This is a genomic window from Vibrio sp. Vb0937, from assembly GCF_033338855.1.
Window position 1 is genome coordinate 452,084 of sequence record NZ_JAWOTK010000001.1, and the last position, 115,343, is coordinate 567,426.

The 115,343-nt window shown below is 44.4% G+C and carries 106 protein-coding genes and 1 pseudogene (1 of these 107 cut by a window edge); 55 read left to right on the forward strand and 52 right to left on the reverse strand.

Features of this window, described 5'->3' with window-relative positions:
• The 5 genes from R7P67_RS02030 to R7P67_RS02050 all read right to left on the reverse strand — a co-directional run.
• Positions 1-1,338 (reverse strand): VWA domain-containing protein (locus R7P67_RS02030; RefSeq protein ID WP_318085864.1); only part of this gene is annotated, 1,338 nt, incomplete at its 3' end.
• On the reverse strand, positions 1,331-2,335 hold the full coding sequence (locus tag R7P67_RS02035; protein WP_050550100.1) for a vWA domain-containing protein: 1,005 nt from the start codon (positions 2,333-2,335) through the stop codon (positions 1,331-1,333). The genes R7P67_RS02030 and R7P67_RS02035, both read right to left, overlap by 8 nt.
• Positions 2,328-2,804, reverse strand: coding sequence for a DUF4381 domain-containing protein (locus R7P67_RS02040; protein ID WP_005375161.1), 477 nt, complete (start codon positions 2,802-2,804; stop codon positions 2,328-2,330). Before R7P67_RS02040 ends, R7P67_RS02035 begins: the two co-directional genes overlap by 8 nt.
• 37 nt (positions 2,805-2,841) lie before the next feature.
• Positions 2,842-3,768, reverse strand: a complete 927-nt coding sequence (locus R7P67_RS02045) for a DUF58 domain-containing protein (protein WP_025768548.1) — start codon at positions 3,766-3,768, stop codon at positions 2,842-2,844.
• 13 nt (positions 3,769-3,781) lie between these two features.
• A complete protein-coding gene (locus R7P67_RS02050; protein WP_017635415.1) occupies positions 3,782-4,738 on the reverse strand; it encodes an AAA family ATPase in 957 nt (318 codons plus the stop codon).
• 310 nt (positions 4,739-5,048) lie between these two features.
• On the opposite strand from R7P67_RS02050, the gene R7P67_RS02055 reads away from it, so the two are divergent.
• From R7P67_RS02055 to R7P67_RS02090, 8 genes are all read left to right on the forward strand, one after another.
• Complete coding sequence (locus R7P67_RS02055) at positions 5,049-6,965, forward strand: methyl-accepting chemotaxis protein (protein WP_262652874.1); 1,917 nt, start codon at positions 5,049-5,051, stop codon at positions 6,963-6,965.
• Between the two features lie 56 nt (positions 6,966-7,021).
• The gene (locus R7P67_RS02060) at positions 7,022-7,222 is read left to right on the forward strand and encodes a restriction endonuclease subunit S (protein ID WP_005375165.1); all 201 of its coding nucleotides are present in this window, start codon (positions 7,022-7,024) and stop codon (positions 7,220-7,222) included.
• Positions 7,223-7,468: 246 nt separating this feature from the next.
• Positions 7,469-8,137, forward strand: a complete 669-nt coding sequence (locus R7P67_RS02065) for a LuxR C-terminal-related transcriptional regulator (protein ID WP_021707603.1) — start codon at positions 7,469-7,471, stop codon at positions 8,135-8,137.
• A 228-nt stretch (positions 8,138-8,365) separates the two neighbouring features.
• Positions 8,366-9,022 carry a LuxR C-terminal-related transcriptional regulator gene (locus R7P67_RS02070; RefSeq protein WP_031777174.1) on the forward strand — a complete coding sequence of 219 codons (657 nt, stop codon included), beginning with the start codon at positions 8,366-8,368 and terminating at the stop codon, positions 9,020-9,022.
• Between the two features lie 206 nt (positions 9,023-9,228).
• Entirely contained in the window at positions 9,229-9,819 is a 591-nt protein-coding gene (locus R7P67_RS02075; protein ID WP_005375168.1) for a calcium-binding protein, read from the forward strand.
• 152 nt (positions 9,820-9,971) lie between these two features.
• On the forward strand, positions 9,972-11,690 hold the full coding sequence (locus tag R7P67_RS02080; protein WP_033906740.1) for a type I secretion system permease/ATPase: 1,719 nt from the start codon (positions 9,972-9,974) through the stop codon (positions 11,688-11,690).
• Complete coding sequence (locus tag R7P67_RS02085; protein ID WP_005383906.1) at positions 11,665-13,005, forward strand: HlyD family type I secretion periplasmic adaptor subunit; 1,341 nt, start codon at positions 11,665-11,667, stop codon at positions 13,003-13,005. The genes R7P67_RS02080 and R7P67_RS02085 overlap by 26 nt, the downstream gene beginning before the upstream one ends.
• A 95-nt stretch (positions 13,006-13,100) precedes the next feature.
• Positions 13,101-13,949, forward strand: a complete 849-nt coding sequence (locus R7P67_RS02090; protein ID WP_005375171.1) for a mechanosensitive ion channel family protein — start codon at positions 13,101-13,103, stop codon at positions 13,947-13,949.
• 95 nt (positions 13,950-14,044) lie between these two features.
• Here the strand turns inward: R7P67_RS02090 and fhuB are convergent, their stop codons facing one another.
• The 4 genes from fhuB to R7P67_RS02110 are packed head-to-tail and all read right to left on the reverse strand — an operon-like array spanning position 14,045 to position 19,868.
• The gene (gene fhuB / locus R7P67_RS02095) at positions 14,045-16,012 is read right to left on the reverse strand and encodes a Fe(3+)-hydroxamate ABC transporter permease FhuB (protein ID WP_005383903.1); all 1,968 of its coding nucleotides are present in this window, start codon (positions 16,010-16,012) and stop codon (positions 14,045-14,047) included.
• A complete protein-coding gene (locus R7P67_RS02100; RefSeq protein WP_262652875.1) occupies positions 16,009-16,938 on the reverse strand; it encodes an iron-siderophore ABC transporter substrate-binding protein in 930 nt (309 codons plus the stop codon). Before R7P67_RS02100 ends, fhuB begins: the two co-directional genes overlap by 4 nt.
• Complete coding sequence (locus tag R7P67_RS02105) at positions 16,929-17,714, reverse strand: ABC transporter ATP-binding protein (RefSeq protein WP_005375174.1); 786 nt, start codon at positions 17,712-17,714, stop codon at positions 16,929-16,931. The genes R7P67_RS02100 and R7P67_RS02105 overlap by 10 nt, the downstream gene beginning before the upstream one ends.
• Positions 17,715-17,765: 51 nt before the next feature.
• Entirely contained in the window at positions 17,766-19,868 is a 2,103-nt protein-coding gene (locus tag R7P67_RS02110; protein WP_167415888.1) for a TonB-dependent siderophore receptor, read from the reverse strand.
• Positions 19,869-20,013: 145 nt separating this feature from the next.
• On the opposite strand from R7P67_RS02110, the gene R7P67_RS02115 reads away from it, so the two are divergent.
• The 6 genes from R7P67_RS02115 (at position 20,014) to R7P67_RS02140 (ending at position 27,179) form a co-directional block, all read left to right on the forward strand.
• Positions 20,014-21,867, forward strand: coding sequence for an ABC transporter ATP-binding protein (locus tag R7P67_RS02115; RefSeq protein WP_033906862.1), 1,854 nt, complete (start codon positions 20,014-20,016; stop codon positions 21,865-21,867).
• A 237-nt stretch (positions 21,868-22,104) separates the two neighbouring features.
• Positions 22,105-23,139 (forward strand): DUF4118 domain-containing protein, encoded by a 1,035-nt coding sequence (locus R7P67_RS02120; protein WP_171344188.1) that lies wholly within the window; start codon positions 22,105-22,107, stop codon positions 23,137-23,139.
• Positions 23,136-23,834 carry a response regulator transcription factor gene (locus tag R7P67_RS02125; RefSeq protein WP_047103933.1) on the forward strand — a complete coding sequence of 233 codons (699 nt, stop codon included), beginning with the start codon at positions 23,136-23,138 and terminating at the stop codon, positions 23,832-23,834. Before R7P67_RS02120 ends, R7P67_RS02125 begins: the two co-directional genes overlap by 4 nt.
• A gap of 151 nt (positions 23,835-23,985) precedes the next feature.
• Entirely contained in the window at positions 23,986-24,639 is a 654-nt protein-coding gene (locus tag R7P67_RS02130; protein WP_005375180.1) for a potassium channel family protein, read from the forward strand.
• 1 nt (position 24,640) lies between these two features.
• On the forward strand, positions 24,641-26,005 hold the full coding sequence (locus R7P67_RS02135; protein WP_262629171.1) for a TrkH family potassium uptake protein: 1,365 nt from the start codon (positions 24,641-24,643) through the stop codon (positions 26,003-26,005).
• A gap of 247 nt (positions 26,006-26,252) precedes the next feature.
• Entirely contained in the window at positions 26,253-27,179 is a 927-nt protein-coding gene (locus R7P67_RS02140) for a LysR substrate-binding domain-containing protein (protein WP_054578636.1), read from the forward strand.
• Positions 27,180-27,271: 92 nt separating this feature from the next.
• On the opposite strand, the gene R7P67_RS02145 is transcribed toward R7P67_RS02140, so the two are convergent.
• Positions 27,272-29,008, reverse strand: a complete 1,737-nt coding sequence (locus R7P67_RS02145; RefSeq protein ID WP_240199945.1) for a BCCT family transporter — start codon at positions 29,006-29,008, stop codon at positions 27,272-27,274.
• Between the two features lie 318 nt (positions 29,009-29,326).
• Here R7P67_RS02145 and R7P67_RS02150 point away from each other — a divergent pair, with 318 nt between their 5' ends.
• The 6 genes and pseudogenes from R7P67_RS02150 (at position 29,327) to R7P67_RS02175 (ending at position 35,204) form a co-directional block, all read left to right on the forward strand.
• Positions 29,327-30,514, forward strand: a complete 1,188-nt coding sequence (locus tag R7P67_RS02150; protein ID WP_017635305.1) for an aromatic ring-hydroxylating oxygenase subunit alpha — start codon at positions 29,327-29,329, stop codon at positions 30,512-30,514.
• A gap of 1 nt (position 30,515) precedes the next feature.
• On the forward strand, positions 30,516-31,952 hold the full coding sequence (locus tag R7P67_RS02155) for an aldehyde dehydrogenase family protein (RefSeq protein WP_262652877.1): 1,437 nt from the start codon (positions 30,516-30,518) through the stop codon (positions 31,950-31,952).
• Between the two features lie 142 nt (positions 31,953-32,094).
• A pseudogene (locus R7P67_RS02160) lies at positions 32,095-32,256 on the forward strand (rubredoxin); the annotation flags it as partial.
• Complete coding sequence (locus R7P67_RS02165; RefSeq protein ID WP_225452563.1) at positions 32,245-33,528, forward strand: NAD(P)/FAD-dependent oxidoreductase; 1,284 nt, start codon at positions 32,245-32,247, stop codon at positions 33,526-33,528. The pseudogene R7P67_RS02160 and the gene R7P67_RS02165, both read left to right, overlap by 12 nt.
• A gap of 12 nt (positions 33,529-33,540) precedes the next feature.
• The gene (locus R7P67_RS02170; protein WP_005385877.1) at positions 33,541-34,857 is read left to right on the forward strand and encodes an NAD(P)/FAD-dependent oxidoreductase; all 1,317 of its coding nucleotides are present in this window, start codon (positions 33,541-33,543) and stop codon (positions 34,855-34,857) included.
• Positions 34,854-35,204, forward strand: coding sequence for an ethanolamine utilization protein EutQ (locus tag R7P67_RS02175; RefSeq protein WP_033906751.1), 351 nt, complete (start codon positions 34,854-34,856; stop codon positions 35,202-35,204). The genes R7P67_RS02170 and R7P67_RS02175 overlap by 4 nt, the downstream gene beginning before the upstream one ends.
• 226 nt (positions 35,205-35,430) lie before the next feature.
• Here the strand turns inward: R7P67_RS02175 and azu are convergent, their stop codons facing one another.
• From azu to norR, 4 genes are all read right to left on the reverse strand, one after another.
• The gene (gene azu / locus R7P67_RS02180) at positions 35,431-35,883 is read right to left on the reverse strand and encodes an azurin (protein ID WP_005375211.1); all 453 of its coding nucleotides are present in this window, start codon (positions 35,881-35,883) and stop codon (positions 35,431-35,433) included.
• Positions 35,884-36,218: 335 nt separating this feature from the next.
• Positions 36,219-36,869: an HAD family hydrolase gene (locus R7P67_RS02185; protein WP_005385872.1), complete on the reverse strand. Its 651-nt coding sequence runs from the start codon at positions 36,867-36,869 to the stop codon at positions 36,219-36,221.
• Between the two features lie 267 nt (positions 36,870-37,136).
• The gene (locus R7P67_RS02190) at positions 37,137-37,655 is read right to left on the reverse strand and encodes a hypothetical protein (RefSeq protein ID WP_005375218.1); all 519 of its coding nucleotides are present in this window, start codon (positions 37,653-37,655) and stop codon (positions 37,137-37,139) included.
• Between the two features lie 398 nt (positions 37,656-38,053).
• The gene (norR, locus tag R7P67_RS02195; protein ID WP_167415892.1) at positions 38,054-39,586 is read right to left on the reverse strand and encodes a nitric oxide reductase transcriptional regulator NorR; all 1,533 of its coding nucleotides are present in this window, start codon (positions 39,584-39,586) and stop codon (positions 38,054-38,056) included.
• Between the two features lie 190 nt (positions 39,587-39,776).
• Here norR and norV point away from each other — a divergent pair, with 190 nt between their 5' ends.
• The 4 genes from norV (at position 39,777) to R7P67_RS02215 (ending at position 43,883) form a co-directional block, all read left to right on the forward strand.
• On the forward strand, positions 39,777-41,282 hold the full coding sequence (gene norV / locus R7P67_RS02200; RefSeq protein ID WP_411912801.1) for an anaerobic nitric oxide reductase flavorubredoxin: 1,506 nt from the start codon (positions 39,777-39,779) through the stop codon (positions 41,280-41,282).
• An 8-nt stretch (positions 41,283-41,290) separates the two neighbouring features.
• Complete coding sequence (gene norW, locus R7P67_RS02205; RefSeq protein ID WP_262652878.1) at positions 41,291-42,439, forward strand: NADH:flavorubredoxin reductase NorW; 1,149 nt, start codon at positions 41,291-41,293, stop codon at positions 42,437-42,439.
• Between the two features lie 42 nt (positions 42,440-42,481).
• Positions 42,482-42,820 carry a DUF1971 domain-containing protein gene (locus tag R7P67_RS02210; protein WP_005375231.1) on the forward strand — a complete coding sequence of 113 codons (339 nt, stop codon included), beginning with the start codon at positions 42,482-42,484 and terminating at the stop codon, positions 42,818-42,820.
• Positions 42,821-43,004: 184 nt separating this feature from the next.
• Positions 43,005-43,883 (forward strand): NAD(P)-dependent oxidoreductase, encoded by an 879-nt coding sequence (locus tag R7P67_RS02215; RefSeq protein WP_017821261.1) that lies wholly within the window; start codon positions 43,005-43,007, stop codon positions 43,881-43,883.
• Between the two features lie 195 nt (positions 43,884-44,078).
• On the opposite strand, the gene R7P67_RS02220 is transcribed toward R7P67_RS02215, so the two are convergent.
• From R7P67_RS02220 to malK, 17 genes are all read right to left on the reverse strand, one after another.
• Positions 44,079-45,518 carry a catalase gene (locus tag R7P67_RS02220; protein WP_033906756.1) on the reverse strand — a complete coding sequence of 480 codons (1,440 nt, stop codon included), beginning with the start codon at positions 45,516-45,518 and terminating at the stop codon, positions 44,079-44,081.
• Positions 45,519-45,809: 291 nt separating this feature from the next.
• Positions 45,810-46,427 carry a glutathione S-transferase family protein gene (locus tag R7P67_RS02225; protein WP_005375238.1) on the reverse strand — a complete coding sequence of 206 codons (618 nt, stop codon included), beginning with the start codon at positions 46,425-46,427 and terminating at the stop codon, positions 45,810-45,812.
• Positions 46,428-46,441: 14 nt separating this feature from the next.
• Positions 46,442-47,476, reverse strand: coding sequence for an NADP-dependent oxidoreductase (locus R7P67_RS02230; RefSeq protein WP_262652880.1), 1,035 nt, complete (start codon positions 47,474-47,476; stop codon positions 46,442-46,444).
• Between the two features lie 151 nt (positions 47,477-47,627).
• Positions 47,628-48,227, reverse strand: a complete 600-nt coding sequence (locus tag R7P67_RS02235) for a TetR/AcrR family transcriptional regulator (RefSeq protein WP_017635293.1) — start codon at positions 48,225-48,227, stop codon at positions 47,628-47,630.
• A gap of 50 nt (positions 48,228-48,277) precedes the next feature.
• Positions 48,278-48,598, reverse strand: a complete 321-nt coding sequence (yqfB, locus tag R7P67_RS02240; protein WP_206953498.1) for a N(4)-acetylcytidine aminohydrolase — start codon at positions 48,596-48,598, stop codon at positions 48,278-48,280.
• Between the two features lie 67 nt (positions 48,599-48,665).
• The gene (locus R7P67_RS02245) at positions 48,666-49,061 is read right to left on the reverse strand and encodes a VanZ family protein (RefSeq protein ID WP_213903453.1); all 396 of its coding nucleotides are present in this window, start codon (positions 49,059-49,061) and stop codon (positions 48,666-48,668) included.
• A gap of 2 nt (positions 49,062-49,063) precedes the next feature.
• Complete coding sequence (locus R7P67_RS02250) at positions 49,064-50,371, reverse strand: oligosaccharide flippase family protein (protein ID WP_258469939.1); 1,308 nt, start codon at positions 50,369-50,371, stop codon at positions 49,064-49,066.
• Positions 50,372-50,379: 8 nt separating this feature from the next.
• Positions 50,380-51,411: a glycosyltransferase family 4 protein gene (locus tag R7P67_RS02255; protein ID WP_005385852.1), complete on the reverse strand. Its 1,032-nt coding sequence runs from the start codon at positions 51,409-51,411 to the stop codon at positions 50,380-50,382.
• Positions 51,408-52,241 carry a putative capsular polysaccharide synthesis family protein gene (locus R7P67_RS02260; protein ID WP_005375258.1) on the reverse strand — a complete coding sequence of 278 codons (834 nt, stop codon included), beginning with the start codon at positions 52,239-52,241 and terminating at the stop codon, positions 51,408-51,410. Before R7P67_RS02260 ends, R7P67_RS02255 begins: the two co-directional genes overlap by 4 nt.
• Before the next feature lie 15 nt (positions 52,242-52,256).
• The gene (locus R7P67_RS02265; protein ID WP_169628852.1) at positions 52,257-53,504 is read right to left on the reverse strand and encodes an O-antigen ligase family protein; all 1,248 of its coding nucleotides are present in this window, start codon (positions 53,502-53,504) and stop codon (positions 52,257-52,259) included.
• The gene (locus R7P67_RS02270) at positions 53,470-54,522 is read right to left on the reverse strand and encodes a glycosyltransferase (protein WP_238967434.1); all 1,053 of its coding nucleotides are present in this window, start codon (positions 54,520-54,522) and stop codon (positions 53,470-53,472) included. The genes R7P67_RS02265 and R7P67_RS02270 overlap by 35 nt, the downstream gene beginning before the upstream one ends.
• A gap of 2 nt (positions 54,523-54,524) precedes the next feature.
• Positions 54,525-55,334, reverse strand: coding sequence for a putative capsular polysaccharide synthesis family protein (locus R7P67_RS02275; protein WP_005375261.1), 810 nt, complete (start codon positions 55,332-55,334; stop codon positions 54,525-54,527).
• The gene (locus R7P67_RS02280) at positions 55,312-57,492 is read right to left on the reverse strand and encodes a GumC family protein (protein ID WP_017821253.1); all 2,181 of its coding nucleotides are present in this window, start codon (positions 57,490-57,492) and stop codon (positions 55,312-55,314) included. The genes R7P67_RS02275 and R7P67_RS02280 overlap by 23 nt, the downstream gene beginning before the upstream one ends.
• A gap of 15 nt (positions 57,493-57,507) precedes the next feature.
• Positions 57,508-58,041, reverse strand: a complete 534-nt coding sequence (locus R7P67_RS02285; protein ID WP_005375265.1) for a polysaccharide biosynthesis/export family protein — start codon at positions 58,039-58,041, stop codon at positions 57,508-57,510.
• A 12-nt stretch (positions 58,042-58,053) separates the two neighbouring features.
• Positions 58,054-59,259: an outer membrane beta-barrel protein gene (locus tag R7P67_RS02290; RefSeq protein ID WP_262652885.1), complete on the reverse strand. Its 1,206-nt coding sequence runs from the start codon at positions 59,257-59,259 to the stop codon at positions 58,054-58,056.
• 10 nt (positions 59,260-59,269) lie between these two features.
• The gene (locus R7P67_RS02295) at positions 59,270-60,670 is read right to left on the reverse strand and encodes an undecaprenyl-phosphate glucose phosphotransferase (RefSeq protein ID WP_017821251.1); all 1,401 of its coding nucleotides are present in this window, start codon (positions 60,668-60,670) and stop codon (positions 59,270-59,272) included.
• Between the two features lie 422 nt (positions 60,671-61,092).
• On the reverse strand, positions 61,093-62,211 hold the full coding sequence (malK, locus tag R7P67_RS02300) for a maltose/maltodextrin ABC transporter ATP-binding protein MalK (RefSeq protein ID WP_005375271.1): 1,119 nt from the start codon (positions 62,209-62,211) through the stop codon (positions 61,093-61,095).
• Positions 62,212-62,883: 672 nt separating this feature from the next.
• On the opposite strand from malK, the gene malE reads away from it, so the two are divergent.
• From malE to malG, 3 genes are all read left to right on the forward strand, one after another.
• Positions 62,884-64,062, forward strand: a complete 1,179-nt coding sequence (gene malE, locus R7P67_RS02305; protein ID WP_005375272.1) for a maltose/maltodextrin ABC transporter substrate-binding protein MalE — start codon at positions 62,884-62,886, stop codon at positions 64,060-64,062.
• Positions 64,063-64,141: 79 nt separating this feature from the next.
• A complete protein-coding gene (gene malF / locus R7P67_RS02310) occupies positions 64,142-65,716 on the forward strand; it encodes a maltose ABC transporter permease MalF (protein WP_005375273.1) in 1,575 nt (524 codons plus the stop codon).
• Positions 65,717-65,728: 12 nt separating this feature from the next.
• Positions 65,729-66,619, forward strand: coding sequence for a maltose ABC transporter permease MalG (gene malG / locus R7P67_RS02315; protein ID WP_005375275.1), 891 nt, complete (start codon positions 65,729-65,731; stop codon positions 66,617-66,619).
• 367 nt (positions 66,620-66,986) lie between these two features.
• On the opposite strand, the gene R7P67_RS02320 is transcribed toward malG, so the two are convergent.
• The 3 genes from R7P67_RS02320 to R7P67_RS02330 form a co-directional block, all read right to left on the reverse strand.
• A complete protein-coding gene (locus R7P67_RS02320; protein ID WP_005375277.1) occupies positions 66,987-67,232 on the reverse strand; it encodes a hypothetical protein in 246 nt (81 codons plus the stop codon).
• A gap of 171 nt (positions 67,233-67,403) precedes the next feature.
• Positions 67,404-67,889, reverse strand: coding sequence for an acyl-CoA thioesterase (locus R7P67_RS02325; protein ID WP_005375279.1), 486 nt, complete (start codon positions 67,887-67,889; stop codon positions 67,404-67,406).
• Between the two features lie 145 nt (positions 67,890-68,034).
• A complete protein-coding gene (locus R7P67_RS02330; RefSeq protein WP_017821248.1) occupies positions 68,035-68,940 on the reverse strand; it encodes a DMT family transporter in 906 nt (301 codons plus the stop codon).
• 98 nt (positions 68,941-69,038) lie between these two features.
• On the opposite strand from R7P67_RS02330, the gene R7P67_RS02335 reads away from it, so the two are divergent.
• The gene (locus R7P67_RS02335) at positions 69,039-69,827 is read left to right on the forward strand and encodes an AraC family transcriptional regulator (protein ID WP_005385013.1); all 789 of its coding nucleotides are present in this window, start codon (positions 69,039-69,041) and stop codon (positions 69,825-69,827) included.
• Here R7P67_RS02335 and R7P67_RS02340 read toward each other — a convergent pair.
• The gene (locus R7P67_RS02340) at positions 69,822-70,739 is read right to left on the reverse strand and encodes a M14 family metallocarboxypeptidase (RefSeq protein ID WP_262652886.1); all 918 of its coding nucleotides are present in this window, start codon (positions 70,737-70,739) and stop codon (positions 69,822-69,824) included. The two genes, R7P67_RS02335 and R7P67_RS02340, sit on opposite strands and share 6 nt — an antisense overlap.
• A gap of 172 nt (positions 70,740-70,911) precedes the next feature.
• Here R7P67_RS02340 and R7P67_RS02345 point away from each other — a divergent pair, with 172 nt between their 5' ends.
• Positions 70,912-71,817 (forward strand): DUF808 domain-containing protein, encoded by a 906-nt coding sequence (locus R7P67_RS02345; RefSeq protein ID WP_017821242.1) that lies wholly within the window; start codon positions 70,912-70,914, stop codon positions 71,815-71,817.
• Between the two features lie 95 nt (positions 71,818-71,912).
• On the opposite strand, the gene pyrC is transcribed toward R7P67_RS02345, so the two are convergent.
• Together pyrC and R7P67_RS02355 are read right to left on the reverse strand one after the other, a co-directional pair.
• Complete coding sequence (pyrC, locus tag R7P67_RS02350) at positions 71,913-72,941, reverse strand: dihydroorotase (RefSeq protein WP_005385019.1); 1,029 nt, start codon at positions 72,939-72,941, stop codon at positions 71,913-71,915.
• A 155-nt stretch (positions 72,942-73,096) separates the two neighbouring features.
• Positions 73,097-73,261, reverse strand: a complete 165-nt coding sequence (locus R7P67_RS02355) for a YqaE/Pmp3 family membrane protein (RefSeq protein WP_005375297.1) — start codon at positions 73,259-73,261, stop codon at positions 73,097-73,099.
• Positions 73,262-73,528: 267 nt separating this feature from the next.
• Between R7P67_RS02355 and R7P67_RS02360 the strand changes: the two genes are divergently transcribed.
• The gene (locus R7P67_RS02360) at positions 73,529-75,346 is read left to right on the forward strand and encodes a hybrid-cluster NAD(P)-dependent oxidoreductase (RefSeq protein WP_005385020.1); all 1,818 of its coding nucleotides are present in this window, start codon (positions 73,529-73,531) and stop codon (positions 75,344-75,346) included.
• Between the two features lie 100 nt (positions 75,347-75,446).
• Here R7P67_RS02360 and nadE read toward each other — a convergent pair whose 3' ends face one another.
• A complete protein-coding gene (nadE, locus tag R7P67_RS02365; RefSeq protein ID WP_053350088.1) occupies positions 75,447-76,277 on the reverse strand; it encodes an ammonia-dependent NAD(+) synthetase in 831 nt (276 codons plus the stop codon).
• 178 nt (positions 76,278-76,455) lie between these two features.
• Here nadE and R7P67_RS02370 point away from each other — a divergent pair, with 178 nt between their 5' ends.
• Together R7P67_RS02370 and R7P67_RS02375 are read left to right on the forward strand one after the other, a co-directional pair.
• Positions 76,456-76,989 (forward strand): nicotinate-nicotinamide nucleotide adenylyltransferase, encoded by a 534-nt coding sequence (locus R7P67_RS02370; RefSeq protein WP_005375300.1) that lies wholly within the window; start codon positions 76,456-76,458, stop codon positions 76,987-76,989.
• A gap of 14 nt (positions 76,990-77,003) precedes the next feature.
• Positions 77,004-77,486, forward strand: a complete 483-nt coding sequence (locus R7P67_RS02375; protein ID WP_017635276.1) for a hypothetical protein — start codon at positions 77,004-77,006, stop codon at positions 77,484-77,486.
• Between the two features lie 109 nt (positions 77,487-77,595).
• On the opposite strand, the gene R7P67_RS02380 is transcribed toward R7P67_RS02375, so the two are convergent.
• Positions 77,596-78,204: an AraC family transcriptional regulator gene (locus R7P67_RS02380; RefSeq protein WP_167415897.1), complete on the reverse strand. Its 609-nt coding sequence runs from the start codon at positions 78,202-78,204 to the stop codon at positions 77,596-77,598.
• 191 nt (positions 78,205-78,395) lie between these two features.
• On the opposite strand from R7P67_RS02380, the gene R7P67_RS02385 reads away from it, so the two are divergent.
• The gene (locus R7P67_RS02385; protein WP_017821238.1) at positions 78,396-79,505 is read left to right on the forward strand and encodes a 1-acyl-sn-glycerol-3-phosphate acyltransferase; all 1,110 of its coding nucleotides are present in this window, start codon (positions 78,396-78,398) and stop codon (positions 79,503-79,505) included.
• Positions 79,506-79,579: 74 nt separating this feature from the next.
• Here the strand turns inward: R7P67_RS02385 and R7P67_RS02390 are convergent, their stop codons facing one another.
• Positions 79,580-80,179, reverse strand: coding sequence for a hypothetical protein (locus R7P67_RS02390; protein WP_262652887.1), 600 nt, complete (start codon positions 80,177-80,179; stop codon positions 79,580-79,582).
• 318 nt (positions 80,180-80,497) lie between these two features.
• On the opposite strand from R7P67_RS02390, the gene R7P67_RS02395 reads away from it, so the two are divergent.
• The gene (locus R7P67_RS02395) at positions 80,498-80,770 is read left to right on the forward strand and encodes a YnjH family protein (protein ID WP_167415898.1); all 273 of its coding nucleotides are present in this window, start codon (positions 80,498-80,500) and stop codon (positions 80,768-80,770) included.
• A gap of 88 nt (positions 80,771-80,858) precedes the next feature.
• Here R7P67_RS02395 and R7P67_RS02400 read toward each other — a convergent pair whose 3' ends face one another.
• On the reverse strand, positions 80,859-81,158 hold the full coding sequence (locus R7P67_RS02400; protein WP_005375307.1) for a YfcZ/YiiS family protein: 300 nt from the start codon (positions 81,156-81,158) through the stop codon (positions 80,859-80,861).
• Between the two features lie 607 nt (positions 81,159-81,765).
• On the opposite strand from R7P67_RS02400, the gene R7P67_RS02405 reads away from it, so the two are divergent.
• On the forward strand, positions 81,766-82,227 hold the full coding sequence (locus R7P67_RS02405) for a TetR/AcrR family transcriptional regulator (protein ID WP_005385033.1): 462 nt from the start codon (positions 81,766-81,768) through the stop codon (positions 82,225-82,227).
• A 112-nt stretch (positions 82,228-82,339) separates the two neighbouring features.
• Here R7P67_RS02405 and R7P67_RS02410 read toward each other — a convergent pair whose 3' ends face one another.
• The 6 genes from R7P67_RS02410 to R7P67_RS02435 are packed head-to-tail and all read right to left on the reverse strand — an operon-like array spanning position 82,340 to position 86,921.
• Positions 82,340-83,122 (reverse strand): heme ABC transporter ATP-binding protein, encoded by a 783-nt coding sequence (locus R7P67_RS02410; protein WP_005385036.1) that lies wholly within the window; start codon positions 83,120-83,122, stop codon positions 82,340-82,342.
• Complete coding sequence (locus R7P67_RS02415) at positions 83,122-84,159, reverse strand: FecCD family ABC transporter permease (RefSeq protein WP_005375318.1); 1,038 nt, start codon at positions 84,157-84,159, stop codon at positions 83,122-83,124. The genes R7P67_RS02410 and R7P67_RS02415 overlap by 1 nt, the downstream gene beginning before the upstream one ends.
• Before the next feature lie 9 nt (positions 84,160-84,168).
• Positions 84,169-85,038, reverse strand: coding sequence for a hemin ABC transporter substrate-binding protein (locus tag R7P67_RS02420; protein WP_262656447.1), 870 nt, complete (start codon positions 85,036-85,038; stop codon positions 84,169-84,171).
• Between the two features lie 28 nt (positions 85,039-85,066).
• Positions 85,067-85,480: an ExbD/TolR family protein gene (locus R7P67_RS02425; RefSeq protein WP_005375322.1), complete on the reverse strand. Its 414-nt coding sequence runs from the start codon at positions 85,478-85,480 to the stop codon at positions 85,067-85,069.
• Positions 85,477-86,175 carry a MotA/TolQ/ExbB proton channel family protein gene (locus R7P67_RS02430; RefSeq protein WP_262628587.1) on the reverse strand — a complete coding sequence of 233 codons (699 nt, stop codon included), beginning with the start codon at positions 86,173-86,175 and terminating at the stop codon, positions 85,477-85,479. Before R7P67_RS02430 ends, R7P67_RS02425 begins: the two co-directional genes overlap by 4 nt.
• The gene (locus tag R7P67_RS02435; protein ID WP_064354554.1) at positions 86,175-86,921 is read right to left on the reverse strand and encodes an energy transducer TonB; all 747 of its coding nucleotides are present in this window, start codon (positions 86,919-86,921) and stop codon (positions 86,175-86,177) included. The genes R7P67_RS02430 and R7P67_RS02435 overlap by 1 nt, the downstream gene beginning before the upstream one ends.
• A gap of 160 nt (positions 86,922-87,081) precedes the next feature.
• On the opposite strand from R7P67_RS02435, the gene hutW reads away from it, so the two are divergent.
• From hutW to R7P67_RS02455, 4 genes are all read left to right on the forward strand, one after another.
• A complete protein-coding gene (gene hutW / locus R7P67_RS02440) occupies positions 87,082-88,452 on the forward strand; it encodes a heme anaerobic degradation radical SAM methyltransferase ChuW/HutW (RefSeq protein ID WP_262652891.1) in 1,371 nt (456 codons plus the stop codon).
• A gap of 32 nt (positions 88,453-88,484) precedes the next feature.
• Positions 88,485-88,988, forward strand: a complete 504-nt coding sequence (gene hutX, locus R7P67_RS02445) for a heme utilization cystosolic carrier protein HutX (protein ID WP_005385051.1) — start codon at positions 88,485-88,487, stop codon at positions 88,986-88,988.
• A 56-nt stretch (positions 88,989-89,044) separates the two neighbouring features.
• Positions 89,045-89,575: a heme utilization protein HutZ gene (hutZ, locus tag R7P67_RS02450; protein ID WP_005375331.1), complete on the forward strand. Its 531-nt coding sequence runs from the start codon at positions 89,045-89,047 to the stop codon at positions 89,573-89,575.
• 97 nt (positions 89,576-89,672) lie between these two features.
• Entirely contained in the window at positions 89,673-90,209 is a 537-nt protein-coding gene (locus R7P67_RS02455; protein WP_005375333.1) for an ATP:cob(I)alamin adenosyltransferase, read from the forward strand.
• A gap of 80 nt (positions 90,210-90,289) precedes the next feature.
• Here R7P67_RS02455 and R7P67_RS02460 read toward each other — a convergent pair whose 3' ends face one another.
• The gene (locus tag R7P67_RS02460) at positions 90,290-91,204 is read right to left on the reverse strand and encodes a chemotaxis protein (RefSeq protein WP_262652893.1); all 915 of its coding nucleotides are present in this window, start codon (positions 91,202-91,204) and stop codon (positions 90,290-90,292) included.
• 214 nt (positions 91,205-91,418) lie between these two features.
• Here R7P67_RS02460 and ppiC point away from each other — a divergent pair, with 214 nt between their 5' ends.
• From ppiC to R7P67_RS02490, 6 genes are all read left to right on the forward strand, one after another.
• Positions 91,419-91,760 (forward strand): peptidylprolyl isomerase PpiC, encoded by a 342-nt coding sequence (ppiC, locus tag R7P67_RS02465; RefSeq protein WP_080276970.1) that lies wholly within the window; start codon positions 91,419-91,421, stop codon positions 91,758-91,760.
• 343 nt (positions 91,761-92,103) lie between these two features.
• Complete coding sequence (locus R7P67_RS02470; RefSeq protein ID WP_262652895.1) at positions 92,104-93,408, forward strand: MATE family efflux transporter; 1,305 nt, start codon at positions 92,104-92,106, stop codon at positions 93,406-93,408.
• A 172-nt stretch (positions 93,409-93,580) separates the two neighbouring features.
• On the forward strand, positions 93,581-94,342 hold the full coding sequence (locus R7P67_RS02475; protein WP_005375347.1) for an ATP-binding cassette domain-containing protein: 762 nt from the start codon (positions 93,581-93,583) through the stop codon (positions 94,340-94,342).
• 20 nt (positions 94,343-94,362) lie between these two features.
• Positions 94,363-95,211 carry an ABC transporter ATP-binding protein gene (locus R7P67_RS02480; protein ID WP_086047266.1) on the forward strand — a complete coding sequence of 283 codons (849 nt, stop codon included), beginning with the start codon at positions 94,363-94,365 and terminating at the stop codon, positions 95,209-95,211.
• Positions 95,201-96,715 (forward strand): ABC transporter substrate-binding protein, encoded by a 1,515-nt coding sequence (locus R7P67_RS02485; protein ID WP_038896354.1) that lies wholly within the window; start codon positions 95,201-95,203, stop codon positions 96,713-96,715. The genes R7P67_RS02480 and R7P67_RS02485 overlap by 11 nt, the downstream gene beginning before the upstream one ends.
• A 4-nt stretch (positions 96,716-96,719) precedes the next feature.
• Entirely contained in the window at positions 96,720-98,474 is a 1,755-nt protein-coding gene (locus R7P67_RS02490) for an ABC transporter permease subunit (RefSeq protein ID WP_411912802.1), read from the forward strand.
• 178 nt (positions 98,475-98,652) lie between these two features.
• On the opposite strand, the gene R7P67_RS02495 is transcribed toward R7P67_RS02490, so the two are convergent.
• Entirely contained in the window at positions 98,653-99,411 is a 759-nt protein-coding gene (locus R7P67_RS02495; protein ID WP_005375354.1) for a DeoR/GlpR family DNA-binding transcription regulator, read from the reverse strand.
• 273 nt (positions 99,412-99,684) lie between these two features.
• Here R7P67_RS02495 and ltnD point away from each other — a divergent pair, with 273 nt between their 5' ends.
• From ltnD to R7P67_RS02525, 6 genes are all read left to right on the forward strand, one after another.
• On the forward strand, positions 99,685-100,593 hold the full coding sequence (gene ltnD, locus R7P67_RS02500) for an L-threonate dehydrogenase (RefSeq protein ID WP_262652901.1): 909 nt from the start codon (positions 99,685-99,687) through the stop codon (positions 100,591-100,593).
• A gap of 25 nt (positions 100,594-100,618) precedes the next feature.
• A complete protein-coding gene (gene otnK, locus R7P67_RS02505) occupies positions 100,619-101,875 on the forward strand; it encodes a 3-oxo-tetronate kinase (protein WP_262653066.1) in 1,257 nt (418 codons plus the stop codon).
• 11 nt (positions 101,876-101,886) lie between these two features.
• On the forward strand, positions 101,887-102,534 hold the full coding sequence (locus R7P67_RS02510; protein WP_005385078.1) for an aldolase: 648 nt from the start codon (positions 101,887-101,889) through the stop codon (positions 102,532-102,534).
• On the forward strand, positions 102,534-103,310 hold the full coding sequence (gene otnI / locus R7P67_RS02515; RefSeq protein WP_047101720.1) for a 2-oxo-tetronate isomerase: 777 nt from the start codon (positions 102,534-102,536) through the stop codon (positions 103,308-103,310). The genes R7P67_RS02510 and otnI overlap by 1 nt, the downstream gene beginning before the upstream one ends.
• A 61-nt stretch (positions 103,311-103,371) precedes the next feature.
• On the forward strand, positions 103,372-104,331 hold the full coding sequence (denD, locus tag R7P67_RS02520) for a D-erythronate dehydrogenase (protein ID WP_262652904.1): 960 nt from the start codon (positions 103,372-103,374) through the stop codon (positions 104,329-104,331).
• Positions 104,331-105,824: a GntP family permease gene (locus tag R7P67_RS02525; protein ID WP_047101717.1), complete on the forward strand. Its 1,494-nt coding sequence runs from the start codon at positions 104,331-104,333 to the stop codon at positions 105,822-105,824. The genes denD and R7P67_RS02525 overlap by 1 nt, the downstream gene beginning before the upstream one ends.
• Positions 105,825-106,090: 266 nt before the next feature.
• Here the strand turns inward: R7P67_RS02525 and rcnR are convergent, their stop codons facing one another.
• The gene (gene rcnR / locus R7P67_RS02530) at positions 106,091-106,363 is read right to left on the reverse strand and encodes a Ni(II)/Co(II)-binding transcriptional repressor RcnR (protein WP_005375370.1); all 273 of its coding nucleotides are present in this window, start codon (positions 106,361-106,363) and stop codon (positions 106,091-106,093) included.
• A 135-nt stretch (positions 106,364-106,498) separates the two neighbouring features.
• On the opposite strand from rcnR, the gene R7P67_RS02535 reads away from it, so the two are divergent.
• Together R7P67_RS02535 and R7P67_RS02540 are read left to right on the forward strand one after the other, a co-directional pair.
• The gene (locus R7P67_RS02535; protein WP_085569321.1) at positions 106,499-107,575 is read left to right on the forward strand and encodes a nickel/cobalt efflux protein RcnA; all 1,077 of its coding nucleotides are present in this window, start codon (positions 106,499-106,501) and stop codon (positions 107,573-107,575) included.
• A gap of 549 nt (positions 107,576-108,124) precedes the next feature.
• Positions 108,125-109,684, forward strand: coding sequence for a methyl-accepting chemotaxis protein (locus tag R7P67_RS02540; protein WP_213885191.1), 1,560 nt, complete (start codon positions 108,125-108,127; stop codon positions 109,682-109,684).
• Between the two features lie 147 nt (positions 109,685-109,831).
• Here R7P67_RS02540 and R7P67_RS02545 read toward each other — a convergent pair whose 3' ends face one another.
• On the reverse strand, positions 109,832-110,731 hold the full coding sequence (locus R7P67_RS02545; protein WP_115386754.1) for a LysR family transcriptional regulator: 900 nt from the start codon (positions 110,729-110,731) through the stop codon (positions 109,832-109,834).
• A gap of 141 nt (positions 110,732-110,872) precedes the next feature.
• On the opposite strand from R7P67_RS02545, the gene accD reads away from it, so the two are divergent.
• Positions 110,873-111,736, forward strand: a complete 864-nt coding sequence (accD, locus tag R7P67_RS02550; protein WP_017821534.1) for an acetyl-CoA carboxylase, carboxyltransferase subunit beta — start codon at positions 110,873-110,875, stop codon at positions 111,734-111,736.
• A gap of 31 nt (positions 111,737-111,767) precedes the next feature.
• On the opposite strand, the gene R7P67_RS02555 is transcribed toward accD, so the two are convergent.
• On the reverse strand, positions 111,768-112,745 hold the full coding sequence (locus R7P67_RS02555) for a hypothetical protein (protein WP_262652907.1): 978 nt from the start codon (positions 112,743-112,745) through the stop codon (positions 111,768-111,770).
• Between the two features lie 448 nt (positions 112,746-113,193).
• Here R7P67_RS02555 and R7P67_RS02560 point away from each other — a divergent pair, with 448 nt between their 5' ends.
• Positions 113,194-115,343, forward strand: the 5' portion of a protein-coding gene (locus R7P67_RS02560; RefSeq protein ID WP_262652910.1) for a M9 family metallopeptidase. It continues 277 nt past the right edge of the window; only the first 2,150 of its 2,427 coding nucleotides appear in the window; it begins with the start codon at positions 113,194-113,196; the stop codon falls past the right edge of the window.

The window sequence follows — 115,343 nt, forward strand, 5'->3', positions numbered from 1 at the left end:
CTGTTTTAGCTTTTCTTCTACAACCGATAGGTTTTTCTTCGCGGCTTCAAAGTTAGGCTTTTCCTCTAGCAGTTTTTTATACAAATCAGCCGCATCTTCTAATTGACCATTTTGAGCGAGCGAGTTGGCGAGGTTATAGCGGCCGTTAAGGGAGGCATCATGAGAAAATGCTTCGATAGCGGCTTCGTAGTCACCTTTTTGATAACTGGCGGCTCCTTTCCAGCTTGGGTTTGTAAATAGGTTTTGCGCCTGTTCATACTCACCTTGCTTGTAGAGTTCCGCTCCTTGTTGGTCGGCATTTAAGAACGGATTAGCTTCTGCATGCGGTGTCCACGTTACTGGGACTGCAGTCGCAACTACCACCCAAATCAGGCCGCGTCGAAACAGTAAAGCCGCAGGAAGAAGTAACAACGGCAGTAACCAAAAGCCACTGTTGAGACGAGAATCAGTTTTAACTTCTTCGCTTTGGGTCGCAGAAAGCTGGCTACCAATGTTATTAGTAAAGGCCGCGATATTTTCAACATCACGGTTGGTGTGCTGAATAGGAACAAATAGACCGCCAGTTTTATTCGCTAGCGTCTGTAGGTTTTTCAGGTTTGTTTTCGCTACGACGGTTGTGCCTTGTGCCGTTTTTAGCAGAGAGCCATCGGGCAGCGCGATAGGCGCACCGTTAGGAGTCCCGACGGCAAGAACAGAAATGCGAAACTTTGTACCTTGGACTAAATCTAACGCGCGAGACAGCTCTGACGTATCAAGATCATCCGCTAACACGATGATATCGCCTTGTTGCGTGCCGGCTTGAGAAAACTGGTTGATCGCAAGTTCAATCGCGGCAGGCAGGTTTGCTCCTTGAAAAGGCATCAGCTCTGGTGACAAATTTTCGATAATGCCCGCAAGCGTGCTGGAATCAGTTGTCAGTGGACTTAAGTTATAGGCATCGCCAGCGTAAGCAATAAGTCCAGTGGCTCCCTCTTTCCATTTAGGCAGCAAATCGAGCGCCTTATAACGTGTTTGTGCTAGCCGATTGGGTTTGATGTCTGTAGCAAACATAGAGCGAGACATATCAAGCACCAAGATTCGGTTTTGGTTTAACTCAAAGCTTGGTCGAGCATTGGACTGCCAGCTTGGCCCCGCTAATGAAATGCAAGTTATTGCCCAAGCTAAACCCCATAGAGTGAAGTAATGCTTAGACTGCGTGTTTTGTCCGAGCATCCGCGATAGGTGAGGGGCAATCAGTGTGGACTTTTGGGCTCTAAATTTGTGATTAAGCAAGAGTGCTATAGGGATCACGATGAGCCCCAAAAGCCAATAAGGATTGAGGAAAATAAACTCAGCCATGTTTTCTCCTTAATAGGAATAACAATACCGATAATACAAATGCAGCGCTTAATGGATATGGAAACCATTCAGACTGTGGGCGCCAAGTTTGTGTGTCGCTAGATACGGGTTCTAGCTGGTTGATGGTGTCATAAATCTTTTCGAGCTCTTCCGTATCTCGCGCTCGAAAATATTGTCCACCTGTCACCTCTGCCACTTTAGTCAGTGTTTGTTCATCTAAGTCGGCTGCGGTGTTGACTTTGCGAGTCATGAAAAACTCTTTCACCATCATTTCACCAGCGCCCACGCCCACGGTGTAAATAGTGGCGTTGTATTTTTTCGCAATTTCCGCTGCTTCTAGCGGCTCGAGCACCCCTGCAGTATTGCTGCCGTCACTGAGCAAAATCATGACTCGTTGGGGAGCATCACTGTCTACAAAGGTTTTTGTGCCTAACCCAATACCATCACCAATGGCGGTTCGTTGACCAACCAAGCCGATGACGGTTTGATTAATCTGTTGCATGACGCTTTTGCGGTCTGCAGTGAGTGGTGTTTGCAAATAAGCATGGTCGCCAAACAAAACAACTCCGAGACGGTCACCTTTTCTCTTTGCTACGAAATCAGACAGAACTTTTTTGACTGCTGTGAGGCGATCGATATATTCGCCGTTGAGTTCCATGTCTTCCTGCTGCATCGAACCGGACAGATCGACGACTAACATCAAGTCTCGATACTTGGGTTGGAATTCAACGGGATCGCCAAACCAAACTGGACGCGCACAAGCGACGACAAGAAGGCCCCAGATCGCGATTGAAAGTGCTTTTTGCAGCGCTTGCTTAGGCTTGCTGCGATTCTCATTAGTTGGTAAGTACGCCAATTTGATCTCGGCTTGTTGAGATTCTTGTGGCAGAAACTTGTATACCAGCCAGGGGATGGGCAACAAAAACAGTGCCCACCACCAGACAAATTCAATGTTTAGCCATTGGGCAAGATCGGTTATGAGTGTTTGCTCAGTCACGGTTATTTGCCTTTTTCTTTGGTGGCAAAGCGTAGGTTATCCAAAAGACACAATCGTCTACCAAGCTTTGATGATGCCCTTGGGAGGAATTCTGATACAACGCTTCTTGCCACTGATGTTGTTTGTCTACGAATCGACTCTCTTTGGTATGGCTATCGAGAAATTCATACCAAGCGATTCCGGTTAATGGTGCGATCTCTTCACGCGGAAAGTAACTCAATGCTGCCTGGCGCAATATTTCCAGAGCAGAAGAGGGGGTATGAGGCGCGGTAGGTTGAGTTAAAAGTGTTAATGCTGTCTTTTTTGCGCGTAAGTGTTTTTTACGCCATCTCACATAAAGACAAATGCCGAAAACGAAGAGCAAGGTGGCTGCAAGCACCACCCACCATCCCCAAGCGAGCGGAAACCAATCCGGTGCGTTTGGCAAAATCAAAGGTTCAAGGTCTAGGCTTTGGTTGTTTGTTGTCATTATTATTACTGCTTAATAAATACTGCTTGTCAGTTTGTTAGCTTAATTGTGAAATTAAGGGCCAGCCACTTGATAGCGTGTTAAATGGAATTGCTATCGAATGGCACTGCTGCTTAATGGTTTCTTGATGTTGGGTAAAGTGGCTTTCGAGTTCTCTTCGTTGTCCTTTAGAGCCAAAGTTAAACCATTGACTATGCAGCCCATCCGAAGCTTTCACTTGACCTCTAAAGTCTGTTTCGCCTCTTTCTAACGGATCATAAAACTGAACGGCCCTTACGCTATTGTGTTGTTTGAGTCGACGTAGTTGTGCCAGTTCCGTTGGTGTTACGTGGGCAAAGTCACTGAGCATAATCAATTCGCTGCCTTTTGGGGTGAGCGTATGAAGTGTCTCCAATACTTGTGTATAAGGCAGTGTACGAGTGTCGTTGCTTGCAGTACGAGTTACTTGCGCATTATGTATGTCGACTATGGCGTTAAGAATCCGCAGCCCTTGTCTTTGTAAAGAAGAGGGGCGAAATTCAAGACATTGATGTCCGTCATCAATCACTGCGCCGATGCGATCTTTTTTAGCTAGAGTTAGCCAAATTAGAACACTGGCAAAGTGGGCCAATTGAACGGATTTGAGTACATACTTAGATCCAAAATGTAGACTAGAACTTAGATCAAGATAAAGAATGACCGCTTGCTCTTTATCTTCTGCAAACAACTTTGTATGTGCTTTACCGGTCCTAGCGGTGACTCGCCAATCAATGCTGCGAATATCGTCGCCAGGTTGATATTGGCGCACCTCCATAAAATCCATACCTCGCCCTTTTTGGCGACTGGTATGGTTACCACTCATCTGCGACCAGAGACTCTGTGCTGGTGGTAACCAACGTACAGATTGAGTGCGATATTGGAGCAGCTCTTCAAGGGTTAATGTCACCCCATTCGCATGAGGTGGTAATGAATGTGTAGCGGACATATCACTCACCTGTTTATGCACTGCCAACAAGGTTTAGCAGTTTATCGATGACCTGGTTTGCCGTAATGCCTTCCGCTTGAGCGTGGTAACTCAACAATAAACGGTGGCGCAGTACCGGATAAGCCATGGTTTGAACATCTTCCGGAGAGACAAAATCACGACCAGCAAGCCAAGCGTGCGCACGTGCACAGCGATCAAGAGCGATGGTGGCACGCGGACTCACACCCATTGACAACCACTTGTCCAACTCAGTGTCATATTTGTTGGCTTGACGTGTCGCCATAACTAAACGGACGATGTACTGCTCTATCGTTTCCGCCATATGAATATCCAACACTTCTTTACGTGCGGTGAATATATCTTGTTGGCTTAACATTGGGCGTTCAACCTTTGCTTCGCCTTTTGCTTCTCCGCGGTTAATACGCAAGATAGATAGCTCATGCTCCGCATCTGGGTATTCCACTTCTAAATGCAATAAAAAGCGGTCTAGCTGCGCTTCAGGAAGGGGGTAGGTCCCTTCTTGCTCTATCGGGTTTTGAGTTGCCATAACCAAAAACAACTCTGGCAGCGGGTAGGTATGACGACCTGCTGTGACTTGTTTCTCTGCCATTGCTTCAAGCATTGCCGCTTGTACTTTGGCCGGTGCACGGTTTATCTCATCCGCAAGAATAAGCGAGTTGAAGATAGGACCTGACTGGAAAGTGAATTCTCCGGTTTCGGGACGGAAGATATCGGTGCCGGTTAAATCGGCTGGCAGCAAGTCAGGGGTGAACTGAATGCGGTGGAAGTCGCCTTCAACACAGTCTGAGAGTGATTTTACTGCACGGGTTTTTGCTAACCCAGGAGGGCCTTCAACTAAAATATGCCCATCCGCAAGAAGCGCAACAAGCAGTTGCTTTACCAGATCTTGCTGTCCGATGATCTGCGACTCTAAGTATTGCTGAAGAGTTTCGAAGTTAGATTTATGCATGCTTTGGACTCTCGGTATCCATGTGATTTTCGTGTTGAGTATTGGTCATTTTCCATGTGAAAAAAGTTCCAATGCTCTATTGCAATTTATCTTTTCAATATTGGGACGCTACAGAGAATTGCAAGTACGTGCTATCTCTGAAAGTGCTTATTTGACAGTGTGTTACATTTATTTTTCATAATATAATGAGAAATGCCTCTAGTTTTGTACATATGAGCCGATAAAGATTCCGTGGTGTGCGTGTCATGAGATATGCACCTGATTCCCCTTGTGGGGCCAATAACAAGTGATTCTTTTAAAAGGTCCGAATATGTTGAAACTTCATTCCTTGAGCATCAAACAGAAGGTTGTACTTGGCATTACGTTTGCTGTTCTAGCATCAACAATGATTGTTGGTGTTATGGCTCAGCGTCATGCGAGAGATGTATTGAGCCATCGTCTTATTGACATCGAGCTACCTGCGATGTTGCAGCAAATCAATACCGAAATTGACCGCGAAGTTGTCGAAATGCAACAAGCGGCAAAACAGCTGGCTACAAACGAATTTATTGTTGAAGCCCTATCTAATACAGACCGTGATCCGTCAGTAGAAGTTCAGTTGGTTCAGCAGCTCAATAATGTTAAATCACAGTATGGTCTTAATGATGCGTCGGTAGCGAATCGTCAAACGGCATATTACTGGAACCAAAACGGATTCTTACGTCAACTTAACCGAACGCAAGATGCTTGGTTCTTTGGATTTACGTCGTCTGGTCAAGAAACGTCCGTGAGTGTGTTCCAAGAGGCAAATGGCGAAGTGAAAATGTTTGCCAATTTCCAAGATCTTAATGGTACATCAATGTCAGGTCTCTCTAAATCTATGGGAGACATGATTACTTTGCTCAACGGGTTTAAAATTGAAGATACGGGTTACGTGTTCCTCACTAATGAACAAGGCCAGATTCAAATACACCGTCAACGAGGTAAGAACCAAACTTCTATCACTAAACTATTTGGTAGTGACGCAAGTGCGCTGTTGAACAAAAATAGCTTCAACCTAATTAATGTGGAGTTTGAAGGGCAGGATACTTTTATTTCTAGTTTGTATGTTCCTTCAATGAACTGGTTTGTTATTGGCGTGGTTCCCGTTGATGAAGTATTCGCTGACCTGAATGCGACAGCTAAAAAAATGCTGTTTACGACCATCATTGTTGCCGTTGTATTCATCCTCATGGGCGTATGGTTAGCAAACAGCATTACGAAACCAATCCGACTGATTGCCGATCGTTTTACCGACCTTGGGCAAGGTGAAGGCGATTTGGCGCAGCGTATTGAAATTAAGGGTAATGATGAAATTGCTCAGCTTTCAAAAGGCTTTAATGGATTTATTGAGAAGATTCATGCCACGATGAAAGAGGTTGCTTTAACCAGTGGCTCATTAAGTCAAGCGGCAGAAAGTGTGTCAACGAAAGCAACATCCACACACGACAACAGCCAAGAGCAGCGTGATCAAACCATTCAAGTAGTTGCAGCTATCAACCAAATGGGTGCGACCATCAGTGAAATTGCATCGAACGCTGCTACCGCTGCTGATACGGCAAATCAGGCTTCAGATAACACTCAAACTGGTCGAGAAGTTGTGATGAAAGCAAAAGAGGTGATCAGCCGCCTAGCCGATGATGTTGAAACAACCAATATTGTTGTTACGCAGTTGGCATCGACAACCAAAGATATTGGCTCGATTCTGGGTGTAATTCGTGACATCTCTGAGCAAACGAATTTACTTGCGCTAAACGCTGCAATTGAGGCTGCTCGTGCTGGTGAGCAGGGACGTGGTTTTGCGGTTGTTGCTGATGAGGTAAGAAACCTAGCTTCACGCACGGCTGATTCTACAGAAGAGATTCAGCGCATGATCAATCAGCTTCAAAGTGACGCACAAGATGCGGTAAGTGCTATGGAAGCGGGCAAAGCGGTCACCATAGAAGGGGTTACTTCTACCGATGAAGCAGTCGAGGTATTAATCAGTATTTCTGAACGAATCACCGACATCTCTGATCGTAATACACAGGTTGCAACGGCGACGGAAGAGCAATCCACGGTGGTGCATACCATTAATCAAAATATCGAAGAAATCAACGCGATAAATGAAATGACAACCGCGACAGCAGAAGAGTTGGCGGATGCAAGTCGCGATCTTCAAGCGCTCTCTTCTCGTTTGGACAAGATGGTTGGTAGCTTCAAGTTATAGAGTTGGATAGAATAGGCGAAGTTTAAAAGTTCAATCATTAATTTTAGGTAAGTACTATGAATGACTTCGAAAAAGAACTAGAGCAAATTTCTCAAGAAACCGCTCAGGAGCCAGAAGTAAAACTGCCGTCGCTAGAAGAGCAAAAAGCGATCGTCGCTGAGCTGAAAAAGCTGGAAGCGGAAGGTAAGCTGACGCCAGAAGTGTTAGAACAACACTTTGGTAAGTTTAACCAAAAAAACGCAGTTCCAATCCACTAAGTTAGGTGGTGTTTTGCCTCTAACGTGCGTGATTAAATCACCTGCTCAAACACAAAAAGGGAGTTTATACTCCCTTTTTTAATGTCTGAAAAATGCTAATACCTCTCACATACTTGCCACTTAAAAATTATTGACACTTCAATGAGTTATTAATTAGTACTAGTGATTTTCATACTTGACAATACTACCGCTCTATCTAAATCTATTGCGTATTTCAATAAAAACGACCAAGGGAATGCGATCAGGATGGAGCAGCAAAAAAAAAGAAACGTTATTTTAATCACGGAGGGAAGTCTACAGTCATCTCTGTTGAAAGATGTATTGGAGACCAAACTCGGTATTAGTGTTGCTCTAATCACGCCAGATAATCTGATTCACGGAGTGTTACATGAATCTCTTGCATCAGCCATTATTGTTGATTGCAGCGTGATCACGGATGAAATTTTTCGCCGTTATGCGGAGTTTAAAGCGGCCAAGCAGAAAGACACGCTTGAAATCTTAATTAATTGTGAGCAATCCATATCGACAGAAGATCTCTTTGCTTGGCGTACTTTGGCCGGTATTTTCTATACCTCTGATGATATAAAAACGTTGCAAGTTGGTATTGGTAAGGTGCTTCAAGGAGATATGTGGTTCAGCCGTAAGTTTTCTCAGCAGTACATTACTTACCTTCGTCGACATTGCAAACCTATAAATAAGAATGTTTCCGCTATTCTGACCAAACGAGAGCAACAAATAATTACCTTTCTTTCCATGGGGGCGTCCAATCAACAAATCGCCGAACAATTATTTGTCAGCGAGAATACGGTAAAAACGCATTTACATAATATTTTCAAGAAGATTGATGTGAAAAATAGAGTTCAAGCACTTATTTGGGCAAAGGAAAATATTTCAGACAACTCGTTAACGGTGTAATGCTATTGCAATATTAGGTTGCCTAATTTAGTAAACTCTTAATAATTTCTGTGACCTGAATGTGTTAAAAGTGTTTCTTTTATGAGAAACACTTTTTTTGGTTCTCTTTTTAATAAATTTAGAATTTAAAAAAGTAGCAAATAACTTTACTCTGTGAACTAGCACTTACATATCAAACTAAGTGCTGACGATTAACTACTAATTTAAGAATGTTAAGTCACTGAAAGTATGAGAAACATTATGGAACAGTATATGGAAAAGCCTGAAATCCTAATGCTCACTCAACAAAGTTTACAGAGTGAAAACTTTAAGGAAATGCTTTCTAAAAATACAGAAACTAAAATAACGATCATTGATACTAAAAACCCTAGTTATCATGAACTCATTCCGGAACGCTACTTTTTGCTTGTTGATTTTTCAGTTGAGATTCCTTCCGAAACTTTAGTTTATTTAAAAGATAGTAATAAAGTGCTAGGAACTATAATGCTTAATCTAGGTTATGACTTAGACACAGAAGAACTCGCTTCTTGGCCTCATGTAAAAGGTATATTTGGTCCAGGAGATTCAATGGACAAGGTTTGTCAGGGATTAAAAGCAATAATAAAAGGGGATAATTGGCTGTCTCGAAGATTACTTGATCAGCTAGTAAATTATTATCGAGGCAGAGAAGTAAATAGCATTATCGAACCTGCTATTGAGGTTGAGCTTACTCGGCGTGAAGTTCAGGTTTTAAAAATGTTGAAAGAAGGTGGTTCAAATATGGAAATCGCTGATTCTTTATTTATCAGCGAGCATACTATTAAATCACATCTATACAATATTTTTAGAAAGTTAGAAGTAAAGAACCGTACGCAAGCTACAAGTTGGGCTAAGAGAAACCTGTAGTACTAGTATTAACTTGCTGTAATAAAAAGAAAATACTCTATAAAGTACTAAATTTTATATTTATTATTAAAATGTCAGTCTGAAATATCATCCCATATTCAAACTTATTCCTATTCAGTTGACTATTAGACTTCTCATGTCGTGACGAATCTAGTCAGACGTGGAACAGAAGGTCTATTCAATTAATAAGCTAAGAGGGAATAAAAATGAGCGCAAGTGACAATGACACGTATTTAGGCGATGCAGGTGTAAATAACCAATTTGCTGATTTCGATGGCGGCGATGATTTGTTTATCGGTTTTGGTGGTAATGACTCGTTTGTTGGCGGTGGCGGTAATGATTATGTGATCGGCGGCGACGGCGACGATCGCCTAACTGGTGGTGCTGGAGATGACATCCTTAGGGCTGGTACAGGAAACGACTACCTCGGCGGTGGTACCGGTAATGACTTGCTGTTGGGTTTGTTGGGTGACAATAAATTAAATGGTGGTGTCGGTGAAGATATTCTTGTTGCTGGTTCTGGTGACAACGTTTTAGTTGGCGGCAGCAATGGCGATAAGTTTGTGTTCACGGATAAGTTTGGTGGCCATGGCGAAGCCAAAGTTGTTGATTTCACCATTGGTGAAGACTCTTTGCACATCATTAGCGACTCTGTCACAGACTTTGGTGATTTAAGCTTTAGCTACGATGCAGTTGGGAATGCAGTGTTTACCGATGGGGCTGATCTAACAGTGAAACTTATTGGCGTGACTGAAACTGACATCAACACCTATGGTGCTGATCTGTTCGTAATCTAAACGACTGAAGATAACTCTGGATGTGAATTAGTTTGCGTGGCTCTGCCATGCTGAGGTGAACTAATCGGACACTCTAGAGCGATTTGAGGTTACCTTAAGCTAGGCGCTAGTATTTCTGGCGCCTACAATTTTCACGTTAAACGGAAGTAGTCGTGCAAAAAACGGTTTTCAAAGAAGTGAAACAAAAACTATGCACGCTTGCGGGCTTGCTGATCGTTTTTAGCCTTTTTATCAACTTATTGGTTCTCTCGATTCCGTTGTACATGCTTCAAGTGTACAACCGAGTGATATCTTCCTACTCAACCGATACTTTATTCTTGCTCACTGTCATCGTAATTGTCGCGTTGTTAACCATGTCCATCATCGACATTGCACGAGCACAAATGAGTAAATCTTTTGGTTATTGGATGGACACAAAACTCTCCGCTTTCATGCTCAAGCGCACGATTCAATATCAATCACATACCGGGAAGAGTTATACCTCGCAAACTCTGAGAGACATTCAGAACATCAAAAGCTTTTTGAGCAGTCAAGCACCTTACCCACTGTTGGATGCGCCCTGGACACCGCTGTTTATTTTATTTGTGTATTTATTGCACCCGATATTAGGTCACATCGCGTTACTTGGATCTATCGTATTGTTTAGCCTAGGTCTACTTAATGAGCTAATGACGCGTAAAACAATGCAAGAGAGCGAAGTCAGAGCGATTTCTCATATCAACAACGCTGAATTAGCCACGCAAAACTCCAATTCAATTCTCGCAATGGGGATGATGAATGCATTTTTAGAGAAGTGGCAGTCGCGCGTGAGTGAAGTGAATGTGCTTGAAGAGCGAGTTGCAGGTAAGTCTATCTACATGGCTAACTTTTCTAAGTTTGTGCGTGGATCACTACAGATATTTTTACTGGGAGGTGGTGCATGGTTAGTTATCCAACATGAGATAACGGCAGGGGCGATGATCGCGAGCTCCATATTAATGAGTCGGGCATTATCGCCGATGGAGCAGGCGATAGGCACGTGGCGAAGTGCGATGTCTGCTAAAGGCGCCTATAAAAGGTTGAAAGAAATCGATGCGATCGTGCGCCAAGATGAATCAGATATGCCACTGCCTAAACCAAAAGGACACTATGAGCTTACCGGACTGGCCTATCGCCATCCTGGAGCAACCGAACCAGTGCTGTCATCGATCAACTTATCGATTCCTCCGGGTGTTGCTGTTGGGGTGATTGGCCCTTCTGGTACGGGTAAATCGACGTTTGCTCGGCTGTTATTAGGTACGGTTAAGCCATTAGCGGGTAAAGTGACTCTTGATGGAATGGAAGTCTCCGTATGGGCATCTGAAGATCGCGGCGTGCATTTTGGGTATCTCGCTCAAGAGGTGGAGTTATTTCCTGGCACAATTCGAGAGAACATCGCGCGCTTTAAAGAAGAAGACCCCGCTAAAGTCATCAAGGCGGCTCAACTAGCAGGATGTCATGAATTAATACTCAAGAAAAACAAAGGCTATGATTGCATTATTGGTGAAAATGGCCGTGGTTTATCTGGGGGGGAAAGGCAGAGAATCGCTCTTGCAAGAGCCGTTTATGGCGACCCACCTATTGTGATTTTCGATGAAGCGAATGCCAACCTCGATGGTGAGGGAGAGGCTGCGTATCAACGTTTGATTGCCCATTTAAAAGCACAGAGTACAACGATTATCGTCATTGCCCACAATCCGAGTACGTTACGACAAATGGATAGGCTGTTGTATTTGGCTGACGGCCGAGTCAAGTTATACGGCGCTAAAGATGAAGTATTAAAACGTTTGATGGGCGAAGAAAGAACAGATATCCCAAGGGTAAGAAATGAGCAATCAACTGCCAACCGTTAATCAGAGTTCTACCGAGATCGTATACCGTTTTAGCCCCAAAGCGAGACTAAGCTTTCGAAAACCAATTTTACTTGGTGTGGTGACCTTAAGTGTTTTTCTTGGAGGCCTTGGCTACTGGGCTGCAACAGCCAAATTAGAAAGTGCAGCGATTGCTTATGGTGATTTGTCTGTTCTCACTAAGCGACAAGAAATTCAGCATTTAGAAGGCGGTATTATTGAAAAGCTATATGTACAGGAAGGGGATTTAGTCGAAAAAGGTCAGTTATTAATTCAACTTTCTAAGCGTCAAGCTATGGCTAAGTTGGATTCGTTAAGTGGTCGTTTTATCCATACTCTAGCAAAGGAAAACCGTTTAAGTGCGGAGCTTGATGAGCTTCCAACGATTGTATGGTCTGATGATCTTGAAAGCATTCCCCGTGTCGATATCGTACAAGAAGCACAACTGGTTCAAAACAAGATCTTTGAAGCGAGAAAGCGATTCTTTGATAGTAAACTGAGTATCATTGAGCAGAGTATTTCTGGAGCAAACTTAGAGCTTGAAAACCTTCAGCAAACCAAAGTGATTGAGACGGAACGGCTCAACTTTATTGCTGAAGAAATAGACAGCAACCAAGCCTTGGTGCAAAAAGGTTTCTCGGGAAAATCTACTTTACTTCAACTCAAGCGCTTAGCAGCGGAGGTGAGAAGTACCTTAAGCCAGTTAGATAGGCAGTCGCTCACCGTTAGAAAAAGGTTAGATGAGAACCTAGCGCAAATTGAAGAGTTGAAGCTTGAAAGGCTGAATGAGATTGTCGAGGAACTACGAAATACCAAAACGGAAATTGTCGCAATTCGGGAAGAATATCGCTCCGCTCAAGATATTGTCGCAAGAACAACGATCAACGCACCTATTTCTGGTCGCGTAGTCAACATGCAAGTGTTTACCGAAAAAGGTGTGATTGGCTCGGGTGAAACGTTACTAGAACTGGTCCCGCAAGACGATAAGTTGTTAGTCGAGGCTCGTGTTAATCCTCAGGATATTGATTTAGTGAATCCAGGCCAGCAAGCGCATGTTCGTCTGACCGCTCTGAATGCACGGACGTTGGCACCTTTAGACGGTACTGTGCTGACGATTTCTGCCGATAAGCTCTCGCAAGAAAACCAAGAAGATTTTTATCTCGCTAGAATTGCAATTTCACCGGAAGATGTGACAAAACATCGTTTAACCTCAGGCATGAATGCCGAAGTGCTTATTTTATCTGAGCCACGAACGCCATTGAGCTACCTAATAAAGCCAATTACAGAAAGCATGAATCGCGCCTTCAGAGAGGAGTAATTTCAAAAAGACTTGAGTGAGCACGGACAACAGACAAAATAATTTGTTATCGTTAGCTGTTACTGGGCCGTATTTTTATTCGAGGGAGCCGTGGAATGGAGAAAGTGCAGTTAGTTGTCGATTTTCTTCTCACTCATAAATTGATTTTTACCGCACTGATCTTTGCGATTATGTGGTTAATTCGTCGTGCAATTTTATCGATGATTCGTGGTGATCACGCTTTTCTCTCAGAAGATCAGCGTAGTTGGATGTCCAGAACTAAAAATGGCACCTTTGCTGTTACATTACTGATTTTATTTATTTTATGGCAATCAGAAATTAACGAGTTTGCTCTGAGTGTAACGGCGATTGCCGTTGCCATTGTAGTGGCATCCAAAGAAATCATTTTGTGTTTTACGGGTTCGATTCAAAGAGCAAGTTCACGTTCTTTTCGCGTTGGGGACTGGATTGAGGTCGGGAAGTTATGCGGTGAAGTGATTGAGCACAATATGATGGCGACGGTGATTCAAGAGATCGACCTGCATCACGGGCAATATCATTACACCGGCAAAACAGCGACATTGCCTAATAGTATGTTCTTTACCTATCCAGTAAAGAACCTCAACTTCATGAAGCGGTACGTTTACCACAACTTTTCTGTAGTGGTGAAAGACTTCGTCAATTTGTATCCACTGTTACCGATTTTAACTGATAAAATTGAAGAACATTGCAGTTACTTTGCTGATGTTGCACATCGTTACAATGCGATGATTGAAAAACATGCTGGTGTTGACCTTCCTGGTTCTGAGCCACATATGCATATTTCTAGTAACATTAATGGCGAACAAATTCTGCACGTGATGATTTTCTGCCCAACCGATAAAGCGAACCACTTAGAGCATTTAATTCGTAAGGACTTTATGGAACTTTATGAGCAACGTTTTCCTGTAGTGCGAGAAGAATAGAGCATCGTACTTCGCCTTTAATTTCAAACCCCGCTATCAAAATAGCGGGGTTTGTGTTTCTTAGCGTATTTTTAGGCAGTCAAAATATTCCCAACTTAGCTGAATTTACTCTTCAGCATTAAAAATAGGAAGTAAGTGCTGCCTATAATAGCGACCAACGTGCCAGCTGCGACCTGACTTGGATAAATAGCGATTTGTCCTAGCCAATCTGCCCACAACATTAGGGTTGCGCCAATTAAGGCTCCGACACACAGTTGCTCTTTCACTTTTCTTGCTCCTAACATCATCGCCATATGGGGAGCGACCAAGCCAACAAAAGATATTGGACCAACTGTAGCGGTAGAAAAGGCGCATAACAAAGCAACGATGGTGAGCATAAGCGTATTGGCTACGGTAGGGTTAAGCCCTCGTGCATTTGAGAATTGTCGCCCGATGGAAATTAGTGTTAGCCAACGAGAAATCGAGAATACAGCGGCAAGCAGAACTATTATGGCCAAACATAACATCAGTGCGGTGTCGGCTGTGACTCGATAAATAGAACCAGTTAGCCACAATAAAATTTTGTAACTGTCACCTGAGCCTTGAGCTAGCGAAAATTGAACGAGGGCTTCTAATAGTGCCGTTAGTGCGATGCCGGACAACACGAAGTTAGATGGATTAAAATGGCTTCGTTTACCGATAACCAGCAATAACATCAATACGGACATACTTCCGAAAAAAGCGATACCCCAGCTAAATGCGGAGAGAAGCGACCCAGCGATGACTCCTGTCGTAATAATGGCAAACGTGGCTCCGGAAGACACACCGAGAATATCGGGACTTGCCAGAGGGTTGTAAACTATGCGTTGCAAAATGATTCCGGCAACGGATAGCGCAATACCGACAGAAAGTGCGGTTAACATGCGCGGCCAGCGCAATTGCCATTGGAACTCACCTGGCACAGACCATTGAATTCCGTTTATACCATGGGTAACGAATGAGTAAGCTAGAATCCCAACCAGACTGAATAGCGCAATGCTGCATACCGCGCGTTTAGAAAGCGCCGTTTTTCCTTGGCTCATTGAAAGGTTAAGTTGATCGGTTGCCGTCAGTTTTTTACGAGTAAACCAAATTAAAGCGGGAGCGCCAATAGCTGCAGCCGCTACGCCGCTAGGAATGGTTTCCTCTAACCATAAGCTCAGCGAGATAGCGGCAGAGTCTGTGATGATTAGTAGCATTGCGCCCAAAAGCATGCTGCTGATCAATTCGTCGCGCGGTGTTCTTGCCCCCATCGCTCTGGCAATATTGGGTGTCAGTAATCCGATGAAGCTGATAATACCAACTGCGGTGATGGAGGCAGATACCAGCCAAATACCCATCACCATTAACGCACCAAACGCGGGTAATACCGCTAAGCCTCGGGCTGCTGCGCCTTCTTGTCCTAGTTTCATTAAGGTCAGAATACGTGGTGCGACGATCAAAATTACGATTGCGATAGCGCAGCGAGGCAATAACCACTCAAACCAATCCCAGCTGTATTGAGAGAGGTCTCCTGCTCCCCACATAAAAATATTCTGTGCGAACTGGGCGTTTAAAATAATAATGGCTGTGGCGATAGAACCGAGCAAGATATTGATCACCATCCCCGAAACGACCAACGGCAAACCTGTCATATTACGCACACCGGCAATTGATACGATCAGGCCAAACGCCACTAAAGCCCCAAACATTGCGGCTAATGCAGAGTAATCGGCGACCCAATCGACGAACCAAATGTTTACCACGACTAATGCAAGCCAAGCACCAGAAGAGGTGCCAAGAGTCAACGGCGAGGTGAGGTTATTCTGCGTTAATTGCTGCATTAAGCTGCCGGTGAGACCAAGCATGGCACCAACAAGCAGGGTCATACTTAACCTAGGAAGCTGCGCTTGCGTAAAGAATACGTCACGAAACTCGGTTGCTACCTCTGGTTTTGTTAATAATTGCCATTGTTCGAAAAGTGATAAATTAGTATCAATTTGTAGGCTAAAGACGCTAAGTAATGTAATCAGCGCCAGATAACCAATATAATGTTTCGTTCTCATTGTTCTGGTGCCAACTCTATTAGACTGTCGGTAATCGCTTCAGCGGTGTATTGCAAAGACATGGCACCGCCATACGCCCACACTGCTCTGACTGAATTTACCCGCTGCTTTTTCACAAACGGCATCGCTTGCCAAAGTGGCGACTCTTTCAGTTTTCGTTCTTCTGGGAAAGGTTGTACGTAGAGAACGTAGCTGTTTTGAAGGCTCTGAAGCCGATTGATTCGATCTTGCTTTACTCCCCACGCACGTGGGTCCTCTTTAATTGGAGCCTGTAATCCCAGTTTTCTAACCACGTAGTCAGTGGTGGAGTTTTCGGTTGCAAGTAATACAGTATTCGGGGTTGAAAATCGCATCACAAGAACGCTGAGTGGAGCAGAGTAATAGTGGCGAATTCGCTGGCGCATCTGCGCAAATGAAGCATCTAATTCTGCCAGTTTCTGTTCAGCAAGTGCCTCTTTATTGAATAGCTTGCTGAGTGTACGAAAGTGACGAATGGCCGTTTCAGCTGCGGCCTCTTTTTCAGAAAAATTAGGTAAATAGATTACCGGAGCAATTTGTTTGAGTAACGGAATCAAGTCTTGCTGTGGAGACGCAGCAAGGATGACATCTGGTTTCAAACTGGCTATTTTTTCTAAGTTGGGCTCTGCTCGGGTTCCAATATCTTCAATTGACTCTGGTGCAGTTGGATTGACGACCCATTGGCGGTAGCCTGGTAAATTTGGGGCTGCGATTGGTTCTACGTTTAGCGCCAAAACTTGTTCTAAGATGTCCCAGTTTAAGGCTACAACGCGTTGTGGCGCGTGCTCAAAACTATGCTCACCATATTCATCGGTAACGGTGATGACTGCATGTGCATTGGTCATAAAAAATGCGAGGAGAAAAGCAGATTGTGTAACCACAGTAAGTAAACGAGCTATTATGCGCATACAACAGCCACCTTTTGGCTCGCTAATGTGTTAGCCGGGCTTGGGTGTTCAATCAGCTTAATTGGTGACTCATATAGTTTAGAAAGGCGTGCCTCGTCTAACAACATGTCGGCGTTGCCTTCAAAGGCAATCTTACCTTTTTTGAGCGCAACAATGTGGGTGGCGTAGCGCAGTGCTAAGTTCAGATCGTGCAGGATCACGATAATGCCTACATTCTCGGTTCGATTCAGTTCTGCAAGCAGCGCCATTAGTTGAAACTGATGGTGAACATCGAGCGCCGAGGTTGGCTCATCGAGAATTAAAATTGGCGATTGTTGAGCCAGTAGCATAGACACCCAAGCGCGTTGGCGCTCGCCGCCCGATAAGTCATCCGCCAAAGCTTGAGCAAAAGGTGTAACTCCTGTTCGTTCCATAGCCTGCGTGATGATCTGTTTGTCTTCGGTTTTCCAACGACCAAGTGCCCCACGCCACGGAAAGCGACCTAAGCGCACTAGCTCTTCTACCGTTAAACCAGCCGAAGAGGGCAGCTTTTGTGGCAAATAGGCGATCTGTTTTGCCAACTCTTTGGTTTTAAGTGATGAAAGGGAAGTATCGTTTAGTGTTACCGTGCCTTTATCTGGCGACATTTGACCAGAAAGCAGGTTCACCAGTGTCGACTTACCTGAACCGTTATGGCCTAAAACGACCGTTAGCTCATTTGTTGGGATGTTAAGTTGTTCGATGCCGAGGATCTGACGTCCACCTCGCACGATCTCAATATTAGACAGTTGAAACATGGATGGCTCTTAGGAGAAAACTCCCCTCAATAGAGGGGAGTAGAAGTACAATTACCAGCGGTAGTTTGCGTTTAGCATAACAGAGCGAGACTGGCCGTAGTAACACCAGTAATCGCAACCTGAAACAAACTCTTTATCTAGGATGTTGTTCACGTTTAGCTGTGCTTGCCACTGTGAAGTGATGTCGTAAGTGACTGACGCATCCCAAAGAGTGACTGAAGGAACCGTTAGGTTCGAGCTCTTAGGGTTATCTTTTGACTCACCTACGTAGCGCACACCAGTACCGATATTGAGGCCTGGAATCAGGCTGTAGGCGCTGTAGTCTACCCATGCAGAAGCTTGGTGCTCAGGAATAAGTGCGGCTTGTTTTTTACCTTGGCCAAAGCTCTCATCTGTTTTCGCTTTAGTGTAGGTGTAGCTTGCCATCAGTTTTAGATCGTCGGTTAGCTGCGCCGTGCTTTCTAGCTCAACACCTTGAGATGTCACTTCACCTGTTTGTGTCGCAATCCATGTTGATGGGTTAGTGACCAACGCGTTCTTTTGCGTGATGTCGAACCATGCAAGGTTGATAAAGCCATCCATAAAGCTTGGCTCATACTTTACACCCACTTCTACTTGCTCGCCTTCCAGCGGTTTGTAAAGTTCATTGGTTGCCGCATCAATAGTGCTGATCACTTCAAACGACTGAGAGTAGTTTACGTAAGGTGACAGGCCATTGTTTGCAAGGTACATCACACCCGCACTTAGAGAGAGCTGACCATCATCACGAGATTCACTTTGATCAACGGTAGCGCCTTTGCCAGAGTTTTCTGTTTTCACCCAGTCGTAACGAGCACCGATGTTACCAATCCACTGTTCATGCAGTTTCAATTGGTATTGTGAATAGAGACTTGCTTGAGATTTCTCAATCTCACGTTTCACGTTGTCGGCAGGATCAAGAGGGGTGAAGTTGCCGTAAACTGGGTTCCACGGATTGATGGTGCCAAATGCGTAGTTGTCCTGCTCGTCGCCATCGGTTTTGTGGAATTGCAGATCCATACCGATAAGCACTGTGTGCTCTGCGTTGTCTGTCATCCAGTTGCCGACAGCATTGTTATCGAACGTGATGCTCTGGTTTTTTCCGTCACGGAATACGATGCCTTGCGTTAATTCTTCTTTCGCTGGATCGTTGTTTGAGAACGCGTAAGAGCTGCGCAAGTACAACTCATTCGAACCGTAGTTGAGGTTTTGCGAGAGTGACCACGTGTCATTGATGTCGTGCTCTAGTAAGTAACCCAGAGAAAACTGCGTGCGTTCGTATTTATCGTAGTTTGGCTGACCAAGGTTAGTCGAAGGATCGATTTTGCCAAAGTTAGAACCAATCAGAGTACCTGCTGCTGGGAAGAATGGGTTAGTTGGTACACCGTCATCACGAAGGTAAGTTGCCAAAACGGTCAGCATTGTACGGTCAGAAATGTCGAACTCGACACTTGGCGCTAGGTAGAAACGCTCGTTGTTTGTGCCGTCCAGTTCACCATCTTGGCTTGTCATCAAGCCAACCAAACGATAGCGCACAGTGCCTGCGTCGTTTGCTTCGTCAGCAATGTCAAAACCTACGGATTGGTGTTGGTTGTTGCCAACTTCGATTTTTACTTCGCCTTGAGGCGTAAACGTTGGTTTTTTCTGAACAGCATTCACGATACCGCCTGGTGCCGATTCACCAAACAGAATAGCCGATGGACCTTTAACGACTTCTACACTTTCTAGGCCGTAAGGTTCGACCAACCATGTGTAGTAACCATCGCGGAATAGGCGGTTGCCGTTTAGGTAAGTCGCTGCATCAAATCCACGAACTTTGAACCAATCAGTGTCGTTGTCTGCGCCATAAGGTTGAGCGGTTACACCAGACGTGTAGCGTAATGCTTCATCTAGTTTTTTCGGTGCACGAACACGAAGTTCATCTTCAGAAATGATAGATACGCTACGCGGCGTTTCTGCCGCAGGGGTTTCTACTTTAAGTGCTTGCGCGGTGACCGTTATGGTCTCCATGGCAATCACGTCATCTTGTACGACGTCTTCTTGAGCTTGTGCTGTGAATGCAACCACTGCTGTAGGTGCTAAAGCACAAACCAACGCATTGCGGATCGCGATGGTTAGTGAGTTATTCTTTGGCATAAATCTATTCCCGATAATTATGATTAACGCTAAGCTTAATTGTAATTATTATCATTTGAGCTTTTGTTTCGGTATTTTACTGACTTTTGTATCAAAAGATAGTAAAACGTTCGCAAATTCATTCGCGGTACCTAAAGTCATTGTTATGTTCAATTGGTTTGAAAAACTGACCCAACCCTTTCCCCAGATGGAAACCGAAAAGCCACCGAAGACGCTATTTGGCTTTTGTCGCTTTTACACTCGTGGCTTTGAAGCCCCTTTACTCGTTATGGCTGTGTTCAGTGCGCTTATTGCCATTACTGAGGTGACGCTGTTGCGTTATATGGGCGAGCTCGTCGATATTCTCTCTAATCAAGATCGCGCAACATTCTGGCAAGACCAGGGTGATCGCATGCTAATGATGCTGTTCTTAGTGGCGGTTGTGATGCCAGCTCTCGGTTTTGTCCACTCAATGGTGATGCACCAAACGTTATTAGGTAACTACCCGATGTCTATCCGTTGGTTGATTCACCGTTACTTGCTAAAACAAGCGGTTGGATTTTTCCAGCGTGACTTTGCAGGCCGAGTTGCGACCAAAGTGATGCAAAGTGCGTTAGCGGTACGAGAAACGGTCATGAAGCTCGTGGATGTACTGGTTTATATCAGCGTTTATTTTCTTTCGATGCTCTGGATGATGGGCGAAGCTGATGGTTTGCTAATGTTGCCTATTGTGATTTGGATAGGAATGTACGCGGTTATCCAGTTCTACTTTATCCCTAAAATGAAACAAGTAGCGACGGAGCAAGCGGATGCTCGTTCTGTAATGACTGGGCGCATTGTCGATTCTTACACCAACATATCTACCGTAAAGCTATTCGCGCACTCGCAACGAGAGTTGGAATACGCCGAAAGTAGCATGAAGCAATTTTTGGTGACGGTTTACCGCCAAATGCGCATGGTGACTTGTTTACTGTTTAGTGTGGATGCCATCAACTATTTGCTGCTGATGTCTATTAGTGCCATTTCGGTTTATCTATGGCTAGATCACGCTGTAACAATTGGTGCTATTGCGATTGCCATCAGTATTGCATTGCGCGTACAAGGTATGTCGAAGTGGATCATGTGGGAAGTTAGCGCGCTGTTTGAAAACATTGGCACGGTAGTGGACGGCATCAATACGATTTCAAACGATGTTGAAGTGAAAGATGTACCAAATGCTAAGCCTTTGCAAATCTCCCAAGGTGAGATCTGCTTTGATCACGTAGGTTTTAACTACAGTGATGAAAAGGCAGTATTTGAGAACTTGAATCTGACCATTAAACCGGGCGAAAAAGTCGGCATTGTCGGTCGCTCTGGGGCAGGTAAATCCACGTTGGTTAACTTGTTGCTGCGTTTTTACGATGTGAATACGGGTAAGATTTGTATTGATGGACAGGACATTTCTCAAGTTGAACAAGAGTCTCTTCGCCAACACATCGGTATGATCACGCAAGACACCTCTTTGCTGCATCGTTCAATTAAAGAGAACATTCTTTACGGTGATCCAGATGCTTCAATGGATGCCGTTATCGCAGCTGCTGAGAAAGCACATGCTCATGATTTCATTCAATCTCTACGAGACGAGCAAGGTAACGTTGGCTATGACGTTGAAGTGGGTGAACGCGGTGTGAAGCTGTCTGGTGGTCAGCGTCAACGTGTGGCGATTGCTCGCGTTCTGCTGAAAAACGCGCCAATTTTGATCATGGATGAAGCAACGTCTGCACTTGATTCAGAAGTAGAATCGGCAATTCAAGAAAACCTTGAAGTTCTGATGGAAGGAAAAACAGTGATTGCGATTGCTCACCGTTTATCAACGATTGCCGCGATGGATCGTTTGATTGTAATGGATGACGGCAAAATCATTGAGCAAGGCTCGCATTACGAGCTGCTGCAATTGGGTGGTGTTTACGCTCAGTTGTGGAAGCATCAAACCGGCGGATTTTTGTCTGAGCAAGGTGATGCTCAACTGCAAGTCATCTAATATGACGCTACACGAAAGAGGAGCAAATGCTCCTCTTTTTTGTGTCTGTCGTTTATACCGAGTAAGTAGGCGTTAATGGGCAACGTTAACTTGTGATTATTCATTGAGTTAGGCCAACTTAATGATGATTATGTTTATAACTCACTATCGTTATTGAATTTTTTACGCTTTTTTTACGCGAACTCCGAATGGGCTTTTGCTAAAGTTTTCTACATCGAATTTTGGTTGATGTATTTTATGTTTGTTCAATGGCGAGATAACACCTTTCTCTTTTCTACTACCGTGATTGTTGGTGCGGTTGTCGTCTCATGGCTGTTAGACCAACTGTTTGGCTCTACAGCCGCAGTCCTGCTGATTTTACAGTTAGCGGTCGTGGTAGTGGCGTTTCAATGCAACTCGCGATTCGCTTATGCGGCGGCGGTGGTCGAAGCGTTGAGCTTCAACTTCTTTTTCACGACGCCTCGTTACTCTTTGCAGATGTTTCGTCCGGAAGACATTTTTAATTTAGTCGTGTTTATGGTGGTGGCTTTTATCACCAGCACCTTTGCGGATCTTTATCGTCGGCAGCAGGGAGAGTTAAAACAAACCAAGCTGCAAAACAGCATCCTGCTATCGGTGTCCCATGACCTACGCACGCCGCTAGCAACCATTATTGGAACACTGACCACACTCAACGAGTACATGCCCAAGCTCGATGACTTAGAGCGTAAAGAATTGCTCGACAGTGCGACTTCAGAAAGCCATCGCTTGCATCAATATATCGAGAACCTCTTACAGGCGACTAAGCTCCAGCACGGCACATTAAAAATTACCAAAAAAGATGAGCTGATTGCAGATATTGTGCGGGATGCGGTTTCTCGTTTGCCGAATTACACCGAGAAAGTGTCCATGAATATGGATGATTCCGTTGGTTATTTATCAGTAAGTCGTTCGCTCATCGAACAAGCGATTTTTAATGTGTTGGATAATGCCATGCGATTTTCACCAGAGAATGAATCTGTTGAGGTTTCACTTTCTAAGCAGGGTTTGTCGTGCGTGATTGATGTTCGGGACATGGGGATTGGCATCAAAGCTGAAGATGCGGAAAAAATATTCAACCTTTTCTATTCCGGCGCGAACAACAAATCGGCCGATTCAGGCACCGGAATGGGACTCGCGGTTGCCAAAGGCATCATCATCGCACACCAAGGAGAGATTCAATCTATGCCAGTATCAGAAGGGACGCTGATCCGCATTCTACTTCCACTCAATCAAGGAGCAGAGCAGGCGTGAGTTACAAAGTTTTAGTCGTGGACGATGAGCCTCGCATTCATACCTTTATTCGAATTTCGCTGTCTGCTGAAGGGTTTGATTACATTGGCGCGAGTACCATTGCAGAAGCCAAAGCGTGTTTCGAAGCACATTCGCCGCACGTCATTCTGCTAGATTTAGGCTTGCCCGACGGCGATGGGAAGGAGTTTCTCACTACGCTTCGTCAGACGTATAAAACGCCAGTGCTAGTGCTGACGGCTCGCGATCAAGAAGAGGAAAAAATCCGCCTTTTAGAAGCGGGCGCGAATGATTACTTGAGCAAGCCTTTTGGCGTAAAAGAGCTCATCGCGCGCATCAAAGTGCTGGTTCGAGATTTGGTAGATGAGCAAACCGTCGCTGATGAGCTGGTGGCTGGCCGAGTCAAAATCATCAAAAGTACTCACCAATTTTGGTTGGATCAGAGGGAAATTCCACTCACCAAGAAAGAGTTTTCTTTCATTGAACAGTTGATTCTCAAGCCGGGAAAACTCATTGAGCAAACTCATTTGCTCGCGGTGATTTGGGGAAAAAGTCATGTCGAAGACACTCACTACTTACGCGTGTTAGTGAGTCAACTACGCAAAAAACTGAACGATAGTGCTGACGAACAGCGGCTATTAAAAACCGAGCCGGGGCTGGGTTATCGTTTAGTGCTTGAGACGTCCAAGCACTACTAAATTCCAAATTTAATCAACGTTAATGCCAAGGTTTAGTGCTGGTTATCGGCACTCGAACAGGATTCGTTTTGCCTATTTTCCGTGGCGGAAAATCAGTCTAACCCTTAACGCATTAGCATTTTCTATACATAAAACACAGTTAGGTATTGATATGGCTCACTTTACAGTAATTGGTCTAGGGCGATTTGGCGTTGCCGCCAGCTTAGAACTTATTCATCTTGGACACACCGTAACGGGGGTGGATAGCGACCCGAAAATCGTCGAAAAATACGTCGAAGAGTTAACGCAAGCGGTCATATGTGACGCAACAGACGAAGGTGCACTCAGAGAGTTAGCGTTAGCGAACAGTGATGTGGTGTTGGTGGCGATTGGCGAAGACATGCAAGCCAGTTTGTTGTGTACGCTGGCGCTGAAAAATCTGGGTGTGAAATCTATTTGGGTCAAAGCGAGCACCAAAGCACACCACACCATCGTGTCTAAGCTTGGTGTACAACGCATTATTCATCCGGAAGAGGAGATGGGCGTAAGAGTCGCGCAGGCACTCAACTATCCGATGGTGAACAACTATTTGGAAATGGGGCATGGTTTGTATGTGGTGGAAATCCACGTTAAATCCAATCTGCACGATACGCCGCTTTCTAAGTTGATCAGCCGAGGCAGTTACAACATTCAGCCTATCTTGGTGAAGCGCGAAGAAGCCGTCTACACCAATATCAATGATGAGTTTGTGCTTAATGAGTTCGACACGCTGTTGCTTTGCGGTAGTCGCGCTGAGCTGAAATACGTCGCTCCAAGGTTGGTGTAACATGGTTTTGTGGCATCCCTCTGTTATCCCAATCGAGCGAAAACCCAAAGCGGGCAAAAAATTGTTGGGCGCACCGCCATTAATACTTAGCCTCAGCTTTGCGTGCTTGATCATGCTCGGCACGGTCTTACTCAAACTGCCGATTGCCACCACAGAGCCCATCACTTGGATTCAAAGCCTGTTTACTGCGACATCGGCCATTACGGTGACGGGATTAGTTGTGGTAGACACGGGCACGGCGTTTACGCCTTTTGGGCAAGTGGTTATTGCTTTCCTGATTCAATGTGGTGGCCTAGGTTTAATGACGTTTGCCATCGTGACCTTGCTGGCTCTGGGCGGAAAAATTGGCTTTTTGGAGCGAGCCGTCGCGAGAGAGGCGTTCAACCAAACTGACTCATCGACACTCATTGCCACCGCTAAATCTGTATTGATGTTCGCTCTGCTCGTTGAACTTATTGGTTTCACTATTTTGAGCGTTTATTGGAGTGAAGAGCTGGGTTGGAAAACCAGTTTGTTCCATGGTTTCTTCTACACCATCAGTGCGTTTAACAATGCAGGTTTTGCGTTGAGTGCCGATAGCTTAATGCCTTATGTGGACGACCCGGTCGTTAACTTCACCATTACCAGTTTGTTCATTATTGGTGGTTTAGGCTTCTCGGTTTGGATTGACTTAAAACGCAATCGCCGTTGGCACCGACTCACCGTTTACAGTCGAATGATGATCTTAGGCACGGTGATCATTAACGTGGTGGCACTTATCGCCATTTACCTGATTGAATATGAGAACCCCAATACGCTTGGCCCTTTGAGCGAAGCAGGGAAATGGTGGGCATCGTGGTTTCAAGCGGTGACGCCAAGAACGGCAGGGTTCAACACTTTAGCTATCGATCAGTTGGAAGATGCCACAACGGCGATCATTCTGGTGTTGATGTTTATCGGCGGTGGATCATTGAGTACGGCAAGTGGCATTAAAGTTGTGACATTTATGGTATTGGTCTTGGCAACTTACAGCTATTTGCGTCGCGATGAAGCAACCTATGCCTTTCAACGCGAGATTCCCAAAGAGACCATCAGCAAGGCATTGGCGCTGACTCTGATCTCGGTGGGGGTGACTTGGTTTGCCATATTCACGCTGTTACTGACAGAGAAAGCGTCTATGTTAGATATTACGTTCGAAGCGGTCTCGGCACTGGGTACGGTTGGGTTATCGCGAGGCTTAACGGGCAGTTTGTCCGAACCAGGTGAGTTAGTGATCATCTTCATGATGTTTATGGGACGATTAGGGCCTCTTACATTAGCGTACTTCTTAGCCAGTCCAAGAAAGAAAAAAGCGCGTTACGCGAGTACTAAACTGGCAATAGGGTAGATGGGCTAACTCGAAGAAAGTGAGCAAAAGGCTAGGCAAAAGAGGAGTAACTGCTCCTCTTTTTGTGCTCGTTGTAGCCACGAAACTGTATACGGCAGTCTCTCTCACAACAATTTATGATTCATCTCTATTTTTTATCATTTATAAATTGTCGTTTTTGAGGTGTTGTCCAGAATGGCATTATCCACGTGCAACATAAGATTGCCGGGAATAAAAATAATTACAATACTGCCTTACTGGAAGATACATGAAAATCAAACCCCTCCCTCCTTTAAATAGCCTCGTTGCGTTTGAAGCGTCGGCGCGGCACTTGAGTTTTACGTTAGCCGCTGACGAGCTAAACGTGACCCAAGGTGCTATCAGTCGCCAAATTAGACAATTAGAAGAATACTTAGGCAAGGCTATGTTCACGCGAGCCAATCGAAGCATTAATTTAACGCCTACAGGTCTTCAATATTATCAAGCTGTCAGCCAATCTTTGCTCGATATTGCTCAAATCACGGGTGAAGTGAAGAAATGGCAGGGCGAACAAAAGATCACGGTTGCGACGACAAATGCAATGGCAGCCTTGTGGTTGTTGCCTAAGGTTGCTCAATTTCAAAATGAACATGATGACATCGATATAAGGATATTGGCCTCAGATAATGTGTTGGACTTACGCCGATTAGATTGCGATCTCGCCTTGTTTTATTGTCGCACTCCACCTGCGGAAATGGATGTGACAACGCTATTTTCAGAAGAAGTATTCCCTGTGTGTAGCCCGCTTTATTTAGAGAAAATCGGCCAGCCTAGTGAGCCAGAAGAAATCTTCAATAAAACGTTACTCTATCTGGAAGAGTCTCAAAGAGATTGGGTGAATTGGGAGCAGTGGTTTGCAAGTGTGGGGTTGCCAAATATTTCGCCTCGTAATCGCATGAACATCAATAACTATCCAATGCTGTTACAAGCGGCAATTAATGGTCAGGGAATCGCGTTAGCCTGGGGGTCATTAGTGGACGACTATTTACAAAGCGGCGCTTTGGTTAGGCCAGTCGAACACGTGCTTTCAACACCTTCCAATTTTTCTATGCTTGAACCTAAAAATAGAGGTTTAATCCCAGCCAGCGTCAAACGTTTTAGAGAATGGCTTTTGCATCAGTTGCCAGATGAGGTAGGTGATCGAGGCTTAGCTTAAATCAATAAGCAGAGAAAATAACAGAGTTTGGTAATGTTAAAAAAGCGGGAATATCAGTTCCCGCTTTTTTAATTGATTGATGAAACGACGCACTAACTTAGTACTGGTCCCTGATTAAGTGTGGAATCATCTTTCAGCGAGGATCTTGAAGCGATAGGCTCGAAAGCCACAGTTTTGCTTTCAACAAGCGGTTCAACAGGACCATCAAGTTTCTCTTGCTCTGGGTGAACATGCTCAGGAAGCATTGCCCATGGCTTAGGTTCGCGTCGAATACTATGGAACAGCGTTAAGCTCATCACCGCGATAAAAATCGCGATAGGGAAACCGGCAATAATGGAGGCAGTTTGCATTGCTTTTAACCCTCCTGCGTATAGAAGTACTCCCGCAATGGCTGCGATCATGATCCCCCACAATACGCGTATAGAGGTAGGAGGCTCACTGTGCCCAGCGGCATCGAGGGTACATAGAACCAAGGTACCCGAGTCTGCGGAGGTAATGAAATAAGTACCGAGTAATAGACACGCAAGCACGCTAAGTAGTTTACCAAACATACCTGTATCTAGATTGTCGAATAGCGTAAACAAAGCGCGTGTCGTATCGGCTTTAGTCGCTTCAAGAATCGGGCCGCCAGAAAAATCCGCAGGTGGTGTTTGTTTGGCTTCTTGTGCCGCAGTGACTTGCTCTTGATGAGCAACACGAGCGTCTTGCTCTACCTTCAACGCTGCACCACCAAATACTGAAATCCATAAGAACGTGATCAGCGTGGGTACGATGAGAGCACCGCCGATAAGTTCACGTATTGTGCGTCCTTTAGAGATACGAGCCACAAACATGCCAACGAAAGGTGCCCAAGTCATCCACCAAGGCCAGTAATAAGCCGTCCACCAGTTTTGCCAGCCAGAGTCATTCTGTGCATCGCTCCATAAGCTCATACCGACAATGTTTTGTGCATAAAGCCCCGTACTTTCGAGTAGCGTATTTAAGATATAGCGAGTTGGACCAATGTAAAGTACGACTAGCACGAGTGCGAGTGAAAGCAGCATGTTCCATTCTGATAAACGGCGAATACCTTTTCCTACACCAGATAGCACCGACGCAACCGCACAAGTACAAAGGGAAACGATAATAAAGAGTTGAATCCCCAAACTAATGTCTAGACCAAAGGCTTGATTCAAACCAGAGTTTATTTGGATAACTCCCATCCCTAAGGTTTGAGAGATACCGAAAGCAGTCACCGCGACTGTTAGGATATCAACCGTGTGTCCGATAGGCCCATAAATACGATCGCCAATCAAAGGGTACAAGATAGAGCGTAGGGTAAAAGGCAGATCTTTACGGTAGGAAAAGTAAGCTAATGCGAGTGCCACAATGATAAAGACAGACCAAGGATGTAGACCCCAGTGAAAGAATGTCAGTTTCATTGATGTTGTTGCGGCTTCATTGGTCAGGCCTTGAGTAAATGGGTTGTCAGCGTAATGCCACATCGGTTCGGCGACCGACCAGAAAATTAAGCCTATCCCCATGCCTCCGGAAAAAAGCATGGATACCCAAGACAAATAACTAAACTCTGGTTTTTCGTCATCTTTACTCAAACGAATATGCCCATATCGACTAACCATAAGGTAAAGAAGAAAACCGACAACGAGTGAAACAAGTCCGATGTAAAACCACTTCATATTCTGTAGCAAAATGCCGGAAATCGTTTCGAAGTATTGGCCCGCTTGGTTGGCGAGAATGGCGCAGAAAAGTACAAAACCGATAACGACGATCTTTGATGCGATTGTCACAGTCGGATTGAGTCCTTTCAATATCCCAGATGTTGCTCTCATAGGCATCCCTCACAGTGCGTTTGTTTTAGCGTTATTGTTTGTTGCGTTATTGTTAATTTTTGAAAGAGAGTAGAGAGAGGGCTTTTGTGTTTCAACTGATTAATACTCATCGGTTAATGAGTATTAATCATGACAAGAAGATCATTGTTAATTAAAAGGTTGTTTTTTGTTCAAGATCAATGCATGAATGACAAAAACTCATCCAAGCCCGGCGAAAAAGTCGTTTGTTTGTTGCCGGGTTGTTAATCAAAATCATCTCCACTAACACAACACGATGTTGTACGCACTGGATGCAACTCGACTCTCGGAGATAAGAATATGAGCAATGTCAACCAAACCATTATTCCTGTTGAACTTGTTGATAATGTACTGAACCCAATCAGTGAAGCAACAGGAATGCCGAATCAGGCCTACACCAGCGAAGAGTATTTTACTTTTGAGCGTGATCAGGTGTTTGGTAACACTTGGGTATGCATTGGTTTTGCATCAGACCTGCTTAAAAATGGTTATGTAATGCCACTTGATTTCATGAATCTTCCACTACTCATGATGAGAAATCGTCAAGGTGAAGTCCAAGTCTTCCACAACGTGTGTAGCCACCGAGGTATGAAGCTGGTTCATGAGGCAGGCGAAGTTCAAGGCATGATTCGCTGTCCTTACCATTCATGGACGTACGATCTTGACGGCAATCTAAAAGGCACACCACACATCGGTGGTATCGCAAAACACAAAGATGACCGATTTAAGTGTGAAAAGCATGGCCTTAAGCCACTTCGTTCAGCTGTTTGGATGGACATGGTATTCGTCAACTTATCGGGCAAAGCAGAAAGCTTTGAAGAGCATATCGCGCCGCTAGAGCAACGTTGGCAGCAATTCTTAGGTGAAGAAGGATTAGGGCTTCTTCGCCGCGTGAACATGGGTGGCAACTTAGAGATAGAAGTGAAAAGTAACTGGAAGCTTGCCGTAGAAAACTACTGTGAAGCTTACCACTTACCTTGGGTGCATCCGAGTTTGAACAGTTATTCTCGCCTAGAGGATCACTACAACATCATGTTTGCAGAGCGTTTTGCTGGCCAAGGTAGTCTCGCATACAACCTCTCTGATACTGCAGGAACACACTTACCTAAATTTCCAAGCTGGCCAGAAGATAAACTGCGTCATGCAGAATATGTTGCACTCTTTCCAAACGTGTTGCTTGGTATTCAAGCCGATCATGCCTTTGCGATGATGATTGAACCAATCACTGCGAATAAGAGTGTTGAGCACCTACGTGTCTTCTATGTGGGTGATGAAGCAACGAAAGATGAGTTCGCTGCGTGCCGTACTGCTACCGTTGAGTCATGGCGAGTCGTATTCGGCGAAGATATTGGAGCGGTCGAGGGCATGCAGGAAGGTCGTTACTCACCTGGCTTTGGTGGTGGTGTGTTCTCACCAGAAATGGATGTTCCGACGCATTTCTTCCAAACCTGGTTGGCAAAGCAAGTGAAAGCGGCACTGGAGCAGTAATATGATGCATTACCTTAATTATATTGATGGTGAGTGGTGCGATTCAGAGCAAGCGCTGACCGTCATGAACCCTGGCACAGCCGAAGCGTATGCGACGATTGCAGAAGCCACTATCATCGATGCAGATCGCGCAATGGCAGCGGCACGTCGAGTAGTCAATCAAGGCGTTCTTTCGGACGTTCGTCCAGCCGTCAGAACCGAGTGGATGTTAAAAGCCGCCGCGGCTATTCGTGAAATGGTTGATGAAGGTGGGCTAGTTGCCTGCCGTGAAAATGGGAAATCTTTGCAAGATGCCAAAGATGAGTTTTTAGAATCGGCACGTTACTTCGAATACTACGCTGGCATGGCCGACAAGCTGGAAGGCACGTCAATTCCGTTGGGTAAAGATTATGTCGATTTCACCCAATATGTGCCGTTTGGTGTGTCAGTGCAGATTGTGCCGTGGAATTTCCCAGTTTCTATTTGTGCACGCTCATTAGCACCTGCATTAGCTGCTGGTAACGCAGTGGTGATCAAATCGCCAGAGATTTCCCCACTCGCTATGACGTTGTTGATTAAAGCGATTGAAAAAGCGGGCTTCCCAAAAGGCGCGATTAACTTGCTATGTGGCAAAGGCTCCGTAGTTGGCAGCCACTTGGTGCAGCATCAAGACGTTGATCAAATTGTCTTTACAGGTTCTGTGCCGACCGGCCAACGCATACTGAAAGATTCAGCGCAACGCGCCACACCATCTGTGATGGAGCTGGGTGGTAAATCGGCCGCTATCGCACTGAAAGATGTGAGTCTCGAAACGCTTTTACAAAGCGTTCAAGTCGGTATTTTCTTTAACGCTGGTCAAGTTTGTTCGGCAATGTCTCGTTTGCTAATTCAAAAAGAGCGTTATGAAGAAGTAAAAGCGGCGGTAGTGAAAATGGCGCAAGACCTAACCATTGGTCAAGGTGAAAGCCAGCCGGATATAACACCGTTGGTATCGGCTGATCAACAAGCGCGCGTGCTTGAAATGATAGAACAAGCAAAAGCCGACGGCGCGAACATCCTAACGGGTGGCTACGCCCCTGATTTGTCGGGTTACTTTGTGGCACCGACGGTGATTGAAGCCTCACCAGATATGCGTATTGCTCAAGAAGAAGTGTTTGGTCCTGTACTGGTAATTACGCCGTTTGAAACCGAGCAAGAGGCCGTTGAAATCGCGAATGGCACCGATTTTGGCCTAGTCGCTGGTGTCTTTGGTGAAAGCCTAAACCAAACATTGCGTGTGGCACAGCAACTGCGTGGTGGACAAGTGTTCATCAATGAATGGTTTGCTGGTGGCATCGAAACACCATTTGGTGGCGTGGGCTTGTCCGGGTTTGGGCGAGAAAAAGGACAAGAAGCGATTTATAGCTACGTCCAGACACGCAATATTGCCATTCGTTTGCAGCAAGACAGCAACGTATAGCTACCGTGTAACTGTATTTTCATCACCTCGTACCGGCTTGGATTTCAGACCACAAGCTAGGGCGAGGTTGATGGAATCACAACAAATCTGACAGCGGTTTGTAAACACGGAAATTCTGAACAAGGTAGTTGGAGTATAAGTGATGAGAAAGTGGCTCTGTATTATTTGCGGCTTAATCTATGATGAAGCACAAGGTTGGCCATCCGATGGTATTGCACCAGGAACAGCATGGGAAGATGTACCGGATGACTGGTTATGTCCTGACTGTTTAGTGGGTAAGGCCGATTTTGAAATGATCGAAATCACCGACGATGCGCCACTAGAAGAGGTTGCAGCGGTGTCTTCGGCGTCGGTAGAAGCGTCTGTTCAGCCAAATACTGCTCAGCCTCTTCCATCTGAAGTTACTCAACCTGTATTCTCAAATGACCCTATCGTTATCATCGGTAGTGGCCACAGTGGTTACCAGTTGGCGGCGGCACTTAGAGCGCAATCTGAGACGGTTCCGATCACTGTCTTTACCGCTGATGATGGCGCTTTGTACAGCAAACCAGCATTGTCTAATGCACTGGTCATGAATAAAGACGGCGACGCGCTACAAAGTGAGAGCGCGTTGGAGTGGGAAAGCCGTCTCAATATCCGAGTTTACCCGCATACCCGTGTTGAACAGATCGATCGTGCCAATTCAACGTTACATACCTCCATCGGTAAATACGCCTACAGCCGCTTGGTACTGGCAACAGGTGCATCACCGATTGAAATCCCAATTGAGGGCGATCGCTCTTGGGTTATGAGTGTGAACGACTTAGTTGATTACCGCCGATTCAGAGCGGAGCTGCAAGACAAAAAGCGCATCGCGATCCTAGGTGATGGCTTAATTGGCTGTGAGTTCGCAAATGATCTGATCGAAAGCGGTTATGAAGTAACAGTTATCGGGTTGGGTCAATGGCCAATGGAGCGTTTGATCCCGCAACAGTTGGGTGAATCATTACAAAGCGCACTTGCCGATCGAGGCGTGCAATGGGCTCTACAAGACAGTATCGCCAGAATCGAGCCAAGGTCCGAATCAAGCGCGGTTTTGCATCTAAACAGTGGCAAGCAGATTGAAGCAGACCTAGTGCTAAGCGCGGTTGGACTCAAGCCAAATGTTTCTCTGGCTGAGCGCGCGGGGCTTGAAGTAGGCCGGGGCATTAAAGTGAATCAATTCGGCCAGACGAGTGATGAGAATATTTACTCGCTAGGTGATTGTGTTGAAACTGATCACGGGTGGCAGCCCTATATTGCGCCGATTAATCAAATGATCCCTTCTGTAGCGAAAAGCTTGCTAGGCGATGTCGCCCCTATCTCGTTAACACCAACTCCAGTGATTGTAAAAACGCCGATTCTTCCACTCACGATTTTCCCGGTAGCCGCTGAAGAACAGGGACAATGGTACATTGAGAACCAAGCAGATGAATTGACCGCTGCGTTTTATTCACCAGAAGGAGCAATGCTCGGTTTTGCGTTGCTAGGAAGAAAAGTACAGTCATTACGCGGCCCTTGGCTAGATCAATTGTCATTGAAACTGTCAGCAGCGTAGCGGAGAAAAAAGATGATTCATTTACCCAATGATGACGTGACGTGTGGTTGGTACCATGCGTTGCCAAGTATTCCAGAAAAATCGGCGTTAAAAGGTAAACAAAGTGCTGACTATGCCGTGTTAGGTGCCGGTTTCGCAGGCCTAGCTATGGCAAGACGTTTAGCTGAACTTATGCCTAATGCACGAATTATACTGATTGATGCGCAACGTATCGGCCAAGGGGCTTCAGGAAGAAATTCGGGCTTTGTTATCGATTTGCCTCATAAGTTTTCACTTGAGCATCCCGACCCTGAGCACAAACAAAAGTTATTGTCGCTCAACCGTTCTGCGATTGCTCAGCTAAACACTTTAGTGTCGAAGCACAGTATTTCTTGTCAGTGGTCAGCAAAGGGCAAATATCAAGGAGCCGTAGGGGCGCGCGGTGAAGCGTATCTCGATCACTTTGAGCACCTAATGAAAGACCTTGGCGAACCATACTTCCATGTTAATGGCAGTGAGCTGGCGAAAGTCTTGGGAACCAACTACTACAGCCGCGCAATTTACACGCCAGGTGGTTATTTAATGCAACCTGCTGCTTTGGTGCGTGGGCTAGGGGAAAGCCTTCCAGAGAACGTCGAGGTGTTAGAGAACTCGCCAATCCGCAAGCTCAGTAAAGAAAACGGTTGCTGGGTATTACATGGAGATAGTGGCTCTGTTGAAACCCCTGAACTGCTGCTTGGGACCAGCATTTTTACTCGGGAGTTTGGTTATCTTAAAAACAGACTACTTCCAGTGATGACGTTTGCAAGCTGGACGCGTCCATTAACCGACGCAGAAATGCAACGATACGGAGGTGAGCTGAATTGGGGGTTAACTCCAGCTGATCATGCGGGAACGACGTTACGTATGACCGCCGATCGACGTATTTTGATCCGCAATACTTACAAACACGTGCCGAAATATGGCTCAAGCATGAACGATAAAGTCAGAGAACAAATTCGCGACGATCATCGTCAGGTCTTTCTGGCGCGTTATCCCGAGCTGGCCGACGTACCATTTACTCACACATGGGGTGGGGTGTATGCAATCTCTCGTAACTTTACTAACTTTTTCGGTCAATTAGATGAAGGTGTTTATGCCAGCGCTTGTGACAATGGTGTTGGTGCTGCGTGGGGAACCATTTCTGGAACACTGTTAGCTGACTATGTCGTTGGTGCGACATCTAAATCATTGGATGACATACAGCAAGTGACAGGAATGCCTTGTTTGAATCCGCCAGAGCCTTTTTTAGGTTTGGGAGTAAAAACGCGTATCCAATTAGCAAAATGGCAAAGCCGGAGTGAATTATGAAGCCAGTCAAACTTGTTGATAGTAAAAGTCTAGATTTCAATGTTCGTGGTGATACGCCAGGAATGGCGTATGTTGCCAGGGCGTTAAGCCCAGAAATTTCACCAAACATAGGCGTAGGCTTTGCTAAATGGGAAGGCGCTAAAGTGGCTTGGACAGTGCTTTATGATGAGGTTATTTTCGTGATTGAAGGCTGTTTCGAGCTGACCGCAAATGGTGAAACACATTTTGTGCACCCAGGTCAGATGCTGTGGATACCGGAAGGGACTGAATTGGTTTATGGTGGGCATGCTCTGTTCGGCTATGTGGTTCATCCAGGAAACTGGAAAGAGTTACATGGTATTAAATGACTTTTATCATTTAGTTGTTTTTCGGAAAGGCAAAATAAAAATCTGATTTTTAACCATAACTTTTCGCAAAAGAACTTAATCTCAATGGAGCAAGGGTTTCATACTTGCTATGTTTCTTGGTCACGTTTCCAGACGTGTTAGACCTTTCTCAATTGCTATTTTATCTATCAAAAAGGGAAGCCTTGGCTTCCCTATAATGAGTCTTCTTTTGGCTTGGCTAAATCTTTTATTTTAGCTCAAATTTACCCTGCATGATTGCCCAGTGACCCGGGAACGAACAGAAGAATGAATAGTCACCGCCGGCTTTCATTTTCTCAGTACTGAACGTAATGCTGGTGCTTTCACCGCCACCAATTACTTTTGTGTGAGCGTAGACGCGATCATCATTTGGTTTTACGTAGTTATTTTCTGCTCCAGCTGCCATGCCGTCAGTACCGACTGCTTGTAGGTTGGCAGTGTCAGATATGACCACGTTGTGACCCATCGATTGCGCTGGCATCTTACCTGTGTGGTTCAGCGTCAGTTTTACCTCTTTACAAGTGGCTGGTACGCTCAATGTTTTAGTAGAAAACTGCATCATATCGTTAGCATCTAATGACACTTCACACTCGGCACTGGCTTGGGCACCAAAGCTCATTCCTACTAATGCGAAGGTTGTTGCTAATAAACGTAAAGACATATAACACTCTCCATTTTGTATTTTAGGCTGACTTGGATTGATCTTATCCAATAGTTCTCATTATCAGCCAATTTTCACTCCAAAAACGTGCTTCAATCGGTATATTGACGTTTTGTTGCAAGCTTGTACTGGTCAGTTCCGCTATTTGATCACTCAAATGCCTTATTTCATGCGATTGCGTGAGTTAAATCAAAAGTCGTGATTAGCCAGAGTTAAGGTGAAAATAATCTCGCTAAACGGGTGGAAGAATTGTTTGGTTTTACGGTATTGGAGAGGTTTCGAGAAAGAAGCTCAGCTAAATTGCTGAGCTTCTAGAGAACAGACGACAAGTAAACCTAGCGAGTTTGTTTTAACGTGTGCAACACATCATGCAGTGAAGGTGCGACAGTATGGCCTAATTGCTTTATTTCGTCACAAGGCTCAACCAGATCAGGAATTTGATAAGTGATCATGTTCGCTGCTACCGCAGCACGTACGCCATTATTTGAATCTTCAAAGGCGAGACATTTGGTTGGATCTACGCTTAGACGACTTGCTGCAAGCAGGTAGATCTCTGGATCAGGTTTGCCGTGTGACACTTCACAGCCTGTCGTTAAGTTGTCGAAATACTTGCTTAGGCCCGCTAACTCCAACTTCTTCTGTGCCACTTCTTTTGCTGTAGAAGTGGCGACTGCAATTGGCAACCCTTGGCCTTTCAACCACTCAAGCAGCTCAATCACCCCTTCTTTTACCGGTATCGCTTGGTGCTTAACCACAGCGTCGTAACGGTCGCGCCACTCTTGGTGTAAGCGGTCAAGATCATCCCCATAAGCTTTACGAAAAATCACTTCAATGCCCGCTGCATTGCGACCAATGATTGAAAGGTAAACATCTTTATAGAAGGGTAGGTTCTGGGCTTCACATGCTTCTTGGAAAATATGCATACAGACGCGCTCAGTATCAAGGAGCAAACCATCCATATCAAAAATAGCAGCTTGGTAGTTCATTACATTAAGACTTTTTGGTTGGGATGGCGCATTTTGACACAAGCAGATCGGTTTTTCTTCTAAAAATTAGAACTTGATTTTGATCCTATGAGTTCACATTGCCTCTGAACACACTATACACAGAGTCTATAAATTAGGTGTGAAATATAATGTTTTTAAAATTATAAAATTCAGTTAAATAGATAAAACTCTATCTTAATATAAGCTAGAGTTTTATTAATATTCTATTGTTATTTTAACTATTGGATAATTTATTAATAGTTAAAATTAATAATAAAATAATACCAAATCACGATTGTTTACGACTGCATGAGTGTACCAGCTCTTGACTTCAGATATTTGTTGCTCTGATAAGCCTCCGAAGTCAACGTTATCTTGGTGAATATCTTGATTTTTTATCATAAAAACAACAGGGAAATCGTCAGGGAATGGGAATTTTATAGGATAATCGGTATTAGTGAATGGAATATCGCAGAAATCGTTTACATCGCAAGGATACCAAGAGTTATTGGATAAGTAATAACCAGTTATCTTACATATAGCTTCAAGCAAGTAAGCATAGGCGTAACCCAAGTGACTGTATTTTATCTCTTCAGACAACATTTGCATAAGAAGCTCTTCAGCTCGGATGCTTTCGCCACTACTTTCCAGCATTTCATTAATCACTTTAAAGGAGTCTTGACACCTTTCCATGATGGCTTTTTCTAGCTCTGGATTACGCTCATTCTTTAGTACGTTAAAAACCTTTTCAGTATCTAATGAATATACTGTCGCCCCATATCCCATATTTTTATTCTCCTCACTTTTATACAGTTAAATTCATTTAAGTGTTTTTATCGAAGGGATTATATTTTGATGTTTTTTGAAGGTAAAGTGTATACATAGAGGTTGTATTTATTATGATGAACTTTGAAAGTTTAGATTCTTAAAATAAATACTATATATTTAATTTTATTAGATCTGGCTCATAAAAATACCTTAACTATTATTGTGTTTATTGTTAAGGGTTATTAAATCTGTGAGGTGGTTCAAGACAATAAAATTTAGAAGAAAATACCGTCAAACTTAGGTGGCTATTCTATCTGAGCACTCAGCTCACTACTTATAGTGGGCTGAGTGAGCGGTTGGGCATCGGCTCTTTATTTGGCGATGAATATGCCATATTAGGTGATATTCGTTAGTGTCTATTTTATCCCCAGCCGTTTTGCTAATCGGTGCAAATTGCCGTTATCTAATTCAAGCTGACGTGCCGTTGCTGCCCAGTTGCCTTGGTTTTTTTCCAGAGCTCGAACAATCATCGCTTTTTGGAAGGCGTCTGTGGCAGGCTTTAATCCGCCTTCTGGTAGCTCAAGCCGAGATTTTTGTTCCGTTTTTTCAACGTTCTTGATGTTCTGATTCGGCGTTCGAATATCAAAATCTTGCTCAACTAACTCAATGTCCATGGCGTGAGTACGCGCCTTTGCCAAAACACCAGCACGTTTAATGACATGTTCAAGCTCTCGCACGTTGCCTGGCCATGAATAGTCTTTGAGTGCCTGCACCAAAGTGGGAGACAAACGAATGCTGTTCAATCCCAATTTGCTTCTTAAGCGTTCGGCGAAAAAGCCCGCTAACAACACCACATCGTCTTCACGTTCACGAAGAGGTGGAACATGAAGCGGGAAGACGCTTAGGCGGTGATATAAGTCGGCTCGGAAGCGACCAGCAGTCACTTCTTCATGCAATATACGATTGGTGGCGGCGACAATGCGTGTGTTGACTCGAATATGGCGGTCATCACCCACACGTTGGATGTCGCCGTATTGAAGGGCTCGAAGTAACTTGGCTTGCAGCTCTAACGACAGTTCCCCGACTTCATCCAAAAACAGTGTGCCGCCGTCGGCTTGTTCGAACTTACCCTTTCGATTACTGATTGCGCCTGTAAAAGCCCCTTTGATATGGCCGAACAACTCGCTTTCCGCGACTGATTCCGGCAGCGCCGCACAGTTGAGGTAAACCAAAGTATTGCTAGAGCGACTAGAGCGATGGTGAATAGCGCTCGCAACCAACTCTTTACCCACGCCCGTTTCTCCCATCACTAGCACAGACAATTCAGTATCGGCGACTGCATCAATCTGCTCTTGAAGATTTTTCATGCCCACAGAGTTACCAATGATTTCATTACTTAAGGTGCGTTTCTCGGCGTAAGAGTCGCGTGGCAGGCTCGCTTGTGTCTCTAGCTGTTCTAGTAGGAGTGCAGTGTGTAGGCCACCTGCTGCCAACGCGCTGACAAAACGTAACTCTTGGTTGCGTAGCCCATCAAATTGATTGGGGTCGAAGGCGTCAATCGTAATGGCACCAATCAGTTGATCGTCGATCAGCAGAGGTAAACCAATGCAGGAATGGACATGCAGTTTGTCATCGTGGTTTGGAATCAAGCCATCGTATGGATCAGGTAAGTCGCTGTCGGAGGGAAAGCGCACGATATCGCCTGCTCGGGCAATGGCTTCTAATCTTGGGTGCTGCTCAATGGAGAAACGGCGTCCAAGGACCTCTTTCGCCAATCCATTGATCGCTAAAGGTTTAAAGTGCTGGTCTTCATAAAAAAGAAGGGCAGAAGAGTCACACTTCAATACCTCTCGAATTGTGGTTAATAACGTGTCAAAGCGAGCCTGTTGAGTGAGCGCCGAGTTAAGGTCTTGCGTGATGTGTAGCCATTGCGCGATTAAAGAAGTCATAGCCAATACCGATTGTGTCAATATGACTATTGTAGTGTCTAAATGACAATTTTCAACTGTGTCTAAATGACAGCCATTGAAGTTGGGTTTTAATTAAGATATTGAAATATATAGCAATTAAAAGTTGGCACGCCCAGTGCAATACAAGAAGAAATTATTTTTGTTTATCTCGTCATTCAAGGTAGTAATTATGACAATTCACGTAAAAAACAACATCCACTGGGTAGGTCAACGCGATTGGGAAGTTCAAGACTTCCACGGTACAGAATACAAAATGACAAAAGGTACCAGCTACAACAGTTATCTAATTCGTGAAGAGAAAACCGTATTGATTGATACGGTCGATCATCGATTCAGTCAACAATTCATCCAAAATTTAGAGATGGAAATCGACCTTAAGTCTATCGACTTTATCGTGGTAAACCATGCAGAAGAAGATCACTCGGGCGCATTGTCTGCATTGATGGAGAAGATTCCGAACACGCCAATTTACTGTACAGAAGCGGCGATTGACTCCATCGTTGGTCATCACCACCATCCCGAGTGGAACTTCAAAACCGTAAAAACGGGCGACAGTATCGATATCGGTAATGGCAAGCAACTGGTGTTTGTGGAAGCGCCAATGCTGCATTGGCCGGACAGCATGATGACATACCTAACGGGCGATGCGGTGCTATTCAGTAACGACGCATTTGGTCAGCACTACTGCGATGAACGTCTTTTCAATGATGAAGTGGACCAAAATGAATTGATGGAGCAATGTTTGCGTTACTACTCAAACATCCTAACGCCATTTAGCAGCTTGGTAACCGCTAAAATCAAAGAAGTGCTGAGCTTCAACTTGCCTGTCGACATGATCGCAACGTCACACGGTATTGTATGGCGCGATAATCCGGTTCAAATCATCGAGCAATACTTGGCGTGGGCAGACAATTATCAAGAAGATCGCATTACGATTTTCTACGATTCTATGTCAAACAACACTCGAATGATGGCCGATGCCATTGCGCAAGGCATTCACGATGTCGACCCTAGTGTGGCGGTCAAAGTCTTTAATGTCTCTAAGCACGATAAGAATGAAATTCTCGCCAATGTATTCCGCTCAAAAGGTATCTTGGTTGGTTCGTCTACGATGAATAACGTCATGATGCCGAAGATCGCAGGCATGCTAGAAGAAATTACCGGTCTGCGCTTTAAAGCGAAGAAAGCCGCTGCGTTCGGTAGCTACGGTTGGAACGGTGGTGCGGTGGATCGTATCCATGCTCGATTGACTGATGCAGGTTTTGAAACCGCGGTGAGTTTGAAAACTAAATGGCGACCAGATGGTAAAGCGATGCGTGAATGTCGCGAACATGGTCAGAACATCGCGAAATTGTGGGCAAGACATTACCTGAAAAGTTCTGTTACTTCTCCGGCGATTGCTGCGTCTGCACCACAAGTTCAATCACAACCCGCTGCGCCAACGACAACACAAGCGGTAGAAGAAGTTGCTGCTCCTAGCAACCCTAGTACCGAGGCGCATCCCGCAGATTGTCAATGCATGGTGTGTACAGTTTGTAATTGGGTGTACGACCCAGCTAAAGGTGAGCCTAATCAAGGCGTTGAACCGGGTACGGCATGGTCTGAAGTGCCAGATTACTTCTTGTGCCCAGAATGTCACTTGGGTAAAGACGTTTTCGTTGAATACAACGGTTAGGAGGGAATATGCAAGCACCTATTGTGATTATTGGTAGCGGCTTTGCGGCTTACCAATTGGTGAAAACAGTGCGTCGAATGGACGCACATATTCCGCTGCAAGTGTTTACTGCTGATGATGGCGCGGAATACAACAAGCCTGATTTGAGTCATGTATTCAGCAACAAGCAAACCGCCCAAGACTTGGTAGTTAAAAGTGGTGAGGCGTTCGCACAGGAACACAACATCGAACTGTTCGCCCATACCATGATTGAGCATGTCGACGTGCAAGCTCAGCAAGTGGTCGCCAACGGCCAAACCTATCCTTACTCCAAACTGGTGCTTGCGACAGGCGCGAAAGCCTTTGTGCCACCAATATCTGGCGATGCAGCACCTGAGGTGATAACGCTGAACTCGCTACAAGAATATCAATTAGCGGAAGAACAAATTAGCCGTGCGAAACGAATTCTAGTAATGGGTGGTGGTTTGATCGGCGTCGAGATCTCCATGGATCTCGCAACCAGTGGTAAAGCGGTTACGGTGGTTGAGCCAAATCCCCGTTTGCTCGCTAACTTGATTCCTGAATTCGTCGCATTGCCGTTGGAGAACCAACTTAAGCAGCAAGGTATTCAACTTGCCTTGGAGACTGGAGTTGCTGCGATTAATCACTCAAATGATTCGCTGGTGGCAAGCTTGAGCCAAGGTAAAGCAATTGAAGCTGATGTAGTGATTTCAGCGGCGGGTTTACGTGCTAACACTTGGTTAGCGAAGGCTTGTGGGTTGAGTGTCAATAAAGGCATTGAGGTGAATGCCCGATTACAGACATCAGCAGCCAATGTGTTCGCATTAGGTGATTGTGCTGAAATCCAAGGTCGAATGATGCCTTATCTCCAACCGATCGTGCTAAGTGCCAATGCTTTGGGCAAACAGCTACTAGGGCAAGAAGCAGAGTTGAAACTACCGCCTATGGTGGTAAAGGTCAAAACACCGAGTTATCCAATTCAATTGGCAGGCGATTTTAGTTCGGTGACGAATTGGAGCGTGCAGATTTCTCAAACTGGCATTGCCGCGAAAGCAGAGGATGAAAATAGCCGACTCATGGGCTTCGTCGTGACGGGAGAACAAGTTACGCAAGCATTTCCATTACTTCGAGAGTTGTCTCAAGCCGGTCAGGCTTAACCGATTTAAACGAAAAGAATTGTAATTAGAGAGGGTATCATTATGTCGCATCTACGAATTCCTAAAGACTGGACTGTTCAACGTTCAACGCCTTTCTTCACTAAAGACAATGTGCCACCAGCGCTACTGACTCATCACAATACCGCTGAGGGAGTGTTTGGACAGCTTTGCGTCATGGAAGGGCAAGTGACTTACTACGGCTTTGCTGATGAAAATGCCACAGAAGCAGAAGTAGTGGTGGTGATTAATGCAGGCCAGTTTGCTACAAGTCCACCGCAGTACTGGCACCGCATTGAGATGAGCGATGATGCTCAGTTCAACATCAATTTCTGGTCGAACAAGGACAAGAGTGGGCAAGCGATGTTCCATGCTAAGCAGTAGTAAACCTTTTTAAGTGCTTTGACTGTTATGCTAATCGTCAAGTAAAGGGGTGTAGAAGGCGCAATAAACGAACTGAAATACTGGATCATCGAGACCGTGGAAAGAGAAATCACGAGTAATGATTTCAATTCTTTAGTAGCATGTTACGAAACATTTCAGTCAGGTGAACTAAGGGAAGCGTGCAATGGAAAAACAACGAGTAGCATTTATTGGTCTGGGTGTGATGGGATACCCAATGGCTGGTTACCTAAGTAAAGCGGGCTTTGAAACCAAAGTATACAACCGCACAAAAGCGAAAGCCGACAAATGGGCTGAAGAATACCAAGGCGTAGCTTGTGAAACACCACGTGAAGCGGCGGAAGGCTGTGACATCGTTTTTACCTGTGTGGGTAATGATGATGACGTTCGTAGCGTTGTTTACGGTGAAGAGGGCATTCTGGTCGGCTTGAAAGCGGACGCAGTGCTAGTCGATCACACGACCACTTCTGCAGACCTAGCGGTTGAGCTGGCTGAAGCGTGTGTTAAGTACGGTAATCACTTTATTGATGCGCCAGTTTCTGGTGGTCAAGCGGGCGCAGAAAATGGTGTTCTAACCATCATGTGTGGTGGTGAACAAAGCATTTTTGACCGTGTGTCTCCGGCGATGGATGTGTACGCGAAGCAGATGACGCTACTGGGTGAAAACGGTCAGGGTCAACGCTGTAAGATGGTAAACCAAATCTGTATTGGAGGCGTTTTACAAGGTCTGAGTGAAGCTTTGTTGCTAGCACAAAAATCAGGCTTGGACATTGCTCAAGTTGTAGAAACACTTAAGCATGGCGCTGCAGGTTCTTGGCAGATGGAAAACCGCGCAAATACGATGGCTGAAGACAAGTTCGATTTTGGCTTCGCTATTGATTGGATGCGCAAAGACTTAGGTTTCTGTCTGCAAGAAGCTGAGCGAGTGGGTCTAGAACTTCCACTGACTAAGAAAGTGGATGAGCAATACGCAGACCTTCAACGTGATGGTTTAGGTCGCATGGATACATCAGTACTGATCAAAGCGGTAGCTAAAAATCAGTAGTTGATGAATCAGTAATAGATAAACAGTTCTTTGGTATCAAAGAGCTTAAAGAAATCTAAGTTAATCATAATGAACCTCCTTGAGCATGGTTTATGACTTTTGATTAAGGATTAGTGATTTGAAATCAGGAGGTGCTGTAGAGCACCTCCTTTTTTTCGTCTTTAAATCACACAGTGTAATGATTGCAGCGTTCGCTTACTTGTTTAAGCCTAGTGCAATTTCAAGACCTTTGCCGTACGCTTCGTCCGCTTGGTATGCGTGTTGAACGTGGCGCTGTTGGATGAACTCTGGTACACCGTCCATTGCGCGAGCTGTGTTATCGAGCAGAGTTTGACGTTGCTCTTCGCTCATCAGACGGAATAGGTCACCCGCTTGGCTGAAGTAGTCTTCGTCTACACGATGATCGTAGTGATCAGCGTTGCCATTGATGCGTAGAGGTGGCTCAGAGTAATCTGGTTGCTCTGCCCATTCTTGTTTGTAGTTTGGCTCGTAACCCAGTGTTGAACCAAAGTTGCCATCAACGCGCATTGCGCCATCGCGGTGGTAGCTGTGAACAGGGCAACGAGGTGCGTTCACTGGGATTTGATGGTGGTTCACACCTAGACGGTAACGCTGAGCATCGCCGTAAGCGAATAGACGACCTTGTAGCATTTTATCTGGAGAGAAGCCGATACCAGGTACGACCGCTGCTGGGTTGAACGCTGATTGCTCAACTTCTGCGTAGAAGTTTTCTGGGTTACGGTTCAGTTCGAACTCACCAACTGGGATCAGTGGGTAGTCTTTTTGAGACCATACACGTGTTAGGTCGAATGGGTTGAAGTTGACTTCATCCGCTTCTAGCTCAGGCATGATCTGTACGTACATCTTCCATTTAGGGAAGTCTTGACGCTCAATCGCTTCGTAAAGGTCACGGTGATGACTTTCGCGGTCTTTACCTACGATCGCTTCTGCTTCTTGGTCAGTTAGGTTTTTGATGCCTTGCTGAGTTTTGAAGTGGAATTTCACCCAGTAACGCTCGTTTTCTGCGTTGATGAAGCTGAATGTGTGGCTACCAAAACCATGCATATGACGGTAAGAAGCGGGGATACCACGGTCACTCATTACGATAGTCACTTGGTGGAATGCTTCTGGTAGTGATGTCCAGAAATCCCAGTTGTTGGTAGAGCTACGCATGTTAGTGCGAGGGTCGCGTTTTACTGCGTGGTTTAGGTCTGGGAATTTTAATGGGTCACGTAGGAAGAATACTGGTGTGTTGTTACCAACCAAGTCCCAGTTACCTTCTTCAGTGTAGAATTTTAGTGCGAAACCACGGATGTCGCGTTCTGCGTCTGCTGCACCGCGCTCACCAGCTACAGTAGTGAAGCGAGCGAATAGTTCTGTTTTTTTGCCGATGTCAGAGAAGATCTTAGCGCGAGTGTATTTTGTGATGTCGTGCGTTACTGTGAACGTACCGTAAGCACCAGAACCTTTTGCGTGCATACGACGCTCTGGGATCACTTCGCGGTCAAAGTGTGCCAATTTTTCAAGGAACCAAACGTCTTGTAATAGTTGAGGGCCACGAGGACCTGCAGTCATAACGTTTTGGTTATGTGCGACAGGGCAACCTGCTGCTGTAGTCAATTTCTTGTTTGTCATTTTTTTTACCCCTCCAGGGCTCAATACCTTAGAAACTGTAGAGGAGGTTATTACGGAAAAGCTGGGGGAGAAAACTGATATTGCTTATCAATTCAATAGATGGTGACTATGGTCGAAACTATATTAGAATCAGAAATTTACTACATTAGCTTGATTGACATAACAATCGGCGTTCTCGAAAGCGATTGACTGGGGGGGAGCGCTATCCAGTTAGCGTGTCTGCGATGCTAGTAATATCGCCCCTTAAATGAAGTTTTACGTGTCATCAAAGGGGCGAAAGGGGGGAAGTAATTAAGAGTACTTCACTTCAAGTTGTTCAGCTTTTGCAAATGCTGGGTGTGTCGCGAGCTGTTTCCCATAACGTTCAATATTAGGGAAGTGATTAACTAAACCAAACTTTTGAACCAATTCGACAATGAAAGACATCATGATGTCAGCGCCAGTCAGACGCTCTTCTACTAGGTAAGTTTTGCCTTCTAAGGATTGCTCGAAGTAGCCTAGTACATTCATTGCTTCCTTGTCGGCATAGCCTGATAAAAACTGAGTTTCATTTGGCTCTTTGCTTACGAAGATTTTTAGCAGCATAGGTAAAATTGCGGAGCTTTCTGCAAAGTGCATCCATTGCAAATATTCTGTGTGTGCTTTTGTACCGCGCTCAGGAGCAAAGGCTCCGTCACTGTATTTCTCAATCAAATATTCGGTCATTGCACCTGACTCAATGATAATCTCGCCGTTATCTTCAAGAACTGGTGACTTTCCTAATGGGTGAACACTTTTTAGTTCTGGCGGTGCCATGAAGGTCACGGAATCACGGACATAGGGTACAATTTCGTAATTTACATCTAGCTCTTCAAGTAACCAAATGATGCGCTTTGAACGAGACTGATTGAGGTGGTGAAGTTTAATCATTTACATATCCCTTTTTATAATGGGTCGTTAATCTGTACTACAAGTTTGCCGAAATTCTTACCTTCCAACAGACCGATGAATGCTTCTGGCGCATTATCCAGTCCTTGTACTAGATGTTCGCGGTATTGGATCTTTCCTTCTGCCAACCATTGATTAATATCTTGCGCAAATTCACCGTAACGATGTCCGTAATCATCAAAAATGATGAAGCCTTGCACCTTGATTCGTTTGGTCAGGAGCTTACCCATTAGTAATGGAAGGTGGTCGGTACCTTCAGGCAGCTCTGTCGCGTTGTACTGAGAAATCAAACCACAAAGTGGGATACGCGCGTTTGTATTCAGAAGTGGCATTACAGCCTCGAATACTTTGCCACCTACGTTTTCGAAGTAAACATCGATACCTTTGTCACAGGCATTTCTCAGTTGTTCTGCAAAGTCTTCAGCTCTGTGATCAATACACTCATCGAAGCCAAGCACCTCTTTAGCGTAACGGCATTTTTCTTCTTCGCCTGCTATACCAACAACTCGGCAACCTTTGATTTTACCAATTTGACCAACTGTTGCGCCTACAGGCCCCGTAGCAGCTGCTACCACGATGGTTTCCCCTGGTTTTGGCTGACCAATGTCGAGTAAACCCATGTACGCGGTAAAGCCAGGCATTCCTGCAACGCCTAGCGCGTAAGAAGGATTTCGCGGTTCTTTACCAAGTTTAATGACCATCTCACCAGTTGAGATAGCGTAGTCTTGCCAGCCAACAGTGTAGGCAAGAACCCATTCACCTGCTTCGTAATCTGGGTGGTTTGATGTTTCTACCTGACAAACTGTACCACCGACCATTACGTCATCAATTGCAACAGGGTCAGCGTATGATTCGGCATCACTCATGCGACCACGCATGTATGGATCTAGAGATAAATAAACCGTTCTCAATAGCATTTCACCCTCTTTCGGAGTCGGTTTCGTTACCTCTTCTAAACGAAAGTTTTCTTGTGTCGGTGCACCATGGGGACGTGACGCGAGTACGATTCTGCGATTTGTTGCGTTAGTCATATCTATCTCACTTGTTGATTAGACCGGTCGTCTAGTATTTGTTTCAAAATATCCCGCTTATGTAAAGCGGGAAGGTTTACTGTGTTAACACTGACGCTTTTTCTGACAGTGAAACGTGTGTAGGGTGTTCATTCTGCTTCCACGCCGCCCGTTATGGGCAAGTGCGCGTATTCTGCAGTAAGTGTTGAGTATAGGTCAGACTTTGCGTCAATGCTGCCTGATCTTGATAAAGTTTGTTCAGCAAGCTAGCGCCATTCCAAAGGTAGTATATCTGCCTTGCTAATAACGCACTGTCACCATTGGGGATTGAGCCATCTTTAATGCCGATGTCAATGCAATCCGCTATCGCTTGAATGGTTTTGTCTGCTCCTTGGCGTAATGCCAAGCGCATTGACTCTGAGAGATCGGAGACTTCTGCACTTAACTTAACCAATAAACATTTGTTCGCATTACACACGTCGTCTTCTACTTTGACCATTTCTTCGAAATAGCTCATTAGGCGTTGGTAGCCACTCAGTTCAGTATTGGTAAAGCGTGCGTTTAAACGCTCAAAATACTTAGTAAAGTAGTCTTGAATCATCGCTTCACCAAATTGTTCTTTGGACTTGAAGTAATGATAAAACGAGCCTTTTGGCACTGCGGCCTTTTTTAATAGCTCTGAAAGACCAACACTCGTGAACCCTCGGTTTACGATCAACTCGTATCCGACGTCGAGAATATGTTGGCGTGTGTCATTCGTCTTTGCGTTCATGAAGTGTACTATAGAATGAATTAGACCAGTCGTCTAGCCTTTGTTGTGGGTTATTTAATCAGCTCATACTCAATAACAAATAGCGTGTCGGTATTTGGGTAGATTTCTCGAATTAACTGCTTGAGTTTTGGTAGTTCGATGGCTTCTTGTTCTGCATGAAACTCATTAATATCTTCAAAGTGAAGTGGTTCTACAGAACGTATCTTGATATCGCAGACTTTACGATTCGTTTCTAAGGTAAAAACTTCGACTTCTGTATTGGGAACGTAATGGCTTTCTGATTCATCTCGAATCGTTATCGTCTTTTTGCCTGACGTGATCAACGGGGTTAAGAATTCAAAAAAAGTTATCTTGGTTGGATGAGATGGCATGATGTACTCGTTAGTCTGGTTGTTTGGCGTAATTATATACCCAAATCCCCCAGAGATTCCTGTATTACTAGAACGATCGAGTGCGGATGAAGCGAATTAACTTGGCACTAAAGTAACCTGAGATTACGCCTATCCAGTTGGTGCTGAGATCATCAAAACTAAATGATCGATTTGGAATAAAAAGTTGGCTCATTTCTTCCATTGAAACGATAGCCAACAGCAGTAGCAAAAGACGAATCCCAAAAACGTCGGTTTTATTCGAGCTCACCAGAGAAGGGAACGTGAAGACCGATAAAAAGCCGATCAATAAACTGAAAGTAAAGTGAAGCGTACTTGATCCGCCTAAGTAGGTTTCCATTTGTAGGTAAGCAGTATGGTGTAGGTCAGAGCTTTTCCACAAAGAGAGTGAAGCGGTTAGCATCAGGACTAAAAAAAAGCTCGTGCGTGCCAGTATTAAAGCCATAATTAACCTATTGGAAAGAAGCCTAAGTAACGTTTTACAAAGTACAGTGCAGCTAAATTCTGGATAGCCATGCCAATTGCCATTGCCCACGCTGCACCAATCACCCCAAACATTTGGCAAAGCGTAACAAGTAGGCAGATGGACACCGTACCGGAGGAAATTGTAATGTATTTCATGGTTCTCTCATGACCGCTCATTAATAATAAAAACCCTACTGAACCAGTCGCAACATTGACTAACTGCCCCAGAGAAAGGACGACTAATAGTGGCGCCGCGGCGAGAAACTCCTCACCAAAAAACTTCATTACAAACTCGGGGAAGAGGGTGCAAATAATTACGGGTACAATCGCTAAACCAACATTGGCTCGGCACGCCAAGCGGCTCAGATTCTGCAGTTTGAGCATTTGACGCTCTTTGTAGAGAGAGGCAAACATCGGGGCGACCACAAAGTTAATGGTAATCAGCACGAAGCCAATCAGTAGTGATGTGCGTTGGGCTGCGGCTAACAAACCGATTTCCGCTGTTGAGATAAAAAAGCCCGCAATAACAAGGCTTCCCCATTGAAGAACATTCGTGAAGATACTGCCAACCCAGACTTGCTTGGCAGAAGAGACCATTTTTTTGTTTAGTACGAAAGCCGATGTTTGATATTGATCTGAGCCAAGCCAATTGGCACTAGATATGACCGCGACACCTATGCTCGCTAAAAGCAGTGCGGTCATTAGATTGTTGATATTTTGCTGACCGATATAGTCTAGGGCAAAGACAAAAATGACCATCAACATGCTTACCCCAAGCTGCAACGCAAACAGAGATGATACGACTTTTCTACATGCTTGAAGCACCCGACTGTTGGTTTGCGCAAGCACCAAGAAAGGTATGCAAAGCAAGCATAAAATAATCGCATACATTGGTGATTGAGTCTGGTTTAGCTGCTCTGGAAACAGATTAAACCCTGCCAACAAAACGCCTATGGCGAGCAAGCAAAATGCCATACTTCGATAAAGTGCGGTTTTATAGTTTTGGCTTTGTTCAAGCTTCTCTTTGTTATTAAAAGCGATCGCATTGTAACGAACTAACGAGACATCAAAACCTAGCTGAGAAACGATAGCGAGTAGCGAGACTAGGTTGAATAAAAAGAAAAATTGACCGGCCGTCGAAGCGTCACTGGTCTTCGATACAATCAGAGTCAGTAAAAAAGCAAATAGCGCACTCAACACACGCGTGATTGCGGTTTTTAATCCAGTAGATAACAAGCTTTTTTTACCGCTGGGCATCAACAGTAATTTTTGTTGAACAGTGTGAAACATAGGGGCATTTAACCGTAAATATTATTGAGTGCGAGGCGCTGTTTTTCTTCACTGAAGGCATCGTTTAATTCTGCTGTATATTGGCGAAAATCGATCTCTTCATAATGATTGACACAATGCGCGATCTGCTTGGCCATTTCTTCAGGTGTGAGCGCTAAAAACGGGTAGTTGAGATCTTTGGTTGCGCCGATGGTCCGAATAACCATAGGAAGATGTAACTTGGATGCTTCTAGAATGGTTAACGGCATCCCTTCCCATGCTGCAGTATGTAGATAAAGGTCTGAACCCTTGAGCTTTTCAACTACCTCATCGCGAGGCAGCATGCCCGTTACATCCACATTTTCAGTGCGTAATTTCTGTTCGAGTACGTGGTCACCGCCACCTATCCATGTGATCTCGATCGGGCGGTTAAGCGCATACCGATTAAGGAACTGCAATGTGCTGATAAGAAACTGAGGATCTTTTTGGGGCGCGACACGACCAAGTACAACGAGCTTCAGCGCTTCTTGCTTGTTTCGCTCTATACGATCTTCACTTTGATAAGACACGTAGTTATTGAGCAGTTCGGCACGTTTCGCACCAATGCTAATGGCTAGGTCACACTCTCGTTGGCTACAGCCTGCAACTACATCAATTTTGCTCAGTTTTACTTTCTCTAGTGCTTTATAGATCTGGCGTGCAAGCTCTGAGATATCTTCACGTTCGAAGGCATAACAGTGCGGTGTGTAAACCAAGCGTGCCTTGCCAAGCTTTAGAAATCGGCCGAGAAATCCTGCTTTACTCGAGTGCAAATGCACGACGTCGGGGCCAAGTGATGCAATCATGTGGTTTGCATCGCGAATAAATTGAAGCAAGCCGCCTTCTACCCACTTTGTCTGTACGAAAATGTGGTGGTTGTTCTCATTGGTCAAGTCGTTTTCTCGGGCTCTGGCTAGCAAGAAATGCTGATAAGGCTCGTCTCTGGATGAGTGAACATAACTATAGAGGGCGGTTTGAACGCCACCTCCAAATGCTTCTGTAACATGGAGCACTTTCTTCATGATGATTTTGTCCCTGGTGTTTGCATCCATTTGTGTTTAAAAGCATCACGCTCTTGCTCTGAATAAACGTGGCGATACAAGGGAAGATCGTACATATAGAACAGTTTTGAGAAGTCGTAGTGATTCTTAAAGTGTTGGTGGATATTGGAGTACCACTTGTTTTTCGCTTCGTTGCTGTTTTTCAGCACGAAGTCTTGCAACTCAAGAAACTCACCGATTTCTTTATCAAGAGAACTGAGCTGTTCGCATTTGATTAGCATGACGTTGGCCTGATCGTTCTGGAATGTGAAGAAAGGTTGAGTGTTGTCCAGCTCTTGGCGCATCACATCGATATTGAAATTACGCTTTAACTCGTTGTCGAACCAGTCCGCAAAATAGTTGAGATTGATATAGTTATCAAAACAATGCTCGAGGTGCTGATACGTGACTTCCATATCTCGGTGAATTGCATCGTTCTTTTTGCCTTCGATAAATTGCAAATGGAGATCTTGAAAGAAGCGAGAAAAGACAGTTGCGATTGGATCGCGGACCAGCGTAACGATTTTAATCTGTTCTCGTTTTTGTAAGATACGTTTTCGCTGCTTGAGCACTAAGCGATAGAGTGCGCGGTTTCGGAAGTCGAAGAATTTACTCACGTCTTTTTTATTGTGATACATGTGAAATTCTTCGTGATCATCAAAGGTGTGGATGTGATAGCTCGGGATATTTTTCTCCCCTAGCGTGTGCTCAATTGATGAGGAGCCAACTTTGCCCATTTGGTAAACTAAAACAAAATTATCAGCTTGGAGTTCTCGGTTCTTTTCAAATTGTCGAGAGATTGAATACTTCATCTATCCTATCCTTGATTATTCATATTCGTGGTGATGGTTTACCGGAAAAGTATGAGCAATGGCCCGTGAGTCGTTGCTCATGCTGATCATGACGGGTAACAAGAGTATTAAAATTATGGTGGTGTTTACCGCAACGAAAAACACCATGATGAGGGCGTATATCGCAAGTAATAGGCTTTTTCTGTTTTCATTAAGGCTGCGGAAGCAAAAGCGAATAAAAAGAAAATAACCACCAAACAGCAGACCGATACCAAGCAATCCGTATTCAATTGCGGTATCTAACACAAAGTTGTGGGTGTAGATCGCCAGCTCATCATAGTTAAAGTAACTGATCATAAAGTTGGGTAACATTTTCGCGCCGACACCTAACACTGGGTGTTGAAGTAAAATATCTAGCCCATTGGCAAGTAAAAGTTTTCTATGAAGATTCGATACCCAGCGGGCTTCACTTTGGTTGGCAAATAAGACGTCTTCTTGGGTTATTTCCAATGTGTCTGCTAGCGTTTCAAAGCCAACGTAGAGTGTGGTTGTGACGGCAGTAAACACAATGAAGCTCAAAGCTAATAAAATTGTCCACGTGTACGTTTCGCTGAGCGATTTTCTCATTAAGTTTTTTACGAGCAGTTGGTCAAAGAAGAAAAGCAGACAAAAACCAAGTAGCGCTTTTCTTTCTTGTGACAACACCAGTAATACTAAAGCTACGAGCATCAAAAGGTGGAAAGCGCGAATTTTATCTCGATAAAGGTACAGTAGCGAGCACAGTACACCGAACCCGTATTTACTTACCCCGAGTAACTTAAACCCGCTTTGATAGCCCTGAGCAAAGTGCCATAAGGCAACGAGCGTACAGATGAAAAACAACAGATACGTGAAATAAACCATTACCCGTTCGTCATCAAACACGCCATAGGCGTACATTAGGCTCAGTAGGCACAAAATCGCTAACCATTGCACAGTTTCTATAACTAGCGGCATTAAAGGGACGCGATTTAGCAGACCATTTATGAACACATACCCAGTGAACAATATGAGGAACCCCATACAGGGATGCATGAGTTTTTCAGCTTTTCCTTCCAATACCACTAATGCAGTAAAACCAATGGACAAAAGGCTTGCGATGTCAGATGGGGCTAGCGCTATTCCTCCAGCACGAAACTTCATAGGAATAAAGAACAATGCTAATAGGCATGCTGCAAGCAATGAGGCGCGATGGCTCGATGGCACGGAACTATTTGTTGGCGCAAAGCTGCTGGTAGATTCCATAGTAACCTTCACGAAATTTATCGATGGTGTAGAGAGAGGCCCTATTGACTGAGTATTGACTTGCAGCGTCATACCGCTCAACACTTTCACACAGCTGGAGAACTTTTTGGCTCAGTTCAGTGGCGTTACCAACTTGAAATAAATATTCGGCACGTCCGGTGACGTCATCCAAACCAGGTACGTCCGATGATAATACGGGTAAGCCTGCTGCCATGGCCTCAACCGCCGCCAAGCCAAAGCCTTCGACGTGCGACGATTGCACGTAAATATCCATGTCGTTCAAAAAGGCTGGAACGTCAGAAACTACGCCATGAAAGTGAACACGTTGCGCGACGTTGATTTTTGTTGCCAATGCTTGCAGTGACGATTTTTTTTCTCCATCTCCCGCAAGGTGGAGTTCGTATCGTCTTGGTAAATGGATAAGTGCTTGGATAAGCGTTTCATGATCTTTATGTTGGTGAAGTCGGCCCACCATTCCAATCTTGATAACTGGTTTGTCGATTAGGTGGCTGGCGAATCTTGGTGTCATAGAAAACCTTTTTAAATCAACGCCATTGTGCACCACGTGATATTTGTGTTGGTAGCGAGGCATGAACTTCACCAGTTCATCTTGTACTTTTTCACTAATACTGACCGTCAAGTCGTGGCCCCAATACAAGACGTATTCCATGAACTTAAACAGCGGATAGTCACGTCGACGGTTATAAGAACAGTGCTCAGTCTGGATTCGTTTTTTACCTACCGCCAATAGCGCTAGGTAAATGGAAGGGTAGAGGTGCCCGTGAACGACATCCGGCCAACGCAGCAAAGAGAATTTCTCACTCAATGACAATGTGCGCCAGTTAAAACACTCTATACCTTGGGCAGATAGCATTGGTAAGTAATCATTTTCATCACACAAGACCAAAATTTTGATTTCGTATTCAGGCTTATGTTCTAAAACAAGGTCGACTAAGAACTTCTGAGCACCGCCGTTCTGAGAAAGATCATTAATAATATGTAGAATCTTTGTTTTCATGATTAATTGGTCAGATATTGCTGTTTAAGGTCGGTGATTTCTGCATTTGAAAAAAAGTGCTTCGTCAATTTAGAATTCAGCATTTCTTCAACGTACTCGGGTGTAGGTTGAAATTGCGTTTTGAATTCTTTCATTAGTGGCGAGTACCATTTGTTGTCTGATTGATTTTCATAAACAACATCCACGGGGTAACCTAAAAAGTCTTCAACTGCGGAGTTAGCCTTCGTTAGCTTGTCACTTCGAATGACCAACAGTGAGAAGTTATTGTTATGGTATGTTTGATAGCCTACTTCGTGATTAAAAGACTCGTTAAACACATCAATCCCTGTTAGTTGTTTGATCTCGTTGTCAAACCACTGCAGCGCATATTGATGATTCATGTGCTTATCAAATGCTTCTTGGAGTAATTGCGGTCGTTCGGTACGTATTGCGCTGTCATCCTTTAGATATTTGTCCGCCATCCAAAAAGGAAGTGCTTGAAAGAACATTGAGACATTTCGTCCGATCGGTTCACGCACCAGCGAGATAATTCGAACTTTTTTCTTGCGCTTTAACATATGGCTCATCGTTATACGCTTTAGTCGTCGCTTTAACGCATTGATCTGAGGCTTATGCAATTGCGCTCTAACGGGGGATATTTGTTTTTGCGCATCGACGGTCATAAGGTCGTGCAAGTGAATCGAGTTAGGAATGGAATGCTCTAATGCACTCGAACCTACTTTGCCCATTTGATAGATCAATACCGGCTGTTCTTGGCTTTTCAACGTTTGGTACCAAGATAGGTTTACGTTAGTAGGCGTATTTCTGGACATAAAGCGTCTCTCCTTCCTTGGCCTTGGCTTGTGTGATTAAGACGCCAAGAGATGGAACTGAGTGTTGTATTTGTTTAGATAACGCAAGGTTAACCAGTGATGATTTTGTTGATTCTGAGCGAATGACGGTGATCAGACCATTGGCATACTGACCAAGAATAAGTGCGTCACTCACTGACAGTAGGGGTGGTGTATCGATAATGATCCGGTCATACTTATTTTGAAAATGTTCGAGCAACTTTTTAAAGCGATCAGAAGCCAGTAATTCCTGTGGGTTTGGCGGAATTAGGCCGGCCGGTAATACATCTAAGTTGGCTTCTTTTATATGTGTAACACAATCTTTGATTGGCGTATCCATCGTCAGGATATGCGTTAAGCCAGGGCTTGATTCAGCAATACCGAATCGCTTTGCGATGGAAGGTCGACGTAAATCGCAGTCGATGATCAACACCTTTTCCATTTTTGAAAACGACACCGCCATATTGATACTGGTCGATGTTTTTCCTTCTTCTGGAATAGCAGAGGTAAAGGGCAATATCTTTTGCTTCGTGTTGGTTAATCTGAGCAGAAGCGAGGTTCTGACGGAGCGGCAAGCTTCACTAAATAGCTTTTCTTCATCATCTAAATACGCGGTATAACTGACGCCGTTTTTACGCAAATTGCGTTTTTTGACCATAGGAATCACACCTAAACACGTAACACCAAGTTTTTCCTGCACATCGGTTGTGCTTCGGATAACTTCTCGCATCGTTTCTAAGATGATGACCAGAGCGCAAGCAATGGCAAAGCCAAAAAAGGTGGCAATCAGTACCAGTTTGATTCGTTGTGGTGCCACCGGGAATAGAGGAATGATGGCTTTATCAGTAAAGCGAGCCGTGACATTCTTGTAGTCGCTGGTGGCGTTGGTCTCTTTCTCACGATTTAAGAACGCTTCATAGAGTGCCTTATTGGATTCAACCTCGCGTTTTAACTGTTCGTAACGCGCTTTTTGTGACCCTAACGATTGGAAGTCTGACTTTTTGTTATCGAGTTCTGCTCGAAGCATGTCCTCTTGCGCTTTTGCAGCAAGAAGGTCTTGTTGCTTACTGAAGGAAATGTCCCGGATGAGTTGCTGGGTTCTTGATTGAATTTCAGCAAGCTGTGCTTTCGCCTGAATCATTCGATCATGCTTAGGTCCGTAGCGCTGTGCCAGTTCAGAGAGATTTTTGGCTGCCTGTGCTTCCGACAATTTTAGATCGCGGATTTGCGCTTGATTAGCGAATTCATCAATTGACAACAAGCTGTCTAAACTTTGCGAAGATTTACGTCGTAACAGTTGGATTAACGTCTGCGCTTCAATACGCTTATTAACAGCGATATTCAGCTTGCGAGTGAGTTCTTCTAGCTCATTTGCGTAAATTTCATCAATACCGTTTATATCGATCAACCCTTCTTTTAACAAGAATTCTTGCAGCGCTTGCTCCGAGTTACGTAATCGCTCCTCCAATTTTTGAGAGTTATTTGTCAACCAAGTAGCCGCATTTTGTGTAACGACCAATTTGGCTTCAAAATTTGCGTCAATGTAGGCTTGGCCGACCGCGTTGGCGATTGTCGTCGCAAGCTTAGGATCGATAGAACGAAAGCGAATTCTGACTAATTGGGTGTTACGTACTGGCTCAATATCGAGTTTACTTCTGAAAGCTTGAAGTGCCTGATAATAGGACTCTGAAAACTGGGCGGTTTCTTTTGGGCTTGGTGCCACATTCAGTAGGTCTTGAACAAAAGGAATCGACTTTATTTGGTCGATTTTTTTATTTAACCCCCCTGAGCTTGTGAATTCAGGTAATTGGGTAAGGTTCAGCTCTCTAATGACCTTATCTGCAATATGATTCGATTTTAAAATGGCGATTTGCGTTTGAAAGTACTCTTTTTTTGTCGTGTCGACGCCATATACTTCCTCGATTGAAAGGGCGCTTTTTTGCTCCTCTTGGATGAGTAGCGTAGCTGTAGCTTGGTATATCGATGCTTTGGAGTAGATATACCAAGTACAAGTTAATGAGAACAGAAGCGTGAATGCTGCGATGCTTAGCCAATTCTTTTTAATCGCTTTGAAGTGATGGCCAAAACGAATCAGTTCTACTTTGTTCATCTGGAGATTATTTGGATGAGTCCCGTTCATTTGATTCCCTGTCACTTAAAAGAAGCTCTGGTCAATAAATACAATGTCACCAGGTTCAACGTTGCGGTGCATACTGACCCCTTCCATCGTTTGACCTGTTTTATGCTTGGTGAGGTTAATGCCTTTGCGTGAGGCTCTGTCGGTCAAGCCACCTGCTAGAGCGATGGCCTTCTCTATGGTTAACCCTGGACGGTACTCAAATCCACCAGGTTTCCTGACTTCGCCATTAACGTAAAACAGACGAAAGTTATTGATGGTGACCATCACTTTTGGATTGATGAGATAATCGCCTTTTAAGCCCGTTTCTATTTCGTACTTGAGTTGTTTTGGTGTTTTTTTGATTGCTTTGATTCGGCCAAGGTAGGGGTAATCAAAATAGCCATCTGACGTTATTAGAATATTTTTAATCGTAAGATCTTCTTCACCATAGACCTGCACGGAAATGGTATCGCCAGTATCGAGTAAGTAATCTTCCTCGTTTGAGTCAGCGTTGACCAAAGTGCTAAATAGCAACAACGCTACACTCATGAATTTGATGAATGCCTTCATTAATAATCCTTTTTACAGAGAAAACTGTGCGCTTAAAGTCCAAATGTTTTGTTCGAAGCTATAACCCGATCGGCTAGAGTTTTTATCTTGGTATTGCCAATCGGCTTGCAGCTGTATCCAACGTTTGATCTGATAATCGATACCAAAAGATAGAGTGTACCGATCGTCGTTTCTGGAGATTCCCGTGTAATCATCTTGTTGATAAACAGCACCTAAGCGAGTTGCAAGGTAACTATTCCAATCGTGCTTGAGGTTCAGTCGGTAACGAGTTTGTAGGTTGTAATCGCCATCTTGATCGGGGTTAACCGCCGCTTGAGTGGTTTTCACGCTGACTAGAGTTTGTTCTTGAGGCAACCATTCAAAGCCGATATCCCAACTAAAGCCTTTAAATGTCTCTCGTTGAGCGCTGTCAAAATCTTTGATTTGATAACCGAGTCGAGCGATGCCTTTGGTTTTTCCTGTGACTTCCCATTCGGCACCGGTGTAATAGAAACTGGTGTTGTTATCTTTCGATGGCTGCGCAGAATTTCGGTGCTGATACTCGGTTACGATTTGGTTTGTTCCGACTAACCAATAGGTTCTTGGCGTCGCTCTTAAATAGAACTCCAAATGTGCATTGGGAGCTCGAAAATCGTTGTATTTAGTTTTAGCGTTTGGGCGACCAGGCAAGCCGTCACGATAGTTTTGATAGGTTTTATCACTATAGCCTAAACCGAATTCGAGTCTGCCTTTGGCACCGTTAGATCCAAAGACATAATTGGTTTTTACATCGTTACGGTTGAACTCTATTGGTGAGTCGATTGCGCTACCATTACCTTCGGTAATATCTTCTCCTCGAACTTCATGCTGGGCGCGAAAACGGTAATCAACCACTAAACGATGACGATGATTAAATTCGAAAAAGTTGGAAAACTGAAAAGTGTGGTCGTCGAAGTCGTTGCGATCGTCAGATGAAAAGCCAGCTTTTAACCTATATAAAATATCTGCGCGATAGCGATTCCGTTCTATACGTGCTAGTAAGCTTGGTTCTATACCCCAAATATTGACCGATTCTACATTGCCGGATTTTTCCGCTTTATTGATGTTGTCATCTCCCTCGTAGAAAGTTTTTACGAGGGGAATCAACTCTATACCAGACTCGGTTTGGTAAGCCATCGGTTCTGCGAGCAAGTCAGTAGAAAACAGACTTAATGCTATTGCCATTGTCAGTTTCTTCATAATCTTAACCTTAGTAAGCGTTAGCACCAGTGAAGCCTTTGAAAACGGTCATAAAGATGATTTTGATGTCCATCCAAACCGACCAATGGTGGATGTAATCCAAATCAAACTCGACCCTCTTTTCCATTTTTTCTAAGGTGTCGGTTTCGCCGCGATAACCATTAATCTGCGCCCAGCCAGTAATGCCTGGTTTTACTTTGTGACGTAGCATGTAGCGATCCACGATCTGACGGTATTCTTCATTGTGTGCCACGGCATGAGGGCGTGGGCCGACAATAGACATGGTCCCTTGCAGTACATTGATAAATTGAGGCAGTTCGTCCAAAGAGGTGCGACGCAGAAATCCGCCAAAAGGCGTAATACGAGGATCGTTCTTTGTCGCCTGTTTCACGTTGGAACCTTGATCCATGGTTGTCATTGAACGGAACTTCCAGACTTCAATCTTGCGTCCATCAAGACCGTACCGATGTTGTTTAAAGATGACAGGGCCTTTAGAAGTTGCCTTAATGCCGATCGCAATGACGAATAGAATAGGGGCGATTAAGACCAAAATAATGCTCGAAAACAAGATGTCTTCAAACCGTTTTACCCAAGAAGAAATTCCAGCAAAAGGTGTATCAAAGACACTTAGTGTTTGAACTTGGCCGATCTGCGCCCAACGAGAATGTAAAAGGTTATAAGTGAAGAAGTCGGGAATCAGATACGTATTTGCGGTGGTATCTGAGAATTGGTTAAGAAGTGACGCAATGCGTTCTTTTGCGTGCATTGGCATCGCGATATAGACGTAATCTACTTCCCCTTTTTTAGCTCGCTCAAGGGCGTGGTCAACAGCTCCTTTAATAGGATAATCAGAATTTGGCAATCTGTCGGAAGATCGTTCGTCGTAAAAGCCATCAAAAAGAACACCGTGTTCTGTGTGGTTTTGAATTTCGTTAGCTAGGGTAATGCCGTGAGGAGTTTGGCCGATGATGATCGCAGTGCGAGTGTTGAATCCTTTTTTTCTCAAATAGGCTAATCCGGTACGGAATGTTACTCGCCATGCTAAGAGCAGAGCGGGCGTAATCGCAAACCACAGCGCTAAAATTGTGTTATCAAATAAGGTATGGACTTCAGAAAAATACAGCACAATAAAGATAAGTGCAGAAGTCACCGCCCAAGAAACACAGACAATAAACATCTGCTCTTTAAACGAACTGGTTCGCCAAGAGCGATACAGATTGCCGCTTTCTGCCATAAATAGAAAGGAGATGCCTCCAACGAAAGCCAATATGACGTAATCTTTCCCCATCGCAGTATTCATGTCTTTGAACACTAAAAGCAGCATAAAAGAGACGATGACAGCAAGATCTGAGATGCGATATAAAAAAGCGAACTCCATCTCATGAGAGCGGATAAGTCCTTTTTGTTTCATGACTCAGTTTCCCTTCTGACACGCTACCGCCCTTGGGTGTCTTCCCCAATTGCCGTGTCGTGAACGTTATTAGTAGTTAGTGCACAGAGCATTCTGTGGAATGCTGCTGAGTTTTTTGTCACGTGTAATTTCGTTGATAAGTGTAAAAATTTGCTTTGTTGAGGTAAGTGGAAATAAGAATGATATTTAGCCCTTTGGCTAAGTTTGGCGGGTTAGGAAAAAGCTGGTACTTACTTATGAGGAATGAGGAAAAGTATTAAAAATGAAGTATCAGTACAAAGACAATGGTTTATGTGAGGGTAGAAGAAACGGGTGATTTGATTCGTTCACGATTAATGATTTAGTATCGAATTGCTGATATTTATTAAGATAAAAAAATCCCTCTCACTTGAGAGGGATTTTTTTGAGTAAGGACGAATGAATTATTCGACTTCTACGCCGTTTTCTTTGTATAGGCGGCGGCATGCGCGACCATCACTGTGGAACAGGTGACAACGATGAGCTGGAATACCGATCTCGATTTTATCGCCAGTGTCGACTGCAAGCGTGTCAGGCTGACGGAAAATAACGTCGGCGTCCGCACCTTCTAGGTTTAGGTATACTTGAGTTTCGTTACCTAGCTTCTCAACAATCATCACTTCACCGTGAATACTTGCATCAGCTTCAGAAGCGGATAATAGGTGCTCAGGGCGAATGCCTAAAGACATTCGGTCGCCGCGGTTAACTGTTGTACCATCCACCGGAATCCAGAAAGATACGCCGTTAGATAGTTGAACTTTGACGCGCTCTGCTTCTACTTCATCAATGAATACGCTCATGAAGTTCATTTTAGGAGAACCGATAAAGCCAGCTACAAAGCGGTTTTGTGGGTAATGGTAAAGCTCAAGCGGCTTACCAACTTGCGATACATAACCGCCGTCTAGTACAACGATTTTATCTGCCATTGTCATCGCTTCTACCTGATCGTGCGTTACGTAGATCATGGTACAACCAAGTTGGCGTTGTAGCTTAGTAATTTGTGCACGCATGTTTACACGCAGTGCCGCATCCAAGTTTGATAGTGGCTCGTCTAGAAGGAATACATTTGGCTGCGATACCAATGTTCGGCCAATCGCCACACGTTGACGCTGTCCACCAGAAAGTGCTTTTGGTTGGCGCTCAAGCAAGTGGCCTAGTTGTAGGATTTCTGCTGCTTGTTCAACACGCTTGTCGATTTCTGCTTTGTCTGCTTTTGCTAGTTTCAAGCCAAATGACATGTTGTCATATAAGTTAAGGTGCGGGTAAAGAGCGTAAGACTGGAATACCATACCAACACCACGTTTGGATGGTTCGACGTCATTCATGCGCTGGTCACCAATATACAAATCACCTGAAGTAATGTCTTCAAGACCGGCAATACAACGTAAAAGGGTAGATTTACCACAACCTGATGGACCTACAAAAACAACAAATTCACCTTCGTTGATTGTTAGGTCTACGTTCTTAGAAATCAGTACGTCGCCATACGCTTTACAAACATTTTTTAACGTGACACTCGCCATGTAGCTCGTCCTCGATCAATTTTTTATTATTCACCGCTCATCATTATATGAATTATCTAGCGAGCAGTAACAGTAGGAATCGGTAAGTTCTTGCGGTTGGTAAGAAAAGTAGGGTAGCACTTCAATAAAATGTCCTGAATAGAAGTGCTACCCATCATAGCCAAGTACGAGTTTCTCTCCCCCACATTATTCGTATTGTCTCCCCCGTGAAATAATTACCACAAACAACACTAATAATGACATTCCACTCGTCTGGCAATGCAAAACCAGCAAATCTTTTTCCTAATACGTAGGCACTGCTGGGAAAGGGTTCTTACCATCCACTCTTGGATGACTGCAGTTTCTAAGATTGTGCGTAGTGCGACATCCTCCTAATAGAAATAATTGTAGGGGGAGTAGAAAGGGAGGAGTAAAAAAGGAGGAGGAAGAAAGCAGTTGGTCGGAAATCACATTATTGCACCACCTAAAGTTGAAACCGATCACAGGAACTATCCATTTTGTGATTTGAGTCTCTTACCCTTGGCGATTTAGATCACGAAAATACGTCATAATTGTAAGGGCGTAGGGATTAGGAGGATGAGACATATTGGATTATTTCAGATGATATATGTCGAAATACGGCTGAACCTCAATGGACTAGCCCTACATCAAAAATATAAAAAGGATACGAACATGAAAAAGTTAAGCGCTGTAGCACTAGGTACTCTTGTTGCTTTGGGTTCTTTTGGTGCTAATGCTGCCATCGAAGAAGGACAACTTACTATCTGGATCAACGGTGATAAAGGCTACAACGGCCTTGCTGAAGTTGGTAAGAAATTTGAAGAAGACACAGGCATTAAAGTGACTGTGGCTCACCCAGATGGCCTTCAAGACAAATTCCCTCAAACTGCAGCGACTGGCGACGGTCCTGATATCGTATTCTGGGCTCACGACCGTTTCGGTGGTTACGCAGAAGCTGGCCTGCTAGCAGAAATTAAACCTTCTAAGAATATTCAAGAAGGTATCGTTGATTTCGCTTGGGATGCAGTACGTTACGACGGTAAATTGATCGGCTATCCAGTTGCGGTTGAGTCTCTATCTCTAATCTACAACAAAGACCTAGTTCCAAACCCACCAAAGTCTTGGGAAGAGGTTGCAGCATTAGATGCAAAACTTAAAAAAGACGGCAAGTCTGCAATCATGTGGAACCTAAAAGAACCGTACTTCACTTGGCCATTAATGGCGGCTGATGGCGGCTACGCGTTTAAATACACTTCTGAAGGTTACGATGTTAAAGACGCAGGTATCGCGAAAGAAGGCGTTAAAGACGCAATGAGCTTCGTAAAAGGCTTAGTTGACAAAGGCGTAATCTCTGCGGATATGGATTACTCAGTGTCTGAGTCTGCGTTCAACCAAGGCAAAACAGCGATGACGATCAACGGTCCATGGTCTTGGGGCAACATTGAGAAGTCTGGCGTTAACTACGGCGTGACTACGCTACCTAAGTTCCAAGGTCAATCTTCTAAGCCATTCGTTGGTGTTCTAACGGCTGGTATCAGCACTGCGTCTCCAAACAAGGACCTAGCGGTTGAGTTCATTGAGAACTACCTACTAACAAACGACGGCCTACGTATGGTTAACAACGATAAGCCTCTAGGTGCGGTAGCGCTTAACTCGTTCCAACGTGAGCTAGATTCAGATACTCGTATCGCAGCAACAATGGACAATGCGATGAACGGCGAAATCATGCCAAATATCCCTCAAATGAACGCATTCTGGGGTGCGGCTAAGAACGCAATCATCAACGTAGTTGACGGTCGTCAAACTGTCGATGCAGCTCTTGCAGATGCAGAAAAACAAATGACTAAATAATTAAGTAAGACCTTTTTAAGGAGGAGGCAACTCCTCCTTACTTTTCTATATTTATTCTATATTCGCTAGCAGGTTCCCTATGCAGTCAGTTCAAGGTACAAATGCTATGACAGCACCAGAAGCCAGCCTTCCGAGCAGCAAAAAAGTGTTCATGAAATGGTCACTTTTAGGCACAGTCGGCATCATCAATGGCTACGCAACAATCCTTATGTATTCTCGCGGTGAGATTGCGTTTGCACTACTTACGCTCATTCTTACCGCTTTAGCGTTGTTCATCTTTGGTAGTAAAAAGACGTACGCACACCGTTACATCTACCCTGGTATAGCAGGGATGATCCTTTTCATTCTTTTCCCTTTGGCGTACACCATAGGTTTGGCGTTTACCAACTATAGCGCGAAGAACCAACTCTCTTTTGATCGCGCTCAGAACGTACTTTTGGACCGAACTTACCAAAGTGGTGATAGCTACCCGTTCACTTTGTATAAAACGGAGCAAGGCCATCAACTTGTGGTTGAAAAAGATGGTGAGCTACTTGCAAGCCCGACTTTTCAGCTTGATAACCTTTCAGCATCGGAGTTTGATCTTTCACCAATTGAAGAAGTAACGGGTGAAAAAGAATCAATCAAGGCGATTGTTAAGAACCGCAGTGCGTTGAGCAGTGTCGATTTACATTTGCCAAGTGGTGATGATATCCGCATGAGTGGGCTGCGCAAATTTGCTGCAGTTGTACCTTTGTACACATTGCAAGAAGATGGTGAAACGCTTTACAACAACCGGACTGAAGAAACGCTACGTCCAAATATGGAAGTAGGTTACTACCAGCCTGTCGATGAAAACGGTCAATTTGTTGGTAGCACAGTGTCACCAGGTTTCGTGGTGAACATTGGTACCCACAATTTTGAGCGTGTTTGGAAAGATGATGGTATCAAAGAGCCGTTTATCAGTATCTTTATCTGGACCATTGTTTTCTCTGCGCTAACCGTATTGTTTACGCTTGTTATTGGTCTTGTCCTTGCCAGTGTGGTTCAGTGGGAAGCACTTAAAGGTCGCTCAGTTTACCGTTTGTTGCTAATCCTGCCTTATGCAGTTCCGGCGTTTATTTCTATCTTGATCTTTAAAGGTTTGTTTAACCAAAGCTTTGGTGAGATCAACATGTTGTTGGAAGGCTTGTTCGGCATTAGCCCGGCTTGGTTCTCTGATCCGTTCATGGCGAAAACCATGATCTTAATTGTGAACACTTGGCTTGGTTTCCCTTACATGATGATTTTGTGTATGGGCTTACTAAAAGCGATTCCAGACGATTTATATGAAGCATCAGCAATTGATGGTGCGAACTTTGTCACGAACTTTACACGTATCACACTACCAATGATGTTGAAGCCATTAACACCATTGTTGATCGCGAGTTTTGCATTTAACTTCAACAACTTCGTACTTATCCAGTTGTTGACTGGCGGTGGTCCAAACATGATTGGTACATCAGAGCCTGCGGGTTACACCGACCTTCTAGTAAGTTACACCTACCGAATCGCATTCGAAGGTGCTGGCGGTCAAGACTTCGGTCTAGCAAGTGCGGTAGCAACGCTTATCTTCCTATTGGTTGGCGCATTGGCACTTATCAACCTACGCGTAACTAAAGTAGCTCAGGACTAAGGAGAAATTACAATGGCAATGGTACAAGGTAAGTCATTAAAGTATCGTGTTTGGGCTACTCATATTGCAATGTGGGCATTCTTGGCACTGATTATTTTCCCTTTACTGATGATCATCGCGATTTCATTCCGTGAAGGTAACTTTGCAACGGGTAGCCTGATCCCAGACAACCCAACACTTGATCACTGGAAATTGGCATTAGGTTTCTCGGTGACTAATCCAGACGGTACAGTTACACCGCCACCATTCCCAGTAATGACATGGTTGTGGAACTCGGTAAAAGTGGGTGGTATTTCTGCAATCCTAATCGTGGCGCTATCAACCACATCGGCTTACGCGTTTGCTCGTATGAAGTTCAAAGGTAAGAACACCATTCTTAAAGCGATGATGATCTTCCAGATGTTCCCTGCGGTGTTGGCACTGGTTGCTCTGTACGCGTTGTTCGACAAACTGGGTCAGTACATTCCTTTCCTTGGTCTGAACACGCATGGCGGTCTGATCTTCGCTTACTTAGGTGGTATCGCACTGCACGTTTGGACCATTAAAGGCTACTTCGAAAGTATTGACTCGTCTCTAGAAGAAGCGGCGGCTCTTGATGGTGCTACACCATGGCAAGCATTCCGTTTGGTATTGCTGCCACTGTCTGTGCCAATCCTAGCGGTAGTCTTCATATTGTCGTTCATCATGGTAATTGGTGAAGTTCCTGTAGCGTCACTACTGCTTTCTGATGTAGACTCGTACACACTTGCAGTGGGTATGCAGCAATACCTATATCCACAAAACTACTTGTGGGGTGACTTTGCCGCAGCTGCTGTACTTTCAGCAGTGCCAATCACTGCCGTATTCTTACTTGCGCAGCGCTGGTTGGTTGGTGGTCTAACCGCTGGTGGTGTGAAAGGATAATCTCTTGTGGTCTGAGATTGATAAGAATAACTAGAAAAGGGCGACCACATGGTCGCCCTTATACTTAGCACGGATATTACAATTTTGGTTTGGCCGCCGATCAGTAATATCTTGGCTTTTATTGGCGTTACGCATAGCTGGCTGTTAGCTTAGTTCCTTACGATTCAATCACTAACAGTTTTTGTAACCATAACCTGAGTTTAGACTCAGGTTTTTTTATGCCTGTTAAAGGCAATTGTGCAATAAGTAGATAGAGATTAGCGGCTTTGCAATGGATTACACAGGGCTTGAATAATGCCCTGCGTAGCACTTCACATAAATAACTAGAGCTTAGTAAAAAGCTAAATTGAGGTAGGGAAGGAAGAGATTAAAACTCTCGGCTGGAAGGTGCGCATCCAACGTATTGAAGCAGCGTGTACAAACTTTCTTGCTGCAGTGCGACGCGACGAAATAAATTAGCAAAGGTAACGTCACCGCCAAAGCAAGTTTGAATGTAATGATTAATTTCTGTTTCGTTATACCCCTCGACGTACATGGTTCTCACCCACTGGTACTCGACCGCTTTTAAATTGGTCAACGTCTCTTCACTTAAGGTCGTTTCTTTTAGTCTCAAGATCCAAACTCTATCCAACTCCAAAATAATGGATGGATTTAAGCAAAGCTAGGTGAAGGATTTATGACAGAGAAGGGCGAGCGTGAAACAAATGGCAAAACCATGATGTTGCTCCACACTCTGGGTCTGGGTAACGTTGAGGTACTTAATAGCGTTCTTAACGGATGCCAGTTACTTGAGATATTTAACGTGTGCTTCCATTTCTTCCCCAATCTCTTTACGCATGTTCATAAGACGGATAGCGGATTGCTCTAAGGCTTTGTCTTCATCTGACTCTGGAATCCATTTCGGTACATCGGTTGGTTTTCCGTTTTCATCTACAGCAACCATGATAACGATACAGTGAGTGGTGAGTCTGTTTTTCATTTGCTTTGGATCACTGGCTTGCACGTCAATCGCAATGTGCATTGAGCTTCGTCCGGTATAAATGACTTTCGCGCTAACTTCGACTAAGTTGCCGACATGAATCGGCGCAACAAACCGAATGCCGCCAGCATATGCGGTAATGCAATATTTACCACTCCACGCTGCAGAACAGGCGTACGCTGCCAAGTCGATCCATTTCATTACGGCGCCGCCGTGCACTTTTCCGCCAAAATTTACGTCGCTGGGTTCTGCTAAAAAGCGAAGGGTAATGTCTCTTTGACCACTGCTCATCTGTCTTTCCTTGATGGGTTATTGTTTTCCCAATTTAGCAGCAAGATGAATTTTCGGGAATAGCGAATGAAACAAAATATTAACTTTTATTCGAACGCTGGAAGTGACAAGCCACAGCGTAGTTCTGTGGCTTGGGGTGTAGATGTTAATTGGCGGTAGAGGCAATCTCAGAATTGGACAATGGTTTTCTCTGTCTTACTTTTATTTGCGACAAGATAACGCCAGAGATGACTAATAACCCACCAATAATGTGGTAAGCGTAAATTTTCTCACCAATTAGTGTTGAAGCAAGTATGACGGAAACCACAGGCATTAGGTTCATGAACATAGCACTTGAATCAGCACCAATTGAATCAATCGCTTTGACCCACATCAGCGGCGCGAAAATGGAAGCAGCAATACCAGCATAAGCGATTAATGGTAGCGCGTCTTGGCTTGGTAACAGTTGCTCACTAGAGAGCCAAAGTGGTGTGAGCATCAAAACAGAAAAGAAGCCCTGCATGTAAACCAGAGTCAAACTACTGAATGGCATTTTCCAGCGTTTTAGCAGAACACAATAAGCCGCGTATACCATGGCAGCAACGAGCATTAAGCTGTCACCTTGCGTTAAGTCTTGATGTAAAAAGTAAGTGATATCACCGTGACCAAGCATAAATGCTAAGCCGCCGAGCGAAATGACACCACCGACGATACTTAACATTGATATAGATTTACCGAGCAATGGGACACTTAAAAACACACTGATCAAAGGAACTAAAGAGGTGATCAGGGCCATATTAGAGGCCGTTGTTGTTAAACCGGCATAGTATCCAAGTGACTGGTTGAGAACCATACCAAGTAACGCAAGAAACGCCAACTTAGCTAAGTAAGGTCGAATAATGTGTCGTTGTTTGATGATTGCAGGCAGGCAAAATGGCGTTAGGAGTACCATTGCGACAAACCAACGGTAGAAACTCATCGCACTTGGTTCAATGGCGCTCGCAGCCATCTTGTTCACAATTGAGTTACCACCCCAAATCATAACGGTGAAAAACGGAAGTAAATAAATCATGAGAACCCTATAGCACAATTATTGATGGCGCTAGTCTGGCAGGTCTTTATAATAAAAAGTATCTCTTAAAAGACATCGTAAGCGATAGGAAGACAATTTTGAAAAAGAGCGCCAGAAATCTTCACCCCTCCTTATCAATCGATCGTGCGCCATCAGATGTATTTATGAATTTCGAAGCGTTTCTCTCTAATACAGAAACACGAATTCATAGCCACCCTTGGGGGCAAGTGCAACTGATCAGCGGTGGGATTCTGGAGATGGATGCAGAAGACACAAGATTTCTAGCACCTCCACATCTTGCTATTTGGGTTCCCGCCGGAATTCGTCACACTAGCTACAACCGTAAGCCAATCGAATATTGTTCTTTGAATATTGCCCCTGAATTGACGGCGCATTTTCCAACTAAAACGAGCTTGATCAAAGTGACTCCAATCGTGTCATCTATTATTGAGGACTTTCGTCAGCGAGACATTAATGTGGCGCAAACTGATGAAGACAAGCGCTTGGTACAAGTGTTATTGGACCAGCTTGCAAAGCAAGAAGTCGAACATCACTTTTTACCGACTACCGACAATAAGTATCTTGAACCGATTTTAAAAGCAGTAGAAGAATCGCCGACGGATGAGATCAGTTTGGCGGAGTGGGCGGCAAAAGTGCATACCACAGAACGCACGTTAGCGAGACATTGCCAGAGTGAATTAGGGATGAGCTTTACTGAGTGGCGCTTACGTGTGCGATATTTACATTCTATGGAGTTGCTGCGTAAAGGGCAGACCGTAAAAGAAGTCGCTCTGACGTTAGGTTATAACCAAGCTAGCCCTTTTATCGCGATGTTCAAGAAATACTCCGGCATGACACCGGAGCAATACAAGAATCGATTGTTATAGCTGAGCGATTATGTAATTCAAACCACCGACCACGGCTGCAACCTGTGCATCGTTACATTCTTCGTCGTTCACCGTTGGGCTGTCTGGGTACACTTCCGTTGTCGTGCCGTAAACGCAATTTGTTACGCCGCCACACAGGCCCAGTTTTACCATTGGGTAGTTGATAACGCCAAACTGTACGACGGGTGAACCAATGATTTCGCCGTTTTCATCTGCTGGTGCAATGTGAGTCACTTTTGCAACTGACTCAATGACCGCTTTTTGGAAGTCAGGCTGAGGGTTTTCACTATCTCCCACCGTGTAAAAGCCATCTGGGATCATACCTTCAATGTACTCAATACCATCACGAGCAGCTAAGGCTGGACGGAACTCAGTTTCGTCAGAATCTGTCGTTTCATGTAGATCAATGTGCATTAACACATCGCCTAAAGTTGCAACGAGCTTCATGAGGTTAGCGGACTCTTCGGCAGGGCTATCCTTATAGAAAGAGCGGTTTGGATCAATCGCGTTTGGATTCCAGCGGTTGATCACCTCGTAACCCCAAGGGCTTACGCAGGGTGCAACGACAATATTGAAATGCTCTGCATAGCGCTCTGCTTCTGTTTCTACAAACTTTAATGCGCCATGTACACCGCTGGTTTCGTAACCGTGCACGCCGCCTGTGACCAACACAGCAGGTTTAGTTGAATCCCAATTGCGTGTTTTGATACAAAACAGAGGGAAGCGTGCCTCGTTGTATGAGAGCGCACCATATTGTTCAACATCAAAACGCTCGCGTAGGGCATCGATTTTACTGACGACTTCATCTTGGTAGCTACGTTTTACTTCTTGCGTTGCTAACCAAGCTTTACGTTCTTCTTCGTTCCAAGGTTGGCCAGGAGTACCGATCGGGTAAATGTATCCACTTTTCATCTATACTTTTTCTTTTGACTGCTGAAAGGTATCACAAGACTAGACCTGTCTTATCTTTACGGCAATATAAAACACCATTTGGGGTGGTATTCTTTGCAAAATCATCACTTTGATGAGTGATTCATTGGTGTTACATTTTGTTACTTACTCAATTTCATATAAGAGACAAAAAATGGCTGGAGCAAGTTTACTCACACTGTTGGACGATATTGCCACGGTGCTTGATGATGTCGCCTTAATGTCAAAAATGGCGGCAAAGAAAACCGCAGGTGTATTGGGAGATGATCTAGCGTTAAACGCTCAACAAGTGTCTGGTGTTGCATCTGAGCGAGAGATTCCAGTGGTTTGGGCGGTTGCAAAAGGCTCATTCAAAAATAAATTGATTTTAGTTCCTTCAGCTTTACTTATTAGCGCGATTATTCCATGGCTTATTATGCCATTATTGCTAATTGGCGGCTTATTTCTCTGCTTTGAAGGGGCAGAGAAAGTACTTGAGAAAGTGTTTCCTCACTCGCATCCGCACGAAGAAAAAGAGGAGCTAGTTAATACTGGCGAGTCGATAGAAGAGTATGAAAAGCGTAAAGTTTCTGGTGCGATTCGAACAGACTTTATCCTTTCAGCAGAGATCATCGTGATTGCGTTAGGTACCGTGACAGGAGCCAGTCTTGTTACGCAAATTTTAGTTGTCAGTTTAATTGCAGTGATTATGACGGTTGGAGTTTATGGACTAGTCGCTGGGATTGTGAAGCTAGATGATTTAGGCCTTTACCTTGAAAGTCGCTCAAACGGTAAAGGTTGGGTAGCGAAAGTCGGAGGGGCCTTGGTCGCTTTTGCACCAAAGTTGATGAAGTTGTTAACCATTGTAGGAACTGCTGCGATGTTTTTGGTGGGTGGAGGAATTGTGGTGCACAACGTGCCAGCCATTCATCACTTTGTAGAGCCGATTATTATGAACTTTAGTGGTCATTCGGTTGCTACAGCCATTTTGCCTATTTTACTGAACGGTATTATCGGCTTTGTGGCGGGGTTGGTTGTGGTTGCGGTATGGACGATGGTTGAAAAGCTTCGTGGTCAATAATCACATCTAAAACATGAGACGATAATAACAAGGGTCATGACTTCTTTTTACAAAAAGCATGACCCTGTTTTATGGGTGAAACGTCAGTAAAGTACTTACTTCACTTTCCACTCGATCTGTTCATTTGCTCGAATAGGCACAACGATATCATTGCCAAATGGCATCGTTTCTGGCACATCCCAAGCGGATTTTTCTAACGTTACTGTATCTGTGTTACGTGCAATGCCGTAAAAATCAGGACCGTTGAAGCTTGCGAAAGCTTCCAAGTTTTCCAACTTGCCTTCTTTTTCGAAGACTTCTGCATAAAGCTCTAGCGCAGCGTGTGCAGTGTAAGAACCAGCACAACCGCAAGCCGATTCTTTTGCCCCTTTCGCATGTGGCGCTGAGTCTGTACCTAGGAAAAACTTCTTGCTACCACTAGTTGCTGCTTCGATCAGCGCTTGCTGGTGGGTTCCGCGCTTAAGAATTGGCAAACAGTAGAAATGAGGTTTAATACCACCCACAAGCATGTGGTTACGGTTGAAAAGAAGGTGGTGGGCAGTGATGGTAGCCGCTACGTTGTCTGAGGCATTGTTAACGAAGTTTGCTGCGTCGGCGGTGGTGATATGTTCTAGTACGATTTTAAGATTAGGGAAATCATTGACGATAGGAGCGAGGACGGTATCAAGGAATTCTTTTTCTCGGTCGAATATATCAACATCGTGATGTGTTACCTCCCCATGAACCAAAAGTAACATTCCTACTTCTTCCATTGCTTCTAAAACGTGATAAATGTTTTTCGCATTGGTCACACCGGAATCTGAGTTTGTTGTGGCGCCAGCAGGATAGAGCTTGGCAGCAACAATGTGTCCGGTTGCTTTAGCCTTACGTATTTCGTCTGGTGTCGTGTTATCTGTAAGGTAAAGCGCCATTAAAGGCTCAAACTGTTCGCCATGTTGCTCTTTGAGAATTCGGTCACGGTAGGCTAGGGCGAGCTCAGTTGTAGTAACAGGTGGGACGGTATTTGGCATAATCAGCGCACGGCCATTGTAGCGGCTGATGTCGCGAACGGTGTCTTTAAGAACTTCCCCATCGCGTAAGTGAACGTGCCAGTCGTCAGGACGAGTGATAGTCAGTGTTGTCATTAATTGCTCCCACCATTGAAAAGTTGTCTGATTGGAGCCTAAGCGCCGTATTTGCTTTTGAGCAAACGCTTGCGCTTAGGCGACAGGATGATAGAGGAATTGCCCTCATATTTCATCCCATTTTTCAATTTTATAAAGAGTGAGAGTGTAAGTGGTTACTTCATTGTTAACCAAAGCGCGTGGATCGTACCTGGTAGAAAGAAGAAACACGTCAATATTAGATTAATCAAAAAGTCTTTATTTAGACCTTTCTCCATGAACACCGCGACAGGCGGAAGAAAGATACATAACAAAATCAGAACCAGTTTTCTTGTATCCATAATTAAGCTCCAAATCGATAAATGGGAGTAGTGATAACTTGGGTGAATTATGTGTGTCGTATCACACTTTATCAAACGGTATTTGGTCAGAACGGTGTTAAAAAACGCGAATATTGAGTGTAGTAAATACTTGTCACTAAAACCAAATTTATAAGAATATGGTTTCGAGAAAGTTGAAATGGATGAAGAGGCAGCAGACTCTGCAACTTAATGTGATTTGAGTATACAATACCGCAACAAATAAAAAACACCCGTAGGAAGAAGGCTATGTCGCAACCCGTTTTATCCCAAATTAATGTTTTTCCGGTTAAGTCAGTTGGCGGATTATCGCTGTCGTCCGTATGGGTTGAGAAGCAAGGATTGAGCTTCGATCGTCGCTTTATGATTGCGAAAGCTGATGGCTCGATGATCACTGCGCGAAAGTATCCGCAAATGGTAACCATTAAGTCTGCCTTATTGTCCGATGGAGTGGTGTTTAGTAGTTTGGGTATGGAGCCACTTAAAATCCGTTACCAAGATTTCAAAATGCAGGAGACACCTGCAACGGTTTGGAAAGATACGTTTACTGCCTATACCACGACAGATGATGCAGATGACTGGTTTAGTCGTGTGTTGGGGCAGCGCGTTGAGTTGTTGTTTAGTGGTGAGCAATCGAATCGTGTCCGTGAAAAGCTAGGTCAAAACGTCAGTTTTGCTGATGGTTATCCGGTTTTAGTGATCAGCCAAGCTTCACTTGATGAGCTGAACCGAAGAAGTTCAGAGCTACACTCAATGGATCAGTTTCGTACTAACTTAGTTGTCTCTGATACTAAGCCATTTGAAGAAGATTCATGGAAGCGCATACGAATCGGTGAGGTAGAGTTTGAGTCTCTCAAACCTTGCGAGCGCTGTATCCTGACTACGGTGAATACCCAAAGAGGCACATTCCGTGAGAGCAAAGAGCCGCTCAAAACCTTGCAACAGTTCCGTGCAAACGATGTCGGTGGTGTGTTCTTTGGCCAGAATCTTGTCGCGCGAAATGAAGGCATTATTCGTCAAGGCGATAAAGTTGAAGTATTGGAGTACAAAGAGCCGGAGTTTTACGCAGATAACTCGCCAGTGCGCATGAAGCTTACATGTGTTGAGCGTGAAGAAATTGCCCAAGACTTTGTGACCTTATGGTTAGAGCCAAACAAAGGTTCGTTGCCTAATTACTTGCCAGGACAACACCTGCCAATAGAGGTGAATATTGATGGTAAGAAAGTGGGTCGACGCTATACCTTATCATCCAGTCCTTCTCGCCCGGGTCGTTATGCTATTTCTGTAAAGCGTATCGCGGGTGGAAGAGTCTCTAACTCACTCTTAGACAACTTACAAGTCGGTGATGTTTTAGAGGCAGAACAACCTGACGGTCAGTTCCACCTTAAAACGCATGAAGCGCAGCCTCTGCTGTTACTCTCTGCGGGTAGCGGAGTAACACCAATGTTATCAATGGTGCGTTACTTAGCGGATCACAATCAGTTGGATAATGTGGTTTTCTACCATCAATGTCGCACCGAGAATGATATTCCTTGTCGCTCAGAGTTGGAGCAGTTAAAGCGTGAGCACCCAGGGCTAGAAGTAAAAGTCTGTTTAACGCAACCTGCTGTTGATTGGTTTGGTTTGAAAGGGCGTTTAAGTTTGTCACACATTAAGCAAATCAAAGATGTTGAACAGCGGCAGGTGTTTGTGTGTGGCCCGGATGGCTTTATGGATAAAGCAAAAAGTCTTCTACTAAGAAAAGGGCTGCCAGAGGAAAACTACCATCAAGAAGCGTTTGGAGTTTCTTCTCTTACGTCAAAGCCAGAGAAAAGTCTCGCTATTGACTTTAATGGAGCTAAAGTCGTAGGCAACAACCAAAAAACGTTGTTAGATCAGCTCGAAGATGCTGGGAAGGTCATCAGCAATAGCTGTCGTGCTGGCTTATGCGGCGCGTGTAAAGTTCAGCTTACGTCGGGGCAAGTTCATCATCCGGACGTGCCCGCGCTGACTGATGAGGAACGTGCAATGGGAACCGTGTTGGCGTGTTGTGCTGTGCCAGAGACGGACGTAACAGTAACCAACTAGGCGAGAGCAATTTTGTCCTTCGACAAAAACTGTTCCTAGACAAAAAAACGCTGCTATTTTTAGCAGCGTTTTGAGTTTTAAAGAGAGCTGAAAATATCGCTTAGTCGTAAATCGTCGGGATTGGCTGGCGTTTGTGCTGCGTTGCTTTGTAAATCGCTACCAGACGGTCACTAACTTGCTGTGGAACAGGTTTGCCCTCTAAGAAGTCGTCGATTTGCTCGTAAGTTAGGCTTAGGGCATCTTCATCTGCTTTTTGTGGAGCAAGCTCTTCTAAGTCTGCTGTTGGCACTTTCTTCACTAGTTGCTCAGGTGCACCCAATGTAGCAGCCACTTCACGAACTTGGCGCTTACTTAATCCGAACAATGGTGCCATGTCACAAGCGCCATCACCAAATTTAGTGTAGAAACCAGTGATGTTTTCTGCTGAGTGATCAGTACCAAGAACAAGGCCGCCTACGTAGCCCGCGATCTCGTATTGAGCAACCATGCGAGCACGCGCTTTTACATTGCCTTTTACGAAGTCGACTTTTGCTGCATCAGTTGGTAAAAGACCTGTACCTTCTAATGCAACGTGAGAAGCCGAATGAAGCCCATCAACACCTGCTTTGATGTTCACCGATACAGAATGGGTTGGCTGGATAAAAGACAGAGCGAGCTGAGCCTCATCTTCATCTTTTTGCTCCCCGTAAGGCAGGCGAACTGCGATAAATTGGTAGCTATTGTTGCCCGCTTCTTCGTTTAGTTGGTCTACAGCCAACTGAGCTAAACGACCACATGTCGTTGAGTCAACGCCACCGCTGATGCCAAGAACAAGAGACTTACAGCCCGCTTCTTGCAATTTACGCTTAATAAAAGCGACACGGCGTTCAATTTCAAAATGCGGATCAATTGAAGGGAGTACGCGCATTTCGTCACGGATGGATTGTTCCATTTAGGGTTCCTTTTCCTGCAAATATTTCAGACTCTAAAGCGCATTTGCTCAAATGGTGATAAACCATACAGTTGAGGCTCATTAAACGCGACTTTAGGGTCAAAAGCTGTAAAGATTAGTAGTATCATACCGAAATCATCAGATTAGAAAACTCTCTTCAACCAGGTAATCACCGGATATGAAAAAAATCGCCATTTTTGGTAGTGCATTTAACCCACCTAGTTTAGGGCATAAAAGTGTTATTGAGTCTTTGAGCCACTTTGATCTTGTGCTACTTGAGCCAAGCATTGCACACGCTTGGGGCAAGAACATGCTTGATTACCCAACTCGGTGCAAAATGGTTGACGCGTTCATCAAGGATATGGGGCTTTCTAATGTTCAGCGTTCTGATGCAGAGCAAGCTTTATACCAACCTGGACAAAGTGTGACGACCTATGCGTTGTTAGAAAAAATTCAAGAAATTTACCCAACTGCCGATATAACTTTTGTCATTGGTCCTGATAATTTCTTCAAATTTGCTAAATTTAGTAGAGCTGAAGAGATTACGGAACGTTGGACTGTTATGGCATGTCCTGAAAAAGTAAAAGTCAGAAGCACGGATATTCGCAAAGCATTGGCCGAGGGTGAAGAGATCGGCGCCTATACAACACCTTCCGTACGTGATTTATTACTTAGTAAAGGCTTATACAGAGAAACATTGTCTGGGAACTGAGAGGTCAGATTTTCATGGTCAGAGTCGTTTTATTTAGTGCATGTGCGCTGCTTGTGGTGACACAAGCTCATTCCGCGTGTAACTATTTTTCTGATCGTTCCGTGGTGTTTGAAGATAACACGCTTCCAATCTGTGAAGAAATTTTAGATTCCATCGGCGTGTTAAGTACTGAAGCATTGATTTGGTATGCAGCGGAAGCGAAGCTTGAAGGACCAACAGAAAACTATTGGGAGGAGTGGGCGATTAAGCCGGAAGACACCCCACTTCTAACTCAAAACTTAGAAAAGAATTACTTTGGTCTTGGTTTTTGGATGCCGGAAGAGCTCCGAGACGAAGAGAGTAAAATGGATACAGAAGAGTGGCTTCGTAGTCACGGGTTGATGTTCAGCGTCGGTTTTGGTGATAAATCCGACGGACAGCCAAGAATGCGGTTTGATTATCGTTGGCACGAATATTATGACGCTGACTGGATGATGCAGATAGAAGTACCTTTCTAGGCATCTCAAGCAAATGAAAAAAGGGCATACATTATCAATGTACGCCCTTTTTGTTTTAATCTACTTTCTGTGTCCGTAATTCTGAACACGTAGCTTGTTGAAGAGCAAGTTATAGCGCTTCTCCAAAGACTAAAAAGCAAAGCTGTTCATATTCTTCGGTGTTACCAGCAAAAAGAGAGTCAACAATTTGCTCTTCCTTCTTCCCCGACAGTTTCATTTTTCTTGCTTCACGTAGTGTTAGTACCAAGCAAAGCTCTTTAGAAATATTCATGTCACAGCCAGGAGTCCATTGATTGATGGTTCTCGTTAACGTTGAGTGCGCTAGTTTAGGAGACAGCGTCAATATTTCATGTCTTACTACTGTCAGTAGATCGGTTTGCAGATCCGAGCGTTCGGCAGTTGTTGCTAGCTTCTCGACGAGCGCTTTGAGTAGCGGTGAAGGCTTCACAAAGCCCGCCTGTTGTGAGAAGTCGTCATTTAAACGCACAGAAAAATCACAACGATATACACGAGAATTAGGTAAAAAGGTGAGGGAGCTCAAACATCCTTGAGGAATCCAAAAATATTGGCCTGGTTCAATGGCATACTCCTGCTTACCCAATTTAATGACGGCTAACCCTTCGATGACAGACAGTAGACTGTGCTTCAATGCTTTTTTACGCGCAGCTACATCAAGAAAGGGGTATTTAGCGTCGTGAAATTCAATTGCGTAGTTCATTATGAGTACCAGTGTTTTTTGGCGCTAAGGGTAACGTTAAACCCATACGATTCCAACCTGCTGAGAGAATTTTTTAGCATGATAAATGGTGGCTTAACTGGTATGACCATGTTAAAAGTATGGGTTGAAATGCTGCTTGTCAGCAAAACTATGCGTAAAATGTGCCAGCTTTTTTTGATATGTAATGAACAATGACAGCCAATACCGATCCTTATATTGAAATTCGTCCTTACAACGACGAAGAAATTCCAGCAGCGCTGGATCGTCTAATCCAAGATGATGAATTTATCACTGCTATCCTAGAACATCGCTTTGCTAATAAAGCAGCGTGGTTCAAAACGCTAATGAGCCCGATCCTGCGCATCTACCTGAAAGCCAAGTGGAGCAAGCTTGATTCTGTCGAAGCAATTCAGATTGAAGTGAAGAAGTATCTGAAAGATACATTGAATAAGACAACGGATGGCGTCACTTTTTCTGGTTTGGATAAGCTGGATAAAAACACGTCATACCTATTCGTTTCTAACCACCGTGATATTGCGATGGACCCTGCGCTCGTAAATTATGGCTTGTACCAAAGTGGGCACCGTACAGTTCGTATAGCGATTGGCGATAACCTGCTGAAGAAGCCATGTGCGACAGAATTGATGCGACTCAATAAGAGCTTCATCGTTAAGCGCTCTGCTAAAGCGCCTAGAGAAATGATGAAAGCATTGGGACAACTGTCAAGCTATATCAAACATTCGCTTGATACTGGCAATTCAATTTGGATTGCCCAAAAGGAAGGTCGTGCTAAAGATGGAAACGACTTTACTGATCCTGCGATTTTAAAAATGTTCCATGTCGAAGGTCGTAAACAAAAAATCAGTTTTGGTGAGTACACGCGTTCTTTGAAAATCGTTCCTGTCTCGATTGCCTATGAAAATGATCCATGTGACATTGCCAAAGCAAAAGAGCTGTACGAAAAAGCAGAAAATGGCCGCTATGAAAAAGGCGAATTTGAAGATATCGAAAGCATCATTCAAGGTATCGTTGGCTATAAAGGCCGTGTACATGTTGCGTTTGGTGATGTGATTGAGCAAGAGTTTGAAACGCCGGAAGCTCTTGCTGGTGAAATCGACCGCCAAATTCACAACAACTACAAATTGTACCCAATCAACTTGTTAGCTGCTGGGCATGAAGATTCGAGCATCATTACGGAAGCGGTTAAGCGTCATCTCGCGGATAAGTTGGATCAGCTACCTGAAGGCGCAAGACCTTATTTGGTGGCGAGCTATGCCAATCCTGTGAATAACCAAGAGTAACTTTCGTCACTGAACTCTGTTGATTCAGAATGCCTTAAAGCCTCGGTCTGCCGGGGCTTTTGTTTATCTGCTCTTTAAGGTGCGACGGCGCCACCAAGGGTTAAATTGCTAGGCCATTTGGTGATCCTGTTACCACCTAAATAGATATCCCCTTTCACCGTCATTGTGTCTGGAAATACTTTCAGCGCTGATCCTCCAATATAAAGATTACCATCAACCACCAATCCTTCAGGAAGTTCAGAAATGGGAGTGCGAATAACACTTAGATCACCTTTTACTCGAAGTTTAGCTGGAAGCGCTTTTAACGGTGTATCTGTCAGATTTAGGTAACCGCCTAGTTTGATGCCTTTAGGCCAGTTTTCGATCTTACTACCTAGTAGGTTTGCATAGCCTTTTATCTTTGTTCCTGAGCGAATAACTTTGAGTGCGCTGTTAGTTGCTTCCAGACTGCCTTCAACATCAAGCCCTTTAGGCAAGGTTTTGATAGGGGTTTGTGAGATGTTTAAGTTGCCCTTGACCACTAGGCCAGAGGGGAGTTGGGTGTAAGGCTTGTTTCTAAGATCAAGATTGCCGTAATTATCGATGTGACCAAACTTAGAATAGTAATCTAGCTCATATGCCAAAGGAGACGAGCAGAGTAGGATTGAAGTAAGGCATAGGGAAACAAAACGCATAGTCAAAGATTTAGTTAAATACCGAGATCACAGGTGCTTATCTTATACTTAAATAAACCTATTATGTATTTTTTGCTCACAGTTTTTGATTCATAACTTAAATATTCAAATTAGAGATGCACGCTAAAAGTGTGCGCTTCTTTACTGCGCTAAGTAACTTCAAGCTTACTAAAATGAGATAAATTAAATGATTGAATGTGAAGCAGACTCAAGTGTAGAGGTGAGAAAAATATCAGTAGATATTTGAATAATATGAGATTCTTCCAAGAACTTCACAAAGGTCCTTGTTAGTATTATTGAGGTTTGAGGGAGATTTTCATGAAGTTAAAAAGTGTATCTATTTTTACCGCTGGTGTTATTGCAGTACTGCTGTCGGGTTCCGTTTTTGCTAAATCATACAGTACACCAGAAAACAAAGCGCTAATAGTTGCTGACGGTAAGGTAGGTCAGCGTATTTGTTACTACGATGATAAAGCCTACACCACAGGGGCCGTGATTAATGTTGAAGGCGTATTACTGATGTGTATCGCTGAGAACGATTTTGAAACCAATGGCTCGTTAAAGTGGGTCGTGTTCAAAAAAGATAAATAAACGCGCCGAAGTTGTCTGTTTCATTTAGAGCGGTTTAAGATTAAGAGATTGGAAAAATAAAAAGCGAGCATCATGCTCGCTTTTTTCATTAACGCGCGAGTGAGCGAGTTTTTAATTCAAAGATAAGTTTTTCAGCACTTACTTCAAATTTGAATCGAGCCGTCGCTTGGTTCGATTCTTCGGTTATTTCTGAAACATTGTATTCAACATCAGCACATACTGATTTAGCGAGCTCGATGTATTTTTGTAGTTCAGACTCTAGCTCTGTTTTTGTCTGTGCGAAAACCGTTACGTCGGCAACTTCGTCACCCTCTTTGATGATAAAGCCAATCTCGCCAGCACAGCCGCAGGCCTCACATACTTGGTTTTTTTCTAATTCGACACTCATAACGAATCCTCTTGTAAATACTAAGGGTATTCTATCAGGTATTTGATCTGTATCTACAAAAATGACGACTTTTGCGTAAAAAAGGAACAGAATAGGCACTTGTTAAGTAAGGGTTAAAGATTGGATTACTAAATCATCAAGAACGTTAATGTGATATATATCAACATTTAAAATCAATTAACGAACATAGTGACGAGATTTTGCTCAGTCCAGTTGAACTAATGGTTAATTTATAAGACTATTTCTTGATTGATTATTTTTAATAATTATCATTCTTGGTCTTTGAATAGTTTCGATGAATAATTGGCGCAAGGTTTTGATGAGACTAACTTTTCGCCTTATTTTGAGTAGCATGTATTGACAAAAACATAACTGAAAATTACACATTACGCAGTGTAAAGACGTTATGGTTTGGAACTCGACATGATATTAAATAGTCGCAATACATATACCCAAAGCGCTTTCAAGTGCAGCGCTTAGCAACCTGATTTCTAGGTTTTCGCTAATCGAACCGCATCGGCGAGCCGGGTATAATGCTAAGAATGATTTCATTCTGGCCTCATTTAATAGTGAGTTAGATGGATTTACAAAGAGAAGAGCTTAAAATATGCCAAAGCGTAGTAAAGAAGATACCGAAATCACTATCCAAAAGATCATGGATGCCGTTATTGATCAGCTACTCAGATTAGGTTACGACAAAATGTCGTACACGACGCTAAGCCAGCAGACAGGTATATCGCGTACCGGTATTAGCCACCACTTCCCTAAGAAAACGGACTTCACCGCCGCACTGGATGGCCGTATCTTTAAAATGTTTATTGAACACTTAGAGTTTGATAAAGGATTAAATGCATTTTCACAAAGTTGGATTAAAGCGCTGGAAGATGCTGAGTTTCTCGCGATTTTACGACTGCTATTCCATCACATTGTCACCGCTGAAAATGCGCAAGAATTTGCTGCTAATGGTATTGACCGCTTATACAAAATGGTTGAAAGCCAGTTTGGTGCGGGTGGTGACAAAGAGCTTGAGTGGTTGATTGGTCGATCATTGATCCAAATGAGCAAGTAATAGCCTTTAAAGCACCAAATTCTGCCACTATCAAAGCAAAGGCCCGCAATTCTCATATTGCGGGCCTTTGTCGTATCAAAGTGTTTTAGAGACGGCTTAGAGGAGATACGCTTTATGCTGCGGCATGCACTTGAGGGAAGTCTAGCGTCGGATGTTTTGTCACAATAGATCGATAGCCATAAACTTGCTCAATGCGCTCTGACGTTAGTGCATTCCATGGCGTGTCATCACAAACTAGTTTCCCGTTATGCAAGAGTACAAGGCGGTCTGCGTACTGAGAGGCTAGATTCAAGTCATGTAACACCACAACCACCGCTGCGTTTTGTGCTTTTGCCGTTTCACGAGCAATCTTTAACGTGTTGTGTTGGTGGGCGAGATCCAACGCTGAGGTAGGTTCATCAAGCATTAAGATTCGTTTTTCGCCAGATTGATGTAGTTGTGTCATCACTCGTGCTAGATGCAGTCGTTGCTTTTCTCCACCAGATAAAGACGGGTACAGGCTTTCTGCTAAATGCAATACGTCGGTTTGTTCCATGTAATGTAAAGCCAGTTTAGTGGTTTCTTTATTGGACAGTGATAGCGGTATTGCCCCCAGCTCTACTACTTCTCTGGCTAGAAATGGGAAGGTTAAGGTGCTGTGCTGCGGGAGCATTGCAATATGTTTGGCGCTTTTTTCAGGCTCCCAATCATGCTTTTGTTTACCGAAGTAGGTGATGTGATGATTCGAAGAGATCTCACCGCATAGAAGCTTGAGCAAAGTACTTTTACCTGCGCCATTGGGGCCGAGTAGGGCGGTCACTTCACCAGCTCGGATATCAATGTTGATGTCATCGAGCACCACACGGTTGCCATACGTCATCGAAATGTTTTTCCCCGATAAAACGATCTGGTTCATTACAAAATCTTCCCTTTTTGCTGGAACAATAAGTAGATGAAAAAGGGCGCGCCAATCAATGCGGTCACGATTCCAACTGGTAATTCAGCTGGTGCCACGGCAACACGAGCAAACATATCTGCGGCAGTAAGAAGCAGTGCTCCCATTAAGGCAGATATTGGTAATAGCGTTCGATGGTCAGGCCCAGCGAGCATGCGCCCTAAGTGAGGAATCACGAGCCCAATAAAGCCAATTGCACCACTGATGCTCACCGTAATACCAACACCCAGTGCAGAAAGTAAAATAAGCTGACGTTTGAGTTTTTGAACCGGAACTCCTAAGTGTCTTGCTTCTGATTCCCCTAACAACAGAGCATTCAGCGCCATCGACTTCTTCTGGAACCAGAGTAATAGGATGACGAGTGTTACAGCAGATAGAGCAATCCCTGACCAATTTGCACCAGCTAATGAGCCCATCGACCAAAGCGTCAAGTCTCGCAGCATCTGATCATCTGCGATAAAGTTCATGTAGCCAATCGCAGCACCCGAGAGCGCACTGATGGCAACGCCGGCTAACAACATAATTGTAACTGAGGTACCAAACTTACTTGTGCCGAGTTTATAAACGAGAATAGTCGTTAGTGCACCGCCAAGGAAAGCAAAAAGAGGCAGAGCCGCTAAGTTCATTAGTTGCGGATAGTTTTGGCTAAATTCAGCAAATACAACAATAGCGAATGCACCACCAAGAGCAGCGCCAGCAGACACACCAATGATACCAGGCTCGGCTAATGGGTTACGGAACAAGCCCTGCATAACCACACCACAAATTGCTAAAATGGCGCCGATGAACATACACAAAATGGTGCGAGGCAATCGGATTTCGTTAATGACCAACTGAATGTGAGGAGCGAGATCAGAACTGCCTCCCGTTAGGCTACGCAAACTGTCAGCAAAGCTAATGTTCATTGGGCCAACGGTAATAGAGGCGATAGCAATAAATGCTAAAAATCCACTAAGCACTGATAACGTCGTTGAAAGGGGGATGCGTCTTAACAACATGTCATGTCTCTATGGGTAAAGCAGTGCATTCAAGCGTTTAGCTTCTGCAAGGCTTTTAAGGCCCAAACCACCTACCAGAGCATGGCCATCAATCGTTATGATGTCTTTGTTCTTTCCAGCGGGTGTTGCAGCAAGAAGCGGCATTGCTTTTAAAATTGCATCGGCACCACCCAACGTTTCATAGCTGCGACCACTAACAAGAATCACGTCAGGCTGCATCTCTACCATCGCTTCTGTGGATAGAGGCTTGTAAGACGAGAGTTGTGTAGCGGCTGGGTTTTGTCCGCCGGCGAGTTGAATAATTGCATCGGGTGTCGTTTGTGAGCCCGCAACATTTGCAGGTCGCCCTTCATGGATCAGCAGAAAGAGCACTTTCTTTTTCTTCGCTTGATCAGGTTGGTTTGCATTGAGTGCTTGTACTTGCGCCTGGACATCTTGCTTTAAGCTTTCAGCTTGAGCCTTGCGATCCATAAGGTTCGCAATTTGATCAATACGTTGATAAAGGCCCTCGACATTTGCATCAGTATTAACAATTTCTACATCTACGCCAGCCGATTTCAATTGGCTCAATGTTGTTTTCGGCCCCATCTCATCAGAACCAATGACTTTTGTCGGACGTAAGGCGAGCAACCCCTCCGCTGAAAGACGACGATGGTAGCCCACTTTAGGCAGTTCCATCCCTTTTGGTAATTGACTGGTGACGTCGATAGCAACCAAGCTATCTTTAGCTTCGAGTTCAAGCAAGAGTTCAGTGACGGCGCTGCCTGCGCTAACAACGCGCTCTGAGGATGGCGTTTCATTGGCAAAAAGTTGACTACTCGCAAGTAGGGAAATAGCTGCCGTGACAACAGCATGAATAGTGATGCGTGTGTTCTTCATTTTGAAAGGATCTCTATCTTACTTATTTTTATGATGGCTCTTCAGTGAGTAACTGAGTTGCTTGAATTCCGTTTTCTTGTAAAAAGCCGAGAAGTTGTACTAGCGACTGAATATTCGCGGTTTTCTCTGCTCCAATTACAATCGGTTTATCGCTTGACTTACTCTCTTCTAACAGCGCGAGGGTAAAGTTGTCCCAATCGATATATGTCTTGCCGTTAATAGCCCAGTAAGGCTCGTCTTTAAGAATATTTACCGTGATGGATTGCTTATCGACATCTGCAACAGCCTGAGATTCTGTGCTCGGTAAATTGACGTCTAATGAATCGAGTTTGACCGCTGCGGTTAACATCAGGAAAACCATGACGATAAAAATAATGTCTAACAGCGGTGTTAAATCGGGGGTTAAACCGTTACGACTATTTTCTTGTGGTGTTTTAATCATTGAGTTGCTGCCTCAATCTTCTCAGAAGAGCGCAGTGTTACTTTTGAGTGGTCTGGCGAGACATGCTGTAACGAGATACCTTCAAGCCATAAGTTGACGTAGTTTAAAGTGTGCTCAAGCTTGGCGATTACACGATCCGCCCACAAACCAATGATCTGCGCTCCTGAAATAGCAGGAAGTGCGATAATGAGACCCGCGGCAGTGGTGCGCATAGCAAGACCTAGGCCGTCAGCCAAATCATTCGGAGTGATATTCCCCGTTGAAACCGCGATGCCTTTGAACATGTCAATTAGGCCAAGTACCGTACCAAGCAAGCCAATTAAAGGACTGATGACACCAATCAGCGTCAGCAAACGAAGGCCGGAATGCAGCTGATGGCGTTTTTCTTGCAGCCAAATACCTGCGGCATCTTCTCTTAAAGATTTCGAGAAAGAATGATGAGCAAGCAACATCGCAACACCACGGTACAGAAGCGGCCTCTTATTCGACAACTCTTCAGCAAGTGCTTCAAGCTCGCTCCCATTTGTTGGGTCTAATCCTGTGAGCTTTTGGCGAATGGCTCGCTTTCCTACACCAAGGCTAATTAACACATGGAATAATCGCTCGGTGATGATCATCACGGTTAGAGCTGAGCAAATGATCAAAGGACATGTCATCAGCCCAAATTGAGTTTGTAATTCTTGTAGTTGTTCCATTATCCATCCAACTTAAAACGAACAGGTACTTGTACTCGGTGAGCGACTTTTAGCCCACCTGAAATATGTGGTGTAAATTGCCACTGTTTGATCGCACGAAGTGCTGAGGCATCTAGCGACTCTGTGCCGGAAGACTCAATCAAAACCTGTTTAATCTGGTTACCATTCTCATCTAGCCATATCTCATACAAGGCTACACCTTCAATACCACGTCTTTGTGCAGACCTTGGGTAACGGGGTTGTGTTGGTTGACTCACAAACGTTGGTTTGTCGACCAAGACAGGCTGAGACGTTGCCCCTTTGGATTGGCTCGCAGGTGCGGATTGTTGAGCTACCGTCTCTTTCTTCACTGGTTCCGTTTTTTTCTTTGGTTTCGCTTCGGGCTGAACCTTTTGCTTTGTTACGGTTTTGGTGGGCTCGACCGCTTTAGGTTTAGATTGTTTAACCGGTTCAGGTTTTTTCTCTACTACCTTTTTCTTAACAGCGTCTTTCTTGACGACCTGTTTTTTTACAATCTTCTTTTCTGGTTCAGGTTGGTCTTGAGGCTGCTGCTCTTTTGGTGGTGCTACATTTTCTGGTGTAGATTTTTCGACAGCTGGAGGAGCAGACACAAGATTTAGACTTACCGAACTTGCTGGGTTTCCAGCCGGCATCGCGAACACCTTTGTCTCTTGAGAAACAAAAAGAAGTGCGGCATGGATGGCAAGGGAAGCACCTCCTGCAATGACATATCTTTGTACGTTCACGGAATATCTCGGGAAACTATGAAAACTTGGGCAGATTATTACTTACAATGGAAATAAGATCAATTATCAATTGCATTATCATTACGCTCAAATTATGATTCTTGCAGAATTTTTAAGATCAGCTTCCATCCCTTACATGATGGGAGTTAAGCGAGTATATATGAGCGTCGATATCGATAAGCTTGATGAATCAGTGTTGGGCAGTGATAGTCCTGATCCATTGCGATTTGCTTTTGTTAAGAAGCATTCTGCACATGCCGGGGGAGCGAGCGTACCTGTGCCCTCGTCTCAACAACAGGCGATTTTTTCGAGTATTACGGCTAACTTAATTAAAGCGACCAATAAACGCTGTCTTTATATTCATGTTCCGTTTTGTCGCGTTCGTTGCACTTTTTGTAACTTCTTTCAAAATGCTGCAAGTCGCACACTGGTTGATGAGTACTTTGAAGCATTAATGCAGGAGCTTAGAGAGAAAGCGACATTACCTTGGACACAAAATGGTATTTTTCACGCCGTATATATCGGGGGCGGAACGCCAACGGATTTATCTCCAGTACAGGTTCGTGTGTTAGGCCAGGCTATCCGAGACCACTTTCCTTTGGCTGCAGACTGCGAAATCACCTTAGAAGGTCGCATCAATCGTTTTTCTGATGAGTTGTATCAAGGCGCTTTAGAGGGTGGGTTTAATCGTTTCTCTTTTGGTGTGCAAAGTTTTAATACACAAGTGCGCCGCAGCGCAAAACGTTTAGATGATAGGGAAGATGTCCTCAAACGAGTGAGCGAGATCGCCAAAGAAGACAAAATTCCGGTCATTATCGATTTACTCTATGGCTTACCTTATCAAACCAAAGAAGTGTTAGAGCAAGATTTAAATGATTTCCTCTCGACTGGCGCACACGGACTGGATTTGTATCAGTTAGTGGTTGGTGGGTCAGCTCCCATGCTCAACCTCGTAGAAAAGGGAAAAATCCCGCCACCTGCGACCACACCAGAAAAAGCGGGAATGTATGAGCTCGGTGTGAACTTTATGGCCAAACACCATATGAAGCAACTTAGCGTGAACCATTGGGCAATCGATAACCGCGAGCGTAGTTTATACAATAGTTTAGCCAAGACTTATGCAGAGGTATTGCCAATTGGCTGTGGTGCTGGAGGTAATATCGGTGGCTACGGGATGATGCAACACCGCACACTAGAGACCTATATTAAAGCGGTCAAAGAAGGTCAAAGCACCATCGCGATGATGATGAAACAAAGCGCTCTAGAACCACTTTTTTCTGCACTCAAATCTGCGTTTGACCGTGGCATTGTTCAAGCAAATCAACTTCCATCATTTATGGGAGAGGACGCGTTCGTGTTTTTATTGCCTCTATTTAAAGTGTGGCAAGCGAAAGGCTTAGTACAGCTACATGAACGTAGCGCAGTCCTTACTCTTGCAGGCAGCTTCTGGGCAGTGTCATTGGCTCAAAGTTGTATTCAGGTACTCACATCAGAGATGAACGAAACCGTACCGAAAGCATCCAATAATTAATGAAAACAAATTGAACAAAAACGGAAGACACAATGGAATCAATCAAGCAACAAGTTGAAGTATTACTAGAGCAAGAACCACAATTATTGCCAGCTGCGATGGCAGAGCGTCTTGGCATTTCCGAGTTTGAGGTTGTTGCGGCTCTACCTCAGGAAATGGTGGCTATTGCACCAGGAGAGCAAGCGCAAAGCATCCTAGAAAGTTTGGTTGGTTTTGGCCCGGTGACGACCATCGTCCACTCTTTTGGTTCTATCTTTGAAGTTAAAGCGCCGTTTCCAAAAGGAAAAGTGGCGCGTGGCTATTACAATTTAATGGGTAGAGAAGGTGAACTGCACGGCCACCTTAAATTAGATAACGTTAAAAATGTCGCATTAGTCAGTAAACCGTTTATGGGTAGAGAGAGTCACTATTTTGGTTTTTTCTCAGAGTGCGGAAGCAATATTTTCAAGGTTTATTTAGGCCGTAACGAAAAGCGCGAGTTGATTGAAGAGCAAGTCACCGCATTTCGCGCCCTACAAGCCGAATTAAAAAAGTAATCACAAACATAATCGAGGCTTAACTCGAATACTAATTAGTAAAGTCAGGTATCAATATGGATCAACAAGTTAAACAAGAGCGTTTGCAAGGTCGTTTAGGGCCAGAGATCAAAGAGTTCCGTCAGGAGCGTCGTACACTTCAGCTTGCAACTGTCGATGCAGAAGGTCGCCCGAATGTAAGCTACGCGCCTTATGTCCAAAACCAGGAAGGTTATTTCGTTCTCATTTCTAAAATCGCTCGTCATGCCCGTAACCTTTTAGAAAACCCAAACGTTTCATTGATGATGATTGAAGATGAAGAGTCTTCAAAGCAGCTGTTTGCTCGTAAGCGCTTAACTTTTGATGCGGTAGCAAATGTAGTTGAGCGAGACACAGAGATGTGGCAACAAGTTGTTGGACAAATGAAAGAGCGTTTTGGTGAGATTATTGATGGTCTAAGCCAGCTAGAGGATTTCGTTTTGTTCAACTTAAAGCCAGAATCGGGGCTATTTGTTAAAGGTTTTGGTCAGGCGTATCAAGTGTCTGGTGATGATTTAGTAGATTTTGTTCACCTTCAAGAAGGCCACAAGAAAGTCGAAAGTGCCTGATTGTAAACCGATCATATGAATGTCGATCATTTGGCATAATGAACGTTTAAAGGGAGTTAGGTTATACTGACTCCCTTTTTTCTATTGGAACAAAAGCATGAAACCTGTAAGCAAGGAATTGAGCGAGATTTGCTATCCGTTTATTTACGAGGACAGTCCGGTTTGTGACTTTGAAATTACAGCAGATGAACTTTGTAGTCGTATTGGCCTTGTTCTCGCTATGGAGTTGGACGAGTTTAGCCGCGATATACTGACAAGAATGCAGCCTAATGTTTATCATCTAAATGGTTCGGTTCGCGGGAAATTAGCGATTACAGAGACGGAAGTTGAAGAGTTAAAGGCCGATTATGCTTTGCTCAAGCAACGTATTGATGGCGGCTTCAAAGGCTTTGTTCTACCCGGAGGGCACCCGGCAGCCAGTCAATTGCATTTGTGCCGTTGCCAAGCTAAAAAAACGGTACGAGCATTAGTTGCCGTTGAACATACAGGTAAGAAGCAGCCCGCACCTATTTTGTTTCGTTACGCGAACTTATTAGCGAATGTACTTTACAGCCTAGCTTCTTATATTAATCATGCTCACCAAGTCAAAGAGACGGAATTCGTTTCTCGTAGTTACGCGATGCCAAAGAAGTGAGCTGAGAAATTAGCGGATGTGAGCATCAGGGATAGGACAAGCACTGCATTATATTCTCAAATCAACTCGTCCAATAAGAGTTAAGAAGTCATAGCTTTGGCTTCTAGCTCTTTTGCTCCGCGAAGCATCGCTTCGATTAGTTCTCCTGCATTGAATTTCTCAAGTGCCTCATGCGCGCCAACTTGGTGAGCTCTGTCTACACAGATTTCGCTCGATAACGATGTATGTAAAATGCGGTATGAATGGTTCAGAGAGGAATTATTCTGAACTTCAAATGCTAATTCATAACCGTCTAATCCGGGCATTTCAATATCGCTGACCAGAATATCAATTGGGCGATGAGCCGCAGCGTCACTTTTCATCAGTTCCAATGCATCTAAACCATTTTTACAGATTTGATACCCAATATTGATGCTATCGAGTGCGTCACACAGCTGTTTACGAGCGATGGAAGAGTCATCCACCAATAGAATATTGAGTGCTTTTAGGCGTTCTCGCTCAATATCTGTCAGCATTGGTATCTTTGAATTCTCGTACTGCGGATAAATTTTGGAAAGTAGCAGCTCCACATCCAGCATTTGAACAGTTTTGTCCTCGTAGCGAGTAATTCCAGTCACGAAAATATTTTTTCCAGCGCTCGGAGGTGGCGTTTCAATAGCTTTCCAATCACACTCAATGATCTTCTCTATACTACGAACCATAAACGCAACCACGGTTCGCAAGCAATCTGTCACGATCAAGTAGCAGCTTTTATATTCTTCTTCACTAATAGGACGAAAGCCAACAGCCGCTGACATATCGATCACTGGTACTGTTAAGTTACGTATCGTAACGGTTCCAATGACGTGATGATGCGAGTAAGGGATCTTTGTCGTTGGCATGTACGGGACGATTTCACGGACTTTTAGCGTACCGATAGCGAAACTCTGTTGCAGGGTGAGCTTAAACATCAACATGCCCTGAGATTGATTCGCTTTGCTAACGACTTTTGCCATGAAAATAACCTTATAAATACCACCGAATTGTGTCTAATCTAATCTTATCAGACGAAGGCTTCAACCATCGGAGAGACAAATGTGAGCTTTTTAGACAATCTTTTAGAGAATAGTGATTAACTGAGCAAAACTTGTTTGTATTTTAAACTCATTATGTAGACGATTTTATATTCCTCGTGTATTTGGGCCTTTACCGCTGAGCTATTATTAAGAAATGTTTGGTCTGTTAAAAAGGATTGGGTACACTTGCGCGACCAGAATAGTGAGAGATAGATCAATGGCAAATACAGCAGCCGCATTACATATTCTTGTGAAGCACAAAGAGCAAGCGGAAGACATAATCAAGCAACTGAAAAAAGGCGCAAAGTTTCAGACATTAGCGAAGAAGTATTCAACTTGCCCGTCAGGCAAACGCGGTGGTGACCTTGGTGAATTCCGCCGTGGTCAAATGGTACCTCAATTCGACAAAGTGTGCTTTTCTGGCGAAGTGTTAACGCCGCATCTAGTTAAAACCAAGTTCGGTTGGCATGTTGTAAAGGTGCTTTACAGAACATAAGGCTTGGTATCGACCTAAACATTGTCAGATGAAACCCACAAGCATTAAATATCATCTGTACGGTCTCTTTTCACCAATCACTACCGTTATGACATGGCAGATACATTCTGATCTGCCATGCTCAACCAAACGCTAATCTTTCCAAACTAGAAACTCATTTATATGCAGTTAACTTGGCTTTTCTCATAAGTCGTTATCCTATTTCAAGCTTTGGTATGAGAATACGTTGGCTGGTTGTATCAATTATCAATGCTATTCCTTGCTGGTGAACTTTGGTTCATGTTCGGGCGCCATTCGCATATGATAGCGACCTTATAAAAATTAATCCTGTTCATAATTTAAGATGTCCCTGACTCATAAAGACTATTTTAAAATCGCATTTCCTTTCATCGTTTCTACGGTAACCCAACCATTATTGGGGGCGGTGGACACCGCGGTGATCGGTAAACTCGGTGTGGCTGAGATGATTGGTGGTGTAGCGATCGGCACCGTCATCATGAATACCTTGTATTGGCTGTTTGGCTTCTTCCGCGTCAGTACTACCGGGCAAAGTGCAATCGCATTAGGTAAAAATAGCCCAGAAGATCAAGCGAGTAGCTTATTGCGTCCTTTCGTGCTTTCGCTCTGCCTTGGCTTGATTTTCATTGCGTTGCAGTCCGTGATTTGGATGGGGGCAGAGCTGATTATCTCCCCTGATGCAGTCGTGGCAGAAAACGCTAAGACTTACTTCGATATCATGATCTTTGGTGCGCCGTTTGTACTGCTGAACTACACCGTGATTGGTTGGTTGATGGGACAGGCGAAAGCCAAAGAAACCTTGTTCACGCAAGTGTTTGGTAACGTGCTGAACATCGTGCTGGATATCGTCTTTGTGTTGTACTTCGATATGGGCATTGCTGGCGTTGCGGTAGCGACACTTATCGCGCAAATTTCGACGTTTGTTATTGGTGCGGTGCTGGTGTTGAAAACCTGTCGCTTCCCGCTGTTTGATTACATTCAGACCGCGAAAATGACGCGTAAAGATCTCAAAGTTATCGCGTCTTCCAATATGGATCTGCTGCTTCGCACTGTGTGTCTATTGGTGTTCTTCAACATGATGGCGCGTGTAGGCTCTCAGCTTGGTTCTGATGTGCTTGCTGCGAACGCAATCTTGATGCAAGTGACCTTTATCGTCAGCTACATGTTCGATGGTGTGGCGAATGCGTCGAGCGTCTTCGCAGGTAAAGCCGTAGGCCAGAAGAATCCGACATTGCTTGATAACGTGATTAAGCTAAACACGCAATGGACCGCGGCGTTCGTTGTTGTCTTGACCTTGCTGTTAGTGCTGTTCAAACATCAAGTGGTGTCGTTATTTACCACTTTGCCAAACCTTGTTGAGCTGTATCTAGACATGAGCCCTTGGTTATTGGCATTTCCGTTGGTTGCTGGTTTTGGTCTTACGTTTTACGGCATCTTTACCGGTACAGGGACGACGCGACCAGTGCGTAACTCTACCTTTCTAACCATGGTGTTGTTCTTAGTGACCCAATTTATTGCGGTGCAATATTGGGGCAATCACGGTTTGTGGCTGGCATTCACTTTGTTCTACGTTGGGCGTTTTGTCTTCTTGTTCCCATACCTCGGTCAAGTTAAACAAAAGTGTCTTTAATTCACACTGTCACAAACGACCTAATTTAGATGTTCTTATGACAAGGGTGGAGCCATCTGCCCTTGCTGATAAATCTGAAAAAGGTGATGAAATAACCTTTCCGACTGGTTTCCTTGCTTTAACCCGCATGATATTATTTGTGATGTTATATTATTACATTTAGTTTGATGCCGTGATTTCTCAACCAATACTCTCCGTTAATAATCTCAGCCTTACAGACTCAGAACGCACACTCTTCAAAGACATTTCTTTTGAGCTGTTTCAAGGTGAAGCTCTTGCCATTATGGGACCTTCCGGCATTGGTAAATCCATGTTGTCGAAAGCCGTCGCAGGTTTTTTGCCGTCAGATATTTGGGTAGACGGAAGTATCCAGCTTAACAGCAGTGAAGTCGCACAAACTGCCATGCTGCAACGGAGTCAATCCCAGCGTCCCGCGGTCATTTTCCAAGATGCACTTAAAGCGCTGAATCCATTGGCGTCTGTCGAGCAACAACTGTGTTTGGCATTGACGGGCAACAAAACACGCTTGTCTTCAGCAAACCGAGAAACGGTGACGACCTTGTTGTCTCAACTCGGATTTGCAGATCCAAAAGCAGCATTGGCGCAGCATCCAAGCCAGCTATCTGGTGGTCAGCGCCAGCGTATTTGTATTGCGATCGCGTTGCTTGGTAGTGCCAACTTGATCATCGCGGATGAGCCCACCAGTGCGCTCGATCCAATCACCGAAGCGGAGATCCTTGAGTTGTTCCGCAGCAGTGTTCAGCAACGCAACATCAGTGGTTTGTTGATCACGCACGATCTATCTGCGGCTTTGGCGTGTGACAAAGTTTTGGTGATTGCGGACAACACCATGGTGGCTTATGGCGCACCATGGCAAGCCATTCAGCAAAGTTCGCATCCTTTCTGCCAACAACTTGCGCAACTGCTGCCTTAACCTCATCTCTGGAGCCTATTTTGACTAAGCACAACTTGAGCGGGCACACGCAGCCTAAATCGGCGGAAGTTCGCTTTGAGCAAGCCAGTGTTCACTATTACTCCAAACCAAGTTGGTTAGGGGGCAAACCGTTTAAAGCGCTCGAACAATTGGATCTTGCTATCGACACAAAGAACATTGCGATTGTTGGTCCTTCTGGTGCGGGTAAATCGACCTTGATTGAGCTTCTGTTCGGTCTTCGTAAGCCCACATCTGGTGAAGTGTATGTGTGTGGTTATCCGTTATCGCGTAGCTCGGCTAAGCAGCGACAAGAGTTGTGTCAGCACATTCAGCTGATCCCACAAGAGCCGCAATCGAGCTTGAATCCTTATTACACCGTTCGCCAGATTTTACTGGAACCTTTGAGCAACATTGGTTTGACGCAAGAGCTCAACGAGAGGGTGGAAAAGGTGTTGGCGGATGTCGGTTTGGATCTCACATTGTTGGATCGTAACCCGCAGCAATTATCAGTTGGGCAAGCCCAACGTGTGGCTATCGCCAGAGCTTTGATTGTTGAGCCTTGCGTATTGGTTGCCGATGAGCCAACCAGCAGCTTAGACCCCGTCAGTCGTAAACAGATTCTCGACTTGTTGGCAGGCATTCAAAAGAGTCGTCAGATGCGCCTGATTTTGGTGACACATGACCTCGATGCGGCACAAACCCTATGCGATGAAATCCTAGTGTTAGACAAAGGACGCGTTGTCGAGCACGGCACAGCACAGAACGTGACAAATAACCCATCGCACTTGATCACGAGAGCCTTGATGAGCGCTCAACACAAAAGTAATGAATTCACAAAAACCATTGGAGAGGTTTCTTATGCACCTTAGTACTCCCAAGTTAGCTTTGTCGCTGGCTTTAAGCGCATTGCTGACGGGTTGTTTTGACTCTGGCGAAAGCAAGCCAGAAGCGGAAAAAGCAGCTGCACCGCAAGCAACGGAAATTCGCGTTGCCATGATGCAACCACCACGCACAGGTTTATCGCCACTTTCAGATGACGCGTTCAAACTGTCACGTTGGAGCACGGCAGAAACGCTAGTGAACCTAAACGATCAGTCGGTAGCAGAACCTATGCTGGCAACAGAGTGGGAACAAGTTGACCCGATGACGTGGCAGTTTACGGTACGTAAAGGCGTGAAATTCCACGATGGTTCTGACCTTGATGCCAATGCGGTTGTGAACTCTCTACAAAAAGCATTAGATGCTGCACCAAAACCACGCATTTTGGATGGTATCGAATGGCAAGTTAGCGCACTGGACGACTTCACTGTTGAAATCAAAACGACCTTTAACGATCCATTGTTGCCAAGCCGTCTATCTAGCCCACAGCTAGCGATCCTTTCTGGTGCTGCATACCAAGAAAACGGTCGTGTTGTGCCAATCAATGCGGGTACGGGTCCATTTGTTCTGACAGAAATCAACGGGACAACCAGCGCGAAACTGAAGCGTTTTGATGGTTACTGGGGCGAAAAAGCGAAAGTAGACAGCATTTTTGCTGAATACGTACCAAACGGTTTTGCTCGTGCTGCTGCACTACGTACCGGTGAGGCGGATGTCGTTGAAGCCGTTCCTGTTTCGCAAATCGCGATGATGGAATCTTCACAACTGCACGAAGTCGCAATGCCACGTACCAATACGCTTTACCTAAACAACAAATCAGATGTGTTTAGCCAGTTCGGTTTGCGTAAAGCAGCGGCTCAAGCGGTTAACCGTGAGCAAATCATCAAAACGGTTTACGAGAACCACGCCGATTCAGCGAAAGGTCTGTTAGGTCCAGCATTGGCATGGGCTCAACCAATTCGTGATGCGAACCCTCGTATGGAAACCATGGAAATGCGCCACGCGAATGGTGAGAAGATCACCATCGGTACATTTACCGACCGTGCTGAGTTGCCAGAAGTAGCGGTGCTGCTAAAGCAACAACTTGAAGCGGCTGGCTTTGTGGTTGAGCTAGACGTTCGTGAATATGCACAAATCGAAAACGATGCACTAGCAGGTAAGTTCGATGCGTTCTTGTTGTCACGTGCAACAGTGCTGGATTCTGGTGACCCAGTGGCGTACATGCAAAGTGACTTTAGCTGTAAAGGTTCTTACAACCTAGGACAATTCTGCTCTGAAGAAGTGGACGCAGCATTGAAACACGCTGATCGTCAGCCATTGGGTGAGAAACGCCAACAAGCGATCATCGAAGCAGAAAGCAAAATCCTTGAGCAATACGCTGTGATTCCACTGCTTCACGAGCGTGTAATCCAAGGTGAGAGTGACCGCGTGAAGAATGCTCAACGCGACCCACGTGAGCGTCGCCTGATCGACCAGTTTACTGAGGTGAACTAACTCGATGTCGTCTGTTGCCAACATGCGCTCTCGTTGGAGCGCTTGTATGCCTGAATGGTTTACGCGTTTTTTGTCGCGCTTCCTGTCTCTCGGGGTAGTGGTTGTGCTGGTGGGTTTGATGCCGGATATTGCAGGTATCGATCCAAGCCAATCAATCCTGCGTGCCCGTGCGGGTGCTCAACAATTGCTGACGGCGGAAGCTCTGCAAGCAATTCGAGAAGATCTTCAACTTGACCGCAGCGCTGCTGAGCGACTGTGGGATTGGTTGACGCTTGCCATGCAAGGTGACTTAGGTGTCTCTTGGGTGAGTGGCGCATCCGTGATGGAGAGCGTTCAACAAACCGCAAAAACGTCACTATTACTGATGCTTACAGCGTTAGGCATGGCATTTGTAATGTGCATGGCGAGTGTGCTTTACACCGTGCGTCGTTGGCAACAGAATCGTTTAGACAAGCATCATGATACGCTCAGTTCGGTGTTGGTTTCATTGCCTGAATACGTGATTGCTTCATTGCTGATCATGGTATTTTCCATCTGGTTGGGTTGGTTCCCACCTTATGGTTGGCAAGGCGTGCAAAACCTCTGGCTACCCAGTTTGGCAATGGCATTGCCTGCTGCTGGCTTGTTCGGTCGCTTGCTCAATGACAGCCTCAAGCGTGTACTAGATGAGCCTTGGGTGATCACTTGGCTATCGGCGAACGTCAGTAAGTTTCAAATCTTACGCTTTGCCTTGTGGCGTGCCGTTAGTAACTTGATTCCTCAAATCGCAATGACGGTGATTGGTTTAACCGGCGGTGCGGTTGCTGTGGAGCAAGTGTTTTCCATTCCGGGTATCGGACGATTGATCTTAGGCGCGGCGAAGTCACAAGATCTGCCGATGCTGCAAGGTGGTTTGTTAGTGTTGCTGGTGTTCTCGATGTTGATCAGCAGTGCGAGCATCTTATTGCAACGCTGGTTACTCGGGCACAGTGTCACGAGTGGCAAGTTGATCAGCAGTCACAGCACGTTTCGTTTTACCCAAAGCACCACCAAACGTGTTGTCAGTGCGACAATCTTTGCCTTGCTGATTGGTTGTGCGGGATGGGCCTTAATGCGCGATCCTTACACTATCCAATTTACCCGCCTTGAATCGCCAAGCTTAGCTGCCCCGTTTGGTGCCGATGCGGTTGGTCGAGATCTGCTTGCTCGTGTTGGCGGCGGTATGATGTCGACAATCAAAATGGGCATCATCGCAACCTTCCTAAGTTTGGTGATTGGTTTGCTGCTCGGCTTCGTGACTCGTTATAGCCAAGGCTTAATTGAGATCACCAAAGGTGTGCCATACATTGTGGCGGGTCTGCTGATTGCTGGTCTAACGGGGATGAACCCAAACAGCGCTTTGATTGCGATTGTTATGGTGTCATGGGCACCATTAGCGGCGCACTGTGCGAGCTTGTTGATGGAAGCCAAAGCGCAGCCTTACACGCATCTTGCGCCCATTTGGGGAACCAGTCAGTGGCGAGTACTCCGTTACTACTTGTTGCCTTATGTGCTGCCGCCATTGATTCGTCATGCGTTTCTGCGTTTGCCTTACATTACGCTTAGCCTGACGTCTCTGAGTTTTATCGGACTTGGCGTTAAGCCGCCCGAACCTGAGTGGGGCTTATTGATTGCTGAAAACTTGCCTTACATAGAGCGCTCACCATTGGGTGTCTTGCTGCCAATCTTAGGCTTAGTTTTGATGGCAATTGCGGTGAATTTGATTTTTGATGACAAGTGACGAGCAGCGATAAAGCGAAGTGAGCTTCCATATCCCAGATGTAATCAGTAATTTGGTAATTTAGAAAACAAAAGGATGTGTTTTCTGCCAGAAAGTACACAGCACGGTCTATGTATATTGGAAGCACCTATAAATTAACGAGTATAAAAGTTACGCGAACTCAGATGTTTAGGTAGTGTTACTCTTTATACACACGTAATCCTTTATCCGTTAATTCTTGAGTGACCACTTCGGATAGGTTTCGATCGGTAATAATTCCGTCCAATTGCTCGATGTCTAATGCATGAAAGCTCGCTATCTGACCGTATTTAGTTGAGTCTGAGATCAGATAATTGGTTTGTGCCGCCTTGATGATTGCTTTTTTAACGAGGACTTTATTTTCATTAGGTGTTGATAAGCCTTTCAAGCTCCAAGATGAAGTCGAAATAAAGGCGATATCAATATTTAGCCCATTCAAGAACTCTGCGACTTTTCCTCCAATGGTGGATTGGTTCTCGCGGTCAATTTTTCCCCCAGTGTGGTAAAGCTCACATTCACTGTGCGTCATAAGGAAAGCAGCAATAGAGAAGTCATTGGTGATCACTAAAAGATCATTACGATTTGCTATTTGATGGGCGATTTCTAGAGAGGTTGTTCCCGCATCCAAGTAAATCGTAGCGTCTTGACCAATTAACGTAGCCGCCAGCTTACCAATTTGAATTTTTTCATCCGCTTGTTGCTCGACCTTCGCATCATGGGAAAGTTCGGAATGTAGAGCTTGAGCGAGTTGCACTCCACCAGAAACAGAAACGACTTTACCTGAGGATTCAAGCTTCACGATATCACGACGAATGGTCATATGTGATACGCCAAGGTGGTCGGTTAAATCTGAAATGCTTAACACTTCTTGATGTGATAACAGGGATAATATGGTTCTTTGACGTTCTGCTGGGATCATAGTTTCACTTCTATATTCTTGTTTTTCAGTATCCTACCAATCTTTTCATTTGTTGTGAATATCTGTGAATTATGTTCTCAACGTTGTAGAACAGCCCTCGCTTGTGTTAACTGCTCGGAATATCTCTGCCCATAAAGAGGTATATATCACGACATTGTTAATTTGTGTGAAAAAATGTGATTCAAAGCGAGGTCTTAGTATTAATCTTCACATATAATCACATCAACCAAACAAGAATTAACAAAGTTTAATAGACCAGAAGGCATTGTTTTTATGAGTGAAGTTCAATCTGTAGGTGTTATCGGTTTAGGCTCTATGGGAATGGGCGCCGCAAAGTCATGTGTGCGTGCAGGCCTAGATGTCTATGGTTTCGATTTAAATTCTCAAGCGCTTGAAGAGTTAGGTTCATTCGGTGCAAAAGCTGTTTCTACAAATGCAGTTGAGTTTGCAGATAAGCTTGATTCGGTTCTAGTTCTTGTTGTGAACGCAGCTCAAGTTAACACGGTCTTGTTCAAAACCGGTCTTGCTACAGCGCTTAAGCCGAATACGCCAGTAATGGTTTCAGCAACCATCTCAGCAGAAGACGCAAAACAAATTGAAGCGAAATTGGCAGAACACAATCTTGTGATGCTTGATGCACCGGTATCTGGTGGTGCTGCAAAAGCAGAATTAGGTGAGATGACTATTATGGCGTCGGGAGCGCAAAGCACATTTGATGCACTTGAACCAGTAATCAACGCAACGGCAGCTAAAGTCTACAACATCGGTGAAGCGATTGGCCTAGGCGCAACTGTGAAGATTATCCACCAATTGCTAGCAGGTGTTCATATCGCAGCTGGTGCTGAAGCAATGGCATTAGCGGCACGTGCAAACATTCCTCTTGACCTGATGTACGACGTGGTGACGAATGCAGCGGGTAACTCTTGGATGTTTGAGAACCGCATGAAGCATGTAGTTGATGGTGACTACTCCCCTAAATCTATGGTCGACATCTTTGTGAAAGATCTAAACCTCGTATCGGACACAGCAAAAGATCTCAAATTTCCACTTCCTCTATCAAGCACAGCACTAAACATGTTTTTGAGTGCAAGCAATGCTGGTTTTGGCCAGGAAGACGACAGTGCCGTTATCAAGATTTTTGATGGTATTGAGCTTCCAGGTGTAGAAAACAAACAGAAGTAAGCGCACGTAAAACGGAGAAAAAATGATGTTATTAGGCGTTATCGCAGACGACTTTACTGGCGCAACAGACATCGCAGGTTTTCTTGTAGAAAACGGCATGCGCACAGTTCAGCTTAACGGTATTCCAAAAGAAGAGATTGATGTAAACGCAGATGCGGTCGTGATCAGTCTTAAATCTCGCTCCTGTCCTGTAGATGAGGCAATCGAGGATTCAGTAGCTGCGCTTAAGTGGCTGCAAGCAAATGGCTGTCAGCAGTTTTACTTCAAGTACTGCTCAACGTTTGACAGCACAGCAGACGGTAACATTGGTCCTGTAACGGATGCACTGCTTGCAGAGCTAGGTGAAGCGTTCACCATTGTATGCCCATCATTACCAGTGAATGGTCGCACAGTTTACAACGGCCATCTATTTGTATTCCAAGACTTGCTAAGCGACTCAGGTATGCGTAATCACCCTGTGACACCAATGACTGATTCAAGCCTAGTTCGTATGATGGATGCTCAATCTCAAGGCAAATCTAGCCTGGTAAACTTCCAAATAATTGAACAAGGTCCAAAAGCGGTAATTGAGCGCTTTGAAGAGCTAAAAGTACAAGGCAACCGCTATGCAGTGGTTGATGCATTCAATGCAGAGCATCTTGTCACACTTGGCCAAGCGGCGAAGTCTCTAAAACTGGTAACTGGTGGTTCTGGTTTGGCTGCGGGTATTGCTAAGAACTGGATAGAGAACCTTGAAGATCAAAGTGATGCGAAGCAAGATGGGAACCCTAAAAAGGCACCAACCGTTGTGTTATCTGGATCTTGTTCTGTCATGACCAACCAACAGGTCGCTGTTTACAAAGAAAAAGCGCCACACTTTGCTATTGATGTGAAGGCGTGTCTGACGGAAGAAGATTACTTAAATCAAGTGTTTGATTGGGTCATGACCAACATCGAAAGCGAGTTCGCACCACTGGTTTACGCAACCGCAGATGCAGCGGCGTTAAAAGCGATTCAACAAGAGTTTGGCGCGCATGCTTCAAGTCACGCGGTTGAACAATTCTTTAGCCAACTTGCAATCAAACTTCAGCAGCACGGTGTGAAAAATTTCATCGTTGCGGGTGGGGAAACCTCAGGGGTTGTAACCCAAAGCCTAGCCGTAAAAGGTTTTCATATCGGTCCTCAAATCGCACCAGGTGTACCTTGGGTGAAGTCACTTGAAGGCGAGCTTTCTTTGGCTCTGAAATCGGGCAACTTCGGCGATGAACACTTCTTTGCCAAAGCACAGTCGTTTTTTGAATAGGTGAGGTTGTGATGAATAAAGAATTGATGACAGAACAACAACTGCGAGAGCAAATGGTCACTATGGCGCGCTCTATGTTTGAACGTGGCTATGCGACTGGCGGCGCTGGCAACCTTTCTCTAAAACTGCCTAATGGACACTTTCTGGCAACGCCAACTGGTTCTTCGTTCGGCCGCTTGATTGCTGAAGAGCTTTCGGTTGTGGATATTGATGGCAACCATATCTCTGGTGAAAAGCCATCAAAAGAAGTGGCTTTTCATCTGGCGATTTATCGAAATAACTCAAAGTGTAATGCGATTGTGCATCTGCATTCTACTTACTTGACGGCGCTTTCTTGTCTTGAAGGTCTAGATCGCGAGAATGCCATCAAAGCTTTTACACCTTACTTTGTAATGCGCATTGGCGAACTGCCAGTGATTCCGTACCTGCGCCCGGGCGACCCTCAGATTGCTGAAGAACTTGCGCAGCGGGCTAGTGACTACCGAGCTTTCCTCCTGGCGAACCATGGTCCAGTGATCACGGGTACGGACTTTGAAGATGCAGTGGATAACGCAGAAGAGCTAGAAGAGACAGCGAAGCTAGCGTTCATTCTTAAAGATAGCAACATCCGCTACTTAACGGATACTGAGATTCAAGACCTAAAAGGGAGAGGTAAGTAATGGCTAAATTCGCGGCAAATCTGACAATGTTATTCACAGAAGTTCCTTTTCTAGATCGTTTCGAAAAAGCACACCAAGCGGGCTTCAAAGCGGTGGAATACCTTTTTCCATACGCATTCGAAGCGCAAGAACTAGCAAGCAAGATACAGCAGTTTGGTTTTGAGCAAGCGTTATTCAACATGCCTCCAGGTGATTGGGATGCAGGTGAACGAGGTTTTGCAGCTATTCCGGGGCGTGAGGATGAATTTAAAACGAGTGTCGAGACTGCGCTGATGTACGCCAAGGCACTGAACTGTAAAAAGGTTCACGCTATGTCTGGCATTGTTGATTCACGCTTCACTCGTGATCAGCATATTGAAACCTTTATCTCAAACATTCGTTATGCAGCGGATAAGTTTGCCGAACAAGGTGTTGAGCTGATGATTGAGCCACTCAACAATCGCGATGTACCGAACTACTTTGTTGCACATCAACGTGAAGCGGTGGAACTCATCAAACAAGTGGCTCGTCCAAACGTGAAATTGCAGCTCGATCTCTATCACGCACAAATTATGGACGGTGATCTGAGTACGTTGATTCGCGATGTGGCGCCATACACAGGCCATATTCAAATTGCTTCTGTGCCTGAAAGGCACGAACCATCGGAAGGCGAACTGAATTACCCACACCTATTCAATGTTTTGGATGACTCTGGTTACCAAGGCTGGATCGGTTGTGAATACAACCCAAGGCATAGCACGCAGCTGGGCCTTAGTTGGGTTAAACCATACCTATAACAATTTTAATTTCTATCCATAAATAACTTGAAACCAATTACAAAAACAAAGGGTCGTGACTATGAATATTATCATAACTGGAGGGGCGGGTTTTCTCGGAACCCTACTTGCCAAATCACTACTAAAAGAAAACAAAGCTGAAAGTATTACTATTGTCGACATTCAAAAGTCGCGCTTAGAGGGCATTGATGACCGAGTCGTTTCTTTAGTCATGGATATGACAAAGCGAGAAAATATAGACCAAGTTATTACTGCCGAAACGACACACATTTTTCATTTAGCGGCAATTGTATCGAGCCATGCTGAGCAAGATTTTGATTTAGGCGTAGCTGTAAATCTGACGACCACACAGTTATTGCTTGAGCGTTGCCGTAAAGTAAACCCTAATATTCGTTTTACGTTTGCTTCATCTTTAGCTGTATTTGGTGGTGATCTTCCGGAAACGATTACACCAATAACAGCACTTCATCCTCAGTCATCCTACGGGACGCAAAAAGCTATAGGTGAGTTATTGGTGAACGACTATGCCCGTAAAGGCTTTGTTAAAGCTGTATCCGTACGTTTACCGACTATTTGTATTCGCCCTGGGAAACCAAACCTTGCCGCTAGCTCTTTCGTAAGCGGAATTATTCGTGAGCCTTTGAATGCTCAAGAATCAAATTGTCCTGTAGACCCTACGCTAAAACTTTGGATATCGAGCCCGTCTAGAGTGGTGGACAATATTCAATATGCAGGGCTAATGCCTTATGAGCAGTTAAATAATCTGTCCTATAGAACGCTTAATTTACCTGGTATTCAAACTACACCAGCTGAGATGATTCAAACAATGGACACTCTAATGGGTAAACAACTTTCTAATTATATTACCTATGAGCATGATGCGGGTATTGATCGTATTGTGAGTAGTTGGCCACAAGAAATTGATTGTACTAAAGAACTGGAGCTTGGATTTAAAGCAGACAGTAATTTCAAGGATGTATTACAACAATTTATTTCTGTTAACAATATGGAGATTGTCTAATGTTACCAACCTCAGTAATTGGACTAATAGTAGCCGTATCAGTCCTTGTTTTTCTTGTATTACGTACAAAAGTACATGTGTTAATTGCGATGTTAATTGCGGCATGTATCGCAGGTATTATTGGTGGGTTAAGTGTTGACGACACGATTGCGACCGTTAGCAAAGGATTTGGTGGAACATTAGGCGGTATAGGGATTGTCATCGGTCTCGGCGTTATGATGGGGGCTATTTTAGAGGCTTCTGGAGCAGGAGAAAGTATTGCCTATAATTTTATAAAGTGGTTAGGAAAAAAGAAAGAAGAGGCCGCTCTTGCTGTAACTGGCTATATTGTTAGCATCCCAATCTTTGTGGATAGCGCGCTTATCATTCTTTATCCAATTGCGAAGTCTTTGTCAAAAACGTCCAATCGCTCGATTTTAACGCTTACGGTTGCTCTGGCGGGCGGCTTGGTCGTAGCGCATCATGCTATTCCGCCGACTCCAGGGCCTTTGGGCGTTGCTGGTATCTTTGGTGTCGATCTTGCCAGCATGTTAGGTTTTGGTTTGATGATCGCAGCGCCTTGTGTCATAGGTATTGTTTGGTATGCAAGATGGTTAGAAAAGCAGTTTCCTGAATTCATTCCAACCGAACATTTCTCGAAGTCTAGTGAGCAACTGATTAATGATCACAAAGAGTACATTGCAAGTAAAGAAGCGAAAGACCTACCATCTTTAAGTAAATCTATCGCTCCAATTATTATCCCAATTTTACTTATACTTGCGAAATCAGTGATGGGTTTATTAGAGGGGACTTTCGGTTTCGAAGGGCTGACTGCAACAACATTTGGTCAATTTATCGCTTTTATCGGCAGCCCTACTATTGCACTATCAATAGCGACGTTATTAGCGGTTTACACATTGGGTAATAACCTTACCAAAGAAGAAGCGAATGAAAAGATGGAACAAGGAATCTCCACTTGTGGCATCATTTTGTTAGTAACAGGAGCTGGTGGCGCGTTAGGTGCCGTATTGCGTGAAACGGGTGCGGGCGCAGAAATTGCTAACCAAGTTGCAGGGCTTCCTATTTCTGCGGTTATGATTCCATTTATTATTGCGACGTTAGTTCGTATTATTCAGGGCTCTGGTACAGTCTCCATGATAACCGCTGCTTCTATATCTGCCCCAGTTTTAGTAAATATTCCTGACGTTAATCTTTTATTCGCAGCGACGGCAGCTACGATGGGATCTCTATTTGCTGGCTACTTTAATGACTCGCTATTCCATATTGTTAATCGATTAATGGGGGTGACTGAGGTTAAGAAACAACTCATTATTTGGACTATTCCAACAACAATTGCTTGGGCTATTGGTGGTTCATTAGTCATGATTCTTAACTTATTCTTCGGATCTCATGGTTCAATCTTTGATCCTGTGTTACCACTTGCTGTACTTTTAGGGTGTGTTGCATTTACAAAATCTTACAGCGCTAAGCACGTCGAATTACAAGAGGTATAAAGGTTTACTTGTACTCTTCCATAAAGTAAAAACCTATCACAATATGTATTTTTATCAGATAGTTTAGAGTTTTTTAATAATATGAACGGCCCTATGTTTGGGCCGTTTTAGTTCTTATAAATAAACTATTTAAATTGAACCGATATAGGTTCCGTTTTCAACTTAATCAATATGAAATGGAATTGTTATTTCCCGCTTAGTAAGAGATTACCTATAAAGGTTCTATTCGAGTTTAACTCTAGTGATTTTACTCTAGCGAAGTAGGGTTACTTTATATAAGAGTCCAGTACTTTTAATACGACTTCCATATCTTTTTCACGTTGAGTTTTGTCTTCCTCAAGCACGACGTGTTCAAGTAAGTGACCTTTAATTACTTCTCGCATCAAACCATTTACTGCTCCCCGAATAGCGGCAATCTGCTGCAACACATCTTGGCATTCATGCTCTTCTTCCAGCATTTTTTTAAGTCCATTCACCTGACCCTGTATTTTACTGACTCGAGTGTTGAGCTTCTTTTGATCTCTGGTTGTATGCGACATGTCTTATCTTCTTTAAGTTACGGGCCGAGTTATTCTAACTGATAATGTAGCACTCAATTTATACTGGGGGGTAGTATTTAATACTAGGGGGGAGTATAGTTTGCGATAAATTAGAATCAACAACAGAGAACAACAATGGATTTTGTCGCGTTACTACAACAAGGTAATGGGTGGTTCTTTATTCCCAGTGCCATTTTGCTTGGCGCCTTGCATGGTTTAGAACCTGGGCACTCTAAAACGATGATGGCGGCGTTCATTGTCGCGGTGAAAGGAACGGTCAAACAAGCCGTGATGCTGGGTTTAGCTGCCACACTTTCTCACACTGCAATTGTATGGTTAATCGCTGTTGGCGGGATGTATATTAGCCAGAAATTCACCGCTGAAGCGGCTGAACCATGGATGCAACTTATCTCTGGGGTCATTATCGTGACAACCGGCGTATGGATGTTTTGGCGGACATGGAGCGATGAGCGAGCTTGGAACAAAGCTCAGGATCATGCTCGCGACTGGACGACGCAAGTTGTGGATACAGGACATGGGCATGTTTCGCTTTCGATTACAGAGGAAGGGGAGCATCACCGTTTCCAGTTGCGAACACTCAGCGGTAAACCTTTAACTGCTGAAGGTATCAAGGTTTCGGTATCGAGTGATGGTTATCAACCTGCTGATATTTATCACTTTATAGAGCGTGATGGATACTTGGAATCGGCGTCTTGCATTGAAGTCTCTAATGGACTTTCTGTCACTTTGATCATCGGGCACCATGATCATACCCATGACTTTGATGTACATTTTCGTCCTGGTTCTCATTTAGAAAGCGAAGATAAGGAATATCAAGATGCTCACGAGCGCGCTCACGCTTTAGACATTCAAAAGCGCTTTGAGAATCGAGACGTGACGAATGGGCAAATTCTGCTGTTTGGATTAACGGGCGGTTTGATTCCATGCCCTGCTGCGGTAACGGTTTTGCTTATCTGTTTGCAGCTTAAGGCAATGACTCTTGGTGCGACATTAGTTGTGTCATTCAGTATTGGCTTAGCCTTGACTCTGGTTGCTGTTGGCGTTGTGGCAGCAGTGGGCGTGCAAAAAGCGACATCTAAATGGAGCGGTTTGAATGATGTTGCACGTCGAGCTCCTTACTTATCGGGCGTCTTGATCAGTGCAGTTGGTTTGTACATGGGTATGCATGGATACATATCGCTGACAAGTTAAACTCTGTGGTAAAGATTCTTTTCCTTTCTTTTTGCATGGGTAATAGCTTCATGCCTTGGTTTGCCTATTTTGCTGCCGATTCTTGATTGAGAATCACTCGATCTGACATCGCTGCCATATCTACAAACCAAGTCATTCTCGCTTCACCAAGCATCTCGGATTACAACCGCTGCAATTGTGGCTCTAATATCTGAACCTGAGATACTAAATGATAAAACGGGAGCACTGACCACAGCGCTCCCGACGGCAAAACGCTAATTAGAACTCTTTTCTTTAATGTTCGATACCAATTTGGTCGCATAGTTAAATTTAACTATGCAAACGTTTCCTTTTGCGTACTCGTCCCTTCGCCAAACCTCGTAGAAATGTGACGTTTTGAAGACTTTTTTTCCTTCTGTCTAAAGTAATCGGGAACCAAGCAGATACATAGTTATAAAGTTATGTCTTGCTCTGCCAAACAGACCCAAAATGCAGTTTGGTTGGTTTTGGAGAAGAAAGGCTTAGCGCTCGATTAATGAGCATCAATTGAATTGTATTGAGACAATTATAATGAAAAGAATCATCTTATTAGCAGTCTGCGCCATGTTTGGTATTGCTGTCGTGGCGAGTATGGCATCAACGTACCTAATTTCGAGTCAGAAAATCGATGACATCATCTTAAACAAATCCCAAGTTCAAGCTGAGTTTCTAGCGGGAAATGCGAGTTATATTTTGGAGAACTCAGCCAATCCAATGCAAGATTTACAATCGCTTGTTGAGGGGCTGAAACAACGTTCAGACGTGAGTTATGCCGTTGTAATTGACCGTAACGTAACGGCAGTAGCCCACAGTGATAAGCACAAGCTGAACAAAACCTATAACGATGAATATACTGTTGAAGGCGCGACGAGAGGTGTTCAACAGTACTCAAAGTGGTATGCCGATGTCCAGAAAGTATGGGTGTTTGACATCATGGCACCAATTTATGTGGATGGTCAGTTATACGGTACTTTTGATATTGGTATTCCTATTACCGAAGTGAGCCAAGCGACGAATGGAATTATTACTTACCAGTTGATCTCTATGGTGGCGATCTTCGTTATGTGTGTTTTGATTCTGTCACTTCTGCTAAATAAACTGATGAGACCGCTTTCTGCGCTTAAAGACGCTCTACAAGACATCTCAAAAGGAGACGGAGACTTAACCGTTCGTTTGCCAGAGAAAGGTAATGACGAAGTCGCGCAAATTTCTTCTGCTTTCAATGTTTTTGTTGGGAAAGTACATGAGATTATTACACAAGTTGTAAATACTGGTGTGGAGCTTAATAGTTCAGCTGTCGCTTTGCGTGGGCAATCTCAACAAGCGCTCACAAGAGGGCAAGAGCAGAACGAGCAAACCATGCTGGTTGTCACATCCATGAACGAAATGATTGCGACGGTCAATGAAATTGCCTCCAATGCTGCCGGAGCGGCAAATGCTGCGAGTGCAGCAAGTAATGAAGCGCAAGATGGCTACACGACGCTAGAAAGAACCAAAACGGCGATGACTAATCTTGAAAACGAGATGAACAGCACTTCCAACATTATCGTGAGTCTTGCTGAAAATACTCAGTCGATTGGTAGTATTCTAGAGGTGATTAGAGGTATTTCGGAGCAAACCAATCTATTGGCTCTCAATGCGGCTATCGAAGCGGCACGCGCTGGTGATGCCGGCCGAGGTTTTGCAGTAGTTGCTGATGAAGTTCGCAACCTAGCGACTAAAACGGCTCATTCTACCGATGAAATTGACAATATGATTCACCAGCTACAAACTGAAGCTCAAAGTGCGGTGAATTCAATGAGTAATAGTAAGACTCTTATTGAAGAAGGAACGGCAGAAACCGAGTTAGCTCGACAGGCTTTAGAAGCAATAGCTGCACAAGTGACGACTATTTCAGATATCAATACTCAAGTAGCAACCGCAACAGAACAGCAATCAACGGTAGCAAACGAAATTAATATGAACATGGATACCGTCAGCCACTCAGTGAAAAGTGCGCTAACGGCGAGTGAGCAACTAGAAGAATCAAGTCAACAACTCGCGGAGCTATCGCGAACACTCGATCGTCACGTAGGAGCGTTTAGAATCTAAACGCCAACTGACCCTCTTTAATAAAAGCCAGTAAATGTTAATTGCTGGCTTTTTTATTTGAAAAAATCGAGTCTCAAATCGCTTAGCGGTGTTTGTCCTTTCTAGACGATAAAACAGAATACGATAAATTAGTTGAGTAAAGCTTAGCTAGGCGTTAAGTTTTGCGTTTTGCTTTAAATGTTCAACAAACATAGATATTTTCTTAGCTACATGTTTTCTAGACGAGTAAAAGGCGTAAAGCACTAAATCCTCAGGTTCGTACTCTAGAGTGACGATTTCTAGCTCACCATTTTTGATCTCATTTTGGCATGACTCAATTGGCAATATTGCGTATCCAAGCCCTGATAACGCGCCATATCTGGCGAGATGACCGCTGTTTACTTTGAATGAAGATTGCACAGTTTGAGTAATATGGCCCCCAACAGGGTTTCTGAATACCCATGGTGCACCATTTACTGCGGTAAGCGTCGTGATGCAGGGAACATGACTTAGATCCGTAATTTTGTAAGGGGTGGCGTATTTCTCAATTAGTTGAGGCGCGGCTAAAATGGCACTGGGCCAGCGTTTTATCTCTCTCGCCACCCAGTTACTGTCTGACAAAGTCCCTCTATGAAAACTCAAAATGACATCAAAGCTGTCAATAACATCATCTTTAGGGTTTAGCGTTGTATCGCAAGACAAAGAGATTGACGGGTATTGCGTGCAAAAGGTGACAACCGCTTTGGCCAGTACAGGTGTGTCTGGCATAAGAATTCGCAGTTCCCCTGTTACCGTGTGCGAGTGGCGCGTTACCGTTTCTAGTGCAGCGTTGAGTTGCTCCAATAACGGACGAGTGCTGCTATAGAGCTCTTCTCCAGCCTCGGTAGGCGTCATTCGCCTTGTTGTTCTATTGAACAACCTAATGTTTAACTTTTCTTCAAGCAGGGCAATGTGTCGGCTGATATTTGATGTTGGTATATTCAAACACTCAGCGGCTCGCTTAAAGCTGTTGTTCTCATAAACACAGTGAAAACTTTTTAACCAGATTTGGTCAACGTTATCAAACATTTCATTATCCCACTTTATTGGATTATCAAGCCAGCATATCGCACTTTATCCCTGTACTAAGTTACATACAATTTTATTTACAAGTTTAAGCGAACAAACAACGAGATATCGCGCTAGAACGTAATCAATAGTGGTGAATTTATGAGCTGGTTAGAACGGTTATTTGAGAATAAAAATATAATAGGTTCGCGCAAAGCGTCTATCCCTGAGGGCGTTTGGACAAAGTGTCCTGAGTGTGAACAAATACTTTATCGTGCCGCGTTAAAAGAAAATTTGGAAGTATGCCCTAAATGCTCATATCACATGAGAATGGCTGCGCGTCAAAGGTTGATCTCTTTTCTGGACCATGGAACACAACAAGAGTTGGCAAGTGAGTTGGAGCCACAAGATATTTTGGGTTTTAAAGACTTAAAGCGATATAAAGAGCGAATTGCTTTAGCACAGAAAACGACTGGAGAAAAAGATGCGTTGGTGGTGATGGAGGGCAAGTTATTGGGGCTGCCTGTTGTTGCGTGTGCATTCGAATTCTCTTTCATGGCAGGCTCGATGGGCGCAGTGGTTGGCGAGAAGTTTGTCCGAGCAGTTGAAAGCGCAATTAATACAAAATCTGGGTTAGTATGTTTTTCCGCTTGCGGAGGGGCGCGCATGCAAGAGTCTTTGGTGGCACTCATGCAAATGTCAAAAACCAGCGCCGCGTTAAACCACTTATCTGAGCACAGATTACCCTATATCTCAGTATTGACGGACCAAACTTATGGTGGCGTCTCGGCGAGTTTAGCCATGTTAGGAGACATCAATATTGGTGAACCTAAAGCAAGTATTGGCTTTGCGGGAAGACGGGTCATTGAGCAAACGGTACGTGAAAAGCTACCAGACGAGTTTCAGCGAAGTGAATTTTTACTAGCGCATGGTGCGCTAGATATGATTGTCGATAGACGTGAAATGCGCGATCGCGTTGGCCGCTTACTGGCTAAGTTAACCAACGCGAGGGTGGTCTCAGAATAGGTTGTATTAAAGTTAGACTTAGTACTTGCGTTTATTGAGCCGTAATCATTACAAACCGTTCATTTTGCCCCCATCTTGGTTCCGCATTCATTAGGCTGAGATCCAACGCCGTTTGGTATGGGTCAACAGCAAAATGGTCGCTTACTAACCCCCAGAGCATCCAGTTGATTGCGGTTTCATTCTCGGTAAGCTCTTCGAGTGGCGCTTGGAGGAAAAAGTACTCATCTTCGCCATCGTAACCGAGCCGATCATAGATAATGTTGCGTAGCTCTCGATCCAAATCATGTTGGAGGTTGATTGAGTCGTACAGTTGCTCTTCTGTTGGGCCATTCTCATGGTGATAAACATTGCGTTTTGACTCTTTGTGTAAAGTACCTGCGCCAGTTTCAATGCTTACTTTCTTTTGCGAGTGTTGCTCAAGAACTTGAATGATTTCATCCTCTAGTTGATCGAGTTTACTCAGCAAAACTTGATTGTTTATGTCACCAGCGGGGGAGGCCATCGTTTGGAAGGCTTTCACTCTCTCGTAGACTGCTTTCCCGTGAGGAAGGGCTGCAAAACACTGTTCTTGGAGCGCTTCATTGGCTTGCCAAATGCCCGAGTAGAGCTCGTAATCATGTGTATATGGTGGAAGCTCTTCAGTATCTTCCCCTAACAATTCTCGCCAGCGATTTTGCCACTGTTCTTCTTTTGCGTGTTTTACACGCGCGTATTGCTTAACCCAGCGGTTACGAAGTTTTACCCCAAAAATGGCAAGTCCCCATGGAGCGAGCAAATAAAAATAATAGTGAGAAGAGTTATCCCAAAAGTAACCGTAAACGTAAACACCAAAAGCAAGCACCCAAGTTCCAATAGTACAAGCAATAACCCCGGACATTATTGATGATTGGCGCTTTGTTTCTCTTAATGTATTACCTTCAGCACATAACCAAAAAATGCCGCCAAAAACAAAGGCAAACGTTGTCATGAAGTAGGCAATCCCCGCTCCCAAAAATCCCCAAAGTGACATGTATTATCCCTAGCCAAATATCTGCTTTATTCACTCATCAATGACTGGAGGAGTAAATGTGTTTGATTTGGCGGAGAATTTACCATTAATGCCAACCTTTTGATATGCACTCTATGACTTATTGGGAATGAGTCACAAATAAAAATAGATGGTATCAAGCATCAAAATTTAATTTAGAACCTTTGATTGTCGTGAACTCTATCTGGAAGAGTTAAGGGGGGCGTTTAAGGGCAATTTTCCTCATAAAGTCGTTATTTAGAAAAAGGTAAATTAATGTTTTTATTGATAATTGTGAGTTTTTTTGGAGTGGGATTGCTCCCATTTAATTAGAGTAAAAGACCTATTTTTGGGAGCGGTTTCATAAATTTTATGACACTGATTTCACTGTTTGAGCTGTAAAGAATATAAACCCCCACTCAATGTATGTTAATAATCAATGAGTGTTGTTATGTCTCATATCCGTTTTTTCCCGCGCCATCGTTTGGCGCTTGCTTGTATGCTAGCGAGTGTGTCTGGCTTCTCTTTTGCACAAAATCAGTGTGCTGTTGCTGATTTACAACAATCGCGAGATCTGGCTACTGCCGTTTCTGGTGCTGAGTATGATTGCTACCACGCTTGGTTTTCAGCACCTTCAGAAACGCTGAATGATATCTATAGTGAAGCGAGCCTAAGCCGTATCCAAGTCGCGCTGGATCAAGAAATCGCTCGCTATCGTGGTGAAGCAGATCAAGCTCGTATTCTAGAGAACCTAGGCGAATTTATTCGAGCGGCCTACTACGTTCGCTACAACGCTGGTACTGGTACACCTGAGTTTTCGCAAGCGTTGAGTCAGCGTTTTGCTCAGTCGACGAACCTATTCCTAAACAACCCTCATGCTTTGGATCAGGGTCGTGAACAAGTTGGTGCAATGAAGAGCCTGACTTTGATGGTTGATAACGTTAAGCAGTTGCCGCTGACCATGGATAGCATGATGGCCGCGTTGATGCACTTTAATCGTGAAACCGCGCAGGACACGCAATGGGTCGATGGTTTGAACAACTTGTTCCGCTCTATGGCAGGCCATGCGGCGAACGATGCGTTCTACCGATACATGGCAAACAATACACACCATATTGATACGTTGGTGAAATTTGCATCTGATAATGCTTGGGCATTAGATACGGATGCAAGCTTTATCGTTTTCAATGCATTACGTGAAACTGGTCGTTTGCTCGCGAGCCCAGATCAGGAGACCAAACGCAAAGCATTGGCAGTAATGCAACAGGTGATGCAGCGTTATCCACTGGGTAGTGAGCATGACAAACTATGGCTTGCTGCCGTTGAAATGATGAGCTACTACGCACCAGAAGGCCTAAATGGTCTGAATATTGAGCAAGCCAAGCAAGATTTAGCTGCACGTGTAATGCCAAATCGTTTTGAATGTCAGGGACCTGCCATTATTCGCTCTGAAGATCTGACCGATGCTCAAGCAGCGAAAGCGTGTGAAGTGCTAGCGGCAAAAGAAGCCGACTTCCATCGAGTTGCGAATACGGGTAATCAACCTGTCGCTGATGATTTGAATGATCGTGTTGAAGTGGCGGTATTCGCGAGTAACGCTAGTTACGTTGATTACTCTTCATTCCTATTTGGTAATACAACGGACAACGGTGGTCAGTACCTAGAAGGTGACCCTTCAAAAGCGGAAAATACTGCGCGTTTCGTCGCTTATCGCTACGCGAATGGTGAAGATCTCTCTATCTTGAACCTAGAACATGAATACACGCACTATTTAGATGCACGATTTAACCAATACGGTTCGTTCAGCGATAACTTGGCTCATGGTCATATTGTTTGGTGGCTAGAAGGTTTTGCTGAATACATGCATTACAAGCAAGGTTACCAAGCTGCGATTGAGCTGATTGCAGATGGTAAACTGAGCCTTTCCACTGTGTTTGATACCACGTACTCTCACGATACCAATCGTATCTATCGTTGGGGTTATCTAGCTGTTCGATTCATGTTAGAAAATCATCCACAAGACGTCGAAAGCTTGTTGGCATTGTCGCGCTCTGGCCAGTTCGAACAATGGGCACAGCAGGTGACGTCTTTAGGTCAACAATACGATGCTGAGTTTGAACGTTGGTTGGACACATTAAAAGTGGAACCTGAGCAACCTGGTACAGACCCAGAAGAACCAACAGAACCAACAAGCCCTGAAGCACAAGTGACTGAATTGACGGCGAACCAAAGCCTTCAGCTCAGTGGCGAAGCATACAGCGAAAAACTGTTCTACGTTGATGTTCCAGCCAACACCGTTAACTTCAATGTATCTATTGAGGGTGCGGGTGATGCGGATCTTTACATGAGCTACAACAAAGTCGCGCATTACTATGATTTCGAAATGAGTCAATATGCTGATGGCAGCAATGAAGAGATTGTGTTTGAACCAGAGCAAGATGGTTACGTTAAAGCGGGTCGTTACTACATCAGCTTAACTGGACGTGATAGCTATGACTCAGTGAATCTTGTGGCTGCGCTAGAAGTGGAAGCGCAAACACCGCCAACCCAAGTGCAAGATGATTTAGCACCTGTGGTATTAGAGTCTGGTGAAGCCAAAAT

Excerpts from the sequence above, each read along its gene's own strand:
- R7P67_RS02040 (WP_005375161.1), bottom strand. The coding sequence starts at position 2,804 with ATGACAACAAACAACCAAAGCCTAGACCTTGAACCTTTGATTTTGCCA.
- R7P67_RS02045 (WP_025768548.1), bottom strand. The coding sequence starts at position 3,768 with ATGTCCGCTACACATTCATTACCACCTCATGCGAATGGGGTGACATTA.
- R7P67_RS02050 (WP_017635415.1), bottom strand. The coding sequence starts at position 4,738 with ATGCATAAATCTAACTTCGAAACTCTTCAGCAATACTTAGAGTCGCAG.
- R7P67_RS02055 (WP_262652874.1), top strand. The coding sequence starts at position 5,049 with ATGTTGAAACTTCATTCCTTGAGCATCAAACAGAAGGTTGTACTTGGC.
- R7P67_RS02060 (WP_005375165.1), top strand. The coding sequence starts at position 7,022 with ATGAATGACTTCGAAAAAGAACTAGAGCAAATTTCTCAAGAAACCGCT.
- R7P67_RS02065 (WP_021707603.1), top strand. The coding sequence starts at position 7,469 with ATGGAGCAGCAAAAAAAAAGAAACGTTATTTTAATCACGGAGGGAAGT.
- R7P67_RS02070 (WP_031777174.1), top strand. The coding sequence starts at position 8,366 with ATGAGAAACATTATGGAACAGTATATGGAAAAGCCTGAAATCCTAATG.
- R7P67_RS02075 (WP_005375168.1), top strand. The coding sequence starts at position 9,229 with ATGAGCGCAAGTGACAATGACACGTATTTAGGCGATGCAGGTGTAAAT.
- R7P67_RS02085 (WP_005383906.1), top strand. The coding sequence starts at position 11,665 with ATGAGCAATCAACTGCCAACCGTTAATCAGAGTTCTACCGAGATCGTA.
- R7P67_RS02090 (WP_005375171.1), top strand. The coding sequence starts at position 13,101 with ATGGAGAAAGTGCAGTTAGTTGTCGATTTTCTTCTCACTCATAAATTG.
- fhuB (WP_005383903.1), bottom strand. The coding sequence starts at position 16,012 with ATGAGAACGAAACATTATATTGGTTATCTGGCGCTGATTACATTACTT.
- R7P67_RS02100 (WP_262652875.1), bottom strand. The coding sequence starts at position 16,938 with ATGCGCATAATAGCTCGTTTACTTACTGTGGTTACACAATCTGCTTTT.
- R7P67_RS02105 (WP_005375174.1), bottom strand. The coding sequence starts at position 17,714 with ATGTTTCAACTGTCTAATATTGAGATCGTGCGAGGTGGACGTCAGATC.
- R7P67_RS02110 (WP_167415888.1), bottom strand. The coding sequence starts at position 19,868 with ATGCCAAAGAATAACTCACTAACCATCGCGATCCGCAATGCGTTGGTT.
- R7P67_RS02115 (WP_033906862.1), top strand. The coding sequence starts at position 20,014 with ATGTTCAATTGGTTTGAAAAACTGACCCAACCCTTTCCCCAGATGGAA.
- R7P67_RS02120 (WP_171344188.1), top strand. The coding sequence starts at position 22,105 with ATGTTTGTTCAATGGCGAGATAACACCTTTCTCTTTTCTACTACCGTG.
- R7P67_RS02130 (WP_005375180.1), top strand. The coding sequence starts at position 23,986 with ATGGCTCACTTTACAGTAATTGGTCTAGGGCGATTTGGCGTTGCCGCC.
- R7P67_RS02135 (WP_262629171.1), top strand. The coding sequence starts at position 24,641 with ATGGTTTTGTGGCATCCCTCTGTTATCCCAATCGAGCGAAAACCCAAA.
- R7P67_RS02140 (WP_054578636.1), top strand. The coding sequence starts at position 26,253 with ATGAAAATCAAACCCCTCCCTCCTTTAAATAGCCTCGTTGCGTTTGAA.
- R7P67_RS02145 (WP_240199945.1), bottom strand. The coding sequence starts at position 29,008 with ATGAGAGCAACATCTGGGATATTGAAAGGACTCAATCCGACTGTGACA.
- R7P67_RS02150 (WP_017635305.1), top strand. The coding sequence starts at position 29,327 with ATGAGCAATGTCAACCAAACCATTATTCCTGTTGAACTTGTTGATAAT.
- R7P67_RS02155 (WP_262652877.1), top strand. The coding sequence starts at position 30,516 with ATGATGCATTACCTTAATTATATTGATGGTGAGTGGTGCGATTCAGAG.
- R7P67_RS02165 (WP_225452563.1), top strand. The coding sequence starts at position 32,245 with ATGATCGAAATCACCGACGATGCGCCACTAGAAGAGGTTGCAGCGGTG.
- R7P67_RS02170 (WP_005385877.1), top strand. The coding sequence starts at position 33,541 with ATGATTCATTTACCCAATGATGACGTGACGTGTGGTTGGTACCATGCG.
- R7P67_RS02175 (WP_033906751.1), top strand. The coding sequence starts at position 34,854 with ATGAAGCCAGTCAAACTTGTTGATAGTAAAAGTCTAGATTTCAATGTT.
- azu (WP_005375211.1), bottom strand. The coding sequence starts at position 35,883 with ATGTCTTTACGTTTATTAGCAACAACCTTCGCATTAGTAGGAATGAGC.
- R7P67_RS02185 (WP_005385872.1), bottom strand. The coding sequence starts at position 36,869 with ATGAACTACCAAGCTGCTATTTTTGATATGGATGGTTTGCTCCTTGAT.
- R7P67_RS02190 (WP_005375218.1), bottom strand. The coding sequence starts at position 37,655 with ATGGGATATGGGGCGACAGTATATTCATTAGATACTGAAAAGGTTTTT.
- norR (WP_167415892.1), bottom strand. The coding sequence starts at position 39,586 with ATGACTTCTTTAATCGCGCAATGGCTACACATCACGCAAGACCTTAAC.
- norV (WP_411912801.1), top strand. The coding sequence starts at position 39,777 with ATGACAATTCACGTAAAAAACAACATCCACTGGGTAGGTCAACGCGAT.
- norW (WP_262652878.1), top strand. The coding sequence starts at position 41,291 with ATGCAAGCACCTATTGTGATTATTGGTAGCGGCTTTGCGGCTTACCAA.
- R7P67_RS02210 (WP_005375231.1), top strand. The coding sequence starts at position 42,482 with ATGTCGCATCTACGAATTCCTAAAGACTGGACTGTTCAACGTTCAACG.
- R7P67_RS02215 (WP_017821261.1), top strand. The coding sequence starts at position 43,005 with ATGGAAAAACAACGAGTAGCATTTATTGGTCTGGGTGTGATGGGATAC.
- R7P67_RS02220 (WP_033906756.1), bottom strand. The coding sequence starts at position 45,518 with ATGACAAACAAGAAATTGACTACAGCAGCAGGTTGCCCTGTCGCACAT.
- R7P67_RS02225 (WP_005375238.1), bottom strand. The coding sequence starts at position 46,427 with ATGATTAAACTTCACCACCTCAATCAGTCTCGTTCAAAGCGCATCATT.
- R7P67_RS02230 (WP_262652880.1), bottom strand. The coding sequence starts at position 47,476 with ATGACTAACGCAACAAATCGCAGAATCGTACTCGCGTCACGTCCCCAT.
- R7P67_RS02235 (WP_017635293.1), bottom strand. The coding sequence starts at position 48,227 with ATGAACGCAAAGACGAATGACACACGCCAACATATTCTCGACGTCGGA.
- yqfB (WP_206953498.1), bottom strand. The coding sequence starts at position 48,598 with ATGCCATCTCATCCAACCAAGATAACTTTTTTTGAATTCTTAACCCCG.
- R7P67_RS02245 (WP_213903453.1), bottom strand. The coding sequence starts at position 49,061 with ATGGCTTTAATACTGGCACGCACGAGCTTTTTTTTAGTCCTGATGCTA.
- R7P67_RS02250 (WP_258469939.1), bottom strand. The coding sequence starts at position 50,371 with ATGTTTCACACTGTTCAACAAAAATTACTGTTGATGCCCAGCGGTAAA.
- R7P67_RS02255 (WP_005385852.1), bottom strand. The coding sequence starts at position 51,411 with ATGAAGAAAGTGCTCCATGTTACAGAAGCATTTGGAGGTGGCGTTCAA.
- R7P67_RS02260 (WP_005375258.1), bottom strand. The coding sequence starts at position 52,241 with ATGAAGTATTCAATCTCTCGACAATTTGAAAAGAACCGAGAACTCCAA.
- R7P67_RS02265 (WP_169628852.1), bottom strand. The coding sequence starts at position 53,504 with ATGGAATCTACCAGCAGCTTTGCGCCAACAAATAGTTCCGTGCCATCG.
- R7P67_RS02270 (WP_238967434.1), bottom strand. The coding sequence starts at position 54,522 with ATGAAAACAAAGATTCTACATATTATTAATGATCTTTCTCAGAACGGC.
- R7P67_RS02275 (WP_005375261.1), bottom strand. The coding sequence starts at position 55,334 with ATGTCCAGAAATACGCCTACTAACGTAAACCTATCTTGGTACCAAACG.
- R7P67_RS02280 (WP_017821253.1), bottom strand. The coding sequence starts at position 57,492 with ATGAACGGGACTCATCCAAATAATCTCCAGATGAACAAAGTAGAACTG.
- R7P67_RS02285 (WP_005375265.1), bottom strand. The coding sequence starts at position 58,041 with ATGAAGGCATTCATCAAATTCATGAGTGTAGCGTTGTTGCTATTTAGC.
- R7P67_RS02290 (WP_262652885.1), bottom strand. The coding sequence starts at position 59,259 with ATGAAGAAACTGACAATGGCAATAGCATTAAGTCTGTTTTCTACTGAC.
- R7P67_RS02295 (WP_017821251.1), bottom strand. The coding sequence starts at position 60,670 with ATGAAACAAAAAGGACTTATCCGCTCTCATGAGATGGAGTTCGCTTTT.
- malK (WP_005375271.1), bottom strand. The coding sequence starts at position 62,211 with ATGGCGAGTGTCACGTTAAAAAATGTTTGTAAAGCGTATGGCGACGTA.
- malE (WP_005375272.1), top strand. The coding sequence starts at position 62,884 with ATGAAAAAGTTAAGCGCTGTAGCACTAGGTACTCTTGTTGCTTTGGGT.
- malF (WP_005375273.1), top strand. The coding sequence starts at position 64,142 with ATGCAGTCAGTTCAAGGTACAAATGCTATGACAGCACCAGAAGCCAGC.
- malG (WP_005375275.1), top strand. The coding sequence starts at position 65,729 with ATGGCAATGGTACAAGGTAAGTCATTAAAGTATCGTGTTTGGGCTACT.
- R7P67_RS02325 (WP_005375279.1), bottom strand. The coding sequence starts at position 67,889 with ATGAGCAGTGGTCAAAGAGACATTACCCTTCGCTTTTTAGCAGAACCC.
- R7P67_RS02330 (WP_017821248.1), bottom strand. The coding sequence starts at position 68,940 with ATGATTTATTTACTTCCGTTTTTCACCGTTATGATTTGGGGTGGTAAC.
- R7P67_RS02340 (WP_262652886.1), bottom strand. The coding sequence starts at position 70,739 with ATGAAAAGTGGATACATTTACCCGATCGGTACTCCTGGCCAACCTTGG.
- R7P67_RS02345 (WP_017821242.1), top strand. The coding sequence starts at position 70,912 with ATGGCTGGAGCAAGTTTACTCACACTGTTGGACGATATTGCCACGGTG.
- pyrC (WP_005385019.1), bottom strand. The coding sequence starts at position 72,941 with ATGACAACACTGACTATCACTCGTCCTGACGACTGGCACGTTCACTTA.
- R7P67_RS02355 (WP_005375297.1), bottom strand. The coding sequence starts at position 73,261 with ATGGATACAAGAAAACTGGTTCTGATTTTGTTATGTATCTTTCTTCCG.
- R7P67_RS02360 (WP_005385020.1), top strand. The coding sequence starts at position 73,529 with ATGTCGCAACCCGTTTTATCCCAAATTAATGTTTTTCCGGTTAAGTCA.
- nadE (WP_053350088.1), bottom strand. The coding sequence starts at position 76,277 with ATGGAACAATCCATCCGTGACGAAATGCGCGTACTCCCTTCAATTGAT.
- R7P67_RS02370 (WP_005375300.1), top strand. The coding sequence starts at position 76,456 with ATGAAAAAAATCGCCATTTTTGGTAGTGCATTTAACCCACCTAGTTTA.
- R7P67_RS02375 (WP_017635276.1), top strand. The coding sequence starts at position 77,004 with ATGGTCAGAGTCGTTTTATTTAGTGCATGTGCGCTGCTTGTGGTGACA.
- R7P67_RS02380 (WP_167415897.1), bottom strand. The coding sequence starts at position 78,204 with ATGAACTACGCAATTGAATTTCACGACGCTAAATACCCCTTTCTTGAT.
- R7P67_RS02385 (WP_017821238.1), top strand. The coding sequence starts at position 78,396 with ATGACAGCCAATACCGATCCTTATATTGAAATTCGTCCTTACAACGAC.
- R7P67_RS02390 (WP_262652887.1), bottom strand. The coding sequence starts at position 80,179 with ATGCGTTTTGTTTCCCTATGCCTTACTTCAATCCTACTCTGCTCGTCT.
- R7P67_RS02395 (WP_167415898.1), top strand. The coding sequence starts at position 80,498 with ATGAAGTTAAAAAGTGTATCTATTTTTACCGCTGGTGTTATTGCAGTA.
- R7P67_RS02400 (WP_005375307.1), bottom strand. The coding sequence starts at position 81,158 with ATGAGTGTCGAATTAGAAAAAAACCAAGTATGTGAGGCCTGCGGCTGT.
- R7P67_RS02405 (WP_005385033.1), top strand. The coding sequence starts at position 81,766 with ATGCCAAAGCGTAGTAAAGAAGATACCGAAATCACTATCCAAAAGATC.
- R7P67_RS02410 (WP_005385036.1), bottom strand. The coding sequence starts at position 83,122 with ATGAACCAGATCGTTTTATCGGGGAAAAACATTTCGATGACGTATGGC.
- R7P67_RS02415 (WP_005375318.1), bottom strand. The coding sequence starts at position 84,159 with ATGTTGTTAAGACGCATCCCCCTTTCAACGACGTTATCAGTGCTTAGT.
- R7P67_RS02420 (WP_262656447.1), bottom strand. The coding sequence starts at position 85,038 with ATGAAGAACACACGCATCACTATTCATGCTGTTGTCACGGCAGCTATT.
- R7P67_RS02425 (WP_005375322.1), bottom strand. The coding sequence starts at position 85,480 with ATGATTAAAACACCACAAGAAAATAGTCGTAACGGTTTAACCCCCGAT.
- R7P67_RS02430 (WP_262628587.1), bottom strand. The coding sequence starts at position 86,175 with ATGGAACAACTACAAGAATTACAAACTCAATTTGGGCTGATGACATGT.
- hutW (WP_262652891.1), top strand. The coding sequence starts at position 87,082 with ATGAGCGTCGATATCGATAAGCTTGATGAATCAGTGTTGGGCAGTGAT.
- hutX (WP_005385051.1), top strand. The coding sequence starts at position 88,485 with ATGGAATCAATCAAGCAACAAGTTGAAGTATTACTAGAGCAAGAACCA.
- hutZ (WP_005375331.1), top strand. The coding sequence starts at position 89,045 with ATGGATCAACAAGTTAAACAAGAGCGTTTGCAAGGTCGTTTAGGGCCA.
- R7P67_RS02455 (WP_005375333.1), top strand. The coding sequence starts at position 89,673 with ATGAAACCTGTAAGCAAGGAATTGAGCGAGATTTGCTATCCGTTTATT.
- R7P67_RS02460 (WP_262652893.1), bottom strand. The coding sequence starts at position 91,204 with ATGGCAAAAGTCGTTAGCAAAGCGAATCAATCTCAGGGCATGTTGATG.
- ppiC (WP_080276970.1), top strand. The coding sequence starts at position 91,419 with ATGTTTGGTCTGTTAAAAAGGATTGGGTACACTTGCGCGACCAGAATA.
- R7P67_RS02470 (WP_262652895.1), top strand. The coding sequence starts at position 92,104 with ATGTCCCTGACTCATAAAGACTATTTTAAAATCGCATTTCCTTTCATC.
- R7P67_RS02485 (WP_038896354.1), top strand. The coding sequence starts at position 95,201 with ATGCACCTTAGTACTCCCAAGTTAGCTTTGTCGCTGGCTTTAAGCGCA.
- R7P67_RS02490 (WP_411912802.1), top strand. The coding sequence starts at position 96,720 with ATGTCGTCTGTTGCCAACATGCGCTCTCGTTGGAGCGCTTGTATGCCT.
- R7P67_RS02495 (WP_005375354.1), bottom strand. The coding sequence starts at position 99,411 with ATGATCCCAGCAGAACGTCAAAGAACCATATTATCCCTGTTATCACAT.
- ltnD (WP_262652901.1), top strand. The coding sequence starts at position 99,685 with ATGAGTGAAGTTCAATCTGTAGGTGTTATCGGTTTAGGCTCTATGGGA.
- otnK (WP_262653066.1), top strand. The coding sequence starts at position 100,619 with ATGTTATTAGGCGTTATCGCAGACGACTTTACTGGCGCAACAGACATC.
- R7P67_RS02510 (WP_005385078.1), top strand. The coding sequence starts at position 101,887 with ATGAATAAAGAATTGATGACAGAACAACAACTGCGAGAGCAAATGGTC.
- otnI (WP_047101720.1), top strand. The coding sequence starts at position 102,534 with ATGGCTAAATTCGCGGCAAATCTGACAATGTTATTCACAGAAGTTCCT.
- denD (WP_262652904.1), top strand. The coding sequence starts at position 103,372 with ATGAATATTATCATAACTGGAGGGGCGGGTTTTCTCGGAACCCTACTT.
- R7P67_RS02525 (WP_047101717.1), top strand. The coding sequence starts at position 104,331 with ATGTTACCAACCTCAGTAATTGGACTAATAGTAGCCGTATCAGTCCTT.
- rcnR (WP_005375370.1), bottom strand. The coding sequence starts at position 106,363 with ATGTCGCATACAACCAGAGATCAAAAGAAGCTCAACACTCGAGTCAGT.
- R7P67_RS02535 (WP_085569321.1), top strand. The coding sequence starts at position 106,499 with ATGGATTTTGTCGCGTTACTACAACAAGGTAATGGGTGGTTCTTTATT.
- R7P67_RS02540 (WP_213885191.1), top strand. The coding sequence starts at position 108,125 with ATGAAAAGAATCATCTTATTAGCAGTCTGCGCCATGTTTGGTATTGCT.
- R7P67_RS02545 (WP_115386754.1), bottom strand. The coding sequence starts at position 110,731 with ATGTTTGATAACGTTGACCAAATCTGGTTAAAAAGTTTTCACTGTGTT.
- accD (WP_017821534.1), top strand. The coding sequence starts at position 110,873 with ATGAGCTGGTTAGAACGGTTATTTGAGAATAAAAATATAATAGGTTCG.
- R7P67_RS02555 (WP_262652907.1), bottom strand. The coding sequence starts at position 112,745 with ATGTCACTTTGGGGATTTTTGGGAGCGGGGATTGCCTACTTCATGACA.